The organism is Mucilaginibacter sp. PAMC 26640 (genome assembly GCA_001596135.1).
In the GTDB taxonomy this organism is placed as follows: Bacteria; Bacteroidota; Bacteroidia; order Sphingobacteriales; family Sphingobacteriaceae; genus Mucilaginibacter.
In genome coordinates, this window is sequence record CP014773.1 from 288,358 (window position 1) to 403,700 (window position 115,343).

A 115,343-nucleotide genomic window follows, 5' to 3' on the forward strand; every position below is an offset into this window, starting at 1 on the left:
TGAGCCGGCACCAGCGTTTAAAAAAGCAGGTCATATTGCTTTCATAACTGACCAGGGACCCAGGCAATATCGCAAGCGATCTAATGACAAGCGATAATACAGGTGCTAAAGTAATAAGGACCACCAGTTGACAGGACGGCAGCATTGTTAATTTTGACGGCAATTAAATTAGCACTATACTCCCTAGGATTTGAACTACCTCATTTTTCAATACTTCCTGACCCGACGAAAACAGTCTCCGGCATCCCCGATGGAAATATGCCAGAAACTGTTATGAATAAGAAGTGGCGATTTTTTTAAGGTTATTGCTCGCCGGCTAAAACTTTCAACAATAATTTGGCGGCTTCTTCTGAGGATGCCGGGTTTTGGCCGGTGATCAATAAACCGTCTTGCAGGATGTAAGACCCCCAGTCCGGCCCTTTGCTATATAGCCCGCCCAGTTTCTTTAACTCATCCTCCACCAGGTAGGGAACAATATCAGTTAACTGAACAGCCGCTTCTTCGGTGTTAGAAAAGCCGGTAACCGCTTTGCCTTTAACCAATGGGTTTCCATCGGCGCTTTTTACTTTCATCAGCACACCCGGAGCGTGGCAAACAAGCGCAACAGGTTTGTGGTGCTCAACAAAATCTTCAATCAATTTAATCGAGTCATGATCATTAGTGAGGTCCCACAATGGCCCGTGTCCGCCGGGATAGAATACAGCATCGTAATGCATTTCATTCACCGTGTTTAGCGGAAGCGTTTGCGCCAATTTATCTTTCAGATCCTTGTCGCTATCAAATCTGTGCGTTGCGGGTGTTTGCGCATCCGCGTCTTCACTTTTGGGGTCTATGGGCGGTTGGCCGCCTTTAGGTGATGCCAGCGTTATTTCTGCTCCGGCATCAGCCAGTACGTAATAAGGTGCTGCAAACTCCTCTATCCAGAATCCGGTTTTCTTGCCTGTGTTTCCCAATTCACTATGGGATGTTAGTACCATTAATACTTTCATAATTGTGCTTTATAATTTTTGTAAGATCATATTTTAACGATCATTTTCCCTTCATTGCTGCCTTCAAACAGATCCAGAAATGCTTGTGGAATATTGTCAAAGCCTTCATATATAGTTTCTTTGTAAGTAAGTTTACCCTCCATGAGCCAGGCCGTTAGTTGTTTTGTTGCTTCCGGGAATTGGGCTGAGAAATCACTGACAATAAACCCCTGTATCAGTGCGCTTTTTTTAACAAGAACAGGTTGTATATAAGGGCCCATTGTCCGTTCAGGATGGTTGTATAATGAAATCGCGCCGCACAATGGGATTCTTGCGTGTTTATTTATATTACTCAATACATCATCAGATATTTTGCCGCCCACGTTATCAAAATATATATCAACCCCGTTAGGGCAGGCCGCCAGAATGGCCTGACCCAGATCTATCGTATTTCTATAATTGATCGCTTCATCAAAATTAAACTTTGTTTTAAGCAGCGTCACCTTCTCATCCGAACCAGCAAGGCCAACAACCCTGCACCCAAGCAGCTTACCCACTTGCCCTGCTACGCTGCCAACAGCACCGGCTGCCCCCGATACAACTAAAGTTTCCCCAGGCTTTGGTACGCCAATATTGGTGAGCCCTAAATAAGCGGTGAGCCCCGTCATACCCAAAATACCCAGGTAGGCCGTTAAATAAGCGGGATCATTCGGAATTACCCTTAAACCGCTCCCGCCCGATACCTGGTACTCCTTCCAATCCAGATTGCCCAAAACAAAGTCGCCTATTTTAAAGCTCGTGTTATTAGAATCAATCACCTCGGCTATGATGCCCGATTGTATTGGTTTCTCTAATTCAAATGGAGGGATATATGATTCTGTATCATTCATCCTTCCACGCAGGTAAGGATCTACCGAAACATAACGGGTTTTCAGCAACACTTCACCATCATCGGCAGTTGGTATTTCTTCTGTATTAGTCTTGAAATCACTGAGGGAGGGTTTCCCTGCCGGTCTCCTGTAAAGGACAATAACTCTATTCATATTAATTATAACAATAAAAAGCGATAAAAAACTTTAACCATCACCTGGTTAAAGATGGGCCATCAAATTCAATTAGACATTACAAAATCTAGAGAATAGCTTACATAATTCACACATTGATATTAGGATTTAAGGTGTGAATGATGTAATTAATTAAAAGAATTGCATAACAGATCAGTTGTTGAAAGAAGTCAGATTTGTAGTGTTATATAAATAAACTATTAAAAGGAACATTATGTTTTACTACAACAATTTTTGGGGTATGGATCTTATCTGGTGGTTCATTTGGATCATGCTGCTGATCTGGATCTTTGCCATACCCTATGATATCCCCTTTCAGCGAAATTCGAAAAACGGCCCTCTGGATATACTGCAAAGGCGGTTTGCCTCCGGCCAGATAAGTTTAGAAGATTACAATGAACGGAAAAAGATCATCCAGAGCGATCTGTAAGTCAGAATAACTAGTTGTATTCCAAACTTTAATCAGGCCCCAAAAAGTGCGAATCATGTAACCTAAAAAATAGAATTTCGTAATTCAACATTCGTCAAAAGGCAACAATTTTGGTGATACAAATTAAATTAAACAATAAAAGATGTTTTACTATGACAGCCTTGGCGGCATGAACTTTATTTGGTGGTGTGCATTGATATTGCTGCTGCTTTGGATATTTGTTACCCCTTACGATATTCCAGGTCAGTGGCGTAAAAAGCCCGGCCCCTTCGCCAACTTACAAATGCGACTGGCCACAGGTGAAATAGGGCCTGAAGAATACCACGAAAGAAAAGGCCTTATAGAGATCGAAGCGATCAGACATAGCTGATAAACAGCAATTTTGCCTTAACCATAAAAACTATCAAAATGAAGAACAGTGAAGACCAGCAAACAAAACCGATGAAAGGTTTTAGTGCACCAATTGAGGCCGTTGTATTGGAGAACAGTAATTTCCGCAAGGTATTATATACTAGCAATCACCTGCAGGTAGTACTCATGAGTCTGCAGCCAGGAGAAGAAATTGGTGAAGAAATACACAATGCCAATGATCAATTCTTTCGTTTTGAAAGTGGCAGCGGGAGATGTATAATCAACGGGAATATTTACAACGTAAAAAATGGGGATGCCATTGTTGTGCCTGCCGGAGCAAAGCATAATGTGATCAATACGGATGCTGAAAATGAATTAAAAATGTATACAATTTATGCCCCTCCGCATCACAGGGACGGCATCATACGTGCAACTAAAAAAGATGCAGAGGAAAATCCGGAAAAATTTGAAGGAACAACTACTGAGTAGTTACTAAACTGCCACAATTACAAAAAACAGGGTGCTGACAACCCTGTTTTTTTGGTTTACCCATAATTTAAATTTTAATACCTGGGTTAACTGCTTATTTATGACTTAAAACATTATCGCAGCTGATGATGGTCATATCACTAAGTGTAGTTTTTCTGGACATTTGATTAATGCCAAAAGGCAGCATCATCAGCTATGAAACAACCGATTATCCGATATTCCACTCTCCTCATCTTTATTACATCGCTACCCAGGCAGCTTCTAAATCAGTAGTCTGAAATGAAGATCTACCTAAAAAATATGGTTTGCATCCGCTGTAAAATGCTGGTTGAACAGCAGCTCAAAAAACTTTCTATTCCATATAAAACAGTTGATTTAGGCGAAGTACAAATGACTGATGCTATTACTGTGGAACAATTGGCAGCCTTTAAGTCGGTTTTGCAAAAGTTTGGTCTAGAAGTTTTGGACAACAGGAAAAGCTTATTGATAGAAAATATTAAAAAAGTGATCGTAGAAATGATCGAGTATGAGGAATTACCGGTCAAACTTAATTTCTCCAACCTACTCAGTAAAAAACTAAACTACGATTACACTTACATGGCCAATCTTTTCTCAGAACTTGAAGGAGTAAATGTTGGGCACTATCTAATCACACATAAAATTGAAAGAGTAAAAGAATTATTAGTCTGCGATAAGCTTTCACTCAAAGACATATCATACAAAATGCACTACAGCAGCGTAGCTCACCTATGTCATCAATTTAAAAAAATAACCGGCTTAACGCCTTCACACTTTAAAAGAGTTAAAGAGCAGTCGAACTTAATGGGGTTGACAAGCTAAATACAGTTCTTTTTTTTATCCATATCCATGTTAGCGACAAAGAGCATCAACATAATGGATGTAAATGAGCCGTTTCAATCAAGGTACCATCAGCCGCAGCGCACTTATATTGCAGCCGGTGGCATTTTGACATTTCCTCTTATATAACAAGCCGATACTTTCAAACATGAAACTTTACGTCAAAAACATGGTCTGCATCCGTTGCAAAATACTTGTCATGCAGGAACTCAAACGGCTCTCCTGCCATTATGTAACCGTAGAGCTAGGCGAAGTGGAGATTGTAGAGGATTTTTCAGCGGCGCAGCTGATACTATTTAAAACGACCTTGCAAAAATATGGCCTGGAGTTGATGGACGACAAAAAGAGCATCCTGATCGAAAAAATCAAAAAGGTAATTATTGAGCTCGTACATTATGCTGATGAACCGGCGAAAATCAATTTTTCCAACTATTTAAGTGAAAAGCTTAACCATGACTATACTTATATGGCAAATCTTTTTTCTAGTGTAGTGGGAATTAATATCGAGCATTACCTGATTATTCATAAAATTGAAAGGGTGAAGGAATTATTAGTTTACGATGAGCTATCGCTTACTCAAATAGCAGATAAGCTACATTATAGCAGCGTGGCCCATTTATCTAACCAGTTTAAAAAGATCACCAGCCTTACACCGTCTCATTTCAAAAAAAGCAGCGAGAACCGGCAAAAGGGCTTGGTAAACCCTTGCTGAAATTTGTAAAACACACTCAAAAAAGCATCTGCCATAGCTATATGTGCCAGGCAGATGCTATAAAAGAGGATTAATCAATAATGAGGCTTAGTGTAACAGGAAGTTGGCTTTTATGTAATGGTAAGCGCAGAACATTCACACCAAAAATTACCGCTTTGGTAAAATTTTGCATCACTAAATGCAATAGTAACCGAGGCTGCAGTTCCATTTTTTTATCCTTTTGGATGGTCTGGCCGAAGGTCTTTAAGATAGAAATCATCTATTTTCAAACCGGCCTGTTTTTTTATGAAGAATGATCTTATACATGATCAATTCAATCGTGGTTCCGATATCACCTTCCTCATCTGCAAAACCATGCTCTCTGGTAACAGAGTCGTCGATAATATATGGGGTAACCCTGTCTGTCAACTGCTGCAATACATTTTGCTGTTCAACCATATCGGTAATCTCTTCAAACCTCCCCCAGGCAATCACAGTTTGCCAATTGGTAATATCCTTGATGTTCTCTACCTCGAAACATACTTCTGGATTTTCCCGCATCATACTGATCTTCATCCCTTTTGCAGAATGGCAGTAAATATTCGCCCCGTCATACACATAATTTACCGGAACTATATATACCATTCCGGCTGATTGGCAGCCAATCCTTCCTGTCAGTTCGGTTTTCAGTAAGGCATCTATTTGAATATCGTTGAGTTCTCTTAACATTTTCTTAATTATTGCTTTTACAATTAGATTTTATTGGCTTAGCTAAATACTGCTGCAATAATTAATATATCATGTGCAGTAACCGAATTTTTCAATTGCATCGTGTTTTTGGTTATTTATTTAAGCCGTTAAAAATTTATTTTCGCGCATAACGCCCTCTGCCAGTTTGAAGAGCTCCTTTTTAACGTTATAATATTCTGCGGTTAGCATGCTGATCAGATCGGATAACGTATTGTTTTCAATTGCTAAGTAAGAGATATCTTCAGTAGCTTGATTTTCAGCAATAAGGCTAAAACGATCCAGTTGCATACTGCATTGCATATGGGCATCGTTGATGTCTGATTGCAGCTTTAATAACTTCATGCCGACATTTTTTAATTGGGAAACGTCAGTAGGCTCAAATAAGCGGATGAAATAATCACGCTCTAAATGACGAAGAAAATTGGTTTCAATTTGAAAGAATTCCAGGTCGGAGACCCAGCGTTTGGTGCTGATGTAATATTGCTCTGCACGTTCAGACATTTCAGTTATGTTTTCCATTTGGTATGATTGATTTGCGATATCGATTGGTAAAACGGTACCCGTTAAATTAATAGTGTAAATTTCAGGAAACGCCGTGGAACCATTCGTGACGCGTGTCAAGAGAATAAGTGATACGCAACATTACCACCAGTTTCATGTGGCGGTTTCTTAAAAAAACCGGAGACTATATTGCTAGCCTCCGATCTGGATAAATTATAAAATTAGGCGATTGGATCTATCAGACTAAAATGGATCTGCATATTCACTAAACCTGATTAGTTTTTTATTAACGAACTCTTCTACCCCAAGAGCAGATAGTTCTCGCCCGTAACCGGAACGTTTTGTTCCACCAAAGGGCAGGTCAGGCTGTGTCCAAGTAGGGTGATTGATAAATACCATACCGGTATCGATCATGGCTGCTACATTTTCGCCTCTTTTTTTATTGGCAGTAAATACCGAACCGCCAAGGCCAAATGGTGAGTCATTGGCCAGTCTGATGGCATCGACTTCATCCTTAACACGATAGAACGAGGCTACCGGGCCAAACAATTCTTCATAATATGCTGCCATGCCGGGTTTAATATCAGTTAATATCGTAACCTCCATAAAAGCTCCGGGCCGTTCAATGCGTTTGCCACCAAGGATTACCTTGGCTCCGGCATCAACAGAACGCTGTACCTGGTCGGCAAGCTGCACAGCAGCTGCCTCACTGCTTAACGGGCCTAACTCTGTAGCACTATCCATCGGATCGCCTACTTTTAAACCGGTTAGCTTCGATTTAAATTTAGTTAGAAACTCGTCTGCGACGGCCTCAACTACGATAAACCTTTTAGCCGCAACACAGCATTGCCCGGTATTATTCATTCGGCCGATAACCGCCCAGGCCACTGCCTGATCAATGTCGGCATCTTCCAAAACAATAAAGGCATCACTACCCCCCAGTTCCAGAACAGATTTTTTCAACGCCTTACCAGCTGCTGCAGCCAAACTTGCACCCGCCAGTTCGCTGCCCGTAAGAGATACGCCTTTAATACGTTCATCGGCGATATAGCCGGACACATGCGCGCCTGAAATGAAAAGGTTTGTATATAACCCTTTAGGTGCACCCGCCTCTAAAAATATATCTGCTATGGCCTGTGCACATTGCGGCACGTTAGAGGCGTGTTTAACCAAAACCACATTGCCGATCATAATGTTGGGTGCCGCAAAACGGGCTACCTGGTAAAACGGGAAATTCCAAGGCTCCACACCCAGCAGCACGCCAATTGGGCTTTTCTTAATGTATGCCTTGCCAAATTCCGGCTTCAAATGCTCGTCAGCCAAAAACTGTTCACCATTGGTGGCGTAATAGTCAACGATATCTGCACTTAGTGAAATCTCACCCTTGCTTTGGGCATATAGTTTTCCCATCTCCAAAGTAATTAATTTAGCAAGCTGGTCCGATCTTTCCCGCATGATCTGCGCAACACGGTGCAATACTTCTGCTCTGCGGGAAAATGGACTGGTACGCCAGGCCTTAAAACAATCTTCTGCCTGCGCTATTGCGGCATTAACCGTATCAGAACTCATTTCTTCAAATGTTTTAACAACCATGTTGTTAAAGGGATTAATAGTCGCTATAGGCATAATGAGTATTTTATAAACGGACCACTTTTATTAGGGTCGCGAATTCTCTCTGCAAAACTCACGATTTAGATTTCACAAAGCGATGATACCGGTCACCCGGCAAACTGATCGTCATCAGCTTTATTAATTTATTCACTGAGCAGGTAATAAGTGAGTAAGCTGATGAAATCGCTTACACCATCTTTGATCCTGGCCAAATGGCTAAACACTTTCTCATGGTCCAGGCGCTCGTAATATTGTTCGATCAATGAAGCAGAAAGCTGGATATTTGTTAATGGAGAACGCAGATCGTGCGACGCTTTGGCCAGGAAAGTGATTTTCGCTTGGTTAATATCGATTTGCTTTTGTAGCAGTGCATGTAGCAGAGCGTTCTCCGCTTCCAGCTGATCGATCCGCTCAAGTGTTAAGTTGTGTTTTTTCTCTTTTAAAATTTGCGGTTTCATGAGCAGGTTTGATGTATTGTCCATGATCATTTACCTATCTTGGCCAGACTATCCTTTTTGTGCTGCTTATCCCGATTTTTGAAAAAGCCTTTAAACAGGAAATTATGTTTCAACGCCTCCATATTTTGATTAAAGCCGTCGGTGCCTTTTTGCAAGTTATCCAGGCTCAGGCTGATGTTTTTGGTCATTGCAGAATCTTTCAGCAGGCCGTGCACTGGTCCCTTTCCGTAGGAAAGATCATGATCAACGTTTTTTACCACCTGCTGCAGCTGTCCGGTCATCTGCTCAGCATGTTCAGCTGCCGAGCGAATATTGCCTACGGCAATTTTGAGATCGCCTGCTACTGCCGGATCTGAAATCAAAACACCTGCTGCGCCCTTGCCTTGTTTAACCTGCCCAATCAGATCATTCAGCCCTCTTGTCAAATTACCAGCATTAGAACTGGCCTGATTGATGCTTTTTAAGGAAGATCGCAAGCTTACACCAATGGTTTGGTCATTCAGTAATTTGACCAGAGCGCTGCTGTCGATCCCCAGCACTGCATTTTTCAAGCTTTCAGATATCGTGGCAATATTATTATTGGTCTTGGATAAGGTCAGCAGCATCTCATCGGTACTGATCATCTTTTGTGCGGCGAGTACATCCCCGGTATTCACCATTGGGCTGATGCCTTTATTTGCCTGGATATTAACCACTTTGTTTCCCATTAGCCCTTCTGTACCTATTGCAGCCAAAGCGTTTTTGTGGATAAAAGCACTTGTTTTGTTATCAATTGCTAGGATCACCTCAATTAGCGTATCGTTGATCATCGTGATCTTTTTAACGGTGCCTGCCTGGATACCGGAAAAAAGTACATTGTTCCCCTCCATTAAGCCATTAAGATTATTAAAGCGGACCTTCAGTTCGAAGCCGCTACCAAAAATGTTCCGGTTTTTACCGATCATATAAAAGGATGTCATTAATACCAGCAAACCAGCCAGTACAAATACACCCAGTTTAATATTATTTGCACCTTTATTTGCCATGATCTATGATTCAAAAAATTGTTTGATGTTTTTGTCAATTGAATGTTCAAGTGACTCATAAGTGCCGTCCGCATAGCACTTGCCGTCAAATAGCAGTACTACCCTGTCGGATATATTTTTTACGCAATTCATATCATGCGAAATGATAATGGAAGAGGTATGGTATTTTCGTTGTAACGTTAAGATCAGCTGATCAATTTCCCTGGCAGTCACCGGGTCAAGCCCCGTTGTTGGCTCATCATATAAAATAATCTCCGGCTTCAGGATCATGGTCCGCGCCAGCGCGATCCTTTTGAGCATACCACCAGATAATTCTTCCGGCATCATCTCAGTAGTGTGGGCCAGGCCAACATTTTCCAGCGCTTCCTTAACCATGGCGTTTACTTCTGACTGCTTAAGGTCTGTCCAATGATGGCGTAAAGGGAATTCAAGGTTTTCTCGAACGGTCATAGAGTCGTACAAAGCATTCCCCTGGAACAGAAAGCCGATCTTTGCTCTGACTTTATCCAGCCCGTCATCACTTAATTGGGTAACATCATCGCCCAAAACGTTGATGCTGCCCTCATCAGCTTTTAAGAGGCCAATAATGCATTTGATAAGTACTGATTTTCCCGAACCTGATTTACCCAAAATCACTACGTTCTCTTCTTTATTTACAGTCAGGTTAAAATTCTTTAGTACCACATTTGGTCCAAAGCGCTTGTAAACATGCGATATCGTTATGACGGGAACTTTTGTGCTGTCTTTGCTATTTGTAAAGGTACTGTCGGGCGTGCTCGTCATTTTAATTTAAGCCTAATAAGTTGGTAAACTGAACCGCTAGAAGGTCGATGACAAAAATGAGTACGGAGGCCAGGACTACTGCAGAATTGGCCGAACTGCCCACACCCCGCGTACCCTTGGTAGAGTTGAACCCTTTATAACAACCAATAATACCAACAGCAAAGCCAAAAAAGATGGTTTTGATCACCGCCGGCAGCACATCACTATAGCCGATACTATGAAACACCTGGTTAAAAAAGAATTTGATGCTGGTAACCGAGTTAATATTAACGCCAATGTAGGCACCAAATAAAGATATGGCATCGCCAAGAATGGTTAGTATGGGCAGCATCAGGGTAGTAGCAACCACGCGGGTAGCCACCAGATATTTAGTAGGATTGGTTCCGCTCACTTCCATCGCATCGATCTGCTCGGTCACTTTCATAGAGCCCAGCTCAGCACCTATGCTGCTGCCGATCTTGCCGGCAAAGATCAGCGCGGTAATAACCGGTCCGATTTCGCGAATAATAGCAATACCAACCATAACCGGCAGCTGGGATTCTACACCGTAACTAACCAGCGATGGCCTTAACTGCATCGTAAGTACCAGGCCCATGATAAAGCCGGTAAGCCCCACCAGCGGTAAGGATTTGTAACCGATGATATAACATTGCGCCAGCAATTCCTTTAGTTCGTACCTGGGTTTCATGCCATGTGAAAAAAAGCGCCCGGTAAATTTGGTTATACTACCGGTTTCGTCAAAAAAACTCCTGATATCAGCTAAAAAGGGCATTGCGTTTGTTTATTTAAATAGCCTTGATAATTCAAACCCAGATCGAAATATGGCTTGTCAGTAATTACAACAGTGCAATGTCCCGGTAACTTTGGGCCAGCAGATGATCTGTTTCTTCTTTGATCAATAGCGAAAGCTTCCCGGATTGATCTGGTAACAGGTCAGCTATTTTTGCTAACGAGGCTACTTTTTGGTAATAACTCTTATTTTCCCAGTTCTCCAGTCTCTGCTCTGCGTTCGCTAATTCGGTATCAACTAATGCTGCCGGGATCTCCCGGCAACCTTTTAGCTCGAATACATTAAATGGCTTGAGTGTTTGGGATACCATGCTTTTGATGATTTAAGAGATAAATAGGTTTTGAATAATGCGGGATTTTTAATTCCCGCATTATTCGCTTAGTTTTCGTAATAGTCGATATATAACTCGTTATCAACTACACATACACCGGGGGCATTCCAGGCTATCCTGTCCGCTTCGTCTTTTTGGTAGAGCGAATGAACCGATCCGGTCAAAGTAATCCGGTCGCCGTCAACTTTCACCGTAATACCCTGCTTACTTACAGACCAGTTACGGGCAAGTGCTTCTTCTATCTCTTTCTTTTCAACCTCGTCATGGCTTTCCGCCTGGATCTTGATATCATTCGATACACCGATAACTCCAATCAGTGGTTTAACTGCATTCTTGGCTGCATCTTTTTGAAAGTTCCAATGCAGGGCACCTTCCAGTTTTACCCAGCCGTTTTCCACTTGTACTTTCACTTTGCCGTCCGGTATCCAGTTAGCTTTTAAAGCGGCAATCACCTCGTTGGCAATTTCAGTATCGCTTTTTCTAAAATCGCTTGGGAATGCAATGGTGATATCTTCCGCAACAGCCTTTACGCCGGCAACACTTTTAGCTGCTTTCTCTGCTTCTCTTTTTTTGAGGTAATTATCTACCGTGCCAGTCAGTGTGATCACTCCATCTTTAGCGGTGACGCCGATTTCAGCGGCATTTAATAATGGCTCCCATTTAATAGCGTTTTCAACGTCTTGTTGTAGTTCTTCGTTTGTTCTCATTTTCGATGTTCTCAAATGCTTTAAAAATTTAGCTGTTTGATAGACCAAATATCCTGAGAATCAGGCGGCGGCCAAATGACCGTTGTCACCCTGAAAAATGTTTGTGAGCACTACCGGCAAGCGCCATCAATAAGATATAAAATAGTGGCTGGCAATGTTAAGAATGATGTTTGGGCTACCTAAAAACGGGGGGAAGAGATGGATAAGGAAAGCCTGCAAAGTGCTGAAAATTTACCTAGAGCAGCAAGATTTTCAATGAAGCCTGCTGCTGCAAAAACAAAAAACTGTTTTATGTGATAAATTGTATCTCAAAGATTCATTACTGTTTGTACTATAACAATGTTAAAACTGCCTCGCCAAGATCATAAACTTTTGTCCGGTCGCCGATTGCACTTTGCACGATACTGCTGCCCGCTGCACTACGGTACCCTCCCGCGCAATGAACCACGATTGGTTTGTCAAGAGGTATTTCCTGCAGACGCTCCCTTAGTTCCTGAAGCGGAATTTTTATTGAGACGTCAAACAGCGGTTTATCTTTTATTTCAGCGGCATTCCGTACGTCAACAATGGTATAAGCTGATAAGTTCTCTGTAAATTCATTTACTTTTAACTCATCCATCATTTCATCACCCTGCTTTACAACATATGCAGCTTTAATAAAACTTTCATATCCAATTTTAGTAGTGCGGGCGATCATCGTCTCCAGCATTACTTCATTATCGGCAACCAGGTAAAAAACTTCGCCCGGAGAAACGATGCTGCCCAGCCACGTCTCAAATTTGCCGCCTGCTTGCAAATTAACCGAACCAGACTGGTGACCGGCTTTGTATATCGACTGTTGTCGGGTGTCGACTATTAAACTACCTTTATCAAGCCGATCTGGTTTTAGTCGGTTTACATTCGCAATAACTTCGGCCAAATTATATGCGCCCTGCTTGTTTACAGCAACATCATATGGAAAATATTTGGGAATAAAAGGCTGGTCTCTTAACAGTTCAGTGATAAAGCGGCCTTTCTTCATCTCCTGTAAAGACCAGTTATTTACTTTTTCAGTCTGCATGGTACTGCAGTTTGCGTCACTTAGGGCCTTTCCGCAAAGCGTTCCTGCGCCGTGGGCGGGGTAAACCAACACATCATTGTCCAATAACATCAATTTATCCCTTAGGGAATGATACATCAGTGCAGCCAGATCTTCTCGTTTTGCAGTTAAATTACCGGCGGTCTCCCGCAGGTCCGGACGACCACAATCACCAATAAAAAGTGTGTCTCCTGTAAAAACGGCCTTATCTTTACCTTCGTGCTCCAATACAATACTGATACTATCTGGCGAATGGCCAGGTGTATTTAAAATTTTTAGTTTGATGCCTCCTAATTGGAGCACACTACCTTCGTCAACTGAAAGATGCGGGTAATTTGCACCTAACAATGCGGAGCAGTAGATAGTTGCACCAGTCAATTGGTGTAATTCCAAATGCCCGCTGATAAAATCAGCGTGGGGGTGCGTTTCAATAATACCGATAATTTTTGCATTGTTCTGTTCGGCAAAAGCCATGTAGGGTGCTATATTTCTGGACGGGTCAACCAGCATTACTTCATTTTCGCATTCACTTAATATAGCGTAAGAATAGTGCGATAATGCTTTATCCTCAAATTGTTCAATTTTCATAGCCGTAAATTAATGAGGTAGTTGTTTGCGTAACAGGCCATAGATCCATGTCCCGGCTATTGCACTCAACAGCGTGATCAGTATCACCAAAAAGCCGCTTCCTATTTCTGCAAACAGCGGGCCGGGACAGGCCCCTGTTATTGCCCAACCTAACCCAAAGATCAAGCCTCCATAAACATTGCCCCAATGAAAGGTCTTTTCGGGGATGGTAATTGGCTCGTTATTTATCGTCTTCAAGTGGAAGCGTTTGATAAGGAAAATAGAAATCATACCAACAACAATAGCGCTTCCAATGATGCCGTACATATGAAACGACTGCAAGCGGAACATTTCCTGTATGCGAAACCAGGAGATCACTTCGGATTTTACCAGTATGATACCGAACAACACACCCACAATCATAAACCGTATGCTTTTCATAGTTGTAATAAATAAGGTAAGATGAGCCAGGTCATTATAAATCCTCCAGCCATGAAGCAGCATGTAGCTACCAGTGATGGCCATTGTAACGAGGAGATACCCATAATGGAATGTCCCGAGGTACAGCCACCCGCGTAGCGCGTTCCGAAACCCACCAGGAAGCCACCAACAACAATAAAAACAAATCCCCTTAGCGTAAACAATTGGCTGAAACTAAAAATATCGTGCGGCAGTAAACCGCTAAAATCTTTTACACCTTCTTGTTTCAATAACCTAACCGTATCCGGGTTGAGATTGACAGATGCGGTATTAGAGAGAAAATATGTGGCAATAAAACCTCCTGCAACAATTCCCATTGCGAAGTAGAGATTCCAGCTTTCCTTCTTCCAGTCGTATTTAAAAAAAGGAATATCAGCCGGCATGCAAGCCGCACAAATGTGCCGTAAAGACGACGAGATACCAAAAGCCTTATTACCGAGTAATAAAAGAGTTGGCACAATCAGGCCGATTAGCGGCCCCGAAACATACCAGGGCCAGGGTTGTTTAATAAATTCCATTTTACTTGATTAAAGTTGTGACTAACACGAATCCCCCCATGATTAGCACGAACCATCCAAAAGCGGGTTTTAATTTAGCGTCGTTAATATATTTTGTAAAGTAACTTCCTAAGATAATACCGGTTATAGCGAAAGCAGAAAAAAGTAAAATAAAGCTATAATTGACCGGCACATGCCTGCTTAGATCACCCAATACAGCAAGCAGGGAGCTAATGGTCATAACCATCAGGGAAGTTCCCACTGCCTTCTTCATTGGCAGACCAGCGAATAAAATCAATGATGGAATGATTAGAAACCCGCCACCAACACCTACAAAACCAGTAACTACGCCAACAATAATACTTTGCATAACCAATTTAGCATGATGTAGCTGCGGCTTCAGTGCTATATTTCCATTATCATTCCAGATCATTGTAACCGCGGCCGCTACCATCAACCCGGCAAATGTCAGCATTAATAATTCCGGCTTAGTCAGTTCAAATGAACCGATAGCAAATAGATGGATTGGGATGGCGGGCAACACCCACTTACGCATGATAAGTATGGAAACCAGGGACGGTAAACCAAACAGTAGCGCAATTTTAAAACTGACATTGCCTTTTTGATAATAGCTCAAGGCACCTGCAGAACTTGTCAAGCCAACTACAAAAAGCGAATAGGTAGTTGCTAATACGGGATCGATTCCGAAAAAATATACCAAAATAGGTACGGTTAAAATGGACCCTCCTCCTCCGATTATACCTAATGATAAACCAATTAATATTGCTGCCACATATCCTGCTATTTCCATTGATACAAAATTAGCAGATGAAATGCCGGCAGTTGGTGACCTATGTTACACAGGGATATTTAAAATTATTTTATTCCGGAGGAGGGTTATCAGCTGCTGTTTTTCCATTTGCTTAAGCAAACGGGAAACCACCTCCCGCGTGGTGCCTAATTCCTCTGCCAGCTGCTGATGCGTGATACTAAATTCATTAGAGCCGTAAACGCTTGCTTTTCTTTTCAACAAGGTGACTATCCGTTCATCCAGTTTCTGAAAAGCTACCGCATTAATTACATCTAATAGCTCCTCAAAACGCCGGTGATATAATTTAAAAATGAAATCCGCCCACTCCGGGTAAATTTTAATCCACCCGCTGGCTGTTGCAACCGGTAGCATCAGCACTTCCGAATCTTCTTCAACCACCAATTTAACCTTGCTGGTATCTTCATGAATACCCGCTAAAAAAGACATGATACAGCTTTCACCAGGTTGGATATAATAAAGTAATATCTCACGGCCGTCTTCGTCCTGGCGGATCACCCGCATGCTGCCGGATAAAACAACAGGGATAGCGCGGATGTAACTATTAGATTGCATCAGCACAGTCCCTGCAGACAATTTTTTCCTCTGGCTGTTGTTAATCAGCTGTTCCTCTAATACTGCTCCAAAAATTCCCACGGGGTAAAGTTAAGAATTCGTATTCCCCTATTAAACAGGCTTTTTGATCTTTGGTAATTTCCTGCTATTTAATCAGTTGCAAATGCTCAAGTCATCCATTAAATACCTGGCGTTGATTGTTTACTGAGGCTTTTGTTCTTCAGCTTCTTTGTTTAAACATTTGATCTCCGCCTTCTCCTTAACAATATCCTGTCTGATCAGGCCAAATAAACTCATATAAGCGTTGGCTAGATAAACGAGGGCGAAACCAGCGATCAGATAGCCCCGCCAATCTGCCATTAATAAGTGGTAGCCCGTTAAAAAGAGAAAAAACAGGGTTACATAATGACTGAAGCAATATTCACAGGTGAACAGGTAAAATATCTTCCTTATCAAAATAGTACGGCCTTCTTTACTACGCCTAACGCAGTACTCACGGGGTTCCCGGAAAACTTCTTCATGCGTTACCGTCCAGGCAATGCATGCAATGGGTATGGCTAATAATAGCAGCCAGGTAATTTGGGCGGCGAGGGTCATCATTTAATTTTCAAGTCAATTTTTGTTCGTTATCTACAACTGGTACGCAATTTCAATCAGGATAAGCCTGTTACGGTTACCGGAACTGTCCAATTTCCAGCCCGATATACAATTCATCGCAATTAGTGATTTGACTACCGGGAATATGACCGTCCCTGACAAAGTAGGCGGCGCTAGCTAAAGCCGCAATGCCGGTACCTACTAAATGGACGTGACGACGCGGAATATTGGCAACTGAATTTTTCATAGGGATACTGTTTGTTGGTTTGCAAACCTACGCCGGTCCGGCTCCTGAATAAATGACGCCTGTCAGTAAATAGGGTGTGGTTAATTATATAACGTAGCGTTGGAGAACAGGTAAAAACAAAAGCCGAATATATCACCCGGCTTTTAATCTAAAACGGTTACAAAAAAATCACCGGTCTGATTCCGGAAAATCCGCGCCTATAGTTTGCTCTTTTAGCGATTCGAAATTAGACTTTAAAATGTCGAGCTTTTCCATGGCCAGGTTGTAAGCCATTTCCCCTAAAAGTAATCGCAACTGAGGTTTATCTGAGGCTACGGCATCAATTATAGCCTGGCATCCGCGTATAGGGTCGCCGGCTTGTTTCCCGCTGCCTTCAAGGCTTACATTCATGCGTTTGCCAACTGTTTCTTTATAATCATCCAATTGTGTTTCTGTGCGCGAGGTGGACCGGCCCGCCCAGTCGGTACGGAAAGGCCCCGGCTCTACTAAAATTACCTTTATTCCCAATGGCGCTACTTCTTGCGATAGCGATTCTGATAAACCCTCTACAGCAAACTTTGTAGCATGATAATAACCCGTAGCGGTAAAGGCCCTTAGGCCGCCGATGGATGAAAAGTTGATAATATGCCCGCTTTTATTTTTGCGCATGCCCGGTAATACCGCCTGGGTCATGTTCACCAATCCAAAAAAGTTAGTTTCAAACTGCGCCCTTATTTTATCTTCCTCGCCCTCTTCAATACTGGTAAAGTAGCCATAGCCCGCATTATTTACCAACACATCTATTTTGCCAAACTTTGCTTGAGTGGCAGCTACAGCTTTGGCTATCTGAGCTTTATCTGTTACATCAAGCGTTAAGAGCAAGGAAGTGCTTTCATATCCTTTTAACAGGTCTTGAACCTGTTCCGGTTTCCTGGCTGTAACAACAGCGTTCCAGCCTTTTTCTAAAATCATTTTTGCCAGTTCGCGGCCAAAACCTGTTGAACAGCCGGTGATGAACCAAACCGGATTTTGTTTGTTTTCCATAACAACACAACAGCTGTTAACTATTTGTGTTTAGCTAAGAATTGAATTGGTAGAACATATCATGTGGTTGATAGCACGGGCACAATAAACACTATCGATCAATATTCAAAACGGTCGATGATTGGATCGTTGATGACCTCCTCAATAAAGGAATCCAGTTTGGCGGCATTGCCGCGGATTTGCCAGGTCAAAATAAGAGTATCTGCCTCCCTGATCTGCTTAATCATTTTATAATCCAGCTTGTAAATATTAAGCTGGGTTTCTACAAGCTTTTTTGCGTTACTATTGCTTTTTGTTTTGATAGTAATGATCTTCACTTGGTTCAGCTTATCTATCTTTTCCTGCAAAGACGGCAAAACGGCGAGGATAAAGAGGATTAGAAAACTGGCGCATCCGGCGGCGAAATAAAAGCCGGCGCCAAGGCCCATCCCAACTGCCGCTACGGACCATATGGTCGCCGCTGTTGTGATGCCGTTGACCCTATTGGTGCCCCGAAAAATAACCCCTGCACCTAAGAAACCTATACCCGTTACTATATTAGCTGCAATACGATCAGGGTTGTTTGGACCTCCAAGAGCGCCAGACATGATGGTAAAAAAGCAGGCGCCAAAAGAGATCATAATATTGGTTCTAAAACCGGCTGCTTTACCACGGTACTCCCGCTCGGCACCCACAAGACCACCCCACAAAATGGCAAGCAAAAAACGAATGATTATCTCTATATCGAAATTCATAGGACTAAATTAATAAACCTCAGCCATTAGCTTCACCTATGTGCTATGTTTTGCTCAAATCGGTTAATTCAATTTTCGTCTACCCGCTACAGTCTGTATTTAGAAACGGAATAATAGAATTGAAAATAATTTATCTGAATTTCATTATCTTAACTAAATCACGTGTGCAAAAACGTTAATCAAACTTTAAGTCAACTTGGACGGATATTTGCTCAGAAGAATAAAAGCACTATGTCTAAAAGGATTTTGGTAATCGATGATGATGAAGACATCCTTGAGATTTTAAATATTATTTTCCGGGAAGAGGGATATGATGTGGTTCTTTCCAATACTGGCGAAGCTGCCGGGCGGATCAACGTAATACAGCCTGATATTGTACTGTTGGATGTGCGACTTATTGGCTCCGACAAAAGTGGTGCTGATATCTGCAAAGAAATTAAGTCGCAATTAGCTACACGGCATTTGCCGGTAATGCTTGTTTCCGGCGAGTCGGATTTAGCCTTTTTAGCTAAAGATTGTGGTGCGGATGCTTACGTTGCTAAACCATTTGATATATTCGATCTGCTTTCCCGAGTAAAAGAATTCATATCTTAGTGTTGTAAAAGCGCAATCCGATGTCAGAAGAAACGGGCAAATCATCATCTCCAAAAAAAATAAAATTAGGTGCCGAAAAACTAAAAAGGTTTTTCGTTACCCACCTCAACCGCATTTATTTTGCCAAAGCGCATTTGGTTACCTGGTTACCGCAATTAAAAAATGAAGCTTATTTTCACGATCTGCAGTTTGCCATACAGGAAACTGTAGATGATGTAGAAAAGCAAATGGCGAGGATGGAGTTAATTTATGAGTTGCTGGATGCTGAGATCTCAAAAGGGAGCATTAATGGGTTAACAGGTTTGGTGGATGATGCTTTTGAAGCTATCCGTGAGCAAACAGATGAAGCTGCACTCCGTGATATGTCGATAATTTTCTATTTGCAAAATATTGAGAGCATAGAAATAGCCTCTTTTCAGGTAATGCAAATGGTGGCAGTTAAACTAAAAAACAAGCAAATTAAACAATTACTCCAGGAAAATTATGATGAAGCAAAAGCTGACCGCACTTTGCTCTTACTAATTGCAGCTAAGTACATTACCAAATAACAAACTAAAGCAAATAGGCTTAGTCGGCATGATGCGCTAAATAGCCAGGGACTGATGATTGACTAACCGCAAAACTTTTTCAACCATGTCTTCGATATCAAACGGCTTACGAATGTGGTCGTTAGCCTGGCATTCTGCAACTATAAGCTCTATATCATTAGCGGTAGACAGGATGATCACCGGGACGCTGGATAGCAAAGGCGTTTGCTTGATCTTCCGGCACAAACGATGGCCGGGGCGGCTATTGATAAATTCATCAAGTAAAATTACATGAGGTGCAAAAGGAATGATCTCCGACAAATCTTCCGGCTCCGGAATACTAAGCGTTTCAAATCCCTGTTCCGTTAAAATGAATTCAACTATGAGCCTGATCTCCTGATCATTTTCGATTATTAACACTTTTTTCTTCAACAGCTTTAATTTTCCTTCGAAGATAAACCATTTATAAATAACGAGGTGACAGCAAATTGTCAAACTCCCGGATTATAGTGGATTTTTTTTTAACAAAAACAATTACCCGGCAAAATCATTTAAGCGAGCATTCCAGGCACGGCTAAAAATGCAACAATAAACCTATATTTGGCAATGCGCGCCTTGCCCCTCAGGATGTTTGCTACCCTAAAAGTGTAGGTTTATGTTTATTAGTTTATTTGACACCGGTACCGGAATGGATACGGAAACCCCCTTTGATCAAGCACCGCAGTGGAGTAAAAGCGCTATTTGGTACCAGATCTTCCCAGAGCGTTTTCGCAATGGTGATGCGGACAATAATCCAAAGCCAGAGGATATTAACATCCCCCCCTTAGGTCAGACTGCGCCGGATGGCTGGGTAGTTAGTTCCTGGTCCAGCGATTGGTACGCCCGGGAAGAATGGGAAACAGGTAACACTATATATGATGATATGTACTACCGCCGCTACGGTGGCGACTTGCAAGGCATTCTGGACAAACTGGATTACCTGCAGGAGTTGGGCGTGAACGCTATTTTCATGAACCCGCTAAACGATGCGCCATCATCTCACAAATACGATGCAAGATACTATCACCACATTGATGTGAACTTTGGGCCAGACCCTGAAGGTGATAAACTACTCATGGCCGCAGAAAATCCTGCTGATTCGGCTACCTGGGAGTGGACCGCAGCAGATAAACAATTCTTAAAACTGATTAAAGAGCTGCACCGCCGGGATATGCGCCTGATAATGGACTATTCCTGGAACCATACCGGAGTTTTATTTTGGGCCTGGCAGGATGTTTTAGAGAACCAATCCGCATCTGCCTATAAAGACTGGTACGAGATCCACTCCTTCAGCGATACAAATTTTCCAGGGCAGCAATTTACTTATCACGGTTGGACGGGGGTATCCAGCCTGCCAGAAATTAAAAAGGTGGATATTAGCACCCAGCGTGTAGATGGTCAGCCTTATGAGGGCAATATTAACGAAGGCGCCAAACAGCATATTTTTGAGGTTGCCAAACGCTGGCTTGCACCAGATGGCGTAGCAGCCAACGGTATAGATGGCTTCAGGTTAGATGTGGCAGATCAAATAGGCCTTGGTTTTTGGAGGGAATTTAGGCGAGAGGTAAGAAACATTAAACACGATGCCTATTTAGTTGGTGAAATTTGGTGGGACCACTGGCCCGACACACTAATGGATCCTACACCGTATTTGCAGGGCAATATTTTTGATGCCGTGATGTTTTACCATACCTATAGGCCGGCACGTTACTTTTTTGCAAAAACAAGTTACGCGATAGACGCCGACCAATTTAAGGCCGACCTGGAAAAGGAATGGAACCGGATACCGGAGGATAAGCGTTATGCAATGATGAATGTATCCAGCACACACGATGCTCCCCGCCTGCTTTCCGATTTTTATAACAACAACATTTACAAATTACAGGCTAATCCGCGCGAAAACCCTGGCTACCTAACCGGCAAACCTGATGAAGAAACTTATCAAAGGGTCAGGCTATATCTGGTGCACCTGTTCACCAGTATAGGCGCACCACAGATTTGGAACGGCGAAGAAATGGGGATGTGGGGCTGCGATGACCCCGATCCTCGTAAACCGCTCTGGTGGAAAGACCTTGATTTTGCAGATGAAACCCGTAACAATATTCAGCCCGGAGATAAGCAATACGATAGGGTTAACTTTAATCAAGAACAGTTCAACTGGTACAAAAAGCTCATTGCTATCCGTAAAGCCAACCCGGTGTTGACCAGCGGTAACATCCAGTTTGTAAGTGCCCGTGGTGGCGTACTCTCCTATCGCCGATACGATGCAACAGACGAAATTTTGGTGTTCTTCAACCTGGAGAAAACGCCGCGCAGGTTTGTGCTACCATCGGCAGGTTACATTAATTTGCTGAGCGACGAAGTGATTACAGGTAAGATGCTACGGTTACTTCCGCTAAAATCGGCCATATTGAAGAAGGTGAATTAAATTTATCTAACCCCGCAGCGCTCCAGGTGACAAATGGAGGATCCACAAATTTTTTAAACAATATGCTTAATGATGCGATTGTAGATTCAACGTTCCATGTTAGCAGTTAAGGGGTATCATTGTAGTTACAGGAAAGAGTTACCGTTGAATAGTTGGTAAACGTCATGGTTTAAACGCTGTTGGTGCTTCACTTTGTATTTCTCCCAGCAAAATTTAAAATTGTTTAGTGTAAAACCATTGGGCTATAAAACAAGTAAAGCCCCTGATGGGCAGGGGCCTTTACTAACCAATTATAAACCTAAATTATGAGAAGACTATTTTATGTATCAACATTGTATGCCTTTGTTGATGGTGTAAAAGTAACACTAAGTTTTGAATTACAAAGAATTTATTTGTAATTTTTTTGTAAGCTTAATATCAATGTACTTTTTTACTTATTGTATTAACAAAGATACCGTTAAATGGTTACCAATATTACAACAAATGTTAATTTAACATTATTTAACTATTAAAAATATAAAGGCGTAGTTAAAAAAATCTCAACAAATGCCCGTTACAACACATAAACCAGAATTAACCACTACCACTCTGTGGGTAATGACTCTTACCACAGGCCTGGTAGTAGCCAACCTATATTATAACCAGCCATTATTGCATGATATGGCGGAGACTTTTCATGTTAGCAATGGGGAAGCGGGACAAGTGAGTATGCTAACGCAGGTTGGCTACGCCGTGGGGATGTTTTTTGTAGTGCCCCTGGCTGATATGGTTAAACGCAAGCGGCTGATGCTGATCAACTTTGCATTTGTTGTAACTGCGCTACTGATCACCGCTATGGCGCCTAATATCCATATACTAATCCTCTCAGGCTTTTTATTAGGATGCACCTCCATTATTCCGCAACTGCTGGTGCCAATGGCAGCGCACCTGGCCGACCCTGCCGAGCGCGGCAAAAAAATAGGCTTTATTATGAGCGGTTTACTCATCGGCATCCTGCTTTCGCGAACGCTGAGTGGTTTTGTTGGGGCACACCTGGGCTGGCGGGCAATGTTTTATATTGCTGCGGGAATTATGATGGTAATGTGGTTGCTGATTTTTTTAATGCTGCCAGAGGTAGAGCCAGATTATAAAGGCAACTACGGGCAGTTAATGAAATCAATGGTAGACCTGGTAAAAAAAGAACCAAAACTCCGGTTGGCTTCCTTACGCGGCGCCTTGTGTTTCGCTTGCTTCAGCGCTTTTTGGACTACCCTGGTATTTATGCTGAAACAAAACTTTAATGAGGGGAGTGACGTAGCCGGTGCTTTCGGGCTGGCAGGTGCCTTTGGAGCCATAGCTGCAGGCCTCATGGGCCGCCTGAGCGATAAAGTGGATGCCTTTAAATTATCAACTTTTACACTGCTCCTGGTATTGGTATCCTTTGTGATCTTTTGGTTTTCGGCCTACAGTATCGCAGGACTGATTATTGGCGTTATTATTATGGATATGGGGGTGCAGGCAACTCATATTTCTAACCAGGCCATCATCTTCTCTTTAGACCCGGCGGCCCGTAACCGCATTAATACCGTATATATGGTAAGTTACTTTGTAGGGGGTGCTACCGGCACTTTCCTGGCAACGCGTATATGGGGAATCTATAACTGGCCGGGCATCTGCGTACTGGCGATAATCCTTTCGTCAATTGCCATCGTGGTTCACCTTTTAACACGCAAAACGATGCAGCGCGGTGTCTGAAAACGTACAGTGTATAAAGCCAGCAACACTGCCTGACTACCATTTACCACAAGTTGTATAATTTTACAATACAATCAAATCATATTTGATATTTAAAAATTCTAACAGAAGACTGTTTTTATCGCTCTTTGTATACTAAGTAAAATAAGATACGACTTCCTATGATTTTTTTCAAGCAGGATACGGTTTTTGGCACTAAGTTGGACTATCTAGTATCAAACGGAGATACAATGGCAATCGAAAAGAAACCTGAAGCCCCGGCTGAGGAAAAAGCATGGGAAAATCCGGTGGCTCCCGAGAAACCGGCCGACCACCGCGATGAAGAACAGTTAGAGAGGCAGATCAACGAAGCGAAACGCAGACATGATAATCTCGAAGAAAACACAGACGCATCGAGTGAAGATAAACAAGACAAAAATAATTGATCACAAATAGAAACTGACCATGAAAACTACTACTCAAAAATCATCAACTAACAAATTGGTAGACCGTTTTGATAAAGAGTTGCGGACGCTCTTAATGAATGATCTGAAAGCTATCCGATCTGTTAAAGAACAGCTCATTAAAATTAGCGCGGCCAACTTAAGTGCAGCATAATTTAAATGTTACCGCCTTCAGCAAACTAACAACATTCAAAGCATCTACCTATGAAAACCTACAAAAAACCTGCTGCAAGTAAATTAGTCGCCCATTTTGATAACGAATTGAAAAGCTTATTAACGGAAGATTTAAAGTCTTTTAGAGAGAAGAATCACTTCGCCACAAGCAACCACCAGGTTACCGGACAGCAAACGCTGTCGGTTGCCTGATCATTATATATGCTATCTATTTATTTAAAACATCCATTTGAGAAAAATGAGGCTCGGCAGTAATGCGGAGCCTTATTTTTTTGTGGCATATTTAATGATCAATACGGCAGTTTTTGCAGAGGCGCCAGGCTTGCCCATCCGCTCATCCAGTAGATCATAATTGGCCAACATCCGATTACGGTAGTCTTCAATTCCTACCAGTTTATCTAATTCATTGGAAATACTATGAAAATCGCAATCGTTCTGAATTAATTCCTTTACTATCTGCCTATCCAATATCAGGTTAACCAGCGAAATAAATTTGATTTTGATCAGCATTTTTGCAATCCCGATAGTAACGGTGTTGCCTTTGTAAACCACTACCTGCGGCACGTTGAGCAGGGCGGTTTCTAAAGTTGCGGTGCCTGAGGCTACAATAGCAGCCTCTGAATTACGGAGCAAATCATAAGTGGCATTAAATACTACTGGGATGGGTGTGCTGCCAATGTACTGTCTATAATAATCTGCATCAAACGTTGGGGCACCGGCAATAACAAATTGGTAATTGGTAAAGCGTTTGGCAACTTTAGCCATTTCCGGTAGCAAGCGGCTGATCTCCTGTTTGCGACTGCCAGGTAATAAAGCAACTATTTTTTTCCCGGCAAGCATATTCTGGTTCAGGAAATTTGGATTGGGTGTAAAGGCATCAACGGCATCTAAAAGCGGGTTCCCTACGTAATCGATCGCCATGCCCCATGTCTTATAAAACTCCACTTCAAAGGGCAGTATACAAAACAAATGATCTACAGATTTTTTGATCTTTAAAACCCGTTTTTGGTTCCAGGCCCAAACTTTCGGGGAGATGTAGTAACAAACCAGCAAACCCTGCTTTTTAGCAAAGTCGGCTATCTTGAGGTTAAAACCTGGGAAATCAATTAGCACTAGTACATCCGGGTGATATGCAAGCACGTCCTCTTTACAAAGGCTCATGTTTTTCAATATCTTACGCAGATTGGCAGCTACTTCAACAAAACCCATAAAGGCCATGTCTTGGTAATGCTTTACCAGCTTGCCGCCTTCAGCCGCCATCAGGTCGCCGCCAAAGTAACGAAATTCGGCTTTGGCATCTTTCTCCTTCAGCGCTTTCATGAGGCTGGCTCCATGCAAATCGCCGGAGGCTTCACCGGCAACCAGGTAATATTTCATGATGTAATATGCATTTTAAACGTGAATACCAGCAGCATAACGGCAAACGTCACTATCATGATACCGTTAACTGTTTTATCCATATTGTTTTTAAAATAGTAACGCAACAATACTAAGTTTAAAACGGTGGCGATGAGATACGGAGCGGCCGGTTTATCCATGATAATTGCATCGTTTTGCAATATAAGGCTAAATACAATCCAGGTTATGGCGGGCATAACCGCCCCTATCAATAAGCCGAATGCTACGCAGTTCTTATTCAACATTAAAATTCCAGGTATTTAAAAGCGGGATGGCGTGGTGTGCCGTCATATCAAACTGTACGGGTACGATGGATGCGTAATTATGCTCGAGTGCCCAAACATCGGTATCCTCACCTTTATCGTTATTTTGGAAAACACCGGTGAGCCAGTAATACGGGCGTTTATACGGGTCGGTCCGTTCATCAAATTCTTCGGCCCATTTGGCGTTTGCCTGCCGGCAGATCTTGATGCCTTTAATGTCGTGCGTATGGGGGAAATTCACATTAAGCAGGGTGCCAACCGGCAAGCCGTTCTGCAAAACTTGTAATGCAATCTCCTTGATGAATTTTAAGCAATGGTCAAAGTTCGCCTGCAGCGAATAATCATCAAGTGAAAATCCTATGGATGGGATACTTTCGATAGCTCCTTCAACGGCTGCAGACATGGTACCAGAGTACAGCACATTGATGGAATTATTAAGCCCATGATTGATGCCGGAAACACAGAGATCGGGCTTTTGGCCTTTAAAGATCTTGGTAACGGCCAGCTTGACGCAATCTACAGGGGTACCGCTGCAGCGATACATTTCTATGCCATCGTACAAGTCTACTTCATCTAACCGGAGCGGCTTGCCAATGGTAATAGCATGCCCCATGCCCGATTGCGGACTATCCGGTGCTACCACCACCACGCGGCCAATTTCTTTCATTACGTGCATCAGGGCCTTAATGCCAGGCGCGGTAATACCATCATCATTTACAACAAGTATAGTGGGTTGAGTGTGTTTTGTGCTTTTTGCCATTGGCACAAAATTAGTTATATTTGATTTATGCCTGCCGCTGAAAAGAAAAAGAAATATACGGTAGAAGATTACATGCTTCTGGACGAGGGTGCGCCTTTTCAGCTGATCAATTACGATTTAGTTATGTCGCCTTCACCTATTCCCTTACATCAGCTCGTTTCATCGAGATTTATAAATGCACTGTTTAACTTTTTATAAGCTAAAAACGACAAAAGCTTTTTAGTAAGTGCACCAATGGATGTGAAATTTGATGACGGGAACATATTACAGCCTGACATGCTATATATCGTTGAAAGCCGTGTTGATGAGGTTGTCAAAAACATTATCTAAGGTGCTCCTAACTTAATAGTCGAAATTTTATCGCCATCAACTGCGTATTATGACCTGCGCCAGAAAAAGACGTTTACGAAAAATATGGTGTTGACGAATACATTGTTATTGATCCGCTCCAGGAACAGGCGGAGGTTTATATTTTGAAAGAACGTGAATATCATTTAAAACAAAAGGCCCAAAAAACCGACATTTTAAAATCGGCGTTTATCAAAGAATTTGAAGTTGACATGAATAAGCTGTTTCGCTAAAGCATCTTGTTACATCTCCCGTAAATAACAAAGCCCCGCTGTGCAGGGCTGTAATTTATTTAAAACTTGATCAATCGAAACCGGTTATAAACTTTTCAACCAACTGATTACGTCTTCGCGGGTTTTTCCGGTTTTCTGTTGGATACGGCCAAGCGTTTCATCGTCCTTACCTTCTTCGTGTTTCAAATCATCATCGGTAATATCACCGTAAGCTTGTTTTATCTTGCCCTTCAGCTCGTTCCAGCCGCCTTTCAATTCTAATTTATCCATGGTTTGTTTCTCCTTAATTTAGATGTGTTAGAAGAACGGTTGGTTAAAGATTTGGTTTTTGAAAAATGCGATAAATCAAAAGTTGTGATTACTGTTATACTACAGAATCTTGTTTCCCTATTTTTCTACTTAAGACGTCCTCTTTAACAATCCTTTCAAACGCTTGAAAATCTTCTACGTGCGGAAAGTGTGCAGCCTCCGGGAAACTATAAAATCGCTTTAACGGGGCGGTTAGATTTATAAAATAGTTTTTTGCGCCTTCATAATAAGTGTGGTGATCGTGCACCCCGTGGAAAAAGTAAACGGGGATCTGGTAGACTGGCACTGCTTCGTTGATTTTGATGGTAATGATCTCAGCCCAAAGTTTATCAAAACTTAAAGAAGAGCCTTTTATGTAGTTCAGTTTGTCAGTAAGGGCATACGTTTTGCAGGTCAACAGCTTCCAGATGGCCAATACAAAAATATTCCGGCTATGCATACTGCCCCTATAGCTGGCGACATACCTCCGCTCGAAATTAAGGTAGCGGAACCAGGCTGTTGCACCAGCATCCCGGGCAGGTACCGCCAGCGTTTTTAATTTACGCAGTACACCGTTGTCCCCGCGGATAGTTGCCTGCTCTTCAACAAAGCGGTATGATTCCAGTTCCGACGAGTATTGATCTGTTACCTGGCCTACGCTCAGGTAGGCATGAAAAAGGCCGGGGTACCGCTGCACCAGCATCGAACCTAAAAAAGTACCCCATGATTGCCCCAGCACGTAAATTTTTGCTTGCCCGAATTTTTGAAGGAGATATTGGCTCACAGCTTCGGCATCCAGGATCATCTGCTCGAGCGTTAACAATTGCTTATCTGTCAGGGTAGCGTATGACCTACCCGCGCCCCGCTGTTCCCAATAGCAAATGGTGAATAACTTTTCCAGCGGCTTCAGCGTATCTGCAACAAAAAAGAAATCCGGTGTTCCCGGCCCGCCATGCAGGTACAGTAACACCGGATTATTTTTGCATTCGCCCCGGGTAAGTAGGTATTGTTTATTTCCGTTGATGATGGGCGTATCGGTCATCCTAAAAGCTGATGGTTGTTTTAACTCAATATGCTACTAAAAAAACTCTTTCTTGATTCTTGTCATCTTAAATCCTTCTTATTACAAAGCGCCCTCTTTAATCTCCTCCACAACAGCCGGATCCAGCAAGGTAGAAGTATCGCCTAAATTGGCAGTATCGCCTTCTGCAATCTTCCTTAAGATCCTGCGCATGATTTTACCGGAACGTGTTTTAGGCAGGCCGCTCACAAACTGGATCTTATCAGGCTTGGCAATAGCACCAATGATGCGCGATACGGTCATCATAATATCCTTACGGGTAAGTTCTGAGTCGCCATGCTGATTAGGGCATACCACGAACGCATACACGCCCTGGCCTTTAATATCGTGCGGGTAACCCACCACGGCACTCTCCACAACGGTGCTGTGCATGTTAATGGCGTTCTCCACCTCGGCGGTGCCAATGCGGTGCCCGGACACGTTCAGCACATCATCAACCCTGCCGGTAATGCGGTAGTAGCCGTCCTCATCGCGCAGGCAGCCATCCCCGGTGAAATATAAATTTTCGTAAGTAGCAAAATAAGTGGTACGGCAACGCTCATGGTCGCCGTAGGTGGTACGCAGCATACCAGGCCATGGAAATTTGATACAAAGGTTACCGCTTACACCGTTACCTTCAATCTCCTTACCATTTTCATCAACCAATACCGGCTGCACACCCGGCAATGGCAGGGTAACATAGCCCGGTTTAAGCGGGGTAACATTGGCAATAGGCGAAATCATGAATCCACCGGTTTCGGTTTGCCACCAGGTATCTACAATAGGGCAGTTGCCTTTACCTATCTTTTCATCAAACCAGTGCCAGGCCTCCTCATTCAGCGGCTCCCCTACCGAGCCCAGTTTTTTAAGCGAGCTAAAATCTTTATCCTTTACCACGTCATCGCCAAAACTCATCAGCGAGCGGATGGCTGTAGGCGCCGTATATAAGATATTTACTTTGAATTTCTCTACAATGTCCCATAACCGGCCGGCATCAGGCCAGGTAGGTACGCCCTCGAATAATACCGAAGTTGCCCCCTGGGTAAGCGGACCGTAGGCAATATAAGAGTGACCGGTGATCCACCCGATATCAGCCGTACAGAAATACACCTCGCCCGGTTGATACTGGAAAGCGTTGCTAAAAGTATAGCCCGTATAAACCATGTAACCACCACAGGTATGTACCACACCTTTAGGCTTGCCGGTAGACCCGGATGTATAAAGGATGAACAGCATATCCTCCGCGTCCATTTCTTCGGCCGGGCATTCTGGGTTACCTTGTGTTTCTACTTTTTTAACTTCATCTTCCCACCATACATCGCGCCCTTTTATCATGGATACCGGGGTGTGACTACGCGTAAGTACGATGACCTTTTTAATGCTCGGGCACTGTACCAGCGCATCATCTATGATCGATTTCAAAGGCACTTCCTTAGTACCACGATAACCGCCATCGGCAGTAATCACAATATTACATTCAGCATCTTTAATCCTATCAGCTATTGACTGTGCGGAAAACCCGCCAAATACCACCGAGTGAATTGCACCAATACGGGCACAAGCTAGCACAGCTATGGCCAGTTCGGGCACCATTGGCATGTAAATGCATATACGGTCGCCTTTTTTGGCGCCGTTGTTTTTTAGCACATGCGCAAACTGGCAAACTTTATCGTGCAGTTGCTTATAGGTAAGGATCCGGTGATCCTCTGCCGGGTCGTTCGGCTCCCAAATAATAGCCGGCGTGTCGCCGTTCTTTTCCAGGTGACGATCCAGGCAGTTTTCGGTAATGTTGAGTTTGGCCCCCTCAAACCATTTTATTTTGGGTTCTGTAAAATTCCAGTCGAGCACTTTATCCCACTTTTTTTTCCAAAGGAAATTGTTGGCAATACCCTCCCAAAACTGCTCGGGCTGTTCAACACTAAGCTTATAAGCTTGCTGGTATTCTTCAAATGATGTAACTTGCATATCAGTTATAAATGGTGGCGTAAATTAGCAATTTTTGTATTAAGGGAGTAATAATTCTATAGCTTCTTAAAGTATTTTAAAAAGTCAAATGCAAATAATACTGGCCAATATTACTTACTGGTGCAAACACAGTGATAAAACCCGGCGTATCACAGATTTCAAATAGCAAGGTATGTGCAAACGGTGTGCAGCTGTCGATGTTAACGTTATAATCATACTGTAGCTATGCCAAATTTATTGGTGTTGTATCCATTTCAATAATTCACTTTGTAAACTTCTCTATCCACCGATGAGTCCCAATTAGCCACTCCTAACTAAAACCATTTAAAATTGCGGCTATTCTGCTTTGCAAATTCTCTGCGAACATTGCGGTTTAAAACAATCAATTCACCCGATTTTTTTAGTATAAAACCCATTCGAATTCGCTCATCCACACCGTTATTAGCCTCCGAAAAAGAATTTAAAATATTTTACAAATGCCTATTGCCTATTTGCTTTAAAAACCTGATATTTGCAAACTCTTTTTAGGAAAAGAGCGAGATTTAAAAAAATATTTGTCATGTCAAGAATTTGTGATTTAACAGGAAAAGGCTACATGAACGGTAACAGCGTATCAAACTCGAACGCTAAAACCAAACGTAAGTTCTATCCAAACTTACAGCTTAAGAAATTTTATATACCTGAAGAAGATAAATGGATCACTTTAAAAGTATCTACTTCTGCTGTTAAAACTATCAGCAAATTAGGTATTACCGCTTGTATCAACAAGTTCGTAAAAAAAGGTTCTATTTAATAAATTAGTTTCTGAGCGATGAGTGGCGGGTTATTTTGTAACCTACGGCTCAAAACCCAAAACTCAAAACAATATACAAGATGGCTAAGAAAGGTAACAGGGTTCAGGTAATATTAGAATGCACAGAGCATAAAACCAGCGGCATGCCGGGTATGTCTCGCTACATTACCACCAAAAACAAAAAGAACACAACCGAGCGTTTGGAAATGAAAAAATTCAACCCGGTATTACGTAAAGTAACAGTTCATAAAGAAATTAAATAGTAATTGGTTGATAAGTTTATCAGCGGTTCGGGGGCTTTCCTAAATCACTAATTTACTCCTTCACTCATTCAATAATTAAACAACATGGCAAAGAAAGTAGTTGCAACGCTGAAAGTAGCAGGTAAAGGCAAAGAATATTCAAAAGTTATTACAATGATTAAGTCGCCACGTACTGGTGCTTACTCATTCAAAGAGCAAATTGTTCCTAACGATGGTGTTAAGGATGCAATTACAGGTAAATAATAACCTGTAATACTTTTGTTAAAATATTGAAGCCGTCTTGTTTTTACGAGAGGGCTTTTTTTGTTAGGAAATTGTATGACCCTGGATTTATTGAATGAATTGGATTAGCAGAATTCCGAAAGTTCATAGATACCAAAGATTCTGGTTCAACCTATCATATGCATATTTGCACATCTAAAATCTGCACATCTAACTTATGGGATTATTTGATTTTTTCAAGAAAAAAGAAAGTACGCAGCAGGAACAGCAGGCGCTTGATACCGGCCTGGAAAAAACCAAGGACAATTTCTTTTCAAAATTAACCAAGGTCGTTGCCGGTAAATCTACTGTCGACGATGATGTGCTGGATGACCTGGAAGAAGTGCTGGTAACATCTGATGTTGGCGTAAGTACAACTTTAAAGATCATCGACCGGATCCAGGCCCGGGTTGCACGCGATAAATACGTGGGCACATCGGAATTGAACAACATGCTGAAGGAGGAGATCCAGAAGCTATTGGCCGAAAACAACAGCAACGATTTCCAGACCTTTGAATATGGCGATCATAAGCCATATGTGATTATGGTTGTTGGTGTAAATGGCGTGGGCAAAACTACTACTATTGGCAAGCTGGCCCATAAACTGAAACAAGCAGGCAACCAGGTAGTACTTGGCGCTGCCGATACCTTTCGCGCAGCAGCCGTAGATCAGATAAAACTTTGGGGCGAACGCGTGGGCGTAAAAGTGGTAGCACAAGCCATGGGCAGCGATCCGGCTTCTGTAGCATACGATACATTACGTTCGGCAGTATCAAACGGCGATGATGTGGCAATTATTGACACCGCCGGCCGTTTACATAATAAGGTAGGCTTGATGAACGAACTTACCAAGATCAAAAATGTGATGCAAAAGGTAATCCCCGGCGCCCCGCACGAGATTTTGCTGGTGCTGGATGCATCAACCGGTCAAAATGCCATTGAGCAATGCAAACAGTTCACAGAAGCCACTAACGTTAATGCTTTGGCTTTAACCAAATTAGATGGTACCGCAAAAGGTGGTGTAGTGATAGGCATATCAGATCAGTTTAAGATCCCCGTAAAATACATAGGTGTAGGCGAAGGCATGGATCATTTGCAGTTATTTGATCGCCAGGCATTCGTTAACAGCCTGTTTAAATCATAAATTACGGATGCATGGCATCCAAAAATAGAGCTTCGTTGCGAGGAACGAAGCAATTTCCAGACACGTATAGCTAATATGCAAAGTTTAGACATTGCTTTGCTCCTCGCAATGACAGGTAAGAAATATCATGAGGACGAAAATAATCAGCAAGCCGATACTAACCGCTAAACCACGAGTAAACGTGGTTACACTCGGTTGTTCCAAAAACATATATGATAGCGAAGTACTGATGGGCCAGCTGAAAGGCAATGCCTATGATGTGGTACACGAGGCAGAAAAGCTGCGCAGCAATGATATCATCGTTATTAACACCTGCGGATTTATAGATAATGCCAAACAGGAATCTATCGATACAATTCTGCAATACAGCGAACTTAAAGAACAGGGTAAGGTTGGTAAAGTTATCGTTACGGGTTGCTTAAGCGAGCGCTACAAACCAGAACTTGAGGCCGAGATCACCAATGTTGATGCTTATTTCGGCACCAACGATCTGCAAAATATCCTGACCAATATCGGCGCTGATTATCGCCATGAATTAATTGGCGAGCGGCTATTAACCACGCCTTCACACTTCGCTTACTTTAAAATAGCTGAGGGTTGTAACCGCCCATGCTCATTTTGTGCTATCCCGTTAATGCGCGGCAAACACGTAAGTACCCCGATGTACCAGCTGGTAAAGAATGCAGAAAGCCTGGTGAAAAACGGCACGAAGGAGCTGATCCTGATTGCTCAGGATCTCACCTATTACGGCCTCGACCTTTACGGAAAGCGCAATCTCGATGAGCTGCTTCGCCGCTTAAGCGATGTTAACGGCGTGGAGTGGATCCGCCTGCAATATGCCTATCCTTCCGGTTTCCCGATGGAGATCCTGGATGCCATGGACGAACGTTCTAATATTTGCAAGTACTTGGATATGCCGCTGCAGCATATTACGGATAACATGCTAAAATCTATGCGCCGTGGTATTACCAAGCAAAAAACGATAGATGTGGTGAATGAGATTCGCGACCGGGTGCCTAATATCGCTATGCGCACAACGCTTATTACCGGATATCCCGGCGAAACCGAATATGATTTTGAAGAAATGCAGCAATGGGTGGCTGATACCAAATTCGACCGCCTGGGTTGTTTCACATACTCGCACGAAGAGAAAACACATGCGCATTCGTTGGTAGATGATGTGCCTGAGGAAGTAAAGCAAGAACGCGCGGATGCCATTATGGAAATTCAGCAGGGCATCTCCTTCGATAAAAACCAGGAGAAAATAGGCAACACCTACAAAGTGCTGATCGACAAAAAAGACGGCGGCTATTTTGTGGGCCGTACAGAGTACGATTCGCCAGAGGTGGATAACGAAGTGTTGATAGATGCCAGCGCAGATTATGCCGCCGTAGGCAGCTTTGTAAATGTAAAGATCAATACTGCAGAAGACTTTGACCTTTATGGACAAATTGTAAAATAAAACTTGTTTAACGAATTCAAAATTTACATTTTTCAGCAAGTTCTTCCCGATATAAAAGCCTAAACTAATGGAAATTACACCAGATTTTGTCAAATCGTTTGTCGTTTCAGATAATCTACCGCTACTCGCTACCCAGACCAAACTATGCATACCTATTATTAACAGGCTGTGCCAGAAAATGGCCAATGGAATTAAGTTTGAGGAAATCAAAGTATATAATAATCTAATTATCGACGGGCATCATAGGTTTATAAGTGCTTTGATAATGAAATTTAATCTTGGTAAGGTAGAAGGTAACATAACTTCAGCTACTACGGCGATCACTTGGGACAAGGTAATATTTGAAGAAAAAGATTGGGATACTCAAGCAAAGATAGAGTATCTAAACGAATTAGACGCGAAGTATAACGGACTTGAAATTGACTTTGTAAAACAAATTAGTCTTAGGTAAACATTTAGTTGTAAATTTGTTATATGTTAATTTTGTTAGACATTGATGGAGTAATGGTCCGTGCAAATTCCTGGAAGAAACCAGAATTTATGGCCGATGGATTTCCCGTGTTTAACTCTACATCTGTAAAAGCACTTCAACGAATTTTGTCAGAAACGGGTGCGTCAATATTATTAACTACTTCACATAAAACAAAATATTCCGTATTAAAATGGCGCGAGCTGTTAAAGTCAAGAGATATCAGTCCAAAAAGCATTCATCGGCTCGGCACCAATAGCCTCACTACAAGCCGGAAAGATGAAATATTAGAATGGTATACAAAAAAGCATATACCAAACGAGGAATTTGTGATCATAGACGACGATAAGATGCTGAATGACTTGCCTGATAATATTAAAAACAACGTGGTGCTCACCAGTTCGTCGGTAGGGTTAACGGATGATTTGGCAGATGAGGCTATCTCCATTTTAAAAAAGAAAAGTTACCAGTACGTTTAGTTCTGTGTGAATTCGTGATAATAAAGGATAGCTGCGTCATGTATTCATAAACACCATCCGAATATCATTCTGGCATCGGGAATTTGACCTTTATGGACAAATTGTAAAATAACCCGATATTAGCAGCACGATGTTTGATTTGGCATTTTAAAATCTAAATTCGACGTAAAGATTGGATCATACGTATTTTTCAGTAGGTCGCGCAAAACCGAAAAGAACACTATAGAAGATTTAAATATCTTTGCTTCTTGGCGAGTTGCGGGTAACTATCTCTCAAATTCTTGAGCAATCATCGTTAAATTGACTATCAAATGGAAGCTGCCTGTATTGACTATAAAGAAACGGGATTCTTTTCCCAAACGGTTATTGATTACCTGGAAGACGTTCCGGAGTTACGGTCCTTTTACAGCCACCGCCCTACCCTTGCAGGGTTCGCCGAACTTTTTAAAAACAAAAAGGTAATTGCTGACCGCCAGCTTTTAGTCGAAGTATTAACCGAACAGTATTTTGGCAAAGCTGAAGGCCTGAATCACGACAAATCTGCGAGTAATCATAACCCTGATTTAGCATCGGCTGATCTTGTCCTAAAAAAAATTGCGTCGCTGGGATTACCGGATACCTATACAGTTACTACCGGTCACCAGCTAAATATTTTTACAGGTCCGCTTTATTTTATTTACAAGATAGTAACTGCGATTAAACTTTGCCGGGAGTTGAAGGAAGCGCATCCAGATAAGGATTTTGTACCGGTATATTGGATGGCATCCGAAGATCATGATTTTGCGGAGATCAACTACACCAACATTGGCGGTAAAAAAGTGCACTGGTGGTATGAGGCATCTGGCGCCACCGGCCGCATCAACCCGGATACCATGCGCCAGGCGCTTAACCAATATAAGGGTGTACTGGGTATAGATGGACACTCATCCGAATTGGGCCAAATGGTTGAAACCGCTTACACCGCTTTTGATAAACTGGCAGACGCTACACGGTATTTGGTGAATGCGCTGTTTGGCCGCTATGGGCTGCTTATTATTGATGCCGATGATCATAGGCTCAAGGCCTCGTTCGCCCCAATCATCGAGCGCGACATCATCGAACAAAACAGTTTTAAAAATATTTCAGCTGTAAACGAGCAACTGCAAAATCTGGGCGTACACATCCAGGTAAACCCGCGCGAGATCAACTTTTTTTACCTGAAAGATCAGCTGCGCGAACGCCTTGTTTTAGAGAACGACCGCTACAGCGTTAACAATACCGATATCAGTTTTACTGAAGAAGAACTGAAACAAGAGATAACTTCCGCACCTGAAAGGTTTAGCCCAAATGTTGTTATGCGCCCGTTATATCAGGAGTGTATTCTTCCTAATATCGCTTATATAGGCGGTGGTGCCGAAGTAGTTTATTGGCTGGAACTGAAATCGAACTTTGATTTTTACAACGTCGATTTCCCCATCCTCATCCTGCGTAATTCTGGTTTGGTGATTCGCAAGGAAACTGCGGCGAAGATCAAAAGCATGGAGCTAAGTCCGGCAGAGATCTTTAAAACTGCCGACGAGATAAAAAACAACTGGGTACAAAAACACAGCAACCACGATTTAACCCTGAACGAAGAGTGGCGCGAGATGCAATGTATTTTTGAGAAGATCAAACTCCGCGCCCATAAAATAGACCCTACCCTTTCACCATCCGCCGGTGCTGTACAAGCCCGCCTTAAACACGCGATGGACAATTTTCAGAAGAAACTGGTCAAAGCAGAAAAGCGCAATTACAAAACCCGGCTGGAACAGATAGAACACATTAAAGAAGATCTTTTTCCAAAAAACAGCCTGCAGGAACGCCAGGAAAACTTCGGGCTATCTTACGTTAAATGGGGCCAACTGTTTATCGATGAGCTGATCAGGAATTTTGAGCCATTGGATTTTAAGTTTACGGTACTGGCGGAATAAGGTAGACCAATGCCGTTAAGAATAAAAATGCAACGTTCCCTCCTCCACGTACGTATGTATCTTCCAACAAAAATTGCGAAAATTTGCCTTTTGCCGTTTATGGTATATCAATCCAAATGCTCCGGCAACTATATACCATTCGAGTAAAAGCAATGTATATTGAGTCTGATTATAGGCTTTGCGAAGAGTAATTACCCGAATGAAGAGCATGTTGCCTAAATCAAATTTTTACTTTTCTACGCGTTACCCCAATCTTTTTTGTGTTATTAATTACGCCGGCGTTATGGTTATGCTGTGAAAGGTGAGCTATCTGATGATTCATCCATGTGGTAAGGCGATGGTGACATGGAACTAGTATTGAGGCTAAGGCAACCAGGATGCCTAGTTCTAATATCGGTAGATGGCTGCTTATCTGCTGTACGAAAGGATGGATAAACAAGGTGATGAATTCAAAGAATAACAGCAACGACAAAACACTTAAAAACTCCACCACTTTTCTGTGTGTACGGCATTTACTTAGAAAAAGCACAGACAGGAAAAAAAATGGTATAAAAAGTGCGATACTGATTAACTGAAGATTGATAATCCTATTCTCCGCCTCCCTATGCCTTTCTTCAGCAATCTCTTCCTGCCGGGCAGCTTCGTTAAAACTAAGTCGCTGAACTTCCCTCACTCTTTCGGCATTAAACATGCTATCCCTGGTAGCAGTGGCCATTTTCAGGTACAATAATTCAAGGTGTTCATCTAAACCTTTATAACTATTAGTCAGTACCGTGGTTGCGTTATAAATACCTTCGAGATAGTTTACCATTTTAGCGGCATTAAGTGCTTTCTGAGCGTAATCAATACAAGAATCTGGTTTATTGCTTTGTTTGTAAAAACTGGCAATACTGTTATAAGTATCTGAGAGACCGCTCTGATCATTATTTTTAGCAGCATAATTTAAACTTAGCCGGTAATAATCCAGCGCCAGCCCATTATGCCCTAATTGGTAATTAATATCGCCTAAGATCGATAGCGTATTGGCCATTGTAATTTGATCATTCAAAGACATTTGTATACCATAGGCCCGCATTTCATAAGCCAACGCCTCATTTACCTTTTTTAGTTTTATGTAGCAATTGCCGATATTAGACAGGATAATACCAAGTCTATGTTTCTCATGAAGTTGTTCTGCAAGAACTTTTGCTTTGAAATGATACGTGAGCGCTTTAATATTATCGCCCTGATCTGAATAAACGATACCCAAGTCGCTTAAGCTTTTAAGCATCCCGAGTTTATCATCCAATTCCTCGCGCAATTTAAGCGATGCCAATAGTAAAAAAAGAGCCCTGTCATATCTTCCATTTTTCCAAAAAACCACACCCAGCCGATTGAGGCAATCTGCTTCACCCTTCCGGTATTTGATCTCTCTTGCCAGATCAAGACCAAATTGAGCATAAATCAGTGCGCTATCGGGCTGCTTGGTTTGAAAAAACAGACTTTTTTGTCTCAGGAATTCTACCCGTGCGGTATCCTGTGTTTGCTTGGCAGGAATGCGCGCAGGGGCAGAAAATAAATTTGTTTGCGCAGCGAACACTACCACCATGCCTAACAACAGGTAATTGTGTAGTAAACCCTTTGATTTCAGGCCTGGCATTACCGATTAAACATGCGGAGTTAGATAACAAGCAGCACGTTCACATCATTGGAACTAATCATCATTATGGTCCTCCGACTTGTTACTACCCTCTGGATTAAATGACTGTACCTGCGAAGCAACATCTTGGTCCTCGCCAGCGAAATTTTCTGTCGACCGCCCCATAGATGTGTTTTTACTGAAGTTTTCCATAGCGGCATCTTGGTCCGACACCCCTTTTGATGAATTTGCATTTCGAGTTGACATAACGGTTAATTTATTTAGAACTACATGGTGCAAGAATGGGCACAAAAAAATGTAACCATAATTAAAATTACCTTAAAATAATCATAGCTGTTATTGGCATAAATGATTGTATACTATTATGTAATATTTCTCAATAGTTGCAGAATATTGTTTGTTAATAATAATACTTACAAAACGTAATTACCGCTATATCAGTCGGTAAGAAGCAGCAATGTAAGGCTCTGCACCTTTTTAGATATATTTGTGCTATGCTGTTAGCCGAACCCATACTCCGAATCTTTACTCAAAATATTTTCATTGCCATAGGCTGCAGCGAGGCACATGCTGCGTTAGCTGCAGACGTATTGCTCAAGTCAGATATGCGGGGGATAGATTCGCACGGCGTTGCCCGCCTGAGTGGCTATATCCGCTTGTGGGAGAAGCAACGAATTAACCCGACCCCCAACATCCGGGTGGTGCATGAAACGGCTACCACCGCTACTATTGATGGCGATGCCGGGTTAGGTTTAGTGGTGGCGCCATTTGCTATGCAGATAGCTATCGAAAAAGCTAAGACATACGGTTCGGGCTGGGTGTCGGTACGTAACTCCAATCATTTTGGCATAGCCGGGTACCATGCGCTTATGGCTGTGGAACAGGAAATGATCGGCTTCGCGATGACCAATGCGAGCCCGCTGGTTGCGCCTACTTTCTCCAATGAGCGCCTTCTGGGCACTAATCCCATGTGCTATGCTTTCCCTGCAGGCAAGTATCCACCGGTAGTTGTGGATATGGCTACTTCAGCAGCTGCCAACGGCAAGCTGGAAATAGCCCAGCGCAGTGGTAAGCTGGTACCCGAAGGCTGGATCCAGGACCAGCAGGGCAACGTCACCACCGATTCGCACGCGCTCAAATCCGGTGGCGCGCTCCTGCCGTTGGGCAGCGACCGCGAGCATGGAAGCCACAAAGGTTTCGGGTTGAGTGCTACCGTAGACATCCTCTCGGGGGTGTTATCCGGTGCCGGATTTGGCCCATGGGTGCCTCCATTTGCGTCATTTCTTGAGCCCCCTGTGAATCCTCCGGGTATAGGCATCGGGCACTTTTTAGGTGCTATGCGGATAGATGGATTTCGGCCGGCAGCCGGGTTTAAGGCTGATATGGATCTTTGGATCGAACGCTTTAAATCAGCATCCACCATCAATCCCAATCAAAAAGTAATCATCCCCGGCGAACCCGAGCTGGCAGCAGAATTGGACCGAATGCAAAACGGCATCCCTTTGGTGGATGCCGTTGTAGAAGATTTGAATGAGTTAGCGGTGAGGTTGGGTGTAATGCCCTTGCAACCGTTATGTTAATTTACTTTTAAATAGCTCATTAACTGACGGGAAGATTTCTTAAAACATGTGTTCAATGGATCCTTCCTTCATCGCGCTGACAAACGGCTCGGGTACTACTTAACCTTAATCGTCACCGTAGCAGGAGCCAATCCTGCCGATGTTGCCGTGAAAGTTATCGTCCCCGCTTTTTCCGTCCCCTGTACAATCGCCAGCGCCAGTCCGTGGAATGCCTTACGATAATCTGCCTTGAACGGATCGTGGCTTACCGGGTCACCGTTGTCGACGCTGGCAATGGTAGCCGGGCCGCTGATCTTAAATTTCACCAGGTTATCTGCATCAGGCACTACATTCCCGGATTTGTCCAGGATGCGTACGGTAATGAATGATAGATCCTTGCCATCTGCCTTAATATTGCTTCGGTCTGCCGATAGTTCTATTTTAGCAGGTGCGCCTGCTGTGTAAATCTCCTTTGTCAGAACTATTTTTCCATTTTTACGGGAGACTGCTTTCAACGTGCCTGGCACAAATTTCAGCCGCCACATTAAGTGAAGGTCGTCACCTGTTTTCTTTTTGATGCCCACTGATTTACCGTTCAGGTACAGTTCCACTTCATCAGCGTTATTGTAGTAAGCCCAAATATCTACCGTTTTGCCCGCCTCCCAATTCCAATGCGGGAAGATATGCAATACAGATTGTTTAGTCCACTCGCTTTTATACATATAATAAACATCCTTCGGGAAGCCCGCCAGATCAATCACACCAAAGTATGAACTGCGCGACGGCCAGCTGTACGGCGTAGGTTCGCCCAGATAATCAAAGCCGGTCCAAATGTACATCCCGGATAGCATATCATACTTCTTTACCACCTTCCAGGTTTCCTCATGTGTGGAACCCCAGGGTGCAGATACGTTATCATAAGCTGAAACCGACTGGGTTGAGTTGCCAGTCTTTTCATCCAGCACTTTATCCCAGCTTGCCGGCCACCGGCGGATGCTGTCTGACGGCATATCGTAAAACCCCCTGGTTTCTAAGGCGGAGCTGGTCTCGGTACCTATGAACTTTTTGCCAGGGTAACGTTTGTGAAAGTCGGCGTAATCCTGGTGATGATAGTTATAGCCGATCAGATCCAAAGCGCCGGAGGCGATCAGATTGCTGCCGATTCCCGGGTCGTTGTTCGCTGCAGTAATGGGGCGGTCATCTAAACTACGCACAATACCTGCCAGTTCGCGGGCAATTACGCGGCCAACAGTATCTTTTCGATTGTACTGTTCGCCTATTTCGTTTCCAATGCTCCAGATAAATACCGATGGATGGTTCCTGTCGCGCAAGATCTGATCTTCCAGGTCGCGTTTGTGCCATTCATCCCAGTACAGGTGGTAATCATATTTGGTTTTTTGCATTTTCCACATGTCAAAGGCTTCATCCATAACTATGAAACCCATTTTGTCGCACAGGTCCAGCAGTTCGGGCGCTGGTGGGTTGTGCGAGGTACGGATGCCATTAACACCCATGCCTTTAAGAATTTGCAGCTGCCTTTCCAAAGCGCGGATGTTGATGGCCGAGCCCAGGCTGCCCAAGTCGTGGTGATCACATACGCCTAAAATCTTTACCTTCTTGCCATTCAGGATAAAACCCTTATCTGCATCGAACGAAAAAGAGCGGATGCCCAGCGGCGTGCTGTAGGAATCTATTACTTTGCCGGCACTTAATACCTGCGTAACTATTTTATACAAATAAGGCCGCTCTACCGACCAGAGTATAGGCTTATTCAGCGTAAATGTGCTTTTAAGAGTCGTGCTTGTTTCGTCCAGCTGTTTAGCCGACGGGATAGCCCCGCCACCGCTTGCTACTTTACCGGCGGCATCGTAAATAGCAACTTTTATGGTGTAGCTTTGTTTATCAGCTTCATTTTTAATGCGTGTGCTTAATGCAATAGTTGCCGATGCGGCGCTTACTTTTGGGGTAGTTACATAAGTGCCCCAATGGTCGATAGCGATCTTATTAGTGGTTACCAGCCAAACGTTGCGATAAATGCCACTGCCGGAATACCAGCGGGAATTGGGCTGCTTTGAGTTATCTGCTTTAACAGCTATCACATTTATGCCGCCATAGTTCAGGTACGGGGTAAGATCGTACTCAAAAGAGATATAGCCGTTTGGCCGGAAGCCGAGATGGTTTCCATTTATCCACACATCGCTGTGCTGGTATATACCGTCGAAATCGATATAAACTTGCTTGCCTTTTGATGCCAGCGGCACAGTAAAGGTTTTGCGGTACCAGCCAATGCCACCAGGTAGTGCGCCGCCTTCGGGCGTAGCGGGGTTATCCTTGCTGAAGGTGCCTTCAATACTCCAATCGTGCGGGAGGTTTAATTTGCGCCAGTTTTTATCGTCGGCGCTGGTTTTTTCGGCGTTTTTAACATCACCCAGGTGAAATTTCCAGCCTTTGTCGAAATCGGCTATTGTGCGGCCATTTTGCGCATAACTTACTTGCACAAACGCCAAACTCAATACAAGTAACGATAGCGTTTTGGCGTAGATCTTGTAAAAAAGAAGCATATATGATGGTTTATAATGTCAAATATACAATTATAAAGCTGGGTGTAATGCAAATAGTCCTTTGTAATTTTTATGATAGGCTGCCAGCAGGAAAACATTCAAAAGGAGCAGCGCGGCCCCTAGTGCGATGAGTTGTGTCCCCAGGAAAATATCGAACAGGAAGATATTGAAAGTGATGGGAAAAAGCATAATAAGGAACAGCGCAGTAAACCGGTTGATCAGCAACCCCAACCCGCAAAGGATTTCTATTACTTTTAAACAAGGGAAAAAGTATTCTGCACGAGTAAGCGCACCTAAATACGCATCTGCCTTTTTATCTAATAGCGGAAAATGCACGATGCTGCCATAATGGGGACAAAAAAATCAATACCAAATACCAAAAATGTAATACCAAGCACAAGGCGGGCGATTATTGCGGCAGTTTTCATGATAAAGGGTTTAAATCGGTTTGATAAATATACTAAAAACACATGTAAATACCACGTAACCTGCAAATTACAAAATTACAATCTATTAAATTCCTATTCGTCTTATTTAACTCCCACTATTAACACGCTTAAACTAACCAAAAAAGGCACCCCGCACAGGTGCCTTTATTTTAAAATATACAATAGAGCAGTAAACACAAATTATTAAAATGGTGGCGGACCACCGGGGCCAGGACCACCCGGACCACCCGGACCGCCGGGACCACCAGGGCCACCCGGACCAGATGGCTTTGCACCCGCGAATTTTTGTAGCCTGAGTACAAAAGATACCAAAAAGTAACGCCCCAGTCTGTTGGAATTTGTTTGCGTAACATAACTACCGCTGGATGTTGTAGTGTAACCTGTATTTTGATTGAACACATCATTCACAGCAAAGCGCAGGGTACCAACATTGTTTTTCAAGAAACGGCGTTCTATGTAAGTGTTTAGTATGTTAGGGTTGGTTGCACCTGTATAACCGTAGTAGAGCTGCTTGCTAAAATCGTAGCTCAGCGTCCAGTCTTTAAAGAAATAGTTCTTGCCATTGATGCCCAAATTAAGCGTACTGAAGTTATTATTGATGTTAGCCTGTTGCAGTGAGTTGTTTGTTCGGTTAACGGAATAGGTGGTGCTGGCCTCGGCGTCCACAATATCGGTAATATTGATTCTGAACCTGACACCTTGCGATACAACCAAATTTCTGGCGATGTTCTTTTCGGTAGTAAGCGCATAGGAGGCGCTATCTACACTACCGATGTACGACAGGTTATTGTTATAGGCAACATTACCCTGAAAAAACAGGTTGTACTTGCGCTTAGCCCATGGCTTGGCAAATACGTAAAAGGCATTGGCACCATAATAACCGCTGGCATTTTGGTAAGTCGTAAGGATGGTACCCGCCAGTTTTGGGTCTGGGGCATAGTTTCTGGGGTAGGTAATTGTATTGGCTACAATCTTATTATCGCTCTGCGTAAAAGACAGGTTGCTGAAAAACACATTTCCCGATGCAAAGTCGAACTTGTTGTACCGCACAGAAAGTACGTTGTTAAACTCCGGCTTCAGATCGGCGTTTCCGCGTACGGGGTACGATGCGCTGGAGAAATCGGTCACGGGCTGCAGCTGCGTATAAGTGGGCTGCGTACTGGTACCATTGTAATTTAAACTTAATGATTGGTTTCTTGAAAAGTTATAAATAAACCTCGCATTTGGCGCTACATTAAATGTAGTAACCCTGTTTTCCCCGGTAAGTACAGAATTGCCTTCCAGAATGGCAGGTTGTGCTACTACACCTAACGTATAATTGTATTTTTTATCGATGAAACGATAATTCAACCCAAAACGGTTCGTAGTAAAGGTGTAGTTATAACTATTGGTAAGCAGATCGTAATTATTGCGCACGCCACCAAGGCTTAACGTATCCGTATTTTTATCGGCGGTAGTGTATTGGTGTTTGTAGCCGTAGGTAAGCTCGATGTAAGATTTCTTGGCTATCGGTTCTAAATAAGAAATATTGGTACCCACGCTATCGGTACGGCTGGCGGTGCTGATATATTGATTAAGCGGTGCATTGGCAGCTCCCTCTATATAGGTATAAACCGGGTTTTGATACTGGTTGATGCGGTAGGAACCCGCCCCTACGTTGATACTAAAGTTGCGGCCTTTTTTGGCAAACCGGTGGTTATACAATACGTTACCCCCATAAGTTGGTGCAGTAGAGTGCAGGTACGAGTTAAAAGTATAGTCGGAAATGGTACTGCTGGCGTTTACCAATTGATTGGCTGCTGTTTGATTAGTGGTAATACCGGCAAACGCAATTGACGGGGTTATTTTAAAGTAATTAACAGTATCGGGTTTATACTCGATATTGAAATTAAACCGGTGGTTAATGTTCTCATCCGTTTGAACACTACTTTGTGTATTGGTGCTTGGGTTAGTTAATGATACATTGTTTTGGATAGTAGTGCTGGTAGTATTTATCGTATTATCGGCAAAGCTGTAACTCCCGTAAACAGTTGTTTTTTTGCCCCAGCTATCGCGATAGTTAAATCCTACGCTGCGCGCCGTGGTAATACCATTGCCATTGCTGCTGCTAATTCCCGGAGGACCACCGCCACGCGGGCCACCACCAGCGGGGCCACCAAAGCTAAACAAGTTGGTATTGGTATTATTAAGGTTACCCAATACTGCAATTTGCCTGTTGCCGCTAAAACTAAACAGGTTGGCCTGGGCCACATATCGGTTACCCTCTTTGCTATTGGGGATACCGGGGATCATATCCTGACCCTCGCCTACACTGGCCTGGCCAAAATATCCGTAATTTTTGCTGGGTTTTATGGTAATGTTCAGTACTTTTTCGGGCTCGCCACTTTTAACACCAGTGATATTAGCCTGGTCACCATAATCATCAATCACCTGGATACTTTGCACAACATCTGCAGGCAGGTTTCGGGTGGCGGTCTTTACATCTCCACCAAAAAAATCCTTACCATTCACCCGCACTTTAGTAATACTTTTCCCTTGTGCGGTTACGTTACCATCTTTGTCCACATCAACACCGGGGAGTTTGCGAATCACATCCTCTACTGGTGCGCCTTCTCTAACTTTATAGGCCGCTGCATTAAATTCAACGGTATCCTCCTTCATTTTTACCGGGTTCACATCAGTAACGGTAACACCGCCGAGCATTCTGATATCAGATTTTAAAATAATTGGCAGCAGCGTAAACGGCGTAGTGCTATTGTCTAAAGTAAACCGCCGCTTGATAGGTATATAACCGATAGACTGCACAACCAAACTGAATTGATTTACGGTAACGGACCGGAATATGAAGGCACCATTAGCATCTGTGGTTACAGAGCTGCTGTCTTTTCCGGTAAGTATTTTTATTGTAGTACCCGGCAGGGTTAATCCTGTAGAGTCTTTTACAACGCCTTTAACATCCCGGCCTGTCTGGGCAAAAACCTGCACATTAAAGAGTAAAGCAATGACGAAGAGTAAGTATTTAAATTTCATATATGTTTTGCTGATATACAAAACAATGCGTCTGCCGGGACCTAATAAAACGCGATAGACAGGCATATTGGATACATAGACCGAAACCCGGTTTTAACCGATGAAGCCGCTGACACTATTGCAAACGGCAAAATTTACCGTTAGCCGGGCCGCATTGGTCTTTCATCGGTAAATCAGGGCTCCCGGAAGAATTTGATTGCAATGATACCGCCAGCTTTTGTAATATTGTAACATACTGTAAACCAATAAAGGACATGCTCCTTCAAAAATCAAAAAGCACATTAGTAAATATCCTTATTCAAACATTGATATGGATAGTGCTGGGTAATGTGTTGTTATTTTACCAGCCATTTTTTCATGATATAGCGGTGCCTTATCAATATTGGATAAAACAAACCTTTGTATTTGCCATGCTGGTGGGCGCCTACTATTTAAATGCCAATGTGCTGGTGCCAAAACTGCTCCTTAAAAAGCGCACGGGTTTGTACTTCGTTGTAGTAGCTGTTATCATCATAGGCATAATGTTCATTGCTGGCTTCGCTGATAGGCTTTTAGAACTTCGCAGGTTGTTTGAGGAAGCCTTTCATAAACGTGGCCCGGAGCGGGGCGGTGGTGGCCGTAAGGGTTACTTTGATATTTTTCTTATTACCATTTCCTCATTGGTGATCGGTATCAGCACCAGTGTAAAAACCACCCAAAGCTGGCAAAAGAATAAAGAACTACAGCAAGAGATGGAAGCCGATAAGCTCAGTTCAGAACTTTCGTTTTTAAAAGCACAGATCAATCCGCACTTTTTTTTTAACACGCTTAATAACATCTACGCGCTTACCTTAATCAATGTAGAAACATCCCGCACAGCGTTGCACCAGCTTTCGCGCATGATGCGCTATGTGCTTTACGATACACAAAACAGTACGGCGTTGCTGAGCCAGGAGGTCGCCTTTGTAAAAGACTATATCAGCCTGATGCAGCTCCGCTTAACCGAGAAGGTTACAATTGATTACCTTGCGCCGGCTTCACTTCACGAATTCCCGGTAGCGCCAATGTTATTTTTGCCGTTTGTAGAGAACGCTTTTAAGCATGGTGTAAGCGATACCTTGCCGAGTACCATTACTATCCAAATTAAACAGGACGACAATAAAGTTACACTGCTGGTGAAAAATGGTATCTTTAAAAAACAAGGTGACGACCTGGAAGATAATAAAGGCATAGGCTTGAACAACACCATCCGCCGCCTTGACCTCTTGTACCCGGCCAAGCACATCCTTGATGTAACCGAAAATAAAGCCGAAAATACTTACACGGTAATCTTAACGCTCTCTTTGTAACATGACCATAAATTGCATAGCTGTTGATGATGAGCCATTAGCCCTCGGCATGGTTTGCGCATTTATCAACCAAACACCTTTCTTAAACCTTGTTGGGCAATATAGTAGCGCAGTTGAGGCTCTTGGCGGCTTGCAGCAGCACAAAGTTGATCTGATATTTTTGGACATCCAGATGCCCAATCTAAACGGTATCGAACTGGCCCGTGTATTGGATGGGCGCGGTGTAAACAAACCGCGCATAATTTTCACCACCGCGTATAATCAGTTTGCTTTGGAAGGCTACCGGGTAGATGCACTGGATTATCTGCTGAAACCTTTTAATTACGAAGAGTTTTTGCATGCGGCTAACAAAGCCCTGGCGTATGCTGAACTGTTGCAAAAATCTAAAAATTCACCTCCCCAACCGATAGATGCGCCTGCGGTAGCCGAAAAGGTTGAAGACGATTACCTTTTTATCAAAGTAGAGTATCAACTGGTACGTATAGCTTTAAGCGATATCTTATACCTGGAAAGCTTAAAGGATTATGTAAAGGTTTACCTGCATAATGCAGAAAAAGCGATCCTTACGCTAAGCAGCCTGAAGGCGCTGGAAGAAAAACTACCCTCAAAGCGTTTCATGCGGGTGCATCGCTCCTTTATCGTTTCACTGGATAAAATTAATTCTATCACCCGCAACGCTTTGCAAATCGGTAAGATCAACATCACCGTGGGAGATCAGTATAAAGATGCGTTTAACCAGTTTCTGAGTCGCTGGGTTTAGCAGAATTATGCTTTAAAGGTAGAACCTCTTTAGGAATAGCATCTACAAAATCGCCTGTACGGGCAAATTGATAGCCCTTTGCCTGCGCCCAATCAATGTAGGCCTTTATCTTTCTGGCGAATGACAGTCCGGATGTATTGGCAACATATTTTGGCACGCCATAGCGCTCATCTTTTATATCAACAAATTCCCAGGGATGAAAATACAGGTTAAGGTAGCCATCTTTTTTATGGGTGATCCGGCTCATCCATTTTAACATACCTAAAGGCAGCATATGGAAGCTGAGCCAGAACAGTGGGAACCGGATGAATGGTGATACGGAAGCTGGCAACTGCAGCACGCTACTCCTGTAAAACCACTTTCGGGGTTGCTTAAAATTATTGTAGCGCCCGGGGATCCAGGTAGGGTTAATAGAAGAGTTGTAGCTGTATCCTGCGGCCGCAATTTCACTTTCATCAACCGCCATCATCCTGGCCATCCTGAAGCCTTTTACTGCCGTACCAGAAAGGCTTTCTAATACTTGTTTGGATTGCGTCAAATGCTCCGGCGCAAAATCAGAATGGTAATAGCCATGCGAGGCAAGTTCATGCCCGTCGCTAATAATTTCTCTGATGAGATCCGGCCGGTTGGTGGCAAAGTTTGCGGTACAAAAAATGGTAGCTTTAATATTTCTCTCCCTCAAAATCCTCATGATGATTTGAGTGCCGGTAGTTGATATGGACAGCTGTTCATCAAAAGGAATTGTTTTGCCATATTCAAATGGCATATCGAACTCCTCTACATCAAACCCTAACAAGATCATTTGTAACGTGTAAAAGGTTTGTAGAACGGATAACAAAATTAGGTCGGTGCTTGGACTGCATAAAGATTTTGCCCACATATACCCCAATAATGCTCAATACCAATAACTGGATGCCGCCAAAAAATACAATTGTAGCAATGATTGAGGCCCAGCCCGACACCGCATAACCGGCAGCGTAGCTGATTAATACATAGGGAATATATAAAATTGCCAAAAACGATACCGATAAGCCCAATGCCGTAACACAGTACAGCGGCCGCGCACTAAAAGCCATAATGCTGCTCACAGCTAGTTTCACCAAACCTGCAAGGGAATAGCTTGCTTCGCCGGTGTGCCGTTCAGCCGGAGTGTAAGGGATGCCAATTTGCTTGTAGCCCGTCCATTTGATGATACCACGAAGGAAAATTTCGTACTCATCTATCTGCTTTAGCTGCTTAACTACCTTCTCATCCATCAACCTGAAATCAGCCGTACCGTCTTCCAGTTTGATATCTGAGAGCATATTGATGCCTTTGTAAAACAGGTTGGAAGTTATCTTTTGATGCGCTTTAACATGTGGGTTGGCATTTTCGCGATAGGTATAGATGATATCGTACCCTTTTTCCCAATAATCGAGCATTTGCAGGATCATTTGCGGAGGATGCTGCATATCGGCATCCATAGTAATTACAGCATCACCCGTAGCCACACCTATGCCGGCTTTTAAGGCATTATCTTTACCAAAATTACGGGATAGTTCTATAAAATAAACGTTGGGGAACAGCTCGGCATTAACTTTAAGTTCGTTCAGCGTATGATCTGTACTGCCGTCATCAACAAAAAATAGTTCAAATAGATAAGGCAGGGCAGCTAAAGTATCGGTAATAGAACGGATTAGAAAACTGATATTGTTTTGCTCGTTATGGCAAGGTATAACGATAGAGATCTTCTTGGGTAAGGAAAGATTCATAGGCGTAATAACAATCGCTGGCGTACGACAGGCTTTGGCTTAGGCTACCAGTAATTTATTGTAATGTTTAATTAATATAGTTGGTTTGCAATCCGGCTGTATCTCTAATTGGGCTAAATCAGCAACAATCAAACATGCAACTTTCTTGTTACAAATTTAGGTATTAAACAATATTTAATATGCAATATTAAATAAAAAATATCACATCCAATTCTGGATGCAAATCAGTCCAGCAACATTGTTTTATCCCTTAGTTCAGAGCTGAACAGTGAAAAGTGACGGGTCAAAGTTTCATAGATAATCTTCAGCCAGATGAGCAGGCATGGTATAGCTTTTAGCTTATACGGCTTTATATAGGTATTTCGGATGTATTTAGGAAAAAGATCTGAGGGTGATAGGCTGGTGATAAGTAATGCCAAAACCAGTAATACAATTTCAAAACGGGTTATCGGCCTATCCAAATTACTATACCAAATGGCAACCCCTGCAAACGCTATGATGTAAGTAGGTGACTCCGAACCGCTACTATATATCACCGCAAAAATCAAAGCAGAAGATACGATAAGCAGTTGAAAGGCAGTGGAGTGAAAGCTTTTCATCCGGAGGTATGACAAACCAAAAAGTAACAGCGCAGGGATGATGATTATTATGTTTTTAAGCGCTGGATAGTTTAAAATTTTGCGAAAAAAACCCATCACACAAATATCCTGCATGGCCGAATTTTCGTTCGCGGCATTCTTGTCCACAATATCATAATACCAATCTTTATACGTTTGAATAATGAATGATGGCGACGAGATAATCATCGGCAGCACAAATAACACTACCGACCAGAATGCCATACCGGCAATGAATTTGATCTTATGGTTTGAAAAGAAAAAGAAAGCAAGGCCTACAATGCCGTAGAGCTTTATAAAAGTGCCTAACACGATCATTAATGCGGCCCAAAAATCCTGCTCGCGTTTAATAAAATTATAACTCAAAATAATTAGCCCGGCCACCATGGGGTTAGTTTGCACACTGGCAGAAGCCGTCATCAACTCATGTGCACAGATCAACAAAACCACCAGGTATTGGTTATCCTGCAAAGGCAATAGCTGAATGGCTTTAAAAAGAATGAAGGCGTTAAACATTACCCAAAGCAAAATCCCTATACTATCCGGCAGGTAGGTAAATGGCGCAATAACCAAAGAAAATACCGGCCCGTAATGGTTCAGATCGTAGTAATGCTCCGGATAAACAAGATATAAATTTTGCTCGTGCAGCGTGTGGAAGAAATTGAACTTAAATATGGTGTAATTGTTAAAACCCTGATGAACCAAAATCTGCTTTAATACAATAAGAAAGCTGAGGCCAAAATACAGCGAATAAACAAAGGGTTTATTATAAATAAGGCGGGATAATCTTTGCATATATAGTTAGGCCGCGCAAATATAATATTATGCAGGATACAAAAATGCCTTCGGGACCATCTAAATAATAAAGTATCTAAACATGCTTAAACATCTGATATCATTTAATATAATTTAATGTCTGCTAACCTACAAAAAACAACTTTTGCCAACGGCTGCTTTTGGTGTACCGAGGCCATCTTTCAATTAATAAAGGGAGTAACCAAAGTAACATCGGGTTATATGGGCGGAACCACACAAAACCCATCCTATATGGAAATCTGCAATGGTAAAACCGGCTATGCGGAAGTGGTGAACCTTGAATTTGATGCGGATGTTATTTCATTTGCAGATCTGCTGCTGGTGTTTTTCAAAACCCACAACCCAACCCTGCTCAACAGACAGGGTAATGACGTTGGCACCCAATACCGTTCTGCTATTTTTTACCATACCGAAGAGCAGAAACAGCAAGCGGAAACAATGATGAAACAACTTGAAGCTGAGCAAGTATTTGACAAACCTATTGTAACCCAAATCACAACGGCGGGAGAATTTTATAAAGCTGAAGAGAAACACCAGAATTATTACAGCAGCAATCCTATGAAATTATATTGCGCTTCTGTTATCCAGCCAAAGCTGCACAAATTCGCGAAAGAATTTACTGATAAAATAAAGCCGGAATTATTATAATCGCCATATTTGCTTATCGCAGCTATGAAAAAAAACACCGCCTTGTTAGCAGCCGCTATTTTATTAAGCGCCTGCTCGGTTTCCAAAAAAACCGAAAGTATTTCCATGGCCAATAGCGGCAAGGTTTGGTCATCACTTTGGCAACAGCGCTCTTCCGAGTATAAAGCGCTTTGTTTTCAAGCCTATAATTTGGCTAAAATGCGTTTGAATGAGATCGTTCGCAATGAAGGCGGCAAGCCCTATGCCGTAGTTACCGATATTGACGAAACCGTTTTAGATAACAGCCCGTACGATGCCATGCGCGCAACAGGTAACCTTGATTACAGCTTTGACACCTGGAAAAGCTGGACAGCAAAAGCAATAGCTGATACCGTACCAGGAGCACCGTCGTTTTTTAAGTATGCGGCATCAAAAGGGGTGGCTGTGTTTTACGTTACCAACCGTGCCGAAGAAGAAAAAGCGGCCACCATAAAAAACCTGCAATTATATGGCATGCCTAATGCAGATGATGCCCACGTTTTAATGAAGCAAACCTCTTCCAGCAAAGAAAGCCGCCGGCAAACCGTGTTATCAACTTACAATATTGCCCTACTGTGCGGCGATAACCTGCCAGATTTTGATGCTTTGTATGATGCTGTAAACGGTGTTAAAGCCAGCGAACAAAGCCGCCAGGCCACAACGGAAAAACTAAAAAAAGAATTTGGCAGCAAATACATCATCATCCCCAACCCTGCTTACGGCGATTGGGAGAATGCCCTGTTTGATAATAATAGCAAACTCACTAATGCACAAAAGGATTCGGCATTGCGGGTTAAGCTTAAGACTGATAAACCATAGCTGACAGTGTTGGTGTCCTGGTGACTGCTGTGTTAAGCTTTTGTTAAGTAAGATAAATGCCACTGCTAAATTGGTAATTTTGGATACATCGATTAAAATGAAACCAAAATTTATACTTTGCATAGCAGCTATAAGTGTGGCAGCACAAGTGTTTGCACAATCGCCGGGTAAGCTCGCGAAAACCAGTCAGGTACTCCTTCCCAACGGTTGGAAATTAAGCCCCGCAGGGCGCTCACTTCCACTTGGCGATCTGCCGTTGAACATGCAACTTTCAGCATCAGGCAAGTTACTTGCGGTTACCAATAACGGCCAAAGTACCCAATCTTTACAATTGATAGATCCGCGCAGCGAAAAACTACTGGATGAAAAAGTGCTCGGCAAATCCTGGTATGGTATCGCTTTCAGCCGCGATGAAAAAAATATTTTCGCTTCCGGCGGTAACGATAATGTGATCCTGAACTTTCCCATTAACAATAGTAAACTAGGAGCGCCCGATACGATCCATTTAGGCGCTGCATGGCCAAAAAACAAAATATGCCCAACCGGCATCGCCGTAAATAAAGCAGGTACGAGGTTATACACCGTTACCAAAGAAGACAATACGCTTTATGTTATCAACCCGGCTGATAAAACAATCGTCAGTAAAACCAAACTGGAGGCTGAGGCTTACAGTTGCATTTTATCGCCCGATGAAAAAACGCTTTACATCTCCATCTGGGGCGGCGACAAGCTTACTTTTTATAATACCACTAACGGCACATTAACCAGTATTGCGGCGGGTAGCCACCCAAATGAATTACTGCTTAACAAGAAAGGAAATTTGTTATTCGTCGCTAACGCGAATGACAATTCTGTCAGTATTATCAATACGCTCACTCATAAAACGCTTGAGACGGTATCTACTTCTTTATACCCTACGAAATTAACAGGTTCTACCACCAACGGTTTCGCGCTTTCGGCTAACGAACAAATGCTATACATTGCCAATGCCGATAACAATTGCCTGGCGGTATTTGATGTAAGCAAACCCGGCAGCAGTCAAAGTCGTGGATTTATCCCTGTAGGATGGTACCCAACAAATGTGAAAATGCTCGGCAAGAAAATATTGGTGAGCAATGGTAAAGGATTTATATCCATGGCAAACCCTAAGGGCCCGCAGCCGGTAGGTAAGGTTGATAACAGCGGCTATCAAAAGGGCGCTATCAATAGCAGAGAACAATATATAGGGGGTTTGTTTAAAGGGACACTTTCGTTTATCGATGCGCCATCGGATGTGCAATTAAAAGCATACACAAAGCAGGTATATGCCAATACGCCGTTCAATAATAAAATTGCAACAACTGCCAACGGCGAAGTTGGTAACCCTGTTCCGCGCAGAAAAGGCGAACAATCACCCATTAAGCATGTGTTTTACATTATTAAGGAAAACCGGACTTATGACCAGGTGCTGGGAGATGTTGCAGCAGGTAACGGCGATACATCGCTGTGTATATTCGGGCAAAAAATAACGCCCAACCTGCATGCCATTGCCGGTGAGTTTGGCCTGATGGATAATTTTTATGTAGATGCAGAGGTAAGTGCCGATGGCCATAACTGGAGCATGGCCGCCTACGGTACCGACTTTGTTGAAAAAACATGGCCAACCAGCTATGGTGGCCGTGGAGGCAATTACGATTTTGAAGGCACCCGTAAAGCCGCTTACCCGCGCGATGGTTTTATATGGGATTACTGCAAGCGCGCAGGTGTAAGCTATAGAACTTACGGTGAATTTGCTGAAGGCGGAGCAAAACCAAAAGCCAATATCAAATCATTGGAAGGGCACTTTTGCCTGCACTCTCCTGATTTTGATCTCAATATAAAAGATATCACCCGCGAGTCTATTTGGGAACACGATTTCGATTCGCTGTTGACAATTAATGCCGTACCACAATTCAATACCGTACGCCTGGGTAATGACCATACCAGCGGGCAGCGTAAAGGGGCCATTTCGCCTTTAGCAGCTGTTGCAGATAATGACCTTGCCGTTGGTCGCTTCATCGAGCACTTGAGTAAAAGCCCTATCTGGAAAGAATCTGTAGTTTTCGTATTGGAAGATGATGCCCAAAACGGCCCCGACCATATAGATGCTCACCGTTCTCCCGTATTTGTAGTTGGGCCGTATGTAAAGCGCAATGCAGTAATTCATAACATGTATTCAACTTCAGGGGTACTCCGTACTATTGAATTAATATTAGGCTTGCCGCCAATGAGCCAATATGATGCCGCTGCTATGCCCCTGTATGAATGTTTTACCGCCAAGCCAGACTTTACACCTTATATTGCGAAGCGCCCGCAAATTGACCTGGAACAGCGCAACGTTGCGATTAACGAGAGTAGTAAGCGTTCAGAGTCCTTTAACCTCGCCGAGGAAGATGCAGCACCGGATCTGGACCTTAATGAAGTGATCTGGAAATCTGTTAAAGGAGAAACGGCTGTTATGCCGGCACCTAAAAGAAGTGCATTTGTGATTTTAGAGAAGAAAAAGAAACAGGATGACGATTGATTTGTTGATATCTTTACGTTAAAAATCCTGTACCATCATGACCACCCTTGAAAATGATTTTTTAAAAATAGCTATCGATGCCAAAGGCGCTCAATTAACTTCTGTTCACAATAAAGCAACCGGTGTTGAACATTTATGGCAGGCAGATCCGGCTGTTTGGCCATGGCACGCGCCAAATCTTTTCCCAATTGTTGGCGGGTTGAAGAATGACGAGTTACTGGTGGATGGCACCAAATACCCGATGAAACGCCACGGGTTTGCCCGCCTTTCGGATTTTCTTTTGCTGGAGAGTGATGAGGTTTCAGCAGCGTTCTCTTTACCGAATTGCGAAAAAACATTGGCCGTTTACCCTTTTAAATTTGATTTCCAAATCCTGTATACCCTTATTGAAAACGCACTACGGGTAACTTACAAATTAATTAACCGCGATAAAAAATCGGTATATTTCTCAGTAGGCGGCCATCCGGCATTCAATGTTCCTTTTGGCCCGAACGAGAACTACGAAGATTATTATGTGGAATTTGAAACGGACGAAAAACTCCGGTCGCATCTCCTGTCCACCGACGGCTTGTTTACCGGAGAAACCGAACCGCTGGCTATCTCAAAAAAGAAGTTATACCTAACCCGTGATCTGTTTGCCAAAGACGCCTTGGTTTTAAAAGAACTAAAATCGCGGATGTTAACTATAAAAAGCGATAAGCATGATAGTACTTTGTCAGTGGAGTTCCCTCATTTCAACTACCTGGGACTTTGGGCGAAGCCGGGTGCAGATTTTTTGTGTATTGAACCCTGGCTGGGCTGCGCTGATGCTGAAGGTGAACCAAAAGATATTAGGAACAAAGAGGCTATACAAAAATTAGCGATTGGCCACGTTTTTGAAGCATCCTTCTATATCAGTATTTAAAATAACTACGTTTTATAATTTCCATAAAACAAAGTTTACGCTTTTGTACTTATCAATTTATTAACGCAAATTTAACGCTGTGAAAAAGAAAATTTATTTGATCGCTGTAACTATGCTGCTGGTAGTAGCATCAGTTTCTTCAAACGCTGCAACTTTTACTGATGATAAAAAAGCTTTTAAAGAAGCCGCAGCTAATATGACCGACGACCAGAAAAGAGCAAGGATCGATGAGATCAAAACCCGCGTGGAAGAGATCAAAGAGATGGATAAATCTGCCTTAAACAAGCAGGAAAAAAGAGAATTAAAAACTGAATTAAAGAGTTTAAAGCATGAAGCAAGCGCCATGGGCGCTGGCGGCATTTACCTTTCATTAGGTGCTATTCTGTTGATCATCCTCATCCTGATTATTTTGCTGTAACAAACAAAACAAAAATATACGCCAAAAAAAACGCCCCTTGCTGAGTGGCATTTTTTGTATAATTCGTTATACGTACAGCTTTTTCAATTCATTTTTGGCATTAACAAACCATTGCTTATTGCTGCGATTTTCTACAGCGCTTAAATGTGGCTGTTCTTCCAGCATATCGGTAAAGATCTTCTCGGCCTCTTCTACTTTATCTTGCCGCATCAGAAATAATCCGTATTGATAGCGTTGCTCAAAATATGAGTACCTGCCTTTCATCAGCTTAAATTCATCGTCGGCCTGCCGGATATTACCTGATAGCTCAAGTGACTTTGCATAAACCACGTGGGCTTTAGAACGAATGAACTGAGGCTGATTGTAAAGTTTTTGAGCTAAAGGTAACACCTCTGCATACCTACCCAGTTCATAGTAGCCTATCATCAATTGGGCCATTACATGCTCATTTTCTGCAAATGCACCGGTTTGGCTGGCTTTATAAATTTCTACGGCTTTATCGGTTTGGCCCGCTGCCAGGTAAGCATCGGCTAATTTGATGCGATTAGCGAAGGTATCAGTAAACCGGACCTCATCTTCCAGTTTTTTGAGTTTGCTACCAGGGTTAATGATACTTTTAACATCGATTTTGGCTGCGCTAATCTTCCTGCGGCTCAAAATTTCCTGGTATACATAGATGAGGCTTCCCAGGTAGGGTAAAAAGATAATGATCCAGAGCCACTTTTGCTGGGTACCGTTTTTAAAGCTATGGTAGGCGCAAAAACCCTGCAAAGCGAATGAAATATAATAAAGGTAATCTTGCCCGGGAAACATTGGTTGTGATAAAATTATATTCAAAAATAAAAAAATGCCGCATATAGCAGCATTTTAATTTTTGTATTTAGCACGAGTTTAGCAAACGTTCCTGGCTTCAATCTAAAAAATGTGCTATTGCTTTACAACTTCATTTAATATAGGATGATTCAATGTAGACAGCTCGGTATGGCCTCCTTTCAGTTCATCAAAAACAACAACTTCGTTTATACCTTTTTTAAGCCATGCCGCCGGTACGTAAAGCGTTTGCTGCGGACCAATATTCCAGTACTTACCCAAATTGTGGCCGTTGATAAAAACAAATCCTTTCCCAAAACCGTGCATATCTAAATAGGTGTCGCCCAGCGCACGCAGAGAAAAGGTGCCGCGGTACAAGGCCGGTGTTTCAGCATTGTCGCCAGTTTGGGCAGGCGCATACTTTGTACCCGCAAGCGTTGCAAACGGAAACCGGTACATTTTCCAGCCTAGCAGTTCCTGCCCGTTAAGCGTAACTTTATCTGTTATGCCCTGGCGGTTATCTATCAAAAAAGGGCCGTAATTAATGCGACCGTTATTTTCTACAAGTATATCTAACACACTGTTAGCTAACGGGCTGTTTAATTGCAGCGAATCCTGTTTCAGTCGCCTGTCTAAAACGCTGATGCGTTTACCATTTAGATAAACTGTGGCGTAGTCGCGCATCTCATTAATCTTCAGCAACCCACTTGCTGCATTGGCTAACGTTGTACGATACAGCACAAAGCCATAACCTTGGTCCAGATCTTCAAAGCTCATCGGGTGTTCTGCTTCCACAGGCTTACCCAGGTTGCTAAACAAGTTTGCCTTGCTGTTCAATTTAATCACCTCCAAAGCAAAGCTCATCCGTTTTTTACCGGGCACGTCAGGCAGGGTTTGTCCGGCTGGTAAATGCTTGGCAATAATTTCACGAAATTTGTAATATTTAGGAGTTGGGTCGCCAGCTTCATTCAGTGGTGCATCGTAATCATAGCTGGATGTTTGCGGTGCGTAAGCTTCTGTCTTGTTCATGTTAGCCCCATTCATAAAGTCGCGCGTTGTGCCACCATGAAACATGTACATATTAATAGAGATGCCAGCCGACAACACTTTTTCAAGATGCTTGGCATCTTCCTCTGCATTGCTGCCCGCGTGGGGTTTGCCCCAGCTATCGAACCAGCCCGGGTACCACTCCGCTATATAATAAGGGCCTTTACCGTCATGATATTTGTTGATCAGTTCTTTTACTTTTTTCGGATCGTCCTCCCCATTAACTGCAGGCAAAAAACCCGGCAGGTAGCCCGCAGGCATTTGCGAAGGGCCATCACAAGTAAACAAAACACCATCAAAACCCGCCTCCCGGAAGATTTTCTCATTTTGGGCCAGGTATTGTTTATCATCACTGTATGAGCCATATTCATTCTCTATCTGCACCATTATAATATTGCCGCCATGCGTAACCAGCAAAGGCGAGAGCTGCTTACCTAATTGCAAAACATAGTTGCGGTAGGCATCAATAAACTTAGGATCCTGGCTACGAACTTTAAGGGTTTTATCTTTAAGCAGCCACCAGGGGTAGCCGCCAAACTCCCATTCGGCACAGGCATAAGGGCTTGGCCGCATAACTACCCACATACCCTCTTCTTTAGCTATTTGCACAAATTGGGCAATATTTTTATTTCCACTAAAATCATACTGGCCCTGCACATTCTCGTGTGCATTCCAAAAAACGTACATACCTATGGTATTCAGGCCCATGGCTTTGGCTATTTTTATTCGTTCGCGCCAATTATCCTCGGGAATACGGGTGTAATGCATTTCGCCCGAAATGATCTGCAGGGGTATGCCATCCAGCATAAAGGTACTATCGCCAAGGGCGAAAGTATGATCTACGTTTTGAGCATTAGTTGTAATAATGACACTTAAAATCAAAAAACAAAAAACAGTTACCTTTTTCAACATTGTTTTCTTTATTATAGTTTAGAATAATCCCAGCTGGCCTTTATCATCTATATCCAGCTCATCCGGGTTAGTTATCTCGAAATCTATTTTCTTTTTTGGTGGTTCCACCGATGGGGATTTTGATTCAGGCGACTTAACAGTTGGTGATTCTTCAGATTCAGTTGCTTTTGATTGCACAGGCTCATCTTGAATTATTTTTTCTTTAACGACCTCCTCCGGCAATTGTTGTACGTCCGGGGCAGCATCTGTAAATTGCTTATCCTCTCCCGTCAGAATGATTTCGGTATCCTCAACAGAATCTGGTGCCGGGTCGGGTACGTCTTCTTCGTCGTCATGCTCGGCTATCAGCTCCACGGTTTTCACCAGGTGCACGGATAAACGATTTCCCATGGCTTTCATCCCTTTTACATCTATAAGGTCGGTTAAATTCAGTTCTGCAGTCTCCGGCACTAAGGCTTTGCCCTTTTGCTGCTCTACCTTAACAACTGGCTGTGCTGCGCCAGAGATTATGATCAGCTTTGATCCCGGCTCCTCGCTGATGATACTGGTATGCTTGCCGATAACTGTATGCTCAAACATAAAGCGCTTCACCATATAGTTTTTCGATTTACCTTCGTAATAAACTACAGCAAATACTTTTGCCGGATCATACTTTTCAATCACCGCCATTTTATCATCGAAGTGATTATTGAGGTCGAAGCTGGTCAGTTCGTATGTTCCGTTAGGTAAAACGGTTAGGATGCGATCGTCGCCATCAAATTCTCCCAGATATTTACCTCGGCCATCGGCATTGAGGCGCTTCAGGATTTCATCATACCAGATCTTACGGCCTGCCAGAGTGGAAACACCTTTGCTTTTCAGCACTACTTTTTTCACTGGGTATTTGGTAACCATGTTCCCCATAGATCCACGGCCTTTTATAGCCAACACGGCAAAATCCTCGTCAAAGTTAAGTTTTTTGAGCTTGGCGTGTGGCTTTAATTGAACCGTCACCACCTCGGCCTCGCCATTAGGATTAGCGGTAAAGTAAAGCACTTTAGATCCTTTGCCACCTTTGGTAAGGTCGTATTCCTTATCGCGGGTAACACCCGTAACCGAAAAGCGTTTGATATAACTTACGCCGCTGGTTCCATCTTTGTAGATCAGGTTATAAACCGTACGCTCGTCGTTTTTCTTAAATACCGCTACGTGCAAAATATCTTTACCTACAAATACTTTATCCTGCACCCGGGTTACCACAAACTTACCGTCGCTGCGGAATACGATAATATCATCGATATCAGAACACTCGCCCACCAATTCAACATTCTCCTCTTTCTTGAGAGAAGAACCGATAAAACCATCCACACGGTTCACAAACAATTTGATATTTGCGAGGGCCACCTGTGATGCTTCCACTTTATCAAAAGTGCGCAACTCTGTTTTACGGCCCCGGTCTTTCCCGTACTTATCGCGTAGTTTTTCAAACCAGGCAATGGTATAATCGGTAAGATGTTTTAAGTGATGCTTTACCTGTTTGATCTCAGCTTCGAGGTTTTTGATCTGCTCATCCGTTTTCTTAAAATCAAAACGGGTAATGCTGCTCATCGGCTTATCAATTAGCTTCTTATAATCCTCCGGAAGAATTTCACGGTAAAACTGGGGAAAAAATGGTGTAAATAAACGGTTCAATACTTCTACCACCAGTTCAAATGTAGACGAACCCTCATAATCCGGATGCTTATACATCCCTTCCTGAATAAAAATCTTGAGCAGTGAACTAAAGAAGATCTTTTCCATCAGTTCTTTCAACCGGATATCCAGCTCCATCTTAAGCAACTCGCGGGTGTAGTTGGTACTTTCAATGAGCATATCGTTCACGCTCATAAAGCGCGGCTTATCATCCTGAATTACGCAGGTGTTTGGCGATATGGAAACCTCACAATCAGTAAAGGCATATAGCGCATCGATTGTAACATCAGGAGAAATGCCAGGTGCCAGATGAATAACAATCTCTACATTTTGGGCGGTATTATCTTCGATCTTTTTGATCTTGATCTTGCCCTTGTCATTGGCCGAAATCACGCTGTCGATCAGGCTGCCCGTTGTAGTAGTAAAAGGGATCTCTGTAATAGTAAGCGTTTTTTTATCCCGTTCAAGTATCTTAGCTCGTACCCTTACCCTGCCGCCGCGCTGCCCTTCGTTATAAGCCGAAGCATCAGCCATTCCACCGGTAGGAAAATCAGGCAACAGATTAGGGCGGGTACCCTGCAGCGATGCTATAGATGCATCCAGCAATTCTATAAAGTTATGCGGTAATATTTTTGTGGCTAAACCAACGGCAATACCTTCAGCTCCCTGCGCCAAAAGCAAGGGAAATTTCACGGGCAGCGTAATAGGCTCGCGGTTCCGGCCGTCATAACTAGCCTGCCAAATGGTGGTATCGGGGTTAAAAACAACATCCAAAGCAAATTTGGAAAGGCGAGCCTCAATGTAACGCGGAGCAGCGGCTGAATCGCCGGTTACCGGGTCGCCCCAATTGCCCTGGCAATCTATCAGCAGATTTTTCTGCCCTATCTGCACCATGGCATCACCAATGGAAGCGTCCCCGTGCGGGTGATACTTCATCGTATTACCGATAACGTTGGCGGCTTTATTGAAGCGCCCATCGTCCATTTCCTTCAATGAGTGAAGGATACGGCGCTGAACCGGCTTTAAACCATCGTTAATGTGCGGAACGGCACGATCAAGAATAACGTATGACGCATAATCCAGGAACCAATTTTCGTAAAGGCCGTCGAGGGTGGTGATAGTAGGAAGCTTAGATTCTTCAGTATTGTCGGGATTTTCTAACATTTCTTTTTTAACACAGAGATAATGAGAAGGCACAGTGTGCGCTAAGTTTTTATGATTCGACGAATGCCGTCTTTTACTTTTACAACATTAAAATTGATGAGTAAACCAAGTTTGCAACCTGACACTTTTAGGTAAGTCAACACTTGTGCGGTGTGTACCTCGTTTAATGCATCTATTGCTTTAATCTCTACAACCAATTTGTTTTCAACAAACAAATCTAATCTATATCCACATTCCAGTTTAATTTCTCCATAAATAAGAGGTAATGACTTTTCTTTTTCTACGTGAATACCTTTTTTAATGATCTCATAAAATAAACATTCTTTATAAGCAGATTCCAATAATCCGGGGCCAAGTGCTTGTGTACCGTGATAGCTGCACCTATAACCGCAGTTGCAAGATCATTCTCAATTTGCATATTCAGTTTCTTTGCGCCTTCTTTGGGTTCTCTGTGTTTAAATTCTGACCTGTAAAGATAAGCAAATGTGCAGAAAAGCCGATGCTCACTACAGTCGATTACCAGCGCAGTCAGGAGTTTTTATTAACATTTCAACAAAGAAACTCCCATGAATGAAGAATATGTGAACCTGTTTTATTAAAAACTAGCCCATTGTTTTACCTGGCCTTCAGCTGCTTCCTTTCCCGTAACATCGCGCCATAGTCCATCCGCCTTAAGGCGGCATTTACGGTGCTCACTATCCTGTTTGCCCGGGTCTCTTCAGTTTTAGCATCATTGATCCATTTAATAAAATACCCCTGGTGCGATTTGGTGATACTGGTAAAGTAATCCGCAGCCTCCGGTTCAAAATCAAAACACTCCTGCAAGTCTTCGGGCATGGTAATTTTGAAATCTGCATCAAACGCTAGGCGGACCCGCAATGTTGCGCCGCTGCTTTTCCGGATGCCTTTACGGATGGCCTCATTCGTCGGTAATATAAAAGCTCCATCACCGTGCGGCAATAAAGCTTTACCTGCAATTTCAAAATTGTCAAGAAAGCCTTTTACCCTGAAAGATCGCTTTTCTCCTGGTTTAAGCACTTGCGCCTGGTCTGCAGAAACCAGAATATAGGTCCACCCGGTTTTATCACCGTTTTCCCCAAATTGCAAAATGATAGTATTGAAATCAACCATTAATCAAATATAGCCCATTGATTGCGCAAATGTTAACGGATATAAGCTATTGTTAAATGTTTGTTAAATACTAAAATTTAATACCGCTAAGTGTAACACATCGCCTGCTGACCGCATCTTATAGGTGTAATTTAAAATATAAAAACTCACAATATCATGAAAAAATTAAAATCAATTATGCTGGGCCTAACCTTATTGGTAGTGTGCAGCGCAGCTAAAGCAACAACCTTAAACGATAACGATAATCTTACCGCCACGCATGCTGTTAATACCTATGTAGATGCCATGACCCGCGGCAGGTTAAGCGGTCTTAACGAAGTTTTGGATTCATCGGTAAAATTCAGCATGCTGCGCGGCAAAAAACTGCTCAGTTTTAGCAAAAAAGAAATGATGGACTTTTTCAAAGCAGATAAAAATGTGGAGCAGAGTTGCACCACCAGCACCAGTATTGTTGAAAGCAATGCCGATGTAAAGTTGGTAAAAGTAGATATGAAATTTCAGGAATTCACACGCACCAATTATGTAACCTTAGCCAACACCGGCGACGGATGGAAGATCACTAATGTTTACAGTGTTTTTAAATAGTTTATTAGTTAGATAGTGTTTTAGTGTTAGGGCCCCGGAGCAATTCCGGGGCTCTATTTATTTTAAGTAGGGCTGCAATACGGCCTGCCATCTATCATAGCCGGCTTTATTAAGATGCAGCATATCAGTTTCAAACAATGAGCCGTCGGGCTGTTTAGTGGCCGGGTCTAGTATCACCGTTGCCACATCTGTGTAATGCCCTCTTTTTTTATTGGCAAGAAATGCTTTAATCCTTTTATTCGCAGTCTCTACCTCTGCGAAAAACTTTGCACGACTAGGGCTTGGTTTCACCGCCATAAAATAGATCTCGGCCTTTGGCAGTTTGTTTTCCAGCATTCCCCAAAGCTTCGTAAACTCTTCGGCGACAAATGCCCCGGATTTACCTGCCGCTATATCATTTTCACCTGCGTAAATGAATACTTTTTTTGGCCGATAAGGGAAAAGGATATATGGCGTATAGTAATCTACCAATTGCTCAAGCGTACAGCCACCAACACCACGGCGAATGATGGGCTTATCGCTAAAACGCTGCCCCAGGTCTGTCCATTTACGGATAGACGAACTGCCAATAAATAGAAATCCATTTTTGGGTGGAAACTTTATACTATCCTGGTGCTTAAACTCCCGGATCTCGTTATCAAAAGGAAAGCCGGTTTGTGCACCGGCCCTGATACCGGCACTTACCAGTACAAAAAGCAAAAACAATTTTATCTTCATAATGCTTGTGATAATCTTTCTTCAAAAAACATAAACGGCATCAAGCTGGCTACGCCATCAATTACCCAAACCGGGCCATCTATACAGTACAACAACATTTTGAAGGGACTGTTCTGGCGTTTTTCGCATTCGGCCATTACTTGCAGACATGCGCCGCAGGAGGTAACAGGTTTTAATAAGCGGAACTCATCAGTTTGAGCAGTAACCGCCATTGCCACAACTGGGTCGTCGGCATGGCTGGAGCCCCAATAAAACAGAGCAACCCGCTCGGCACAAAGCCCGGACGGGTAGGCTACGTTTTCCTGGTTGCTGGCATGTAGTATTTTACCGCTCTTCAGCAGCAATGCTGTACCTACTTTAAATTTTGAATAAGGTGAATGTGAAGTAGCCAGGGCTCCAACCGCCTCCAGACAAAGTTTTTGCTCTGTTGGGTTAAGTTCCTCAACGGAATCGTATTCTTTAAAGGCTATTTTTATTTCGTGTTCTGTCATGATTATCACCCTGCTAAAAAGAGGGGGATACAAGATAGGGGGAATATTTGTTAAAAACAAAAGAGACGCGAAGTACCGCGTCTCTAAAACAAGTTTTATTTACATCTACACCGCTACCGGCAACTCTACACTATCCAAATGCTCTGCAACCAATGGATTTACACGTTCGTCATCTTTCTCAACACGTAAATTGTTTACGATATGCTGCTGACGCGTAGGTGTGTTTTTACCCATAAAGTACTCCAGCAACGCTTTGATATTGGCATCCTTTAAAAAAACCGGATCCAGCCGGATATCTTTACCGATAAATAAGCCAAACTCGTCAGGCGAGATCTCACCCAAGCCTTTAAAGCGGGTGATCTCGGGTTTGTTACCCAGTTTGGCAATGGCGTTACGGCGCTCTTCATCGCTGTAGCAGTAAATAGTTTCTTTTTTATTGCGGACCCGGAACAGCGGTGTTTGCAAGATAGAAACATGCCCGGCCTTTACCAGATCCGGGAAGAATTGCAGAAAAAAAGTCATCAATAGCAGGCGGATGTGCATACCATCCACATCGGCATCGGTAGCTACCACAATGTTGTTATAACGAAGGTTATCTATCCCGTCTTCTATATTCAAAGCGTGCTGCAGGAGGTTAAATTCTTCGTTTTCGTAAACCACCTTTTTAGTCAGCCCAAAACAATTAAGCGGCTTACCTTTCAAACTGAATACCGCCTGTGTTTGCACATCGCGCGATTTGGTGATACTTCCGCTCGCTGAGTCCCCCTCGGTAATAAACAGCGTGGTATCCTGCTTACGCTCGTGGTTATCGTCGAAGTGAATTTTGCAATCGCGTAATTTACGGTTGTGTAAGGATGCTTTTTTAGCACGGTCGTTAGCTAATTTTTTTATCCCGGCAATATCCTTACGCTCCCTTTCGGATTGGAGGATGCGTGCTTTGAGAGAATCTGCAGTTGCGGGATTTTTGTGAAGATAATTATCCAGTTCGCGCTTTACAAAGTCGCCGATAAACGTACGCACAGACGGCCCATCCGGGCCAACGTTTTGAGAACCCAGTTTGGTTTTGGTTTGCGATTCAAACACTGGTTCCTGCACCTTTATCGCGATAGCGGCAACAATAGAAGCACGAATATCCGCAGCATCATAATCTTTATCGTAAAATTCGCGGATAGTTTTCACCACCGCCTCGCGAAAGGCTGCCTGATGCGTACCACCCTGCGTAGTATTTTGCCCGTTTACAAAAGAATAATACTCCTCACCGTAAGATTGCCCGTGGGTCATCGCGATCTCTATATCGTGCCCCTTCAAATGAATGATCGGATAACGCAGGTTTTCAGCATCGGCATTGCGCACCAGCAGGTCGTACAAACCGCGTTCTGATAAATATTTTTTACCGTTGAAGTTGAGTGTCAGCCCCGAGTTAAGGAACACATAGTTCCAGATCATATTCTCTACAAATTCCGGGATGAAGCGGTAATGCCGAAAAATAGTGTCATCGGGAATAAAGTTAATGGCGGTACCATTGCGTTGCGAGGTTTCCTTTTCTGGCTCATCACGCGTAAGCTCCCCTTTTTCAAACTCAGCTATTTTAGTACGGCCATCACGGTAGGATTGCACAGTGAAATAGTTTGACAAAGCATTAACCGCCTTGGTACCCACACCGTTTAAACCTACAGATTTTTGAAACGCTTTGCTATCATACTTCCCACCTGTGTTTATCTTAGATACGCAATCGATCACTTTACCCAAAGGAATGCCGCGACCGTAATCCCGTACGGAAACTTTATGATCGCTCATATTAACTTCGATTGTGCGGCCCGATCCCATTACAAATTCATCTATCGAATTATCAACAATCTCTTTAAGCAAAACATACACCCCATCATCATAAGCAGAACCATCGCCCAGCTTACCAATATACATACCGGGCCTTAATCGTATGTGTTCTTTCCAGTCTAGCGACCGGATACTATCGTCATCATAATTACTAGTCTCTGCCATATTTCATTCAAAAAATTTGGCGCGCAACGCACCGTGTACAAAAATAAAGTTCCCGCATTTAAATAGCGATTTAAATGTTTTAACTTATCCACATTATTATGTGTTATTTAAACTTCAGGCAATTGCTTGCCCGGTCTACATCTTTAAAGAACTCCGGCCCTTTTTCGTTCGCAAAGCAAACTGCCAATATTGTGCCGGTATGGTCCTTTTGTAAGGTAACCAACAAGGCATACTTATAGCGCTTTGTTATAGGCAAATCTAGTAGGTTCAATAAGTATGAGCGGCCCGCATTAGCTTTGTAGCGAGCACAGACATTGCGTGGAATAGTACGGGTGAAATAGCTGCTCCTGTCGCCGGTAAAGGCGATGGCATAGGCTGTTCCCATCCCCAGGTACACCGAATCGGGATTAGCCTGGGTGGTTTCCTTATTGCCAAGACTCCTTAAATAAGCCGCATAATTTTCTTTTTGCGATTTTACCTGTATCCAAATCTCAAAGTCTTTTCCAGGCAGTTCCATTGCATAATCGAAAGAAAAATCCTCGTTATCGGGGGCTGGGATTTCCTTAAAGCCTTTGGGGAATTCAAAATCAACATTGGCAACGGCTATTACAGCTTTGAAATTTTTGAGCTGTTGGCTGAGATTTTCCGTCTTGTAAACAACTACAGATTGTAGTTTTTTAACGTTACCCTGCTTCCTGCGCTGCGCAAATGCCGGCGCAATACAAAACAACAATATACCGGTAAGCAATATTTGTTTAATTTGCTTCAAAATAGTTTAATCTGGCAGGTAGTTTAAAAAATCAAAGACCGAATTTAATTGATTTAAAGTGTTAACGAAATTAAATTATAAGATAAATTTTAAATAAATGAGTATAAAGCCGCTGCTTAATCGCTTCGATCTCACCATGATAGTGATCAGCCTGGTCATCGGCATGGGCATTTTTGGCACGCCTAGCGACGTAGCTCTTAAAGCCGGCAGTGCCGGTGTATTTTTTGGCGCATGGATCTTTGGGGGACTGGTGAGCTTATGTGGCGCGCTCACTTTTGCAGAAATAGGTGCACGCTACCCCACCACTGGCGGTTTCTATAAAGTGTTTTCGTATTGCTACCACCCAGCTTTTGCATTTATGATCAATTGGGTGCTCGTGATCAGCAACGCAGCTTCTGTTGCTGCTGTTGCACTTCTCGGTGCGGAGTATATAAACCCTATAATTATGCCGCTGAGTTTTCAAAACAGCACAGGTACCAAAATCACCACCATTGCAACCGTTCTGCTTTTGTATCTGATTAACCTTTTAGGCATTAAACAAAGTGCACGTGCGCAAAACCTGCTTACAATTTTCAAGGTGGGAATGATTTTAGTTTTATGCACCGCAGTTTTTAAAAGCGACGTACAATCCACACCCAATATAGCTACCATTCCGCATAGCGGAAGTTTGGTCACTGCATTTGGCTTAAGCCTGATCGCAGTTTTCTTTACTTACACCGGTTATGCGCAAACCATTAATTTTGGCGGCGACATTGTAAACCCTAAAAAAAACATTCCAAAAGCTATTTTTATAGGTATTGGTACAGTAATTATTTTATATCTCGCCATCAATTTTGCGTATTACAGCGTGTTGGGTATCGGCGGTTTACAGCAAACACATACACTTGCGGCTAAAATGGCTGGCATTATATTCGGAGCTACCGGTTACAAGATCACTTCAATACTCATGTTTGTTTCCGTAGTGGCATTTGTTAATGTAAACATTATGCACAATCCCAGAACCTATTATGCTATGGCAGAAGATGGTATTCTCCCCCCGGTATTTGCAAAGGTAAATCCTAAAACGCAGGTACAGGAATTTGGGATGACTTTTTTTGTTGCTGCTATCCTGGTTATCTTATTTTTCGTGGGAACGTTTAGCGAAATGCTAAAATATGTGATGTTTTTTGAAACGATAGGCACTTCACTTGCAGCCATCTCTATCTTTATTCTGAGACGGAAGACCAAGGGCCTGGATACTTCAGAAATTTATACGATTAAATGGTTTCCGCTTATTCCAGCACTTTTTGTTCTATCCTATTGTTTTGTCACAATTAATATTTTTATTTCTTTTAAAGAGAATCCTTATGCGGCTCTTTGGTGCTTATTAGCTTATGCGATAGGCTTGGGTATCTACTACTTAAGCGTAAGCAAAAATGCTCAAGTTAAAACTTAAAATACTATCCAATATCTTTTTAAAATTTTTTAAGAAGATATTGGATAGTAAATTTAACTTTATTAAGTTTGTGTCGATGATGAATTTAAGATCATTATACAGCAGCGCGTTCTCATTCCTCATAAGGGATTTAAATTTTATAGTTATTGGTTGGTAATCCTCGCTTCGGTGAGGATTTTTTTTGACCCCATTTTTTTAAACAAGACAATAAATACGATATAAGAATTATGGCAAGATTAAATTTACTGGAAGAGACCCGTTACGAAAAGCTGCCGGTGAGCGTTTATGCAGACCAGAAAACTGCATCAGTGGCGGTGGCCGCAAGGATAGCTAAACTCATCCGCGATAAGCAGGCCGCTGGTCAGCACACTGTTTTGGGCCTGGCAACAGGCGTTACACCCATCGGCGTTTATGCCGAACTGATCCGTCTGCACAAAGAAGAAGGTTTGTCCTTCCGTGATGTCATCACTTTCAACCTGGATGAGTATTTTCCTATGAAGCCCGATGCTGTGCAAAGCTACGTGACCTTCATGCACGAGCATCTCTTCAACCATATCGATATTGACAAAAGCTCGGTACATATTCCTGATGGCACTTTAGCACAGGAAGATGTGGCCGCTTTTTGTTTGGATTACGAAAGACAGATCTCCGAACTCGGCGGACTGGACCTGCAATTATTAGGGATCGGCCGTACCGGCCACATCGGTTTTAATGAGCCGGGTTCTGCACCTAACTCGGGTACCCGCCTGGTTACGTTGGATGACCTTACCCGCCGCGATGCTTCCCGCGATTTTGGTGGCAAGCAGAATGTGCCAACCAAAGCCATCACCATGGGCGTGGGTACCATCTTTAAAGCACGTGAGATCATCCTGATGGCCTGGAGTGCTAAAAAGGCGCCTATTGTGGCCAAAGCCGTGGAGGGTGAGATCTCCGGGGACGTGCCCGCTACTTTTTTGCAGCTATCCGAGCATGTGGAGTTTGTACTGGATGAAGGCGCAGCCTCCGGGTTAACCCGTTTTGACACCCCATGGCTGGTGAAAGATTGTGTTTGGGATAACACCCTGATCAAAAAAGCGGTGATCTGGCTCTCGGGTACGGTGGGTAAACCGATCCTGAAGCTGACCGAAGAAGATTACAATAACCATGGCATGGCACAGCTTGCCGTAGAGCAGGGGCCGGTATACGATATCAATATCGACATATTTAACCAGATCCAGCATACCATTACCGGCTGGCCGGGTGGCAAACCCGGCGCGGATGATTCGCAGCGCCCGGAACGTGCCGAGCCTGCCCGCAAGCGTTCTATCGTGTTCTCCCCCCATCCGGACGATGACGTGATCTCCATGGGTGGTACTTTCATCCGTTTGGTTGACCAGGGGCATGATGTGCATGTGGCTTATCAAACCTCCGGCAATACCGCTGTTTGGGATGATGATGTACTGCGTTATGTTGAATTTGCTATCGATTTTAAAAACAGCGTTGGCGAGGATACCGCCGAACTGAAGAAGCTTTATGATGAAATGCGCCACTTTATTGAGAACAAGCTCCCTAACCAGATCGATACCCAGGAGATCCGTAACGTGAAAGGCTTTATCCGTAAAACGGAAGCCATCTCGGGTGCAAGGTTCTCCGGCGTGCCGGACAGCAACATCCATTTCCAGGCTTTGCCTTTTTACGAAACGGGTAAAACCAAAAAGAATGCCGTGGGTGAGGAAGATATCAAACTTACCATGGAGCTGTTACAAAAAATTAAACCCCACCAGGTTTTTGCTGCCGGTGACTTTGCCGACCCGAACGGTACGCACATCGTTTGCTTCAACGTTATCCTGGAGGCCTTAACCCGACTGAAGGAAACCGAGGACTGGGTAAAAGATTGCTGGATGTGGCTGTACCGCGGTGCGTGGCATGAGTTTGCCACCCACGAGATTGAGATGGCGGTACCGCTTTCCCCTGCCGAGGTACTGCGCAAGCGCAGCGCCATCTTCAAGCACCAAAGCCAAAAGGACCGTCCGGTTTTCCCGGGTGATGACGAGCGCGAGTTCTGGGTACGTGCCGAAGACCGTAACCGCGAAACAGCCATTTGTTATGACAAACTGGGCATGGCTGAATATGCAGCTATGGAAGCTTTTGTGAGGTACCACTACTAAGTTGAAATATTTTTAAATTAACAAGCGACAAATTGCCGCTTGTTAATTTAATTAGTCCAATAGATACTCAATTATCCGCTCCTGTGGATTAAAAGGGCCAAGTTCATTCAGCCCCATCGAATCAACCGCAATTTGTATAAGTTTATCTTCTTTTAATTCTTCCTTCAGGTTATTCTTATCAGCAAAATAGCGTCCAGCTTCAACTATTGAATGTAAAGGCATTAAGCCTATTAATTCACTGCCGGTTACCTCAACACCTATTTTCTCCGCAACATTACTCACCTGGTCAAAAACTATATGAATTGGGGTTATATTGATATCGGTTAAATTCATTGAGACTTGCGCTTTGCCATATTCTTCAATATACCAACCTATAGCTTTAACATTTTTCAGCAAGCCGGGTACCATCTCCGACGTGCCATCTGCATTTTTTATCTTCCGGCCCGATTCTCTTATCTCTGCAGCAATATCAGCTGCAACAGCAACAGATGAACTACCAAGATTAACGTTATAGGCTATCAAAAAATTACGGGCACCAATAACAGTGGCACCGCGTTTAGGATCATTTTCTGCCGGGCCAAAATCGGGCTTCCATTGCGGCAGTTTGATCTTTTTGAAAAAACCCTCATACTCGCCCGCCCTAATTACAGAAAGATTGCTGCGACTTTTGTTAGGTTGCGAATATTCATACAAGTAAACAGGAATTTGCAGTTCATCCCCTACCCTACGCGCTAATTGTTCAGCATACTTAGCGGTTTCAGTAAGAGTGATGTTTTTCAATGGAATTAAAGGGCAAACATCGGTAGCACCCATGCGTGGATGCTCGCCTTTTTGGCAACGCATATCTATTAATTCGCCGGCTTTTTTGATGGCTAAAAACGCCGCTTCAACAACTGCCGCCGGTTCACCTGCAAAAGTGATTACCGTACGGTTAGCGGCCATGCCTGGGTCAACATTTAAAAGCTTAACCCCTGCAACCGACTGTATGGCGGCAGCTATTTCCCCGATCGCTTCACGATTTATACCTTCGCTAAAATTCGGTACACATTCTATTATTTGATTCATTAAGTGATTATTCGTTAGTAGACCGATCAACCTTATTAAAAGTAGCTAAAGAAGCCTTATTTTCCACAAATATAAAGGGTTATTTGACACTAAATCTTTCACATTATAGCTGATTATGATACCTTAGGCAGATGAATAATATCCGTGTTAGGCATGTCTTATACTTTTCGATAGCGGCTTACGCAGTAATTGTATTCAGTATGGTGCTAAAGCTATCGCAAGGCATCGGATGGGACCCGGCGATTAATATGCGGATGGTATATAATGCTTCAAAACATATTCCTTTCAATTATTTGTCACACCCGAATCCCGCTAATCTAAATCTGGACGAGTTGGAATTCGTTGCCTGGTGGACACCCGCCCAATACGCTTTGCCCATGCTGGTTCAAAACCTGCTAAATGTAAACATCAGCATCGCGATAAAAATTGTAACTGCTACTAGTCTGTTATTCTCCGGTTGGGGAATCTTTAAGTTGTTTAGTTTGCTATGTAAAAGCAAAGATGAGGATATAGACGACACATCGGCAAACCTGGCGTTAATGCTGGTTTTATTCACGTTGTTGCAGCCATTCTTTTGGAGAAGTCTTTTAGAATATGATGGAGGGGTAGTATTGCTTAACACTTATTGCCCATGGTTTTTTTATGGCGTTGCGAAAATAAAGCGGGTTAACGGATATAGCCTGGCGGCACTATTGCTGGCAGCATTTGTTGGCTTTTTTCTGAAAGCTGCCTTTACCAGCATCTTTGCAGGTGCGCTATTCTATTTGTTTATCAGGGATTTTTCCAGGCAAGGAGGATCACTTAAAATGTACGATTTAAAAAAAGGATTTTTTCTGGCTGTTAAACTTGCCGCCCTGTTGCTGGTTTATATAGTGGCCATTAAATCTGCTTTTCTCAACCATAATAACAACATTGGTACCTCTTCTCTGGGCATCAGGCTCCAACCCAGAGTATTCGCTTTCCCTGTTGATGCCCCGGTCTTGGGATTGTTTATGGCATTTTCTTTAAATAAAACGTTGCAATGGCTAATTGCCCTAATTGTGATTGTACCGTTTTATTACCTTATATTTTTTAATAAAAAAATAAGCCTGAGTCACCGCCTGATGCTTTTGGGATTTGTACCGGCAACGGTTTTTTTTTACATGTTGCTTTACTTTATCGATGTAGATGTCTCATACGAACTGCGGCACTTTATCCCCGTCACTATATTGATTACACCGGCATTTTTTATAGGTGTAAGGCAACTGCCATTTGGAAAAGTATTGATGTACGGAGTAATCTGTCTCTTCAGTTGTTTAAATATTTACCAATTCATTAACAGGGCCCGGACTACAGCGCCTGAAGGTCCTTCCATATTGTACAGTGGCTTGCAACTATCCTACCCGGCAGATCTGGTCGAAAAAATTCATTCACTGGATAACCAAAATAAACAATGCCGGGACATTTTTTACATGCAAAGCGGCGCACCCTCCCTCGCCCTGGAAATCAAAAACAATCGAGTATTGCTGGAGGACAACTATATTAACTTCCATTTTTTAAACGCCCAACGTTTTAAGCCAAAATTATATTTCGGTCGAAACCGGGCAGCGCTTTACGTAGTATATTCCAATCAAAATTTCAAGCAGGATTCAACTAAATTTCTTACGCGATTCGGGCAATACACTAAATTTCAAAAAATCTTCCAAACCAAGGGTTATGTTATTTTAAAAGGCATCCCGGCAGGATATTAGAAAAGTACTTTATGTAACATTAATGTTTGTGTGCCGGCTCACTGTGCAGTAATGAGTATTTTAGCTATATGAAAAAACGAAGTATACTTCTCTTGCTCCTGTTAAGCATTGTCTGCCACATAAGCTTTGCCACCGGAATTGATACCATTAAAAAAGATGGCTACACGCTTATCATATCCGGCAACGACGATCATTTTGATAAATCCATAAAAGAAAAACTGGTCAACACGTTCTTCATCGTATACCCAGGCATCGTAAAAGAGTATAACAAGAAAAGCTTGAAGCAGGTCCATTTCTTTATCGACACTGCTTACCATGGCGTTGCCGCCACCGACAACGGCCGGGTGGTGTTTAGTGTAGCTTACATGAACAAGCACCCCGCCGACATCGATGTAGTTACCCACGAAGTAATGCATATTGTACAGGATTACGGAGACAGCAATGGCCCGGGCTGGTTGACAGAGGGCATAGCCGACTACGTGCGCAATGAACATGGAATAGCCAACGAAGCCGCTAATTGGCGTTTACCGGCTTACACTTCCAGCCAAAATTATGATAACGCTTACCGCGTTACCGCGCGTTTCTTAGTTTGGATAGAAACTAAAGTAAAAAAGGGCGCCGTAAAAAAACTGGATGGTATCATGCGCAAACACTCCTGGACAGACAATACCTGGGAAGTTGTTACCGGCAAAACGATAGATGAACTATGGAAACAGTATTCGGCAAATCCTGCGATATAGTGAAAATTCCGACCGTCTATGAGGATTTGACCCGTACAATCTGGCACTGAAAATACAAATTTCTGTAATTACAAGAAAGGCTTCCCAAAATTGAGAAGCCGTTCTTGTAATATCTAGTGTTTCAATTTATCAACCACCCAATGCTGCTGCACCACTCACGATCTCGGTAAGTTCAGTAGTAATGGCTGCCTGGCGAGCTTGGTTGTATGACAATTTTAAGGCTTTCAACAGATCACCTGCGTTTTCGGTTGCTTTGTCCATTGCTGTCATACGTGCGCCGTGTTCAGATGCATTAGAATCTAATACCGCACGATACAACTGGATCTTAATGTTCTTAGGGATCAGTTCGTTTACAATCTCCTCCTTAGAAGGCTCCAGGATATAATCTACCTGTGCCTCCATTACGCCTGGTTTAGCTTTTTTATCTTCGGCTTTAACCTCAGGTTTTGGAACGGGCAACAATTGCTCTGATATCAGGTATTGTACAGCCGCGTTGCGGAAATGGTTGTATACAAGTTCTACACGGTCATAATCTCCATTGATAAAACCCTGCATGATAGCTTCGGTAATTTTGGAAGCATTGATAAAGTTCAGATCCAGGTACAGATCGTTATTGTTACCAATTACGTTATACTTGCGGCGCTGATAATACTCCTGGCTTTTTTTACCAATAGCTACAATGGATACATTGCCAGCTTTTAACTGCTCGCTATATTTTTCAGCAATGAGGTTGTTAGCAGTTTTAATAACGTTGGTATTGAAAGCACCGGCCAAACCACGGTTTGATGAAACCACTACTACCAATACACGCACCGGCTCACGTTCCTGCAGGTAAGGCGATGCGCCATCTTCCAAACTGGCCGATAGATTAGCTAATAAGTCTTTTAGCTTGTTAGCATAAGGGCGTAATTGTACAATGGCATTCGTTGCCCGCTTCAGCTTGGCCGCCGAAACCATTTTCATGGCTTTGGTGATCTGCTGCGTAGAGCTAACCGACGAGATCCTGTTTCTTACTTCTTTTAAATTAGCCATTCTTTTTTGAGTAACAAGTAGTTAGTATCAAGTACCGAGACTTGTTTACGCTACCCGACTAATGCGATATTTTCTAAATGCAAGTAGTTAGTTTCGAAATACCAGTTGCTTGTATTTGCTACTTGATACTAACTACTTGCTACTAAATTAATATTTTCCTGCCAGTTCTTTAGCAACTGTTTCCAGCACACCAGTCAACTGGTCATCAAATTTACCTGCTTTAAGGGCGGCCAACACTTCAGGGTGGCGTAGCTCTAACTGGCTGGTATACTCTGCCTCAAATTCGCGGATCTTGTTAACCGGTACGTTACGCATCAGGTTTTTAGTACCTAAATAGATGATTGCAACTTGTTTTTCAACCGTAACCGGTGAATACTGCCCTTGCTTTAAGATCTCCACGTTACGTGCACCTTTGTCGATCACATTTTTGGTAGAAGCATCCAAATCCGAACCAAATTTAGAGAACGCCTCTAACTCGCGGTATTGCGCCTGGTCTAGTTTCAAAGTACCTGCTACTTTCTTCATCGATTTGATCTGGGCGTTACCACCTACACGAGATACCGAAATACCTACGTTAATTGCCGGGCGAATACCGGCCAGGAACAAGTTCGACTCCAAAAAGATCTGACCATCGGTAATTGAAATTACGTTGGTTGGGATGTAAGCGGATACGTCACCTGCCTGGGTTTCGATAATTGGCAATGCGGTTAATGAACCACCACCTTTTACGATGTGTTTAATAGATTCCGGCAGATCGTTCATTTGCTGAGCGATGCTATCATTTGAGTTCACTTTAGCGGCACGCTCTAATAAACGGCTGTGCAAGTAAAACACGTCACCCGGGTAAGCTTCACGGCCCGGTGGACGACGGAGTAGTAACGACACCTCACGGTAAGCAACAGCCTGCTTAGACAAATCATCATAGATGATCAAAGCCGGGCGACCTGTATCGCGGAAGTACTCACCAATTGCAGCACCTGCAAACGGAGAGAAGAACTGCATGGTAGCAGAATCTGATGCGTTTGCCGCAACTACGATAGAGTAAGGCATAGCGCCATTCTCTTCCAGGGTACGTACAATGTTTGCAACAGTAGAAGCCTTTTGGCCACACGCTACATATATACAAGTTACCGGCTGGCCGGCATCATAAAACTCTTTTTGATTAATAATGGTATCGATACAAACCGCAGTTTTACCAGTTTGGCGGTCACCAATAACCAACTCACGCTGGCCACGGCCAATAGGAATCATCGCATCGATAGCTTTAATACCTGTTTGCAAGGGCTCGGTTACCGGCTGGCGATAGATAACACCAGGGGCTTTACGCTCCAAAGGCATTTCGTAAGTTTCGCCAAGGATCGGGCCTTTACCATCGATAGGGTTACCCAAAGTATCAACAACACGGCCAAGCATACCTTCGCCTACGTTAATTGACGCAATGCGGTTAGTACGTTTTACGTTATCACCTTCTTTGATATCGTCAGACCGTCCCAGCAATACAACGCCCACATTATCTTCTTCAAGGTTCAAAACGATACCCTGTAATCCGTTATCAAATTCAACCAGCTCACCTGATTGTACTTTAGTTAAACCGTAAACGCGTGCAATACCGTCGCCTACCTGCAGTACGGTACCCACTTCTTCCAGTTCAGATTCTGACTTGAAGCCCGCTAATTGCTGACGCAAAATTGCTGATACTTCGTCTGGTCTTACCTCTACCATTGTTTGATTTTATTTTAGCGTATTAATTTAATATTATTTAGTTGCAACAGCTGAAAATTCCTTTTTCAAATTCCTAAGGCTGCTGGCAACACTTGTATCCACTTGTTTGTCGCCCACGGTTAGCACAAAGCCTCCTATTAAAGCAGGATCAACCTCGTTGTGTAGCTTAATAGTACCGCCAATAGCCTCCTGAATTTTACGCAGCATTACCTCCTCATTCGCTTTAGAAAGCGGAGTTGCAGTGGTTACTTTGGCATAAGTGATATTGTGCTTAATATCATAGAGAGCAATAACCTCGTGCGAAGTTTCATATAAAACATCACCTCGGCCTTTATTTACCATCAGGTGAAGCAGCAGCAAGGTTACTTTACTTACGCGTTTTCCAAAATATCTGTTAAGATATTTACCTTTTTACTGTGAGAGATAATTGGATTACCTAATACAGCGTGTAATTCCGGGCTTGCTTTGACAGTTTTATAAAAAATCACCATATCGTCCTTAACCGTATCAAGCGCATTCTGCTCGATGGCCAGGTCAACTAATGCCTTTGCGTATCTTATTGCTACTGTTAATTCTGACATATTCTCTTGAGATGTGACATTGAGTCTGAGGTGAGAAAAAGGCAACAATCGTATGCCTTAGTTCTTGATCTCAGATCTCAGATCGATCTATAATTTCACTTCTTTTAACAGTTCGGCAACTAACTCGTCCTGTTTTTTCTGATCTTCAAATTGCTTGCGAATCACTTTCTCAGCAATCTCTAACGATAAACTTGCAACCTGGTTGCGCACATCTGCCATCGCGATAGTTTTCTGGTTGTTTATTTCTAAACGGGCCAATTCGATCATGCGGGCACCTTCTTTTTGCGCAGCATCTTTTGCTTCGGCTACAATCTGGTCTTTAAGTTTCTTGGCTTCCTTTAAAATCAAGTCGCGTTCTGCACGCGTTTCTTTTAAAAGCTCTTCATTCTCGTTAGTTAAACGAGCCATTTCATCCTTAGCAGCTTCAGCTTTCAATAAAGCATCTTCAATAGAGCGCTCTCTATCACCAATGGCTCCCATAATAGGTTTCCAGGCAAATTTGGCCAGTAAGAACAATAGGATGAAGAAGGATACCGAGGTCCAAAATACTAAACCAATCTCAGGAGTAACTAATTCCATTTTTATTTAAAAGTTTAAATGTAAAGTTTAAATAACCTTATCTGCCGCCAACCGCTGCAGATAAGGTTAAGCTTTTTTCCGGGAGATAAATATTATTTTAAGCCCAGGAATGATACAACCACACCGAACAAAGCAGCACCCTCAATAAGAGCGGCAGCGATGATCATTGCAGTTTGGATTTTTGAAGCAGCTTCTGGCTGGCGGGAAATACCTTCCATGGCTTTTCCACCTACCTGGCCGATGCCGATACCGGCACCAATTACTGCTAAACCTGCACCTAATGCAGCGATACTTCCAAACATAGTTTTAAAATTAAAGTGAATATATATTATATAGTTATTTGCAAAAATTAGTGATGATGCTCTTCTATAGCCGTACCGATGAACAATGCGGTAAGCAGCGTAAAGATGAAAGCCTGCAATGCTGCTACCAGCAACTCCAGCACATCCATAAACACCACAAAAGGAACTGATACAACCGATACATATGCGCTCTTGAACACAAAAATCAACGATATCAAGCTCAACACAATAATGTGCCCTGCAGTAATGTTAGCAAACAAACGGATCATCAAAGCGAAAGGCTTAGATATGATACCTACCAACTCTACCGGCCACATAATAGGGTATAACCAGGCTGGTACATCAGGTGCAAAAATATGTTTCCAGTAGTATTTATTACCGTTGATATTTACTACTACCAGCGTGATAACAGCCAAAACAAATGTTACTGCAATATTACCCGTAAGGTTAGAGCCACCCGGCGAAAAAGGAATTAACCCAATAAGGTTGTTGATCCAGATAAAAAAGAATATGGTTAACAACAATGGCATAAACCGCTCGTATTTGTAACCAATATTCGGGCGGGCAATATCATCGCGCACAAACATAATTATCGGCTCGATAAACGACTGGAAGCCTTTAGGTGCTTTACCTGTACGCTTTTTATACGCCGACGAAACGCTTAAAAATATGATCAGCAAAAGCACGATAGAGATCCACATACTTACCACATTGCGGGTAATAGAGAAGTCTACCAGCTTTTTGTTTAACTTTAATACGGTAGCTGCAGGCAAAAGGCTTTTATCATCTCCAACAATATTAACCTTGTCTTTAACCAACCTGTAGGTATAATACTTACCGGTATAATCGGCAGCACCTTCCTCAAAATGAGCAGATGAGAATGCCTCTAAACCTTTATCAGTATAAAGGATCACCGGCAGTGCAATATGGGTCGTCCCCCACAAATGCCAGGAGTGCGAATCGGCAATGTGTTCCAGGATAACTTCACTAGGATTAAAAGCTTCCTCTTTGGTTGCTTCAGCGGCTTTTTCTACCCCTGGTTCAGCCTGGGTAGCAAAAGTTTTACATGCGAAAAAAGTTAAAAAAACGCCTAAAAGGAGCGCTATGCTTGTTTTTTTTGACTTCAAAATGTGGTTAAAATACATTAAATGAGTGTTTTTTACTTTCAATTTTGGTTGCGCAAGTTACGTAACAAAAGGTAAATTTCAAAGCCAGTATTTAGGAAATAAATATAAAAGAAATTCACCAAAAAAAGTCCTTGATTTACTTGCACTTTCAATACAAAAACCAGTGCTAAAAACATGCTTCCCAGCATTTTTACTATGGTTATTACCAAAAAAGCCTGCGCGTACAACCCGGGTTGCAGGCGTTGTATGACCAATAACGTGGCAACAGAAATAAGTGTAAGGCCGGTAATAAAAGTAAACAGGAACCAAAATTTGGGCACCAGTAAACTACTATGCCCGGTTACGGTAAATGCAACCGGAGGCAGGGCTAACAGCGCGGCAAATAACAGGCACTGCAATAAAGGTTTAAGCAACTTCAATTCCGTACCGATCTTATAATTAAAAACAAAGCCGCAAATACACCGAAGAGCGACAGTACTGCCGTTACCCATTTGGTTTGATGCCCGGTTGCTTCATCTATCTTATACCCTGCAAATGTGAACACCCCTATTATTACGATCATCTGGAAGGCCACACCCATATATTTACCATAGGAGGCTGCTTCTTTACCGGCCTCTTGAGGCGTGTTTTGTTCATTTTCTGGCATCCGCAAATTTATTAATCCTATTGCATACAATTTAGTAAATTAGCGATGGTTTTTACAACTAAATACAATGAAATTTTTATTAGACATTAAAGACGAGAAAGCATCGTTTATACTGAAGGTTTTAAAGGACTTCAGATACGTAAAAGCTGAACCTTTTACAGAAGAAGACAGTCGGCTGCTGGCACAATTGGAAGAAGCAATAGAACAGTTTAATCTTTAAAAAACTGGTATATTTAAGGGCAGGCCTTTGTAAAATTTGTAAATCAACTTGCTTTAATAAATCTAACTTTTGCCCTCAATTTAAATCTCTTAAAAAACATATACCAATAAACAGCAAACCTTTTGAGGCGTATATATACCTTATTTAAATTAAACCCAGCTACCTATTCTTGGCTTGTGGTTCTTTTTTTGCTAGCCGGCTGCTCGCTGGAAAAGAAGAGTGCACTCAACCGTGGGCTTCAAAATCTCACTGCACATTATAATATCCTGTTTAACGCCCGCGAAATTCTGCGGGAAAAACAAGAAAGCTATGCCTCCGGATTTGTAGATAATTACAGCGAATTGCTTTCGGTATACCAGGATACCATTGCTGCATCTGCAATACCAGATAAAGACCTGGAAGCTGCTAAGCAAAAAGCGAACAGTATTATTAGCATCAAAGAGCAAAGCCATTATATCCCCGATGCTTACCTCGTTTTGGGAAAGGGCAACTATTTAGAAAATAACTATTTTGATGCCGTTGAGTACTTCAGCTATGCCGCAAGTATTGCCGGGGCTAAACAAACCGAATTAAAACAGGAAGCTCTTGTTTGGAAAGCCCGCTCGCTGATGTACCTTAATAAATATACCTTAGCAAAGTTGATCATTGATACGGCCGTATTAAACATTGATCCAAAAAAGAGCATCACCGCTGATGTATACGCTACCAAGCTGCAGTATGATATCAACATTCAGGAATATCCCGACGCTGAGGAAATGGCTAAACTGGCTATACAGCATAGCGGCAATAACCTGCAGCGGATGCGCTGGACGTTTATCCTTGGCGAACTGCAGGAACTGAATGGTAAAGCATCCGATGCTGTTGCGAGTTATGCCCGTGTAGCTAAAAGTAACGTAGCATTTGACATGGCATTTAATGCCAACCTTAACCGCATCAGGATAGAAGACAGCCAAAACGGAATCAGGATTAGCCGGCTGGATCGCCTTCGCGGCCTATTAAAAAATCCGAACAACGTTGAGTTTACCGATCAGATCTATTACCAGATAGCCCAGCTGCAATATTCGGAAGGGAAAATCGACGATGCCATCAAAAGCTACCACCAGTCAACCAATAGTAGCCAGCGCAATCAAAATCAAAAGGGACTATCCTACCTGCGGCTTGCGGACATCTACTTTAAAAACAAAGCTGACTATACCTTAGCCAAAAACTTTTACGATAGTACGCTCTTGGTTTTAGCGCCTAGTTACCCCTCTTATAAAACCATCCGAAAAAAAGCCGATAATTTACAGCTACTTACCGACAGGCTACAAGTGATAGCACGCGAAGACACCCTGCAAATGCTGGCCGCGCTTAATGAGCCCGAGCGTGATAATCGCATAGATATCATGGTTAAGCGCCAGGTAATAGCGATAAGCGCTGCGGAGTTACTGGTTGGCGCCAATGGACAGGGAGGCGGAGCAACTGATCTATATAACGATAATACCGGAAACCTACAGCCACAAGCAAGTTTACCTAACGGTGGTAATTTTTATTTTTATAACACCAATGCCGTAAGCCAGGGGTTTGGAGATTTTAAACGCGTATGGGGTAACCGAAAGCTGGAAGATAACTGGCGCAGAAGTAACCGCAGCAATGCCGATTTAACAACAAATACCCTAAACACCAGCAAAAACATCGATCCGGACGCTGCGCCGGATCCGCTGCAGAAAAGCCCGGATAAAATAGATGCCGAAAATTACCGGCAGGACCTTGTTCAGAATCTGCCGCTAACACCGGCATTACTGGCACAGTCGAACATCCGCCGTTATGATGCTTATCTGGACATAGCTAACTTTTACCGCGATGTATTGGATGATAAAAAGGAAGCCGAAGATGCCTACGAAAAAATACTGATTCTCTTCCCCAATAATGGCAGTAAGGCTGCTATCTACTATAACCTGTACCGGTTATACAGTGATGACAATGCTTCTCTATCTGACAAATACCGTTCGCTGGTATTGAAAGATTACCCCGAAACATCCTTTGCAAAAACCATCCTTGATCCCGAATATGGCAAACGCATAAATGATGAAGATTCCGGGTTTAGCGCTTTATACAACCAGGTGTATAACCTGTATGCCACTAAAAAATACAATGAAGTAATTACTTCGGCCAATGGCTTATTAAAACAATATCCCAACAATAAATATGCTGCACAATTGGCCTACTTGCAGGCATTTGCCGGGGGACACCAGCAGAGATTGGATCCGTTTAGGACCGAACTGCAGCAGATTGTAACTAAATACCCCAACGATAAATTGATCACGCCTTTGGTTAAACAGCATCTTACTTATATAGGTGTAAACCAGACTGAACTTGCTGCCAGGCCTGTGGTGATAACGGATAAAGACGTTAACGATGGCCAATTCACTATTCCTATTGTTTATCAGCCGCAAACAGAATATCGCAGGCCTTATACCGGCGGCCCCATTGTTATTACCCCGGATGTGCGCAAACCTGAAAAGAAACCGGAGCCAAAAGCTGAAGTTGCAAAAGTAGCGGCGCCAACCGTGAAACAACCAGAACCTGCCAAAGTTCTTCCAGAACCGGTTAAGCAACCGGATATAACGCAAACCGCACCAATACAAACGCCGATTACGCCACCGGAACCTGCTACTCAACCTGTGCCTGTACAAGCGCCAATAATACCGGCAGCAGCGCCTGTAGTAAAAACACCATCTATATTTAATATGCGGGATAGTACGCACTATTATTTTGTAGTTAGTGTAAGCTCCGGTACAACTAATTTATCGTCATCGCGTTTTGGTATCGGGCAGTTTAACCGGGTGCAGTTTCAGCGCAGTGCTATAAATCATAATTTAAAACCGGTGGGTAGAGACAACCAACTGATTTTTGTAGGCCGCTTTTATACACTGGGAGAAGTAAAGGATTATGCCCGTAATATTGTTCCCCTACTGCCCGATATTATGAAGGTGCCAAAGGACAAATACAGCTTTTTTATCATTACCAAAGAAAATCTGGATAAATTAGCCAACTCAACAACACTGGATAGTTATATAGCATACTATCAGCAAAATTATTAAGAATGATTAACCGGAATAATAAAAATAAACTAAACTCGCAGGATATCCGGCGCTACAACTGGTATATCTGGCGCTTCATTATTGGCTGCTTTGCTTTTTTTTCAATAATGATCCTTCTTATCGCATTCCAGGTATTTGGCACTTTACCATCTTTCCGGGAATTGGAAAATCCAAAAAGCGATCAGGCCTCGCAGGTAATTTCTTCGGATAATAAAGTTATCGGCAACTACTATATAAAAAATCGGACAAGTGTTACCTACAAGCAACTATCGCCAAATGTGATCAATGCCTTAGTTGCTACCGAGGATGCCCGGTTTTACGAACATTCGGGAATCGATTTTCAGCGGTCGTTTTCCATCCTGCTCTACAATCTAATTGGAAAAAAACAAGGCGGCAGTACAATTACACAGCAACTAGCAAAGAATCTTTTTACCGAGAAAACTCATAATCCGTTTGTACGGGTTATTCAAAAGCTAAAGGAATGGATAACTGCGGTAAAACTAGAACGCAATTATACCAAGGAAGAAATCCTTACTTTATATTTAAACACGGTTGATTTTGGCGCCTACAATACTTATGGTATAAGCTCGGCCGCACGTACTTATTTTGATACCACTCCGGATAAGCTAACCCCCGACCAGGCCGCCCTGTTAATGGGGATGATCAATGGGCCGGGTATCTACAGCCCAATCAATCACCCGGACAATGCCTTGGGACGACGAAATTTTGTTTTGCGCCGTATGAGCGAAGAAGGTTATTTGAGCGATGGTCAGGCTGAAGAATTTAAGCAGAAGCCACTAGGCCTTAACTTTAAGGTTACAGATCATAATGATGGAATGGCTACCTATTTCAGATCTGTTTTAAAAAGAGAAGTACAAAAGATCCTGATCGACAAATCTATTTTAAAACCGGATGGCGTTACCGCCTACGATCTGGATCGTGATGGGTTAAAAATTTATACTACTATAGATGCAACCATGCAGCAATACGCCGAGGAAGCACAAAAAGACTATATGCGCAACCTCCAGGCACAGTTCAATGCACACTGGAAAGGCTACAGTTTGTACAAAGCGATACCGACCTTTAAAAGTTTACTGGATAAAGGTATGCACCGCTCAGACCGGTACGTATCATTGAAGCTGCAAAACAAAACAGATGAAGAAATTAGAGAAGATTTCAATACGCCTGCCAAGATGAATATTTTTACCTGGCATGGTGATGTGGACACGTTGATGAAGCCTGTGGATTCTATTGTCTATTGCAAAATGATGCTACGCAACGCACTGATGAGCATGGACCCAACTACGGGTTATATCAAAGCTTGGGTAGGCGGCACAAATTTTGAACATTTTAAGTATGATCAGGTAAAAACCGGAACACGGCAGGTTGGCTCAACTGCAAAACCTTTCACCTATGCTGTAGCAATCGAAGATGGTTTTTCCCCATGTATGCAGGTAGCAAATGAGCCCATCACTATTACAGGTTACGGGCAAGACTGGTCGCCACGTTCTTCCCCATCTGAAACTGTTCCGGGTGTTATCACCCTGCGTACCGCATTGGCCCGTTCGCAAAACTGGGTAACCGCCTACGTAATGAACGAAGTGAAACCTATCCCGGTGATGGAACTCATCAAAAAAATGGGAATCACCAGTCCGGTGCCGGCCTATCCGTCCATCTGCCTCGGCACATTTGACGCCTCTGTATTTGATATGACCGGTGCTTACTCTGCCTTTGCCAACGAGGGCGTATGGACAGAGCCCACCTTCCTTATGCGGATTGAAGACAAAAATGGTAATGTGTTATATAATAATACACCTAAAGTGGTACAAGCACTAAACCCGCAAACCGCCTATGTAATGACATATATGCTTAAAGGTGTTATTGATGAAGGCACAGGTTATCGTTTAAGAAGAGATTACCACATGATGAACCCAATAGGCGGTAAAACAGGTACCACTAATGATAACTCAGATGGTTGGTTTATTGGTATTACCCCACAGCTGGTTACAGGTGTATGGACAGGTTGCGAAGATCGCGACATTCACTTCCGCAGCACCCGCTTGGGTGAGGGTGCTAATACCGCGCTGCCTATTTTTGCGGGCTATATGAAACGCGTGTATGCCAACAATCAACTTGGTATTAAAAAGAATGTAGACTTTGTTCCACCTAAAAGCGGCGTAACCATAACCCTTGATTGTGGTGCTTACAGCCAGCAGCAAAAAGGAACACCAAACGAGGTAGAGAAAAAATTAGATTTTTAGCCAATTCCCCTGATGGGGGAACTTAATAGGGTGGCTTTTAAATATAATAACCAATTCCCCCTTCAGGGGGTTAGGGGGCAAATGGAAAAATTCGATTACAGGGAAGCATTAAAAAATATACCGCACAAACCGGGTGTATATCAGTACTGGGATGTTGAAAACGAGCTGATATACATTGGCAAAGCTAAAGACCTTCGTAACCGGGTAGGTTCTTATTTTAATAAGGATACCCAATTAAATGCGAAAACGAGAGTATTGGTATCCAAGATCCAGAATATTACGTTTACCATAGTTGACACCGAGGTAGATGCCTGGCTGCTTGAAAACAGTATGATCAAGAAGCATCAGCCGCGTTATAACGTGATGCTTAAGGATGATAAAACTTATCCCTGGATCATCATCAAAAACGAAAACTACCCGCGCATCTACTGGACAAGGCGCATTATCCGCGATGGCTCTAAATACCTGGGCCCGTATGCCTCCGTAAGTATGATGCACACTATTTTAGGCCTTATAAAAGAGACCTATCCACTACGCACCTGCAACCTAAATTTAACGCGGGAAAATATTGAGAAGGGTAAATTTAAAGTTTGCTTAGAATACCAGTTAGGAAATTGCAAAGGTCCCTGCCAGGATTTTCAGAGTGAAAATGATTATAACAACAGCATTGGGGAAATAACGGATATCCTGAATGGCAAGATTGGAAATGTGGTCCGCGGGTTAAAGGGCGACCTGGATAAAGCGGTAAGCGAATTAAACTTTGAACAGGCTCACCGCCTGAAAAGGAAAGCCGATCTGCTGGAAAATTATCAGAGTAAATCCACCGTTGTAAATTCCTCAATAACTGATGTGGATGTGTTCAGCATTGCATCCGAAGAGAAATATGCGTTTGTTAACTTCCTGAAGGTAATGAATGGTACCATCACTCAAACGCAAACTATTGAACTTAAAAAGCGCCTGGACGAAACGGACGAAGAACTGCTTACCATCGCGATCACAGAGTTCCGCACCAGGTACGAGAGTCACTCTAAAGAGATAATTGTGCCCTTTGAAATTGACGTAGAAGACTCTGCCATAAAATTTACGGTTCCAAAATTAGGCGAAAAAAGAAAGTTGCTGGATCTGTCGCAAAAAAATGTGATGTTCTTTAAAAAAGAAAGAATTGATCAGTATGAAAAATTAAACCCCGATGTACGCACTGACAGGTTGATGGAGCTGATGATGAAAGATCTCCGCATGAACCAGCAGCCGCGCCATATAGAGTGTTTTGACAACTCCAATTTCCAGGGAAAATACCCGGTATCGGCCATAGTGGTATTTAGAGACGGGAAGCCGTTTAAGAAAGATTACAGGCATTTTAACGTAAAAACAGTTGTTGGTCCGGATGATTTTGCAACAATGGAAGAAGCTGTTTTAAGGCGTTACAGACGCGTACTGGACGAAGATACCGGCTTACCCCAACTGATTATAATAGATGGCGGTAAGGGCCAGCTTTCGTCTGCCATGAAAAGCTTAAAACTATTGGGGATAGACAAACAAGTTACCGTAATTGGCATTGCCAAGCGCTTAGAGGAATTGTATTACCCGGGCGACCAATACCCGATGTACCTCGACAAACGATCGGAAACTTTAAAGATCATTCAACAACTACGGGATGAGGCACACCGTTTTGGCATCACTTTCCACCGCAAAAAACGGGATAAAGGTACACTGGCAACTGAACTTGAGTTGATAGAGGGAATTGGGAAAACCACTGCAGAAAAGTTATTGAAATATTTTAAGTCGGTAAAGAAAATCAGAGAGGCCAGTGAAGAAACGCTACAGGAGGTCGTCAACCTTAAACAAGCGAAATCAATTACCCAATACTTTAACCCCCAGGTTAGCGACGTTACAGGCTTAAGTTCGCCGGAATAATCACTGAATAATGATGACAAACCAATACGGGATATAAAATCACAAAGCCCGGATCTTTTAAAAGTCCGGGCTTTGTAATTTACAAAAAGTTGAATATAATCTTATATTTTAATACTGCCATAGGCCTAGCTCCCAATCCATCAGGTTTTTCTTGATCCTTTCAGATTCGTAAAGCTTATCGATGCCCTGGGCGTAATCTTTTATTCGTTCATCTTTATCATTAGATTGCTTCACTATGTAACTGGTAAAAATGCGCTTCATAAACACGTCATCAAAACTTAAGCCAGTATTATCACTATTGCGGCTTACTGCTTCCTTTGTTGCAAGTACCGGCCGCGCATCAGGAAAATAGATCCAGAATGCAGGTTGATATTCGTTGTTAACTACTCCCCCGGCTTTAATTTTAACGAGTGGAGCAATGCCTATAATCCGCGGTTCAAATATCGAGCGCTGCTTATCAAAAACCCAATCCTCTTTTAACCTAAACTTGATTACACTGTCAGCTAAAAACTCGCCCGCTACTACTCTGGAGCCCGTTTTATCCCCTGTGTTTTTATCAAATACGTCAACAACGCTGCTATCAGCCAATTTGCTATGCGCCTGCCCCGCTGTTAATGGTCTTGAGAAACTATCACCGTTCGGGTCATCTTTAGTGGAAGTTGGATCGTAAGCCGTAAGTTCACCGGCATCAATTGCAGTTATCAAAATATCTATCAACCTCTGTTTCGGCGATCCCATAAATTGATTCATTTTTTCGCGCAGATCAATTTCACGCCAAATGCGCCTGGCAAAAGCAACATCACTTTCCCTTAAATTTGCATAAGGCGTAACCCGTGCGCTAATGATGTTAGATTTCTTGTAATAACCATCAAGCGGGCGGTCAAAAGGCTTTGAAGGAGCTAGTGCCGATTTACGGGTAGTATCCAAAACCGAAGAGTTACCAGCGCCGCCATTTGACAAAGCAGAGCCAGCTGTTCTCCTGGTGTTACCTACGCTGCGTTTAGCCGGGGCTTTCCTTGCAGTTGCCTTTTTTCTTTGTGCAAAAGATATGCTGCACAAAAAGCAAAGTACAATAATTAAAGCTTTTGTTTTCATGACCTAATTATTAATTAGCTGTTAATACTATCGGATCAAGTCCGCGCTGTGTGCCATCTGGCCCAACAGCAATAATATCTTTAATTACCACAGTTGTTCCAGGCGTTACGCCGCTCATGGCAGCCTTCATTCCACTGCTCAGATCTGCACCTACAGTTGATGATGAGACAACATCCTGGCGCGGTTTTAAAACAAGCAATGTAAACCTGGTTACCTTAAACTGCGCATCAAATTCAAAGTTTTCAAGCTTGGCAAAAACCCTGTCTTGTGACCTTAAATTAGCTGCACCTGTATTACCCCCGCTTTTGCCTGCAAATTGTGGTTTTGGATCAGGGATGCGCTTCACTCGGAAGTCAGATGAACCCAGCACCATACCTTTATCACCATAAACGGTAACCTTAGCGGCCCCGGGAGTGCTTACTGTAGCCGTGTAATGACCATTTGAACCTGATACAGATCCGCCGGACATACTCACCTTCATAGTTTCTTTAGGAACACCAGGAGCTGAAATAGATAATGGGTTCGGCACACCTATATACAGTACATTCATTTTATCTGGCGATACAACCGCAGATGGTTTTGCAACCATGTAACTTCCGCTAACCGGGTAGTTTTGTGGTGGCCCGTCAACTTGTTTTACCGATACAGTACCGGTCCAGCTACGCAAGCCTTCACCGCTTGTGCCTGTTGTATAAGTACCCACACCATTAGATGTTGGGATGTTCGCACCGCCAATAGTGATCGTTGGGTTGGAATGGGAATCATATGCAGTTAAATAAACCTCGGCTTTGTACGGCTGTCCTGCCAGTATATAACTACTTGGTGCAACTGCTACGGCCTTAAATGCATTAAGGGTTACCTGCGCTCGGTCTACTTTTCCTAAAATTTTCTTCACAACCTCGTTTTCCGCATTTTTGTTATCGGCCTGCACTTTTGCGAGGGTTGTTAGAGCAGCTCCCAAAGGAATGCCTTCACCAAAATATGCATCTACCCATGATTTTTTTGGAAAGCCTGCACGCCGAGGCGGATCACTTGCGTTTAGCGAAAAATTAACGCCATCCGCATCTTTACCTAATAATTGTATCAATTTGTCTTTAGTCGCTTCAATCTTTCCTTTTAAGATTTCGCCTTTTTTACCGTTTACCATTACTTCCGAAGAAATGTCGATGCTTTCGCGGGCACTAACATCATCTATATCGGCATTTATACCACCGCCCTTTTTAATCAGTTCGGCTTTAATTTCTTCGATATAGGCATTTAGCTCGCCTGAAGCTTTAGAAGCTTCCTTTGCCTGCGCCTCAATCTGCCGGGCCTTGTCTCCCTGCTCTTTTATCTTGGTAGCTTCGTAGGCAGAATATGTAGCGTCTAACCCTGTAGTAACGTTAGTTCTCGATGCATCCAAACTTCTGGTAATATTTTTAAACGAGTCCAGTAAACTATCCGGCACATTTAGAGCGATAAGGCCCAAAAGTACCAGGTAAAGTATACCTATCATCCGCTGTCTTGGGGTTTCTTTACCTCCGGCCATGCTCTGTATGTATTCTAATTTCCTGTTTGATTAAATAATACTCATTAACCCCGTGGCTGGTTCATTGCTGTAAGCATGTTACCGTAAACCGAGTTAAGTGAAGCAAGGTTTTTAGCTAAACGACCAACCTCATCTTTAAACTGCCTTGAATCATCAAGCGACTCGTTAAAGTTATTCATGGTTGACGATAGGTTTTTGTAGAAACTGTTCATCGCTTTTAAATGCGCGCTTGAATCCTGCAATTCAAGTTCGTAAACCCCATTCAATTGCGTAAGATTGGTAGCCAGTCTAGTTACCTGTTCATGATAAGTCTTAGAATCGATATTGGTATTTGCCATATCGCTTAAGTTAGCTGATGCTTTATCAAATGCTAAACTTAAGCTATCGTAACTTGCAGTTGCAGATTTCACTTTATTAGTAAAGGCAATGGTCGCGTCACCTGCATCGGTAACCCTTGATATTGCATTGACTTTATCGCCAAAGCTTCTTAATCCTTCTCCGAGACTGCTGATCAATTCCGGGCCAATTTTGGCTTCGGTCATCATTTTATCCAGGGCAGCTGTATTTGAATAATTGTTACCAATTGCAACCGGCTTTACCGACGATTTCGGCAATTCACCTGAAAAGCTTTCATCCAATTCCGGATATACACGGATCCAGTCAATATCTTTCTCTTCTCTTTGGAACCCTAATATGAAAAACAGGATTGCTTCAGCAATTAAACCAATAGAGATAAAAGTACCGCCATATGGCCAGTGCTGTATTTTAAACAATAAGCCAACAATAACGATAGTAGCTCCCCAAGACACCACATTGCTTATACCGTAAGGTTTTTTCTTCCCAGCCATAAATTTTAGTAAGTATTAATTTTTATAAGTAGATGTAATTTGATTAACGTTTGTCCCTGATATCGCGGCCCAGATAGTGGGTTACGCAACGGAAGCCGATGTAAGATTTTGCAGTGTCCTGATATTCGTAGGTACGGGTTGAATTCTGCAGGAAATAACCGATGTCTTTCCATGAACCGCCACGAACCACTTTTCTTTTCAATACCGCAGGGTCGTTTGGTTTAGCCTCATAATTGAATGTTGGCGCCAAATCATGCACAAATGTAGAAGCAGATTCATCATAGGCAGACATGGTCCATTCGGCGACGTTGCCCGCCATATTGTACAAGCCAAAATCATTTGGAAAATAAGATCTTACATTAACGGTGTACGCACCACCATCGTCGGTATAGTTACCCCGGCCTGGTTTAAAGTTGGCCATAAGGCAACCTTTTGCATTTTTAATATACGGGCCGCCCCATGGGTAGTCGGTACCAATCCTGCCACCACGGGCAGCATATTCAAATTCAGCCTCATTAGGCAAATCATATGGCAAGTTCGGATCAAGGCCATGTGCGTGTTTAGCAGCTTCGCTTAAGCGGGTGCGCCAAACCGTAAATGCTCTTGCCTGGCGCCAGGTAACACCTACCACCGGGTAATTACGATAAGCCGGGTGAGAAAAATAACCTTCAACCATTGGCTCATTTGCTGCGTATGAAAAATCGCTTAACCAAACCAGTGTATCCGGGTAAACGGGAACCGTATCTCTAAGTATAAAGTCCGAACGTTTTTTTGTTTTGTCGTTATGATAGTTAGCTGCATCGCGCAACACAACCAAAGCATAGTTGTATTTTAACATCCGAACGTCAATCTCGTTGCGATCAAATATTCTATCATCTCCCTGGTAATAAAGCCCCTGTAATTTCTGTGAGTTAGCACCGGCGTTTTTACCTTTGCTGCTGAAAATAGGGTTTTGCCTGGCGTAGTTCCAGTTGATATATTTTTTGCCGCTCGGGTCAGCAGGTGCGCCTTTGCGTGGTTGCAAATAGTATTTTTGATCGTTAAGATAGCTGCTAATGGCAATCGAATCCCGTACCCAGAATACGAATTGTTTGTATTTAGTATTGGATAGCTCTGTTTCATCCATGAAGAATGGCGGTACAGAAGCTTGCTTGGTTTGTGCGGTTTGCGCAAAGGTTACATCCTGATCGGTTTGCCCCATCATAAAAGTGCCGCCTTTTATATAAACCATGTTTAATGGAGTAGTGGCCCTAAATGCTCGTTGGCGCACACCTACAACTTCACCATTACCAGCGCCACCGGTACTGCAGCCTGCTATAAGCGACCCCGCTAAAATTAGAATCAGAAAGTATACTTGCTTCATTTTTATTCAAAAATCATTATACGCCATCAATTTACCTGCCAATAACGCATCACCGAATATATTAATTATCCTTGACTCAAAGACAAAAAATGTTTTCTAAACTAAAACCCCCTTTACCAATATCAGATGGGGCAATTTATTACCAAAACGCCAAAAACGCTTATTTATGCGTTTAATTGACATTTTATACGTATCTGGTGTTTAAAAGTTACGGCATACACACGTATGCAGTTCAATTATTTGTTTACTTGTTTAACATATTGGTCAATTGCCATCGTCATAGATGGGGCAGCGGGGGTTGGCGCAGGGATATCCAAAATTAAACCAGCCTGCAATACAGCTTTGTGCGTAGTTGCTCCAAATGCTGCAATACGGGTATTATTTTGCTTAAAATCGGGGAAGTTTTGGTAAAGCGATTGAATACTTGATGGGCTGAAAAAAGCGATAACATCATAAAACACCTCTGCCAAATCGCTCAAGTCACTGCACACTGTTCGGAATAATACCGCAGGAGTAAAGTTGTAGCCATTGTCCAGCAAAAACTTTTGGGTTTCTTCAGCAGCAACATCCGAACAAGGGTATAAGAATTTCTCATTCGAGTGCTTCTTTAACACTTCGGCCAGATCTGCAGCAGTCTGCTTACCGAAAAATATTTTACGCTTTCGGTATTGAATATACTTTTGTAGATACAGGGCGATGGTTTCTGATAAGCAGAAATACTTCATTTCTACGGGCACATCAAAACGCATCTCCTCGCAAATGCGGAAAAAATGATCGGCGGAGTTACGGCTCGTAAAAATAACAGCGGTAAAATCGCCCAGATTGATCTTCTTTTTACGGAAATCTTTAGCTGGTACCCCTTCAACATGAATGAAAGACCTAAAGTCAATTTTCAAGTTAAGTTTCTTAGCCAGTTCAGCGTAAGGATTCTTATCGTTCTCGGGCTTCGGTAATGTAACTAATATACTTTTAACCTTTTTCTTTCTATCTTCCAATGCTTTGCTTTGTAAAACTATCTACTTAAATCCAATGTTTAGGGCCTTTATCAAAATTAAAATTGGGCAAATTTCGAGGGCACAAAGATAGATAAATAAATAAAATTTATGAAATTGAAAATTTGATACAATATATACACTGCTTCTGAGATATTGCCAGACGAAAATTATCAAAGCCAGCAATAGTGTCACTGCAAGCAGATAAGGGATAAATTTTTCTGCAATAAGACTGAAACATAATGCTACGGGCAAAAAAACAAACGTTAGATTAAAATAGGTTAATGATAGCGCGTTTATATATTCACCTACCAGCTTATTTAAATCAAAAACAAATCCTAAAAACTTAAGTACCAGAAATTTGGTGGCAAACAAGCCAATGATCACAAAAGACAGCGTGATGAAAAGCTGGATACCACTTATTGTATAGTAAACTTTATAATACCCGGTGGTGAGTAAATACAAAAACAAACCAAAGGTAAAGCCGAATAACAGGAACAAGCCTATGAACGTCCAGGTATTGATCGGGCTATCTTCCTTACCTGCCTGCCCTACGGCTCGCTTATTGTAAAATGCAAGAAAAACATTACTCATGTCCTTAGAAGAGTATAAGTTCAGCGCCGCAATAAACAATAGTAAAATTATAATTACAGCTATCACCCATGGATCTCTTGCCGGCCGAATATGCCCATATCCCCGGATGCTATTTTTTTCAGCGGCGGGTGCTTGCAAATGGAGATAGTGATCACCCTTGTAAGCATTGCTTTTTAAAATGCTATCTACAAAAAGATTGGTGCGGTTGGTATCAGGCTTAACCACGTAAACCATGGAGAGAGAATCTGATATGGTTTTTTCCTCATTTGCTATCGCATTAGCTACTGAATCCAGCACAGTCATAGGCCGTTTGTACCGCGTAAAGTGCCTGGTGGTATCAGCTGTGCCGGCAGTGCTATCCTGCTGCGCAAAAGCAGCAGAACAAATGATAACCATTGAAAAAACTAGAAGAATTATCAGGCGCATTAATACCAAACCGTTGTTAGAAGTGCAAATTTACCTTAATAATTGGACCTTATGCAAAGTATGTGTTAAATGATGGTACAAATTGCTATGGCACGCCGCCATTCTAAGCTCTTCTTGATACGCATTTAAGCTAGAGCTGCATTGTGCGGTTATTTTAACACCGAAATTGCGACGTGTACCGTTACCGGAATTGTTGTTGCGCCTGTAAGTAAGCTTTTGAATACCTTAATTCAACAAGCTGCTTCTCGAATCTGTGTTATTTCCATACTGTTAAGCTAAAGATACTTCAAATGTTTAAACGATTTTACCTGATAAATACAAATGTCGTAATCTAATACTTCAATAGGCTAAAATCATTTATACGGAAATCATAAATCTTATTTGCTAAATTTAAAGTAATAGCGAGTATGGTTTGAGCCACTACCCTCGCCGGGACACTTGCAACCAAGTGAAAAACATTGGGTATGGATATGTTACATCAGCAACACTTTACATGCATCCGTTATACGGCCGTTATCTAACAATTGCTTGGCTTTTAAATGCAGACGTAAAATACGAGCTTGGCTATCGAGGGTGCCATCAAGCAGATTTTTCACTTCATCAGTGGTACTAAAGGCTTCTACTTCCTCAACAGACGGTAGCGTTTTAACAAGCCCCAATAACCCCAAATTATTTCCGGTTAACACGCTGGAGTTTTTAACCTCTTTAGGGAATGCATCTACGCCGATACCCATTCCGGCATAATTTATAGGTTTAGCAATTTTAAATAAATTATCGCCGGTTACCCTACAATACCAGTCACCGCCTAAACGAGCCACCAGGTCTATTTTATGAGGGTCAATTTTGCCATCAGCATCCAAAATCTCTTCGTTGATATGAATCCGTTTCACCTCAGCAATAACTAAATTACCGGCGCCTCCGTTTTCGCCTAACGAGATCACATCATTTACCACACATTCCAACTGAACGGAAGATTCCGCTACCCTGGGTGGCCTTATCGTCTCCGAAGCCAATGCCGTAAAACCTGCTTTCGAGAACTCGTTAACACCTTTTGGGTAATCTGTACTGGTTAAATAGGTTTGTTGAACCATATCATAGTTCACAATATTAATCACACATTCGGGTACTTCCAAAACGTTTTCAAGCGTATGTTTAATGGTGTTATCCCTTGCCCTGCTTGTTGGCGAAAAAACGCAAATTGGCGGATTGATACTAAACACATTGAAAAAACTAAACGGACTTAAATTAACTTCACCGTTTTTATTAATGGTGGATGCAAAACATATGGGACGGGGTGCAATGGCATAATGCAAATAGCCCTGCATTTCTGCCGGTGTTAAGGTTGAAGCATCAATAGTTTTTAAACCCATTGAAATTTTGATTATGTTGAGTTAAGGATCAGGAAAACACACAAAGCGGATGGTTCTGCTCGCAAAATGGTTGACAACTTTTTTAACATTTATCAAATCTTGTGCTGCGTGATAAAATTACAGAAACTTTTACAGACGTAAATCAAGAAATGACTGAATCACTAGTTATACACTTGCAAGTGCTTTGCATTGCACATCAATTAACCGTAAGCGAAAAAACTTCCGGACGAAAAGACAACAGTATTAAATTTTAAAAAAAACTTTGAAGGTGCATCCGTTACCAGGATTCGATTTTACCTCGATTTTACCCCCGGATGCATTTACAATCTTGCGGGTAAGGTAGAGTCCAACCCCTGTACCTTCCGTATCTGTATCAATCCGTTTATATTTTTTAAAAATATTTTCGATCTCATTTTTAACCACACCGATGCCGTTATCGGTAACCGTTAATACGATAAACTGGTCTTTCTTTTCTGTTTTAATACTGATCTCGGGCAAGCGACCGCGCGAACTGAACTTGAGCGCATTGGTTATTAAATTGAGCATCACGCTTCTCAGATTCTTTTTCGCGAACCGTACTTCCTTTTTACGGAAGTCAATATGGAACACAGCTTTGGTCGCCTTAATCTTTTCTGAAAGCGTTTCTCTAATCTCCTCTAAAAGTGCCGGAAAGCTTTCCAGTGTATCTTCGGATTCTTCCGATTCCAAGTGCCCCACCCTTGCCAGGTCGCTGATGACGGCTTTAAAGTTGGTTACGGCTTTGTTCATCATTCCTGATAGCTCCATCACTTCCGGATCTTTGGTATCCAGCTTCTTATTAAGTATGGTCAGCAGCGATTCGATGTTCACGATAGGTGCGTTCAAGTCGTGTGAAGCGCCGAAAACAAAGTTATTCAGGTCAGCATTAATTCGGAGCAGGCTTTTATTGCTATTATTCAGGCTGCGGTTACTGATATCCAGTTCACGCAGCAGCTTTTTCAGTTCAGTTATATCATAGAAACTGATGATGGCACCCTCCGCTTTTTTGCTGTTGTTTTTCAGATAAGGCATCGTCATCACCTGGTAGACTTTGCCGTCAGTCGCTTCCGCTTCGCGGGTAATGGATTCCTCATCATGAATTACTTTTTGTACATCATCTATGAGGGTTTCAAATTTGATATTGGTTGTGATGTTGCTGAGCGGACGGCCAATATCCCCTTCCCGTATGTTGATGTGCTTTACCGCACCTGGGGAATATCTTTTAAGCAGGAGTTCACGATCAACAAATAATTGGCCGTTGATATTGCTACGAAAGTAATTATTCAGATCGTCATTAAGATCTGTCAATTCATTTATGGTCAACTTGTGATCTTTATTGACGCTTTGCAGCTCCTCATTCACCGATTGCAGTTCTTCGTTGGTACTTTGCATTTCTTCGTTGGTTGATTGCATTTCCTCGTTCGCTGATTGAAGCTCTTCGTTAAAAGATTGCATGCTCTCGTTAAATGAAGCGATTCGCTCATGCGCTATCGTTACGGTATGTTTCAGTTGTGCTACTTCTTCTTCCAGGCTGCTGATATGCTCCAATGTCACCTCGCTAACATCATCTATATATACCACATTTTTATCAACTATCGCAGAATCGCTATCTGCAAACAATACCAGCAGCAGTTTTTCATCTGACCCGGTTGGATAAAACGGACTGAGAACGATATTAATTAACTTGCTTTTTTCCTTTCCGTCGCTGTCGAAAATAAGTTGATCAAGCATAATTCTTTTTTCCATCTTTAAGGCCTTGTGAGCGCCGGCTTTAAAAATGGTGGAAAGGTGCGCGGGTAACAGGTCAGTAAGGTTATGCGTAAAATTAACATTTTTCAGATAAGCCTTCGTGTTGCCGAATGACTGTACGACTGTTAAGTTTTCATCCGTACAAACGCCGTTGAATTCAACTTCTTTCAATAAGGCAGAATTAACCTGATCAAATAGTTTATTCTTTAAAACCGGAACGAGCAGCTTTTTGCTGAGTTCTATCTCCGTTGCCTTGATTTCCCCGATGTTGTGATCGGTAAAGGCATCAAAACGGATCGCACGGACTGGTTTAACGCTTTTGAGGATGTTCCATTTGCCATTGATATCGCTAAAGCCATCTTTTATCACCGAGGCGCTTTCGCTGGGACCCAGAAAGAGGCATCCGCCTTCCTTTAACCCAAAGTGCAGCATGGCAAATACCTTTTGCTGTAAGTCTGCATTGAGGTAGATTAGCAGGTTTCGGCAACTGATCAGGTCGATATTACAATAAGGTGGATTCTTGGTGAGATCATGCTGGGCGAAAATCAGCATTTTGCGAATCTCGTGTTTAACTTTATAGCCGGCTTCTTCCCGGGTAAAAAACTGTTGGAGCCTTTCATTGGATACCATTTCGATGATACTTTCAGGATACAAACCCCTTGAAGCTGTGTCCAGCGCTGCCTTACTGATATCGGATGCAAAGATCTTGACTTCGATATTTTTGGGGTATTTATTTAAGTATTCTTTGATCAGTATAGCCATTGAGTAAGCTTCCTCCCCCGTTGCACATCCGGCCACCCATATTTTTAAAATATCTGACTGGTTTCTTTCGATGATATCAGGAATCACTATCTCCTCGATGATCCTGAATGCTTCCGGGTCGCGAAAAAACGAGGTCACGCTGATCATAAAATCATTGGCCAGCAAGGTAATTTCTGCCGTATTGCCCTTTAGGAACTGGTAGTACTTATCTATCTTACTGAAGTTATGGGTCACCATGCGCCGCTTAATCCGCCGGATGATGGTGGGGCGTTTATAGTCGCTGAAATCCAGCGGCAGGTGGCCTTTGACCAGCGCTAATACCTTTCCAAGCTCTTCCTCGCTGATGTATTCTGATGGCTGTTCGGTCAACAGTTCCATGATACCATCCTGAACATAGTCCTCTATAATTTGCGGCATGGCTTCTGGTGATAGGATCCGGTCTGCACAACCGGTCGCGATGGCAGCCTCGGGCATACTTCTAAAGCCGGCTGTGGCAGGGTCCTGTATCAATACCTTACCGCCGGCGTTCTTTATGGCTTCGATGCCCCTGGAGCCATCATCTCCTGTGCCTGATAAAATAATGCCGATGGCCTTATTACCGCGCTCCTGTGCCAGGGAATTAAAAAAATAATCGATAGTCATATGCGGCCGGGGCTGATCCTTTTTGTCTAACAGAATTAGCCTGCCTTCTTTCACGGACATGAATTTTGAACTGGGGATCAGGTACACTGTATTGGCTTTGATATCTACATTCTCAACGGCCTCGATCACCTTCAATTTACTATGTCTTTCAAGCACCTGTACCATCTGGCTTTTAAAATCTGCAGCAAGATGCTGTATCAGTATATAAGACACAGAGTCCAGTGGGGTATAATCAAAGAAAGCGGATATTGCTTCCAAGCCGCCGGACGATGCGCCAATGGCTATTACATATTGTTGATCGGCTAATTTGGTCATGGGATGACTAGGCTTAAGCAAGTGTATGACTAAGAAGCAAGAAACTAAATTATTGTTTCATTTAATTAATTTATCTTCAAGTATTTAAATATATTTCAGTAACGTTAACTACCGAAAGTTGCGTATCATGTTCTTTGCGGCCCCGCCGTGGCTTAATTGAGTAGTAGTAACTTCACATAGGGTAGATTATCGTAAAGGCAAAATTGGCTGACCAAAAGAGTCTCGAGCACGTCATGACTTAGCAGCTCTTAAAAATGCTGTACAGCTAAATTTCCTATCTTTGCGCTCATGGCCGGCATTTATCTCCACATCCCTTTTTGTAAACAAGCCTGCCACTACTGCGATTTTCATTTCAGTACGTCGCTAAAATATAAAGACGACATGCTGAGGGCTCTGTTAAAGGAAATAAGCCTGCAAAAGGGCTACCTCGGTGGCGAGTTCATCGAAACCATCTATTTTGGCGGTGGTACACCCTCAGTTTTAACAGGAGCCGAAATAAATATCTTAATAGATGCGATTACCAAAGTACATACCGTGTCTGCAGATGCGGAGATTACTTTGGAGGCCAATCCGGATGACCTGGACAGCAATAAGTTAGCTGCGCTAAAAGCATCTCCCGTTAACCGCTTCAGTATAGGTATCCAGTCTTTTTATGATGAAGACCTTTTATGGATGAACCGTGTACACCGTGCCTCAGAAGCCGAAGCATGTGTAAAACGGGCCCAGGATGCGGGTTTCGAAAATATCACCGTCGACCTGATCTACGGTTACCCGCTGCTGACAGACATCAAATGGAAACATAACCTCAACAAGGTTTTTGATTTGGATGTACCACATATTTCTGCCTATAGCATGACGGTAGAACCCCAAACTGCCCTTGCATCGTTTATCAGTAAAAAGAAACAGCAACCGATGAGCGACCAGCAAAGCGCAGCTCAATTTATGTTAATGACCGATGTCATGCAAACAAACGGCTTTGAGCAGTATGAGATCTCCAACTTTTGCAAACCAGGGCATTACTCGCAACACAATTCTAACTACTGGCGCGGGGTGAAGTATATTGGCATGGGCCCATCTGCCCACTCTTATAATGGCGATACCCGGCAATGGAATATCGCTAACAACTCCAAATATATGCAGTCGGTTTTGGCAGAGGGGATTGTACCCGCAGAGGTAGAACTGCTCACCGAAAGTAACCGGCTTAATGAATATATTATGACGTCGCTACGAACCAAGTGGGGGCTGGATCTTGATAAGCTGGAGACAATAGCCGCTGGTTCGGCGGTACTTCTTATAAAGGCGGCAACTACTTTTTTCAATGACGGCAGCATTTCACAAGCAGAGCGGGTTATCACCCTTACCCCTAACGGTAAATTATATGCTGACCATATCGCGTCGGAATTGTTTTTTCAATAAATACATATATATACTATAATATTAAATTTAGTTCAATATTGTATTAAATTTAATATTGGGAAAACCATCCAACTCTTTTCTTCGTTAGTTGCATTATAAAACAAATAACCAAACTCCATGAAAAAGTTAATTATCGCAGCATTTGCATTAGCAGCTATTGCAATTGCTCCTAACGCCAAAGCACAAACAAAAATGGTTGGTGGCGCAGAAATGTTTCCAACTAAAAACATCGTAGAAAACGCGGTGAACTCTAAAGATCACACAACACTTGTTGAAGCGGTAAAAGCGGCGGGATTAGTTGAAACACTTTCATCTGCCGGCCCGTTTACAGTATTTGCACCAACGAACGAAGCCTTTGCTAAATTGCCACAAGGCACTGTAGAAACTTTAGTAAAACCAGAAAATAAAACTACCCTTGTTAAAATTTTAACTTATCACGTTGTTGCCGGAAAATTGAGCGCTGCAGACCTGGTTGCTAAGATTAAAGCTGGCGGCGGAAGAGCAGAATTATCAACTGTAAGCGGTGGCGTTTTAACTGCTATGCTGCAAGGTAAAAAAGTTTATTTGGTTGACGAAAAAGGCGGCAAATCATGGGTAACCATTGCCGATGTAAACCAAAGCAACGGTGTTATCCACGTAGTAAATACCGTTTTAATGCCTAACTAATTATTTGGCAGTTGCCAATTTTTAAATGCAAAAGGCCTTTCAGCAATGAAGGGCCTTTTGCATTTGTACAATAATGGCTAAATTAAGGTCATTTGCTCTGGTTGTGGAATTATAGAAAAAGCCATAAGATACCTATTCGGGCTTGTTCGGGCTTGTTCGAGCTGTTTACGAACAGGGCAAGCTGTTTGCGCATGTTTTGGCCTGTTGATAGTCGCGAACGCGAACACGTTTTAAACCTCATAAATTCCCACTGAAAAGTGTTGGTGATGTGTCAGTCAAGTTTCAAAAAACAATTTGTCAAATCACGAAGTATGTAAATAAATTAATTTTGAAGTTAATTTATTGTAAAGATGAGTTTAACGTTAGGCCCTATTGACAGAGTGGAACATATCAGCAAGGCTGATTTTATAAATAACTATTTAAAGCCACGCAAACCACTGGTGATCAGCAAGGCAACGGAAACATGGCCCGCTTTGCAGAAATGGACCTTTGAATATTTAAAGGAAAGCGTTGGCGATCAAATTGTACCATTATATGATAGCAGCAAAGCTGATCCGGCTAAACCCATTAATGCTGCAGCCGCAGAAATGAAATTCGGGGATTATATAGACCTGATCCAAAAACAGCCCACCGATCTCCGTATCTTTTTATTTGACACGATAAAGCATGCACCAAAACTCTTGGACGACTACCGTTCCCCTACCGATTTAATGGGCGGCTTTTTGGATAAATACCCCAATATGTTTTTTGGTGGTAAGGGTTCTGTTACCTTCCTGCATTACGATATCGACCTGGCTCACATCTTCCATACGCACTTCAACGGTCGCAAACATGTAATCCTGTTTGATAACAAATGGAGCGAACGGCTTTACAAGATCCCCTTCGCTACCTACGCGCTGGAAGACTATGATATAGAAAACCCAGACTTCAAAAGGTTTCCTGCGCTTGAGGGAATTGAAGGCCAAGAGGCGGTTTTAGAACACGGCGACACCTTGTTTATGCCTACCGGCTACTGGCACTGGATGAAGTATCTGGATGGCTCCTTCTCCATCTCCCTTCGTGCCTGGGATAGCTCATGGACCATTAAAGCAAAAAGCCTGTATAATTTAATTATACAGCGCAAGTTTGATGATATTATGAAAAAAAACTTCAGGACCAATTACATGGAATGGAAGGAAAGACTGGCAGTAAAGCGTGCCAACAAGGCACTAGCGGCGCACGAGCCGAAATAACCCTACTCAAATTGTTGCAAGTTTTCATAGGAATGATTTCCCGGTTAACGTAATATTAACCATGTTTTAACCTAATAGGCGTTTTAATTTTGTTATTTTGTCCCTTCGGGTGAATTGTTGCGTTATAAGGTAATAGTTTATTAATCCGATCCTGCAAAACATGAGCTTTATCCTCCACCCCATCGATACTGTCGACACCATTTCTCCGCAAAATTTTAAAGAAAAATATCTTAAACCCCGACGCCCGGTTGTGATAAAAGGCCTTACCAAAACCTGGCCTGCCCGGGAAAAGTGGACGCCCGAGTATTTGAAAAAAGCCGTCGGTAGCAAGGTGGTTCCATTATATGATAACTCTAAAGCCGATCCGTCGAAACCCATCAACTCTTCTGCAGCAGAAATGCCCTTTGATGATTATATCGACCTGATCATGTCGACCCCTACTGAACTCCGCATCTTCTTCTTTAATATATTTAAGCAGTCGCCCGAGTTACTGGACGACATCGCTTTTCCGAAAGAACTAATGGGCGGGTTTATAGAAAGCATGCCATCGATGTTCTTTGGCGGTTCTAATTCGGTGACCTTTTTACATTACGATATAGATCTGCCGCATATTTTCCATACCCATTTCGGTGGAAAAAAACACGTGATCCTGTTTGAGAATAAATGGAAACGCCGCTTATACTGTATTCCAAACGCCACCTATGCACTAGAGGATTATGATGTATTGAACCCCGATACTAAAAAATTCCCCGCACTTGAGGGCGTGGAAGGCATAGATGTATACCTGGAACATGGCGACACGCTTTTTATGCCGACGGGCTACTGGCACTGGATGAAATACCTCGAAGGTGGCTACTCTTTAAGTCTGCGTGCCTGGGATGCATCCATCAGCCGCAAAGCAGCAAGTGTTTACAACCTGGCTATCAAGGGCGGTCTGGATAGCCTGCTCAAAATGACCTTTAAAGAGAAGTATGCGCATTACCGCGAGAAACTGGCGGTGAAATGGGCAGAAAAAGAATTGGCGGCGGGGAAGCCGTATTGATAGCGAAGTAAGATAGAGATTAGCAGGATAAAAGACATGCAAACGGCCGGATAGCAATATTTAGTCGTTTGCTGTTTTAAGAGGTGCTTACGCTTTGCGTGATAAAATGAAGAGGCATTCTAAAATCCCGAAATCATATTGATCGTACCAAATTTTATTTAGCTTTACACCTCATACAACCAATTTATGAGCAAACAAGTATTATGCTTCGGCGAAGTTTTATGGGATGCATTTGGCGACGTTAAAAAGGCAGGCGGTGCGCCTATGAATGTGGCAAGGCACCTGGTACAACAAGGCAATGATGTACTATTTGCCAGCAGCGTGGGGATTGATCAATCTGGAGTTGAGCTCACCGTTTTTTTGAAAGAGAATGGACTGTACAGCGATTTGCTGCAAAGCGACGAAGACCTGCCCACCTGTGAAGTTACTGTTGAATTAGATGAACACAATACCGCCACCTATATCATTCCCAAACCTGTTTCCTGGGATAATATCCAATTCACGGAAGAACTGGAAGCTGCCGCAAATATAGCGGAAGCCATTGTGTTTGGCAGCCTGGCTTGCCGGGAGGAGGCAAGTTTTAATACGCTTTTAAACGTGCTGGATGAAAGCAAGGCTTTGAAAATTTTCGACGTTAACCTGCGCCCGCCGCATTTTACTTTAAGCACAATTGAAACGCTGGCTGCTAAAGCCGATGTAATTAAAATGAACGAGGAGGAAGCGGAACTGCTGATTCACGGCAGCAGCGGTGATCTGAAACAAAAGATCACCGAGTTTCAAAAGAAATTCCATACCAAGATCATCTGCGTAACGCGCGGTGCACATGGGGCTATTGTTTGGAATGACTATCAATTTTATGAGCACCCTGGCTTTACAATAGAAGTAGCAGATACAGTTGGGGCTGGCGACTCATTCCTGGCAACTTTTATTACCGGCTTACTTAATGATACCCCGATGCAGCCATTAATTGTAAAAGCATGTGCAGTTGGCGCGTACGTTACCACACAACGTGGTGCCAACCCGGTTTATAAAGTAGAAGAGGTGGTAGCGCAGTTTTCCTGATCGTTAACGGTCCTTTCGCCACTCAGAGCATTGGCATTTTGTGAAACGTTATCCGATCAAGGCTGGATGATAAACTTCGCCCTGATGGGACTGCGATACTATCAGCTTTTTAATTGGCGAAGCTAGTTGTGAAAGAGGTTGAGGTGAAAAGGTTAAAGTAAACTTACGCCCTGATTGAATTGCATCAACCAAACGATGGTCAAATCTCTACTTCTGTCATTTCAGGATAACAATTACATGATATTGAATTTTAGGCTAAACTTTTGACTGAATTAATCCGTTACTTTATACTAAGAAAGGGTACAACATGCGCGGTTACGGATTTTCGAAGTTTAAACCCAACCAGATCCCTAAAGGCGGATTTGAAGAATTACTAAAGCTATTTCTGGAGTTGCTTAACTACACCGCCGGTGATGCCGGCGAAGCTTTGGCCTGGCTTAATGAATTGGATAAGCAGTATAACCTTACCAATGATGAGTATGGCATGGGAGATTTTATTGATGAGTTGAAGCAAAAAGGCTATCTGGATGACGACAAGCAGGGAGGCGGTTTTAATATCACCGCTAAAACTGAACAGAGCATTCGCCAGTCGGCATTGGAAGAGATCTTCGGCAAACTCAAAAAGTCAGGCAAGGGCAACCATCGTTCACCGCAAAGCGGGCAGGGTGATGAAAAAAACGCCGAACGCCGCGAATTTGAATTTGGCGATAGCCTGGACCAGATAGATATGACCCAGTCCATCCAGAATGCACAGGTTAACCACGGTATCGGTGGCGATTTCATGATGACCGAAAAAGATTTGGAAGTGGAGGAAATGGATTACAAAACCCTTACTTCTACGGTGTTGATGATCGACATTTCGCATTCTATGATCTTATACGGCGAAGATCGGATTACCCCGGCAAAGAAGGTGGCAATGGCCCTGGCAGAACTCATTCGCACTAAATATCCTAAAGACACTTTGGATATTGTTGTATTTGGAAATGATGCCTGGCCAATTACCTTACAGGATCTGCCCTATTTACAGGTTGGGCCATATCATACCAATACCTACGCCGGACTGGAACTTGCAACAGATCTGCTTCGACGCCGTAAAACGCACAACAAGCAAATCTTCATGATCACTGATGGTAAGCCTACTTGTTTAAAAGAGGGCACAAAGTACTACAAGAACAGCATTGGTCTGGATAGAAAAGTGGTGAACAAAACGCTGAACATGGCTGCACAATGTAAGAGGTTAAAAATCCCTATCACTACATTTATGATTGCTAAAGATCCATACCTGCAGCAATTCGTTCGCCAATTTACTGAAACCAATGGCGGCAAGGCTTTTTACAGCTCCCTAAACAACTTAGGTGAATATATTTTTGAGGATTACGCTAAGAACAGAAGGAAGAACGTAAGATAGGCGAGCCCTCCAGCCCCCTGAAGGGGAAGTTTTTGAAAAGCTAAATAGAGTTAAAATAAATTCGTTGCAATCACCCTGAAACCGGTGAAATCAAAATTGAATATGAGCAAATTACTAAATATAAAAACACTTGGTCAGCTAAAGCAAACGGGCTATGTAAGCCGCTCTGTAAAAGACGAGTTGCGTGCAAATCTGATCACCCAGTTACAAAATAAAGAAGGCGGTTTTGAAGGCATAGTAGGTTTTGAAGATACGGTAATTCCGGATCTGCAAACTGCTATTTTATCCCGCCATAACATCCTGCTATTAGGCTTACGCGGGCAGGCTAAAACACGCATAGCCCGGCTGTTGGTCAATCTTTTAGACGAATATGTGCCGTATATCCAAGGGTCTGAGTTGTTTGATGATCCATTGGCACCAATTAGCTGGTTTGGCCACAATACTATAGAACGTAACGGCGACGATACGCCGATTGCCTGGGTACACCGCAGTGAGCGTTACACCGAAAAACTGGCAACGCCGGATGTTACCGTTGCGGATTTAATCGGTGACGTAGACCCTATTAAAGCAGCTACGATGAAGCTAACGTACTCTGATGAGCGCGTTATCCATTTCGGCTTGATCCCTAGGGCGCACAGAGGTATTTTTGTGATCAACGAATTACCCGATCTGCAGGCACGTATCCAGGTTTCCTTGTTCAACATTTTGCAGGAACGCGATATCCAGATCCGTGGTTTTAAACTGCGTTTGCCTTTAGATCTTCAGTTTGTATTTACGGCAAATCCGGAAGATTACACTAATCGTGGTTCGATTGTAACCCCCCTGAAAGATCGTATTGAGAGCCAGATCCTAACACATTATCCCCGCACCGTAGAAATCTCCCGCAAAATAACCCAGCAGGAAGCCCTGCTGACCCAAGAGCAGCGCAGTGCAGTTGAAGCAGATGGCCTAGTAAAAGATTTGGTGGAGCACATTGCATTCGAGGCTAGGGCATCAGAATATATCGATAAAAAATCAGGTGTATCAGCACGTTTAACAATTTCTGCCTATGAAAACCTGATCAGTAATGCAGAGCGCAGGATGATCATGAACGGAGAGACATCAACCTTTGTGAGAATCTCTGATTTCTTGGGTGTTATTCCTGCTATTACCGGTAAAATAGAGTTGGTTTATGAAGGCGAGCTGGAAGGGCCTGGCAAGGTGGCAAATATCCTTATTGGTAAAGCCATTAAAACGCTGCTATTACAATTTTTCCCCGATCCGGAGAAAGCCAAAAAAGCAAAAGCACCAAATCCATACGCGGAGATCGTTAACTGGTTCGGCGACGGTAATACTATTTCCTTAGTGGATGACCTGCCGATACAGGAGTATAAAAAATTATTGAATGCTGTACCTGGCTTAAAAGAGTTGGTTAAAAAATTTCATCCGCGTTTGAGCGAAAACCAGCAGTTGCTGTTGATGGAATTTATACTTCACGGATTGGCCGAATTCTCACAATTGAACAAGGGATTTTTAGATAACGGCTTCGCTTTTTCGGATATGTTTAACAGCCTGTTTAACATGCAGCCGGATGATGAAGATTTGGATAGTGATGACGACCGTTATTAGCCCTATAGTTCACCAGTCTGATTACTAATGCAGGGGCTCATCGTATCCATTTTTATTACTTTTGTTCTATTAGCAATAGATTATTATATCCTGCGAGGACTACAAACCGCCTTCGGTAAAAGAAAATTTGTCCACAGTACGTGGTTTAAATTCTTTTACTGGGCGGCTTCTGCCTTTTTAATACTGGCGTTATTTAGTAGTATCTATATAAAAATGGGCGGGGTGGGTGTTCGTGGCGCACTGCTGTTCCTGTTTTTCATCCTTTTTATATTCAAGATATTCTATGTGCTGTTTATTTTGGCAGATGACTTGCGAAGGTTTATTATTTACCTGAGGCGCAACGGGAAGCAAAAGGAAAGCGTAGTATCTCCCCCATCGGCACAAAAAGAGACTGTTGCTTTTGGTTCAATTCCCCGGTCTGAATTTCTGATGAAAGCCGGGCTGCTTGCCGGGGCTATTCCTCTTTATGCGATCAAGCATAACATGAGCAAAGGTTTGTATGATTATCAGTTGGAGGAGGTAACATTGTACTTGCCAAATCTTCCTAAGGCCTTTGACGGTATGCGGATCGGCCAGATCTCTGATATACACTCCGGCAGTTTTCATAGCAAATGGCAGATGAAAGCAGGTATTGAACTACTGTTAAAGCAAAAAGCGGAGGTGATATTCTTCACCGGCGATTTAGTTAACGGCCTGACATGGGAAGTAAAACAATACATGGATATTTTCAACAAGGTGCGTGCCCCGCTTGGTGTTTATTCTGTACTAGGTAACCATGACTATGGTGATTACGGCAAATGGCCCTCACCCGCCGACAAAGCAAAAAACTTTTCTGATATGATAGCCGCACATAAAGAACTCGGCTGGGACCTTTTAATAGACGAGAATCGCCGATTAAAGGTAGGAAACGAAGAAATTGGATTGCTGGGCATTGGAAACTGGGGAGAAATGAGTCGTTTCCCAAAATATGGCCGGATGGATAAGGCTATAAAAAATACCGATGATTTACCCGTAAAACTGTTGCTATCTCACGATCCATCACACTGGCGGGCCCAGGTGATTCCGGAGTATCCGCAAGTTGATGTAATGTTTTCCGGCCATACCCATGGAATGCAATTTGGCGTGCGTACGCCAGACATCAAGTGGAGCCCAATTGAATATGTCTATTCCGAATGGGCCGGTCTGTATCGTGAAGCACATCAGCAAATTTACGTAAACGTAGGGTATGGTTTTTTAGGGTATCCGGGGAGAATTGGAATACTGCCGGAGATTACGATATTTACGTTAAAGGCCACCGCTGATCCTTCGTTCAAAGCATGAATAAATCCGCGGACCAGCCAATACGGTATCAATGAAAAAACTACTCCGGTCTGCTTTTGATTTTATCCTTTTTAGTAACCTGTTCATGTCGTTTTGTGCTGTAGCGCAAGCACTGGTTACTTTCCATTTAATCGGCTCGAAACCCGTACCGTCCGTTCTGGCCTTACTTTTCACGTCTACATTAGGTATTTACAACTTCAGTATCCTTCTTACCAGGCCGACTAAACCAGAAGAATCCACTTACAGAAGAGTGCGATGGTTTTTCGCGCACAACCGCCTGATGGTCACTTTTACCATCGTATCGCTGCTCTCGCTTATACCCTTATTTTTCCTGCTTTCACTGGAGTCGAGGATCCTGCTCATTTTCCTATCCATTCTTTCTTTCTGCTATAGTATTCCCTTATTTACCGTTGGCGGGCACAAGTTCGGGCTGCGTAATATTCCGGGTTTAAAAGCGCTCCTCATCACCCTGGTTTGGACACTCAGTTGTGTGTTACTCCCTATTTTTGAAGCCGAAAACCAGCACCTTGCAGATGTTTCCATGCGGGATACGATGATCCTGATAGCGAAACGTTTTCTATTGATAGGCGCACTGACCGTACCCTTTGATATCCGCGATTTGTTCCATGACCGCCAATCGGGTTTAAAAACCATTCCCGTGGCATGGGGCGAAAAAAACGCATATTTTTTTTGCCAGCTATTGCTCGGCGGTTATGTCATGCTGCTTTTCCTGTTTCGGAATAATGGCTTTAACCGCGACTTTTTTGCCTTAACCATAACCGCGACATTAATGGGCTGGCTTATTTTCCGCTCCAAATGGGAGAAGAATGAGTATTACTATTTCTTTTGTTTAGATGGGGTATTAGTGCTGCAATATGTTGCCCTGGTGATTTTTAATTTGTGGTGAAATTCTCAACTGTTTTAATTTTTAGCAATGATAAACTTTCTACATTTTAAATTTATTGGGATATGCCTTTTTTCAAATTAGAGTTGCAAAACAGCAGCAGCCGTTCAAATAAGCATAGACAGGGCCGGTTATGGTAGCGTATCTTATTAGCATTAACTAAGATTTCCCTAAATACAACAAATTAGCTTTTACTATGTATAACCCATTTAATGGCAAGCAATTACGATAATTCCGCCTTTTTTTACGATGAACTATCGCGCCTGGTTTTTGGTGAAGCCTTAGTAAAAGCGCAAACCTACTTTTTGCCGCACATCCCCCCCAATTGTAGTTTATTGGTCATTGGTGGAGGCACCGGCTGGATATTGGAAGAAATTGCAAAAGTGCACTCATCTGGCTTGAAAATTTCCTATGTAGAGATCTCGTCCAAAATGATGGCCCTTTCCCGCCGAAGAAATGCAGGTGGCAATAAGATATCATTTATCAACCAGGCAGTGGAGGATGTAAAGTTTGACACCCAGTTTGATGTAGTCATTACACCATTTCTGTTCGACAATTACCCGGATGATAAACTGGAAGGCTTAATCCTGCATATCCACCGGATGTTGAAACCGGAAGGAATTTGGCTGAACACGGATTTTCAACTGACCGGCAAATGGTGGCAATTTGCATTAATGAAAACCATGGTTTTATTCTTCAAAATTTTATGTGGTGTAGAATCATGGCGGTTGCCAAATGTGGACACTCACTTTCAAAAATTAGGTTACCAGCCGACCTCAAATAAGTCCTTTTTTTATGATTTTATAGTGACGAGAGTCTACCGTAAATAGCTGCCAAAGCATTCAGAATGCTATAAATTAAGAAGATCCTTATCGCCTTTTAATCAAATTATGAACAATAAATTTCTGAAGTATTACAATAGAATATAACCTTGAAATAGGATGAAATACTTAGCGATACCAAAGTTTGGTATCGCTAAGTATTGTAAAGAACCGACGCAACTTTATTAAACAACCGGTTAAATTTCTTAATAAAATTAAAACTTAGCCACCTGCAGATACTACTTTTCCTAGATTCAGGATTTAGATCAGCACCGCTAATAAACAAACTTGTAGCCTATTCCCCTTACCGTTTGCAGGTACATTGGCGAATCAGGATTATTCTCTATCTTCTTGCGAAGCCGTACAATGTGCATATCCAGCGTACGGGTATTGACATCGGCATTGTAGCCCCAAACTTCCATCATCAGCTCTTCTCGATTGATGATTTTGTTTTTGTTCTTCAAAAAATATAGCAGGATTCGGTTTTCCAGGATTGTTAATTCGGTCTTCCGGCCATCGCGGATTAACAGGTGTGTATTGGGAAGGTGCTCCATATTCCCAAACTTATGCGATTCGGTTTTCTCGTTATTAAGAGAGAATTTGATTTTACTGTCTATCATTGCCACCAGTACATCCATGTTAAATGGCTTAGTGATATAATCAGACACACCAAAATTATAAGCGCCTATTTTATCGATATCCTGAGCCTTAGCCGTCATCATGATTACCAGCTTATCAAAGCCTTTTTCACGCAGGGCGCTGCAAACTTCCGAGCCCTGTTTACCGGGAAGCATCCAATCCAGCAATACAATATCTGGCTGTTCCATAAGAATCATAATTTCGGCCTCGATACCGTTGCCGGATTCCAGCACTTTATACCCTTCGCTCTGCAGGCGTTCCGCCACCAGGAAACGCAAGTTCTCATCGTCTTCAACCAGTGCTATTTTAATTTCTTTATTCATTTTCAATCAAATCAAAATTATAAAACGGGCTACATACCAGCAGGTATTTTACCGGGAGCAATTGTTATCAAATACTTTCCTAATGTTCCAGCGGCAATGTAACAATAAACGTAGAACCTTCATTAATTTTACTTGTAACAGCAATCGTTCCGTGCATATAGTTAACTAACTCTTTACAAAAGGCAAGGCCAAGGCCAACACTTCCGTTTTGATTATACTGATTCTCGATCCTGTAAAACTTTTTAAATACATCGCCTTGTTCTGCCTTAGCCATCCCTATGCCCTTATCAGCAAAGGAAAGTACAATGTTTCGCCTTTCTTGTTTTATGTGAATAAACAGTTCTTTTTTTCCCGGATGCGAATATTTATATGCGTTCTCCATCAAATTTTGAAAAACACTGCCCAGCAGAACAGGATCGCTATAAAATATTAGCGAAGGATCTACTATGCTATCAATTTTAAAATCAGGGTATTTGATTTTAAAGGTAACTATATAACCTTGCGTAAACTTTGGCAGATCAATCTTCTCCCTTTTAATCGTAATGGATCTGTTCTCCAGTTGTGTAAACGATAACAACTTGTTCATCAGCTCGTTCAGCTTATCCGCTTCCTCATCGAGGATCTTTCCGTAATGTTTGCGCTGCCGCTCGCTGAGTTCAGCATCTCCTTTTAGATTCGAACCCGCGATTTTGATAACACTTACCGGGGTTTTAAACTCATGGGTAAAGTTGTTAATAAAATCGTACTGGAGTTTAAAAACTTTAAGATTAACATTCAGGTTGCGATAGATCAGATAACTAATTAGCACAAGGAAAAAATAGATAAGCAGTAACATAGCGCCTATCGGCAAATATCGGCGATCTATCTCCTTATCCAAATGCTCGCGCGTAGAACTAAAGTATAACTTAAAGTTGGAGAATGCCCCGGGCAGCGCAGCTTCTGTTATCATCTTTTCTTTAGCCACATCAAGCGGGTCATAAACAACAGGCTGGATAGTCACCTCCTGGTAAAGCTCTTTGTGCGTATTTTCTACCGTTAAGAAATATGGGTCGAGTGAAAAGGTCATCATATTTTGCTTGCCAAAAGCATCCGACCGGCGGTTGCGCAACAAGGCACGGTAAATCTTGATATCTTCTCTCCTGGGGATGTTGAGGTAGCTTATCTTATCGGGAGTTACGTTGTAAAATGTTTTGAAGATCTCGTCTTGTGTGGGCAGGCGTGTGGTATCTGCTACACTTATAAAATTGCTGAATTTGACCGCCATTTGCTTAAAATCATCGGTGGCGGCAGCGGTCATATCCTTCATGCCCAAAACCTTTCCATGCTTAGGCTTATAGCGGTAAACTGATCTAACAAATATGCCTTCATTATCAATCGTGTCTTTCCCCGGGTTGCCTACCTGGATATCGTAAAACAGCACTTTACGAACAAAGGCATAGGAACTAAAAACGGTTGCAGAATAATTTGCAGCAGATGCCGAATCGAGAAAACCCTGGTATGAGGTGATCTCTGGGATCTTTATTTGAAAAAAGTCGTAATACGATTTTGTTGTTTGCTCCAACACCTCTATTTTTTTTGAGGCAAACTCATTCTCTACATATTTGGCAGTAAGCTTATATGATACAAAAATTGCGATCACCAGCGTTACCGTAATCAGCACAAGAAAGGCAGTTATCAGCGTAAAATTAGTGCGGTATACATTATTCCTCTTGGCCATCATCACAGGTTACCGTTTAACCTGCATATTGCTGTCCAGGAATTTTTCTATCTCGGCATACATTTGCAACCGGTTGTGGTCGCTGCGGAAAAAAGCACGCTCATTTTCTTTAAGGCGATAAATAACCGGCACATTACGTTTCTGTAATTCGCGCACAAACTGATTCAATTCGCTGATATTGGCGCGTGGATCCTTGGCTCCCTGGAAAATCAATAAAGGGCTTTTGATTTTGTCGGTATGAAAAACCGGCGATA

At 42.7% G+C, this 115,343-nt stretch carries 108 protein-coding genes and 1 pseudogene (1 of these 109 running past the window's edge); 44 read left to right on the top strand and 65 right to left on the bottom strand.

Annotated features, from left to right (window positions below; genetic code table 11):
* Positions 1-302: 302 nt before the first annotated feature.
* Together A0256_01280 and A0256_01285 are read right to left on the bottom strand one after the other, a co-directional pair.
* The gene (locus tag A0256_01280; protein ID AMR30144.1) at positions 303-989 is read right to left on the bottom strand and encodes a dimethylallyltransferase; all 687 of its coding nucleotides are present in this window, start codon (positions 987-989) and stop codon (positions 303-305) included.
* Between the two features lie 26 nt (positions 990-1,015).
* Positions 1,016-2,011 carry an NADP-dependent oxidoreductase gene (locus A0256_01285; protein AMR30145.1) on the bottom strand — a complete coding sequence of 332 codons (996 nt, stop codon included), beginning with the start codon at positions 2,009-2,011 and terminating at the stop codon, positions 1,016-1,018.
* 232 nt (positions 2,012-2,243) lie between these two features.
* Between A0256_01285 and A0256_01290 the strand changes: the two genes are divergently transcribed.
* The 5 genes from A0256_01290 to A0256_01310 all read left to right on the top strand — a co-directional run bounded on the left by A0256_01290 (position 2,244) and on the right by A0256_01310 (position 4,872).
* Complete coding sequence (locus A0256_01290) at positions 2,244-2,462, top strand: hypothetical protein (GenBank protein ID AMR30146.1); 219 nt, start codon at positions 2,244-2,246, stop codon at positions 2,460-2,462.
* A 142-nt stretch (positions 2,463-2,604) separates the two neighbouring features.
* A complete protein-coding gene (locus A0256_01295) occupies positions 2,605-2,832 on the top strand; it encodes a hypothetical protein (GenBank protein AMR30147.1) in 228 nt (75 codons plus the stop codon).
* A gap of 71 nt (positions 2,833-2,903) precedes the next feature.
* On the top strand, positions 2,904-3,302 hold the full coding sequence (locus A0256_01300; GenBank protein ID AMR34390.1) for a cupin: 399 nt from the start codon (positions 2,904-2,906) through the stop codon (positions 3,300-3,302).
* Positions 3,303-3,581: 279 nt separating this feature from the next.
* Positions 3,582-4,142: an AraC family transcriptional regulator gene (locus tag A0256_01305; GenBank protein AMR30148.1), complete on the top strand. Its 561-nt coding sequence runs from the start codon at positions 3,582-3,584 to the stop codon at positions 4,140-4,142.
* Between the two features lie 166 nt (positions 4,143-4,308).
* On the top strand, positions 4,309-4,872 hold the full coding sequence (locus tag A0256_01310; GenBank protein AMR30149.1) for an AraC family transcriptional regulator: 564 nt from the start codon (positions 4,309-4,311) through the stop codon (positions 4,870-4,872).
* 70 nt (positions 4,873-4,942) lie between these two features.
* Here A0256_01310 and A0256_01315 read toward each other — a convergent pair whose 3' ends face one another.
* The 18 genes from A0256_01315 to A0256_01400 all read right to left on the bottom strand — a co-directional run bounded on the left by A0256_01315 (position 4,943) and on the right by A0256_01400 (position 18,414).
* Positions 4,943-5,131 (bottom strand): hypothetical protein, encoded by a 189-nt coding sequence (locus A0256_01315; protein AMR30150.1) that lies wholly within the window; start codon positions 5,129-5,131, stop codon positions 4,943-4,945.
* A complete protein-coding gene (locus A0256_01320; GenBank protein ID AMR30151.1) occupies positions 5,128-5,580 on the bottom strand; it encodes a pyridoxamine 5'-phosphate oxidase in 453 nt (150 codons plus the stop codon). The genes A0256_01315 and A0256_01320 overlap by 4 nt, the downstream gene beginning before the upstream one ends.
* 120 nt (positions 5,581-5,700) lie before the next feature.
* Entirely contained in the window at positions 5,701-6,120 is a 420-nt protein-coding gene (locus tag A0256_01325) for a hypothetical protein (protein ID AMR30152.1), read from the bottom strand.
* Between the two features lie 225 nt (positions 6,121-6,345).
* Entirely contained in the window at positions 6,346-7,728 is a 1,383-nt protein-coding gene (locus A0256_01330) for a succinate-semialdehyde dehydrogenase (GenBank protein ID AMR30153.1), read from the bottom strand.
* A gap of 128 nt (positions 7,729-7,856) precedes the next feature.
* Positions 7,857-8,201 (bottom strand): hypothetical protein, encoded by a 345-nt coding sequence (locus tag A0256_01335; GenBank protein ID AMR30154.1) that lies wholly within the window; start codon positions 8,199-8,201, stop codon positions 7,857-7,859.
* Positions 8,198-9,196 carry a mammalian cell entry protein gene (locus tag A0256_01340; GenBank protein AMR30155.1) on the bottom strand — a complete coding sequence of 333 codons (999 nt, stop codon included), beginning with the start codon at positions 9,194-9,196 and terminating at the stop codon, positions 8,198-8,200. The genes A0256_01335 and A0256_01340 overlap by 4 nt, the downstream gene beginning before the upstream one ends.
* 3 nt (positions 9,197-9,199) lie before the next feature.
* On the bottom strand, positions 9,200-9,979 hold the full coding sequence (locus A0256_01345) for an ABC transporter ATP-binding protein (GenBank protein ID AMR30156.1): 780 nt from the start codon (positions 9,977-9,979) through the stop codon (positions 9,200-9,202).
* 1 nt (position 9,980) lies between these two features.
* The gene (locus tag A0256_01350; GenBank protein AMR30157.1) at positions 9,981-10,751 is read right to left on the bottom strand and encodes an ABC transporter permease; all 771 of its coding nucleotides are present in this window, start codon (positions 10,749-10,751) and stop codon (positions 9,981-9,983) included.
* A 64-nt stretch (positions 10,752-10,815) separates the two neighbouring features.
* A complete protein-coding gene (locus A0256_01355; GenBank protein AMR30158.1) occupies positions 10,816-11,079 on the bottom strand; it encodes a hypothetical protein in 264 nt (87 codons plus the stop codon).
* Positions 11,080-11,147: 68 nt separating this feature from the next.
* The gene (locus tag A0256_01360) at positions 11,148-11,807 is read right to left on the bottom strand and encodes an ornithine aminotransferase (protein ID AMR30159.1); all 660 of its coding nucleotides are present in this window, start codon (positions 11,805-11,807) and stop codon (positions 11,148-11,150) included.
* Positions 11,808-12,138: 331 nt separating this feature from the next.
* A complete protein-coding gene (locus A0256_01365) occupies positions 12,139-13,473 on the bottom strand; it encodes a sulfurtransferase (protein AMR30160.1) in 1,335 nt (444 codons plus the stop codon).
* A 9-nt stretch (positions 13,474-13,482) separates the two neighbouring features.
* A complete protein-coding gene (locus A0256_01370) occupies positions 13,483-13,935 on the bottom strand; it encodes a transporter (GenBank protein AMR34391.1) in 453 nt (150 codons plus the stop codon).
* A complete protein-coding gene (locus A0256_01375; protein ID AMR30161.1) occupies positions 13,890-14,450 on the bottom strand; it encodes a hypothetical protein in 561 nt (186 codons plus the stop codon). The genes A0256_01370 and A0256_01375 overlap by 46 nt, the downstream gene beginning before the upstream one ends.
* A gap of 1 nt (position 14,451) precedes the next feature.
* The gene (locus A0256_01380; GenBank protein ID AMR30162.1) at positions 14,452-15,240 is read right to left on the bottom strand and encodes a permease; all 789 of its coding nucleotides are present in this window, start codon (positions 15,238-15,240) and stop codon (positions 14,452-14,454) included.
* A 45-nt stretch (positions 15,241-15,285) separates the two neighbouring features.
* Positions 15,286-15,894 (bottom strand): Crp/Fnr family transcriptional regulator, encoded by a 609-nt coding sequence (locus A0256_01385; GenBank protein ID AMR30163.1) that lies wholly within the window; start codon positions 15,892-15,894, stop codon positions 15,286-15,288.
* Positions 15,895-16,014: 120 nt separating this feature from the next.
* Entirely contained in the window at positions 16,015-16,410 is a 396-nt protein-coding gene (locus A0256_01390; protein AMR30164.1) for a hypothetical protein, read from the bottom strand.
* Between the two features lie 415 nt (positions 16,411-16,825).
* Complete coding sequence (locus tag A0256_01395) at positions 16,826-17,680, bottom strand: short-chain dehydrogenase/reductase (protein AMR30165.1); 855 nt, start codon at positions 17,678-17,680, stop codon at positions 16,826-16,828.
* Positions 17,681-17,778: 98 nt separating this feature from the next.
* Positions 17,779-18,414, bottom strand: coding sequence for a hypothetical protein (locus A0256_01400; protein AMR30166.1), 636 nt, complete (start codon positions 18,412-18,414; stop codon positions 17,779-17,781).
* A gap of 231 nt (positions 18,415-18,645) precedes the next feature.
* On the opposite strand from A0256_01400, the gene A0256_01405 reads away from it, so the two are divergent.
* Both A0256_01405 and A0256_01410 read left to right on the top strand, forming a co-directional pair.
* Positions 18,646-19,008, top strand: a complete 363-nt coding sequence (locus A0256_01405) for a histidine kinase (GenBank protein AMR30167.1) — start codon at positions 18,646-18,648, stop codon at positions 19,006-19,008.
* Positions 19,009-19,028: 20 nt separating this feature from the next.
* On the top strand, positions 19,029-19,556 hold the full coding sequence (locus A0256_01410; GenBank protein AMR30168.1) for a hypothetical protein: 528 nt from the start codon (positions 19,029-19,031) through the stop codon (positions 19,554-19,556).
* A 36-nt stretch (positions 19,557-19,592) separates the two neighbouring features.
* Here A0256_01410 and A0256_01415 read toward each other — a convergent pair whose 3' ends face one another.
* Complete coding sequence (locus A0256_01415; protein AMR30169.1) at positions 19,593-19,967, bottom strand: hypothetical protein; 375 nt, start codon at positions 19,965-19,967, stop codon at positions 19,593-19,595.
* 223 nt (positions 19,968-20,190) lie between these two features.
* Between A0256_01415 and A0256_01420 the strand changes: the two genes are divergently transcribed.
* From A0256_01420 to A0256_01430, 3 genes are all read left to right on the top strand, one after another.
* Positions 20,191-22,002: a hypothetical protein gene (locus tag A0256_01420; protein ID AMR30170.1), complete on the top strand. Its 1,812-nt coding sequence runs from the start codon at positions 20,191-20,193 to the stop codon at positions 22,000-22,002.
* 546 nt (positions 22,003-22,548) lie between these two features.
* Entirely contained in the window at positions 22,549-23,736 is a 1,188-nt protein-coding gene (locus A0256_01425) for an MFS transporter permease (GenBank protein AMR30171.1), read from the top strand.
* 161 nt (positions 23,737-23,897) lie between these two features.
* A complete protein-coding gene (locus A0256_01430; protein AMR30172.1) occupies positions 23,898-24,161 on the top strand; it encodes a hypothetical protein in 264 nt (87 codons plus the stop codon).
* A 456-nt stretch (positions 24,162-24,617) separates the two neighbouring features.
* Here A0256_01430 and A0256_01435 read toward each other — a convergent pair whose 3' ends face one another.
* The 6 genes from A0256_01435 to A0256_01460 all read right to left on the bottom strand — a co-directional run bounded on the left by A0256_01435 (position 24,618) and on the right by A0256_01460 (position 30,668).
* The gene (locus A0256_01435; protein AMR30173.1) at positions 24,618-25,730 is read right to left on the bottom strand and encodes a lipid-A-disaccharide synthase; all 1,113 of its coding nucleotides are present in this window, start codon (positions 25,728-25,730) and stop codon (positions 24,618-24,620) included.
* Positions 25,727-25,996 (bottom strand): hypothetical protein, encoded by a 270-nt coding sequence (locus tag A0256_01440; GenBank protein ID AMR30174.1) that lies wholly within the window; start codon positions 25,994-25,996, stop codon positions 25,727-25,729. The genes A0256_01435 and A0256_01440 overlap by 4 nt, the downstream gene beginning before the upstream one ends.
* Positions 25,986-26,774 (bottom strand): 5'/3'-nucleotidase SurE, encoded by a 789-nt coding sequence (locus A0256_01445; protein AMR30175.1) that lies wholly within the window; start codon positions 26,772-26,774, stop codon positions 25,986-25,988. Before A0256_01445 ends, A0256_01440 begins: the two co-directional genes overlap by 11 nt.
* A gap of 665 nt (positions 26,775-27,439) precedes the next feature.
* A complete protein-coding gene (locus tag A0256_01450; GenBank protein AMR30176.1) occupies positions 27,440-27,625 on the bottom strand; it encodes a general stress protein CsbD in 186 nt (61 codons plus the stop codon).
* A gap of 94 nt (positions 27,626-27,719) precedes the next feature.
* Positions 27,720-28,685, bottom strand: a complete 966-nt coding sequence (locus tag A0256_01455; GenBank protein ID AMR30177.1) for a hypothetical protein — start codon at positions 28,683-28,685, stop codon at positions 27,720-27,722.
* Positions 28,686-28,766: 81 nt separating this feature from the next.
* A complete protein-coding gene (locus A0256_01460; GenBank protein ID AMR30178.1) occupies positions 28,767-30,668 on the bottom strand; it encodes an acetyl-coenzyme A synthetase in 1,902 nt (633 codons plus the stop codon).
* Positions 30,669-31,227: 559 nt separating this feature from the next.
* Between A0256_01460 and A0256_01465 the strand changes: the two genes are divergently transcribed.
* From A0256_01465 to A0256_01495, 7 genes are all read left to right on the top strand, one after another.
* On the top strand, positions 31,228-31,461 hold the full coding sequence (locus A0256_01465; protein AMR30179.1) for a 50S ribosomal protein L28: 234 nt from the start codon (positions 31,228-31,230) through the stop codon (positions 31,459-31,461).
* A gap of 80 nt (positions 31,462-31,541) precedes the next feature.
* Positions 31,542-31,724, top strand: a complete 183-nt coding sequence (locus A0256_01470; GenBank protein AMR30180.1) for a 50S ribosomal protein L33 — start codon at positions 31,542-31,544, stop codon at positions 31,722-31,724.
* A 439-nt stretch (positions 31,725-32,163) separates the two neighbouring features.
* Positions 32,164-33,129, top strand: a complete 966-nt coding sequence (locus tag A0256_01475; GenBank protein AMR30181.1) for a signal recognition particle-docking protein FtsY — start codon at positions 32,164-32,166, stop codon at positions 33,127-33,129.
* Between the two features lie 127 nt (positions 33,130-33,256).
* Entirely contained in the window at positions 33,257-34,591 is a 1,335-nt protein-coding gene (locus A0256_01480; protein AMR30182.1) for a ribosomal protein S12 methylthiotransferase RimO, read from the top strand.
* 67 nt (positions 34,592-34,658) lie between these two features.
* A complete protein-coding gene (locus A0256_01485) occupies positions 34,659-35,042 on the top strand; it encodes a hypothetical protein (GenBank protein ID AMR30183.1) in 384 nt (127 codons plus the stop codon).
* Between the two features lie 23 nt (positions 35,043-35,065).
* Positions 35,066-35,539: a hypothetical protein gene (locus tag A0256_01490; GenBank protein ID AMR30184.1), complete on the top strand. Its 474-nt coding sequence runs from the start codon at positions 35,066-35,068 to the stop codon at positions 35,537-35,539.
* 311 nt (positions 35,540-35,850) lie between these two features.
* Positions 35,851-37,488, top strand: a complete 1,638-nt coding sequence (locus A0256_01495; GenBank protein ID AMR30185.1) for a bacillithiol biosynthesis cysteine-adding enzyme BshC — start codon at positions 35,851-35,853, stop codon at positions 37,486-37,488.
* Positions 37,489-37,708: 220 nt separating this feature from the next.
* Here A0256_01495 and A0256_01500 read toward each other — a convergent pair whose 3' ends face one another.
* Positions 37,709-39,127: a hypothetical protein gene (locus A0256_01500; protein AMR30186.1), complete on the bottom strand. Its 1,419-nt coding sequence runs from the start codon at positions 39,125-39,127 to the stop codon at positions 37,709-37,711.
* Positions 39,128-39,181: 54 nt separating this feature from the next.
* The gene (locus tag A0256_01505) at positions 39,182-39,373 is read right to left on the bottom strand and encodes a hypothetical protein (GenBank protein ID AMR30187.1); all 192 of its coding nucleotides are present in this window, start codon (positions 39,371-39,373) and stop codon (positions 39,182-39,184) included.
* A 248-nt stretch (positions 39,374-39,621) separates the two neighbouring features.
* Between A0256_01505 and A0256_01510 the strand changes: the two genes are divergently transcribed.
* Positions 39,622-40,707 carry a malate dehydrogenase gene (locus A0256_01510; GenBank protein ID AMR30188.1) on the top strand — a complete coding sequence of 362 codons (1,086 nt, stop codon included), beginning with the start codon at positions 39,622-39,624 and terminating at the stop codon, positions 40,705-40,707.
* A gap of 95 nt (positions 40,708-40,802) precedes the next feature.
* Here A0256_01510 and A0256_01515 read toward each other — a convergent pair whose 3' ends face one another.
* Together A0256_01515 and A0256_01520 are read right to left on the bottom strand one after the other, a co-directional pair.
* Positions 40,803-43,199, bottom strand: coding sequence for a glycoside hydrolase (locus A0256_01515; protein ID AMR34392.1), 2,397 nt, complete (start codon positions 43,197-43,199; stop codon positions 40,803-40,805).
* Between the two features lie 78 nt (positions 43,200-43,277).
* Positions 43,278-43,583, bottom strand: a complete 306-nt coding sequence (locus A0256_01520) for a hypothetical protein (protein ID AMR30189.1) — start codon at positions 43,581-43,583, stop codon at positions 43,278-43,280.
* Here A0256_01520 and A0256_01525 point away from each other — a divergent pair.
* Positions 43,578-43,883, top strand: a complete 306-nt coding sequence (locus tag A0256_01525; protein AMR30190.1) for a hypothetical protein — start codon at positions 43,578-43,580, stop codon at positions 43,881-43,883. The genes A0256_01520 and A0256_01525 overlap by 6 nt on opposite strands.
* Here the strand turns inward: A0256_01525 and A0256_01530 are convergent.
* Entirely contained in the window at positions 43,880-46,726 is a 2,847-nt protein-coding gene (locus A0256_01530; GenBank protein ID AMR30191.1) for a hypothetical protein, read from the bottom strand. The genes A0256_01525 and A0256_01530 overlap by 4 nt on opposite strands.
* 254 nt (positions 46,727-46,980) lie before the next feature.
* On the opposite strand from A0256_01530, the gene A0256_01535 reads away from it, so the two are divergent.
* Positions 46,981-48,054, top strand: coding sequence for a hypothetical protein (locus A0256_01535; protein AMR30192.1), 1,074 nt, complete (start codon positions 46,981-46,983; stop codon positions 48,052-48,054).
* A 1-nt stretch (position 48,055) separates the two neighbouring features.
* Complete coding sequence (locus A0256_01540; protein ID AMR30193.1) at positions 48,056-48,814, top strand: DNA-binding response regulator; 759 nt, start codon at positions 48,056-48,058, stop codon at positions 48,812-48,814.
* Here the strand turns inward: A0256_01540 and A0256_01545 are convergent.
* The 3 genes from A0256_01545 to A0256_01555 form a co-directional block, all read right to left on the bottom strand.
* Positions 48,786-49,616 (bottom strand): polysaccharide deacetylase, encoded by an 831-nt coding sequence (locus A0256_01545; protein ID AMR30194.1) that lies wholly within the window; start codon positions 49,614-49,616, stop codon positions 48,786-48,788. The genes A0256_01540 and A0256_01545 overlap by 29 nt on opposite strands.
* Complete coding sequence (locus tag A0256_01550; GenBank protein ID AMR30195.1) at positions 49,597-50,565, bottom strand: glycosyl transferase family 2; 969 nt, start codon at positions 50,563-50,565, stop codon at positions 49,597-49,599. The genes A0256_01545 and A0256_01550 overlap by 20 nt, the downstream gene beginning before the upstream one ends.
* A 224-nt stretch (positions 50,566-50,789) precedes the next feature.
* Positions 50,790-51,977 (bottom strand): hypothetical protein, encoded by a 1,188-nt coding sequence (locus tag A0256_01555; protein ID AMR30196.1) that lies wholly within the window; start codon positions 51,975-51,977, stop codon positions 50,790-50,792.
* Between the two features lie 117 nt (positions 51,978-52,094).
* On the opposite strand from A0256_01555, the gene A0256_01560 reads away from it, so the two are divergent.
* The 5 genes from A0256_01560 to A0256_01580 all read left to right on the top strand — a co-directional run bounded on the left by A0256_01560 (position 52,095) and on the right by A0256_01580 (position 57,347).
* Positions 52,095-52,646 (top strand): peptide-methionine (S)-S-oxide reductase, encoded by a 552-nt coding sequence (locus A0256_01560; protein AMR30197.1) that lies wholly within the window; start codon positions 52,095-52,097, stop codon positions 52,644-52,646.
* Positions 52,647-52,670: 24 nt separating this feature from the next.
* Positions 52,671-53,483 (top strand): 5'-nucleotidase, encoded by an 813-nt coding sequence (locus tag A0256_01565; GenBank protein AMR30198.1) that lies wholly within the window; start codon positions 52,671-52,673, stop codon positions 53,481-53,483.
* A gap of 97 nt (positions 53,484-53,580) precedes the next feature.
* Positions 53,581-56,025, top strand: a complete 2,445-nt coding sequence (locus tag A0256_01570; GenBank protein ID AMR30199.1) for a hypothetical protein — start codon at positions 53,581-53,583, stop codon at positions 56,023-56,025.
* Positions 56,026-56,062: 37 nt separating this feature from the next.
* A complete protein-coding gene (locus tag A0256_01575) occupies positions 56,063-56,929 on the top strand; it encodes an aldose epimerase (protein ID AMR30200.1) in 867 nt (288 codons plus the stop codon).
* 112 nt (positions 56,930-57,041) lie between these two features.
* Positions 57,042-57,347, top strand: coding sequence for a hypothetical protein (locus A0256_01580; protein AMR34393.1), 306 nt, complete (start codon positions 57,042-57,044; stop codon positions 57,345-57,347).
* Positions 57,348-57,413: 66 nt separating this feature from the next.
* Here A0256_01580 and A0256_01585 read toward each other — a convergent pair whose 3' ends face one another.
* The 5 genes and pseudogenes from A0256_01585 to A0256_01605 form a co-directional block, all read right to left on the bottom strand.
* Positions 57,414-58,160, bottom strand: coding sequence for a hypothetical protein (locus tag A0256_01585; GenBank protein AMR30201.1), 747 nt, complete (start codon positions 58,158-58,160; stop codon positions 57,414-57,416).
* A gap of 114 nt (positions 58,161-58,274) precedes the next feature.
* Positions 58,275-60,116 (bottom strand): beta-galactosidase, encoded by a 1,842-nt coding sequence (locus tag A0256_01590; GenBank protein ID AMR30202.1) that lies wholly within the window; start codon positions 60,114-60,116, stop codon positions 58,275-58,277.
* 18 nt (positions 60,117-60,134) lie between these two features.
* Entirely contained in the window at positions 60,135-62,951 is a 2,817-nt protein-coding gene (locus A0256_01595) for a DNA topoisomerase IV (GenBank protein ID AMR30203.1), read from the bottom strand.
* A 41-nt stretch (positions 62,952-62,992) separates the two neighbouring features.
* Positions 62,993-63,334, bottom strand: a pseudogene (locus A0256_01600) (GxxExxY protein).
* Positions 63,335-63,566: 232 nt separating this feature from the next.
* The gene (locus tag A0256_01605) at positions 63,567-64,082 is read right to left on the bottom strand and encodes a hypothetical protein (GenBank protein AMR30204.1); all 516 of its coding nucleotides are present in this window, start codon (positions 64,080-64,082) and stop codon (positions 63,567-63,569) included.
* 156 nt (positions 64,083-64,238) lie between these two features.
* On the opposite strand from A0256_01605, the gene A0256_01610 reads away from it, so the two are divergent.
* A complete protein-coding gene (locus tag A0256_01610) occupies positions 64,239-64,667 on the top strand; it encodes a hypothetical protein (GenBank protein AMR30205.1) in 429 nt (142 codons plus the stop codon).
* A 57-nt stretch (positions 64,668-64,724) separates the two neighbouring features.
* On the opposite strand, the gene A0256_01615 is transcribed toward A0256_01610, so the two are convergent.
* From A0256_01615 to A0256_01630, 4 genes are all read right to left on the bottom strand, one after another.
* The gene (locus A0256_01615) at positions 64,725-65,384 is read right to left on the bottom strand and encodes a hypothetical protein (protein ID AMR30206.1); all 660 of its coding nucleotides are present in this window, start codon (positions 65,382-65,384) and stop codon (positions 64,725-64,727) included.
* Positions 65,381-65,875 (bottom strand): cytidine deaminase, encoded by a 495-nt coding sequence (locus tag A0256_01620; GenBank protein ID AMR30207.1) that lies wholly within the window; start codon positions 65,873-65,875, stop codon positions 65,381-65,383. Before A0256_01620 ends, A0256_01615 begins: the two co-directional genes overlap by 4 nt.
* A 105-nt stretch (positions 65,876-65,980) precedes the next feature.
* Positions 65,981-67,876, bottom strand: a complete 1,896-nt coding sequence (locus A0256_01625) for a DNA topoisomerase IV (GenBank protein AMR30208.1) — start codon at positions 67,874-67,876, stop codon at positions 65,981-65,983.
* 103 nt (positions 67,877-67,979) lie between these two features.
* Positions 67,980-68,645 (bottom strand): hypothetical protein, encoded by a 666-nt coding sequence (locus A0256_01630; GenBank protein AMR30209.1) that lies wholly within the window; start codon positions 68,643-68,645, stop codon positions 67,980-67,982.
* A gap of 97 nt (positions 68,646-68,742) precedes the next feature.
* On the opposite strand from A0256_01630, the gene A0256_01635 reads away from it, so the two are divergent.
* A complete protein-coding gene (locus A0256_01635) occupies positions 68,743-70,080 on the top strand; it encodes a hypothetical protein (protein AMR30210.1) in 1,338 nt (445 codons plus the stop codon).
* Between the two features lie 227 nt (positions 70,081-70,307).
* Complete coding sequence (locus A0256_01640) at positions 70,308-72,227, top strand: glucosamine-6-phosphate deaminase (protein AMR30211.1); 1,920 nt, start codon at positions 70,308-70,310, stop codon at positions 72,225-72,227.
* Positions 72,228-72,278: 51 nt separating this feature from the next.
* Here A0256_01640 and A0256_01645 read toward each other — a convergent pair whose 3' ends face one another.
* Positions 72,279-73,292, bottom strand: a complete 1,014-nt coding sequence (locus A0256_01645; GenBank protein ID AMR30212.1) for a glutamate formimidoyltransferase — start codon at positions 73,290-73,292, stop codon at positions 72,279-72,281.
* 131 nt (positions 73,293-73,423) lie between these two features.
* On the opposite strand from A0256_01645, the gene A0256_01650 reads away from it, so the two are divergent.
* On the top strand, positions 73,424-75,022 hold the full coding sequence (locus A0256_01650; protein AMR30213.1) for a hypothetical protein: 1,599 nt from the start codon (positions 73,424-73,426) through the stop codon (positions 75,020-75,022).
* Between the two features lie 68 nt (positions 75,023-75,090).
* Positions 75,091-75,762 (top strand): secretory protein, encoded by a 672-nt coding sequence (locus tag A0256_01655; GenBank protein ID AMR30214.1) that lies wholly within the window; start codon positions 75,091-75,093, stop codon positions 75,760-75,762.
* Positions 75,763-75,891: 129 nt separating this feature from the next.
* Here the strand turns inward: A0256_01655 and A0256_01660 are convergent, their stop codons facing one another.
* The 9 genes from A0256_01660 to A0256_01700 all read right to left on the bottom strand — a co-directional run bounded on the left by A0256_01660 (position 75,892) and on the right by A0256_01700 (position 81,751).
* Positions 75,892-76,794, bottom strand: a complete 903-nt coding sequence (locus tag A0256_01660) for a F0F1 ATP synthase subunit gamma (protein ID AMR30215.1) — start codon at positions 76,792-76,794, stop codon at positions 75,892-75,894.
* Positions 76,795-76,941: 147 nt separating this feature from the next.
* Positions 76,942-78,516, bottom strand: a complete 1,575-nt coding sequence (locus A0256_01665) for a F0F1 ATP synthase subunit alpha (protein ID AMR30216.1) — start codon at positions 78,514-78,516, stop codon at positions 76,942-76,944.
* 33 nt (positions 78,517-78,549) lie between these two features.
* Positions 78,550-78,876, bottom strand: a complete 327-nt coding sequence (locus tag A0256_01670) for a hypothetical protein (GenBank protein AMR30217.1) — start codon at positions 78,874-78,876, stop codon at positions 78,550-78,552.
* Between the two features lie 11 nt (positions 78,877-78,887).
* Positions 78,888-79,097: a hypothetical protein gene (locus A0256_01675; GenBank protein ID AMR30218.1), complete on the bottom strand. Its 210-nt coding sequence runs from the start codon at positions 79,095-79,097 to the stop codon at positions 78,888-78,890.
* Positions 79,098-79,184: 87 nt separating this feature from the next.
* Complete coding sequence (locus tag A0256_01680; protein AMR30219.1) at positions 79,185-79,676, bottom strand: F0F1 ATP synthase subunit B; 492 nt, start codon at positions 79,674-79,676, stop codon at positions 79,185-79,187.
* 92 nt (positions 79,677-79,768) lie between these two features.
* Positions 79,769-79,978, bottom strand: a complete 210-nt coding sequence (locus A0256_01685; GenBank protein ID AMR30220.1) for a F0F1 ATP synthase subunit C — start codon at positions 79,976-79,978, stop codon at positions 79,769-79,771.
* Positions 79,979-80,025: 47 nt separating this feature from the next.
* Positions 80,026-81,123: a F0F1 ATP synthase subunit A gene (locus tag A0256_01690; protein AMR34394.1), complete on the bottom strand. Its 1,098-nt coding sequence runs from the start codon at positions 81,121-81,123 to the stop codon at positions 80,026-80,028.
* 20 nt (positions 81,124-81,143) lie between these two features.
* A complete protein-coding gene (locus tag A0256_01695) occupies positions 81,144-81,524 on the bottom strand; it encodes a hypothetical protein (protein AMR30221.1) in 381 nt (126 codons plus the stop codon).
* Complete coding sequence (locus A0256_01700; protein ID AMR30222.1) at positions 81,521-81,751, bottom strand: hypothetical protein; 231 nt, start codon at positions 81,749-81,751, stop codon at positions 81,521-81,523. The genes A0256_01695 and A0256_01700 overlap by 4 nt, the downstream gene beginning before the upstream one ends.
* Positions 81,752-82,093: 342 nt before the next feature.
* On the opposite strand from A0256_01700, the gene A0256_01705 reads away from it, so the two are divergent.
* From A0256_01705 to A0256_01715, 3 genes are all read left to right on the top strand, one after another.
* Positions 82,094-85,054, top strand: a complete 2,961-nt coding sequence (locus tag A0256_01705; protein AMR30223.1) for a hypothetical protein — start codon at positions 82,094-82,096, stop codon at positions 85,052-85,054.
* A 2-nt stretch (positions 85,055-85,056) separates the two neighbouring features.
* Positions 85,057-87,315, top strand: a complete 2,259-nt coding sequence (locus A0256_01710) for a peptidase (GenBank protein AMR30224.1) — start codon at positions 85,057-85,059, stop codon at positions 87,313-87,315.
* A gap of 81 nt (positions 87,316-87,396) precedes the next feature.
* The gene (locus A0256_01715; protein AMR34395.1) at positions 87,397-89,229 is read left to right on the top strand and encodes an excinuclease ABC subunit C; all 1,833 of its coding nucleotides are present in this window, start codon (positions 87,397-87,399) and stop codon (positions 89,227-89,229) included.
* A 108-nt stretch (positions 89,230-89,337) separates the two neighbouring features.
* Here the strand turns inward: A0256_01715 and A0256_01720 are convergent, their stop codons facing one another.
* The 8 genes from A0256_01720 to A0256_01755 form a co-directional block, all read right to left on the bottom strand.
* Positions 89,338-90,324, bottom strand: coding sequence for a gliding motility protein GldN (locus tag A0256_01720; GenBank protein ID AMR30225.1), 987 nt, complete (start codon positions 90,322-90,324; stop codon positions 89,338-89,340).
* 10 nt (positions 90,325-90,334) lie between these two features.
* The gene (locus A0256_01725; GenBank protein AMR30226.1) at positions 90,335-91,852 is read right to left on the bottom strand and encodes a gliding motility protein GldM; all 1,518 of its coding nucleotides are present in this window, start codon (positions 91,850-91,852) and stop codon (positions 90,335-90,337) included.
* 44 nt (positions 91,853-91,896) lie between these two features.
* Positions 91,897-92,700: a gliding motility protein GldL gene (locus A0256_01730; GenBank protein AMR30227.1), complete on the bottom strand. Its 804-nt coding sequence runs from the start codon at positions 92,698-92,700 to the stop codon at positions 91,897-91,899.
* A gap of 43 nt (positions 92,701-92,743) precedes the next feature.
* Positions 92,744-94,063: a gliding motility-associated lipoprotein gene (locus A0256_01735; protein AMR30228.1), complete on the bottom strand. Its 1,320-nt coding sequence runs from the start codon at positions 94,061-94,063 to the stop codon at positions 92,744-92,746.
* A 236-nt stretch (positions 94,064-94,299) separates the two neighbouring features.
* The gene (locus tag A0256_01740; GenBank protein ID AMR30229.1) at positions 94,300-95,079 is read right to left on the bottom strand and encodes a uroporphyrinogen-III synthase; all 780 of its coding nucleotides are present in this window, start codon (positions 95,077-95,079) and stop codon (positions 94,300-94,302) included.
* Positions 95,080-96,075 carry a hypothetical protein gene (locus tag A0256_01745; protein AMR30230.1) on the bottom strand — a complete coding sequence of 332 codons (996 nt, stop codon included), beginning with the start codon at positions 96,073-96,075 and terminating at the stop codon, positions 95,080-95,082.
* Between the two features lie 473 nt (positions 96,076-96,548).
* Positions 96,549-97,445 (bottom strand): flavin reductase, encoded by an 897-nt coding sequence (locus A0256_01750; protein ID AMR30231.1) that lies wholly within the window; start codon positions 97,443-97,445, stop codon positions 96,549-96,551.
* A 243-nt stretch (positions 97,446-97,688) separates the two neighbouring features.
* Positions 97,689-100,931 carry a chemotaxis protein CheR gene (locus tag A0256_01755; GenBank protein ID AMR30232.1) on the bottom strand — a complete coding sequence of 1,081 codons (3,243 nt, stop codon included), beginning with the start codon at positions 100,929-100,931 and terminating at the stop codon, positions 97,689-97,691.
* 288 nt (positions 100,932-101,219) lie between these two features.
* Here A0256_01755 and A0256_01760 point away from each other — a divergent pair, with 288 nt between their 5' ends.
* The 10 genes from A0256_01760 to A0256_01805 all read left to right on the top strand — a co-directional run bounded on the left by A0256_01760 (position 101,220) and on the right by A0256_01805 (position 112,419).
* On the top strand, positions 101,220-102,347 hold the full coding sequence (locus tag A0256_01760; GenBank protein ID AMR30233.1) for a coproporphyrinogen III oxidase: 1,128 nt from the start codon (positions 101,220-101,222) through the stop codon (positions 102,345-102,347).
* Between the two features lie 117 nt (positions 102,348-102,464).
* Positions 102,465-103,013, top strand: a complete 549-nt coding sequence (locus A0256_01765; protein AMR30234.1) for a fasciclin — start codon at positions 102,465-102,467, stop codon at positions 103,011-103,013.
* Positions 103,014-103,363: 350 nt separating this feature from the next.
* Positions 103,364-104,245 carry a cupin gene (locus tag A0256_01770; GenBank protein ID AMR30235.1) on the top strand — a complete coding sequence of 294 codons (882 nt, stop codon included), beginning with the start codon at positions 103,364-103,366 and terminating at the stop codon, positions 104,243-104,245.
* A 160-nt stretch (positions 104,246-104,405) separates the two neighbouring features.
* Positions 104,406-105,287, top strand: a complete 882-nt coding sequence (locus tag A0256_01775; GenBank protein AMR30236.1) for a cupin — start codon at positions 104,406-104,408, stop codon at positions 105,285-105,287.
* Between the two features lie 186 nt (positions 105,288-105,473).
* Positions 105,474-106,349 carry a hypothetical protein gene (locus tag A0256_01780; GenBank protein ID AMR30237.1) on the top strand — a complete coding sequence of 292 codons (876 nt, stop codon included), beginning with the start codon at positions 105,474-105,476 and terminating at the stop codon, positions 106,347-106,349.
* Positions 106,350-106,656: 307 nt separating this feature from the next.
* On the top strand, positions 106,657-107,757 hold the full coding sequence (locus A0256_01785; protein ID AMR30238.1) for a hypothetical protein: 1,101 nt from the start codon (positions 106,657-106,659) through the stop codon (positions 107,755-107,757).
* 102 nt (positions 107,758-107,859) lie between these two features.
* On the top strand, positions 107,860-109,365 hold the full coding sequence (locus A0256_01790) for a magnesium chelatase (GenBank protein AMR30239.1): 1,506 nt from the start codon (positions 107,860-107,862) through the stop codon (positions 109,363-109,365).
* Between the two features lie 27 nt (positions 109,366-109,392).
* Positions 109,393-110,685, top strand: a complete 1,293-nt coding sequence (locus tag A0256_01795; protein ID AMR30240.1) for a DNA mismatch repair protein MutT — start codon at positions 109,393-109,395, stop codon at positions 110,683-110,685.
* Between the two features lie 31 nt (positions 110,686-110,716).
* Entirely contained in the window at positions 110,717-111,592 is an 876-nt protein-coding gene (locus tag A0256_01800) for a hypothetical protein (protein ID AMR30241.1), read from the top strand.
* 209 nt (positions 111,593-111,801) lie between these two features.
* Positions 111,802-112,419, top strand: a complete 618-nt coding sequence (locus tag A0256_01805) for a hypothetical protein (protein ID AMR30242.1) — start codon at positions 111,802-111,804, stop codon at positions 112,417-112,419.
* Positions 112,420-112,685: 266 nt separating this feature from the next.
* Here A0256_01805 and A0256_01810 read toward each other — a convergent pair whose 3' ends face one another.
* From A0256_01810 to A0256_01820, 3 genes are all read right to left on the bottom strand, one after another.
* Positions 112,686-113,372 (bottom strand): DNA-binding response regulator, encoded by a 687-nt coding sequence (locus A0256_01810; protein ID AMR30243.1) that lies wholly within the window; start codon positions 113,370-113,372, stop codon positions 112,686-112,688.
* A gap of 79 nt (positions 113,373-113,451) precedes the next feature.
* The gene (locus tag A0256_01815) at positions 113,452-115,089 is read right to left on the bottom strand and encodes a two-component sensor histidine kinase (GenBank protein ID AMR34396.1); all 1,638 of its coding nucleotides are present in this window, start codon (positions 115,087-115,089) and stop codon (positions 113,452-113,454) included.
* Between the two features lie 9 nt (positions 115,090-115,098).
* Positions 115,099-115,343, bottom strand: partial view of a hypothetical protein gene (locus tag A0256_01820; GenBank protein AMR30244.1) — the final stretch only. It continues 1,645 nt past the right edge of the window; only the last 245 of its 1,890 coding nucleotides appear in the window; its start codon lies off the right edge, out of view; it ends in the stop codon at positions 115,099-115,101.

What these genes read in the sequence shown, in the direction of transcription:
- A0256_01280 (AMR30144.1), bottom strand. Translation starts at nt 989, where the DNA reads ATGAAAGTATTAATGGTACTAACATCCCATAGTGAATTGGGAAACACA.
- A0256_01285 (AMR30145.1), bottom strand. Translation starts at nt 2,011, where the DNA reads ATGAATAGAGTTATTGTCCTTTACAGGAGACCGGCAGGGAAACCCTCC.
- A0256_01295 (AMR30147.1), top strand. Translation starts at nt 2,605, where the DNA reads ATGTTTTACTATGACAGCCTTGGCGGCATGAACTTTATTTGGTGGTGT.
- A0256_01300 (AMR34390.1), top strand. Translation starts at nt 2,904, where the DNA reads ATGAAAGGTTTTAGTGCACCAATTGAGGCCGTTGTATTGGAGAACAGT.
- A0256_01305 (AMR30148.1), top strand. Translation starts at nt 3,582, where the DNA reads ATGAAGATCTACCTAAAAAATATGGTTTGCATCCGCTGTAAAATGCTG.
- A0256_01310 (AMR30149.1), top strand. Translation starts at nt 4,309, where the DNA reads ATGAAACTTTACGTCAAAAACATGGTCTGCATCCGTTGCAAAATACTT.
- A0256_01315 (AMR30150.1), bottom strand. Translation starts at nt 5,131, where the DNA reads ATGATTTCTATCTTAAAGACCTTCGGCCAGACCATCCAAAAGGATAAA.
- A0256_01320 (AMR30151.1), bottom strand. Translation starts at nt 5,580, where the DNA reads ATGTTAAGAGAACTCAACGATATTCAAATAGATGCCTTACTGAAAACC.
- A0256_01325 (AMR30152.1), bottom strand. Translation starts at nt 6,120, where the DNA reads ATGGAAAACATAACTGAAATGTCTGAACGTGCAGAGCAATATTACATC.
- A0256_01330 (AMR30153.1), bottom strand. Translation starts at nt 7,728, where the DNA reads ATGCCTATAGCGACTATTAATCCCTTTAACAACATGGTTGTTAAAACA.
- A0256_01335 (AMR30154.1), bottom strand. Translation starts at nt 8,201, where the DNA reads ATGATCATGGACAATACATCAAACCTGCTCATGAAACCGCAAATTTTA.
- A0256_01340 (AMR30155.1), bottom strand. Translation starts at nt 9,196, where the DNA reads ATGGCAAATAAAGGTGCAAATAATATTAAACTGGGTGTATTTGTACTG.
- A0256_01345 (AMR30156.1), bottom strand. Translation starts at nt 9,979, where the DNA reads ATGACGAGCACGCCCGACAGTACCTTTACAAATAGCAAAGACAGCACA.
- A0256_01350 (AMR30157.1), bottom strand. Translation starts at nt 10,751, where the DNA reads ATGCCCTTTTTAGCTGATATCAGGAGTTTTTTTGACGAAACCGGTAGT.
- A0256_01355 (AMR30158.1), bottom strand. Translation starts at nt 11,079, where the DNA reads ATGGTATCCCAAACACTCAAGCCATTTAATGTATTCGAGCTAAAAGGT.
- A0256_01360 (AMR30159.1), bottom strand. Translation starts at nt 11,807, where the DNA reads ATGAGAACAAACGAAGAACTACAACAAGACGTTGAAAACGCTATTAAA.
- A0256_01365 (AMR30160.1), bottom strand. Translation starts at nt 13,473, where the DNA reads ATGAAAATTGAACAATTTGAGGATAAAGCATTATCGCACTATTCTTAC.
- A0256_01375 (AMR30161.1), bottom strand. Translation starts at nt 14,450, where the DNA reads ATGGAATTTATTAAACAACCCTGGCCCTGGTATGTTTCGGGGCCGCTA.
- A0256_01380 (AMR30162.1), bottom strand. Translation starts at nt 15,240, where the DNA reads ATGGAAATAGCAGGATATGTGGCAGCAATATTAATTGGTTTATCATTA.
- A0256_01390 (AMR30164.1), bottom strand. Translation starts at nt 16,410, where the DNA reads ATGACCCTCGCCGCCCAAATTACCTGGCTGCTATTATTAGCCATACCC.
- A0256_01395 (AMR30165.1), bottom strand. Translation starts at nt 17,680, where the DNA reads ATGGAAAACAAACAAAATCCGGTTTGGTTCATCACCGGCTGTTCAACA.
- A0256_01400 (AMR30166.1), bottom strand. Translation starts at nt 18,414, where the DNA reads ATGAATTTCGATATAGAGATAATCATTCGTTTTTTGCTTGCCATTTTG.
- A0256_01405 (AMR30167.1), top strand. Translation starts at nt 18,646, where the DNA reads ATGTCTAAAAGGATTTTGGTAATCGATGATGATGAAGACATCCTTGAG.
- A0256_01410 (AMR30168.1), top strand. Translation starts at nt 19,029, where the DNA reads ATGTCAGAAGAAACGGGCAAATCATCATCTCCAAAAAAAATAAAATTA.
- A0256_01420 (AMR30170.1), top strand. Translation starts at nt 20,191, where the DNA reads ATGTTTATTAGTTTATTTGACACCGGTACCGGAATGGATACGGAAACC.
- A0256_01425 (AMR30171.1), top strand. Translation starts at nt 22,549, where the DNA reads ATGCCCGTTACAACACATAAACCAGAATTAACCACTACCACTCTGTGG.
- A0256_01430 (AMR30172.1), top strand. Translation starts at nt 23,898, where the DNA reads ATGATTTTTTTCAAGCAGGATACGGTTTTTGGCACTAAGTTGGACTAT.
- A0256_01435 (AMR30173.1), bottom strand. Translation starts at nt 25,730, where the DNA reads ATGAAATATTACCTGGTTGCCGGTGAAGCCTCCGGCGATTTGCATGGA.
- A0256_01440 (AMR30174.1), bottom strand. Translation starts at nt 25,996, where the DNA reads ATGTTGAATAAGAACTGCGTAGCATTCGGCTTATTGATAGGGGCGGTT.
- A0256_01445 (AMR30175.1), bottom strand. Translation starts at nt 26,774, where the DNA reads ATGGCAAAAAGCACAAAACACACTCAACCCACTATACTTGTTGTAAAT.
- A0256_01450 (AMR30176.1), bottom strand. Translation starts at nt 27,625, where the DNA reads ATGGATAAATTAGAATTGAAAGGCGGCTGGAACGAGCTGAAGGGCAAG.
- A0256_01455 (AMR30177.1), bottom strand. Translation starts at nt 28,685, where the DNA reads ATGACCGATACGCCCATCATCAACGGAAATAAACAATACCTACTTACC.
- A0256_01460 (AMR30178.1), bottom strand. Translation starts at nt 30,668, where the DNA reads ATGCAAGTTACATCATTTGAAGAATACCAGCAAGCTTATAAGCTTAGT.
- A0256_01465 (AMR30179.1), top strand. Translation starts at nt 31,228, where the DNA reads ATGTCAAGAATTTGTGATTTAACAGGAAAAGGCTACATGAACGGTAAC.
- A0256_01470 (AMR30180.1), top strand. Translation starts at nt 31,542, where the DNA reads ATGGCTAAGAAAGGTAACAGGGTTCAGGTAATATTAGAATGCACAGAG.
- A0256_01475 (AMR30181.1), top strand. Translation starts at nt 32,164, where the DNA reads ATGGGATTATTTGATTTTTTCAAGAAAAAAGAAAGTACGCAGCAGGAA.
- A0256_01480 (AMR30182.1), top strand. Translation starts at nt 33,257, where the DNA reads ATGAGGACGAAAATAATCAGCAAGCCGATACTAACCGCTAAACCACGA.
- A0256_01485 (AMR30183.1), top strand. Translation starts at nt 34,659, where the DNA reads ATGGAAATTACACCAGATTTTGTCAAATCGTTTGTCGTTTCAGATAAT.
- A0256_01490 (AMR30184.1), top strand. Translation starts at nt 35,066, where the DNA reads ATGTTAATTTTGTTAGACATTGATGGAGTAATGGTCCGTGCAAATTCC.
- A0256_01495 (AMR30185.1), top strand. Translation starts at nt 35,851, where the DNA reads ATGGAAGCTGCCTGTATTGACTATAAAGAAACGGGATTCTTTTCCCAA.
- A0256_01500 (AMR30186.1), bottom strand. Translation starts at nt 39,127, where the DNA reads ATGCCAGGCCTGAAATCAAAGGGTTTACTACACAATTACCTGTTGTTA.
- A0256_01505 (AMR30187.1), bottom strand. Translation starts at nt 39,373, where the DNA reads ATGTCAACTCGAAATGCAAATTCATCAAAAGGGGTGTCGGACCAAGAT.
- A0256_01510 (AMR30188.1), top strand. Translation starts at nt 39,622, where the DNA reads ATGCTGTTAGCCGAACCCATACTCCGAATCTTTACTCAAAATATTTTC.
- A0256_01525 (AMR30190.1), top strand. Translation starts at nt 43,578, where the DNA reads ATGCACGATGCTGCCATAATGGGGACAAAAAAATCAATACCAAATACC.
- A0256_01530 (AMR30191.1), bottom strand. Translation starts at nt 46,726, where the DNA reads ATGAAATTTAAATACTTACTCTTCGTCATTGCTTTACTCTTTAATGTG.
- A0256_01535 (AMR30192.1), top strand. Translation starts at nt 46,981, where the DNA reads ATGCTCCTTCAAAAATCAAAAAGCACATTAGTAAATATCCTTATTCAA.
- A0256_01540 (AMR30193.1), top strand. Translation starts at nt 48,056, where the DNA reads ATGACCATAAATTGCATAGCTGTTGATGATGAGCCATTAGCCCTCGGC.
- A0256_01545 (AMR30194.1), bottom strand. Translation starts at nt 49,616, where the DNA reads ATGATCTTGTTAGGGTTTGATGTAGAGGAGTTCGATATGCCATTTGAA.
- A0256_01550 (AMR30195.1), bottom strand. Translation starts at nt 50,565, where the DNA reads ATGAATCTTTCCTTACCCAAGAAGATCTCTATCGTTATACCTTGCCAT.
- A0256_01555 (AMR30196.1), bottom strand. Translation starts at nt 51,977, where the DNA reads ATGCAAAGATTATCCCGCCTTATTTATAATAAACCCTTTGTTTATTCG.
- A0256_01560 (AMR30197.1), top strand. Translation starts at nt 52,095, where the DNA reads ATGTCTGCTAACCTACAAAAAACAACTTTTGCCAACGGCTGCTTTTGG.
- A0256_01565 (AMR30198.1), top strand. Translation starts at nt 52,671, where the DNA reads ATGAAAAAAAACACCGCCTTGTTAGCAGCCGCTATTTTATTAAGCGCC.
- A0256_01570 (AMR30199.1), top strand. Translation starts at nt 53,581, where the DNA reads ATGAAACCAAAATTTATACTTTGCATAGCAGCTATAAGTGTGGCAGCA.
- A0256_01575 (AMR30200.1), top strand. Translation starts at nt 56,063, where the DNA reads ATGACCACCCTTGAAAATGATTTTTTAAAAATAGCTATCGATGCCAAA.
- A0256_01580 (AMR34393.1), top strand. Translation starts at nt 57,042, where the DNA reads ATGCTGCTGGTAGTAGCATCAGTTTCTTCAAACGCTGCAACTTTTACT.
- A0256_01585 (AMR30201.1), bottom strand. Translation starts at nt 58,160, where the DNA reads ATGTTTCCCGGGCAAGATTACCTTTATTATATTTCATTCGCTTTGCAG.
- A0256_01590 (AMR30202.1), bottom strand. Translation starts at nt 60,116, where the DNA reads ATGTTGAAAAAGGTAACTGTTTTTTGTTTTTTGATTTTAAGTGTCATT.
- A0256_01595 (AMR30203.1), bottom strand. Translation starts at nt 62,951, where the DNA reads ATGTTAGAAAATCCCGACAATACTGAAGAATCTAAGCTTCCTACTATC.
- A0256_01605 (AMR30204.1), bottom strand. Translation starts at nt 64,082, where the DNA reads ATGGTTGATTTCAATACTATCATTTTGCAATTTGGGGAAAACGGTGAT.
- A0256_01610 (AMR30205.1), top strand. Translation starts at nt 64,239, where the DNA reads ATGAAAAAATTAAAATCAATTATGCTGGGCCTAACCTTATTGGTAGTG.
- A0256_01615 (AMR30206.1), bottom strand. Translation starts at nt 65,384, where the DNA reads ATGAAGATAAAATTGTTTTTGCTTTTTGTACTGGTAAGTGCCGGTATC.
- A0256_01620 (AMR30207.1), bottom strand. Translation starts at nt 65,875, where the DNA reads ATGACAGAACACGAAATAAAAATAGCCTTTAAAGAATACGATTCCGTT.
- A0256_01625 (AMR30208.1), bottom strand. Translation starts at nt 67,876, where the DNA reads ATGGCAGAGACTAGTAATTATGATGACGATAGTATCCGGTCGCTAGAC.
- A0256_01635 (AMR30210.1), top strand. Translation starts at nt 68,743, where the DNA reads ATGAGTATAAAGCCGCTGCTTAATCGCTTCGATCTCACCATGATAGTG.
- A0256_01640 (AMR30211.1), top strand. Translation starts at nt 70,308, where the DNA reads ATGGCAAGATTAAATTTACTGGAAGAGACCCGTTACGAAAAGCTGCCG.
- A0256_01645 (AMR30212.1), bottom strand. Translation starts at nt 73,292, where the DNA reads ATGAATCAAATAATAGAATGTGTACCGAATTTTAGCGAAGGTATAAAT.
- A0256_01650 (AMR30213.1), top strand. Translation starts at nt 73,424, where the DNA reads ATGAATAATATCCGTGTTAGGCATGTCTTATACTTTTCGATAGCGGCT.
- A0256_01655 (AMR30214.1), top strand. Translation starts at nt 75,091, where the DNA reads ATGAAAAAACGAAGTATACTTCTCTTGCTCCTGTTAAGCATTGTCTGC.
- A0256_01660 (AMR30215.1), bottom strand. Translation starts at nt 76,794, where the DNA reads ATGGCTAATTTAAAAGAAGTAAGAAACAGGATCTCGTCGGTTAGCTCT.
- A0256_01665 (AMR30216.1), bottom strand. Translation starts at nt 78,516, where the DNA reads ATGGTAGAGGTAAGACCAGACGAAGTATCAGCAATTTTGCGTCAGCAA.
- A0256_01675 (AMR30218.1), bottom strand. Translation starts at nt 79,097, where the DNA reads ATGTCAGAATTAACAGTAGCAATAAGATACGCAAAGGCATTAGTTGAC.
- A0256_01680 (AMR30219.1), bottom strand. Translation starts at nt 79,676, where the DNA reads ATGGAATTAGTTACTCCTGAGATTGGTTTAGTATTTTGGACCTCGGTA.
- A0256_01685 (AMR30220.1), bottom strand. Translation starts at nt 79,978, where the DNA reads ATGTTTGGAAGTATCGCTGCATTAGGTGCAGGTTTAGCAGTAATTGGT.
- A0256_01690 (AMR34394.1), bottom strand. Translation starts at nt 81,123, where the DNA reads ATGTATTTTAACCACATTTTGAAGTCAAAAAAAACAAGCATAGCGCTC.
- A0256_01700 (AMR30222.1), bottom strand. Translation starts at nt 81,751, where the DNA reads ATGCCAGAAAATGAACAAAACACGCCTCAAGAGGCCGGTAAAGAAGCA.
- A0256_01710 (AMR30224.1), top strand. Translation starts at nt 85,057, where the DNA reads ATGATTAACCGGAATAATAAAAATAAACTAAACTCGCAGGATATCCGG.
- A0256_01715 (AMR34395.1), top strand. Translation starts at nt 87,397, where the DNA reads ATGGAAAAATTCGATTACAGGGAAGCATTAAAAAATATACCGCACAAA.
- A0256_01720 (AMR30225.1), bottom strand. Translation starts at nt 90,324, where the DNA reads ATGAAAACAAAAGCTTTAATTATTGTACTTTGCTTTTTGTGCAGCATA.
- A0256_01725 (AMR30226.1), bottom strand. Translation starts at nt 91,852, where the DNA reads ATGGCCGGAGGTAAAGAAACCCCAAGACAGCGGATGATAGGTATACTT.
- A0256_01730 (AMR30227.1), bottom strand. Translation starts at nt 92,700, where the DNA reads ATGGCTGGGAAGAAAAAACCTTACGGTATAAGCAATGTGGTGTCTTGG.
- A0256_01735 (AMR30228.1), bottom strand. Translation starts at nt 94,063, where the DNA reads ATGAAGCAAGTATACTTTCTGATTCTAATTTTAGCGGGGTCGCTTATA.
- A0256_01745 (AMR30230.1), bottom strand. Translation starts at nt 96,075, where the DNA reads ATGCGCCTGATAATTCTTCTAGTTTTTTCAATGGTTATCATTTGTTCT.
- A0256_01750 (AMR30231.1), bottom strand. Translation starts at nt 97,445, where the DNA reads ATGGGTTTAAAAACTATTGATGCTTCAACCTTAACACCGGCAGAAATG.
- A0256_01755 (AMR30232.1), bottom strand. Translation starts at nt 100,931, where the DNA reads ATGACCAAATTAGCCGATCAACAATATGTAATAGCCATTGGCGCATCG.
- A0256_01760 (AMR30233.1), top strand. Translation starts at nt 101,220, where the DNA reads ATGGCCGGCATTTATCTCCACATCCCTTTTTGTAAACAAGCCTGCCAC.
- A0256_01765 (AMR30234.1), top strand. Translation starts at nt 102,465, where the DNA reads ATGAAAAAGTTAATTATCGCAGCATTTGCATTAGCAGCTATTGCAATT.
- A0256_01770 (AMR30235.1), top strand. Translation starts at nt 103,364, where the DNA reads ATGAGTTTAACGTTAGGCCCTATTGACAGAGTGGAACATATCAGCAAG.
- A0256_01775 (AMR30236.1), top strand. Translation starts at nt 104,406, where the DNA reads ATGAGCTTTATCCTCCACCCCATCGATACTGTCGACACCATTTCTCCG.
- A0256_01780 (AMR30237.1), top strand. Translation starts at nt 105,474, where the DNA reads ATGAGCAAACAAGTATTATGCTTCGGCGAAGTTTTATGGGATGCATTT.
- A0256_01785 (AMR30238.1), top strand. Translation starts at nt 106,657, where the DNA reads ATGCGCGGTTACGGATTTTCGAAGTTTAAACCCAACCAGATCCCTAAA.
- A0256_01790 (AMR30239.1), top strand. Translation starts at nt 107,860, where the DNA reads ATGAGCAAATTACTAAATATAAAAACACTTGGTCAGCTAAAGCAAACG.
- A0256_01795 (AMR30240.1), top strand. Translation starts at nt 109,393, where the DNA reads ATGCAGGGGCTCATCGTATCCATTTTTATTACTTTTGTTCTATTAGCA.
- A0256_01800 (AMR30241.1), top strand. Translation starts at nt 110,717, where the DNA reads ATGAAAAAACTACTCCGGTCTGCTTTTGATTTTATCCTTTTTAGTAAC.
- A0256_01805 (AMR30242.1), top strand. Translation starts at nt 111,802, where the DNA reads ATGGCAAGCAATTACGATAATTCCGCCTTTTTTTACGATGAACTATCG.
- A0256_01810 (AMR30243.1), bottom strand. Translation starts at nt 113,372, where the DNA reads ATGAATAAAGAAATTAAAATAGCACTGGTTGAAGACGATGAGAACTTG.
- A0256_01815 (AMR34396.1), bottom strand. Translation starts at nt 115,089, where the DNA reads ATGGCCAAGAGGAATAATGTATACCGCACTAATTTTACGCTGATAACT.